The following is a 112,031-nucleotide window of genomic DNA, read 5'->3' as shown; positions in this document are numbered from 1 at the left end:
GGCGTGGCCATGTGGCGCGAGTTCTCCAGCTGGGTCATCGCGGACTACGAGTTCGAGGGCTGATCCCCCCGTTCCGCCCTGCGGGCCCCTCGCCGACACCGGCGGGGGGCCCGCATGCTTACCCCGCCCGACCACCCCCAACACGTCGTTATGCGGTGCTTGCACACAGTGGACATGTCTTGTGATGCTATGACCGCTTTTGACGGATGAGTCGACCGAAGTTGACGTGAAGGGGTGGCGTGAACGTGCCGGCCAGTACAGCGCCTCAAGTCCCGCCCCAGCACGAGGCCGGACCCCCGGAGGGCCCGCGCCCCCACCCGCAGGCCGACCGCTCCCAGGCCGACCGTTCCCAGGTCGCCCACCTGCAGGCCGCCCACCCGCAGGCCGCCGGCCCCCAGACCCCCCGGCCGCAGACCACCCGCCCCCAGAGCACCCGCGGCGCCGACACCCGCGCGCTCACCCAGGTGCTCTTCGGAGAGCTCAAGAACCTGGAGCCCGGCACCCCCGAGCACCACCGGGTGCGCGGGGCCCTCATCGAGGCCAACCTCCCCCTCGTCCGCTACGCCGCCGCCCGCTTCCGCAGCCGCAACGAGCCGATGGAGGACGTCGTCCAGGTCGGCACCATCGGCCTGATCAACGCCATCGACCGCTTCGACCCCGACCGCGGCGTCCAGTTCCCGACCTTCGCCATGCCCACCGTGGTCGGCGAGATCAAGCGCTACTTCCGCGACAACGTGCGCACCGTGCACGTCCCGCGCCGGCTCCACGAGCTCTGGGTGCAGGTCAACGGCGCCACCGAGGACCTCACCACGGCCCACGGACGCTCCCCCACCACCGCCGAGATCGCCGAGCGCCTCAAGATCGGCGAGGACGAGGTGCTCGCCTGCATCGAGGCCGGCCGCTCCTACCACGCCACCTCCCTGGAGGCGGCCCAGGAGGGCGACGGACTGCCCGGACTGCTCGACCGGCTCGGCTACGAGGACCCCGCGCTCGCCGGGGTCGAGCACCGCGACCTCGTACGGCACCTGCTCGTCCAGCTCCCCGAGCGCGAGCAGCGGATCCTGATGCTGCGCTACTACAGCAATCTGACGCAGTCCCAGATCAGCCAGGAACTCGGCGTCTCGCAGATGCACGTGTCAAGGCTCCTCGCCCGGAGCTTCGCCCGGTTGAGATCCGCAAATCGGATCGAGGCGTAACCGGAACGGGTAGACCGTTTCTTGCCGGTTTCCCACCCTCCCAAATGCCGCACACCCCTTGTTTCCTGCGGATATTCACCGACTCCATGTCGACAAGTCACTACAGCGCGTTGCCGACATGTGACATTCTGCAGGAACGGCGTTTGGCGCGGCCCCGCCTCCGGTATTCAGGTGGAGGCTGCGTTCCTCAGATGGTCGTGGCCACCACGACCGTCCGCGACCTCAAAGGGGGTGGCATGTCCGCAGAACAGGGCAGCTCGAAGGTGCTCACGCTCACGCCCATGCCCACGCAGACGACGGCGCCGACCGCCGCCGACCACGCACCGGCGACCGGCGTCACGACGACGCCCGGCGACGGCGCGGACCTTGCCGCGGACCACACCACGAACCACGCCACGGACGACACCACCGCGCCCGCAACTCCCGCCGCGGAGACGGCGGTCGAGGCGTCCGTCGAGTCGACGGTCGCCGCCGTCGCGGCGCCGGAGGCCCTCGACACCCGCACCCTCTCCCGCTCCCTCTTCCTGCGGCTGCGCGCCCTGGACGAGGAGGGCGCCGCCGCGGACAGCCCCGAGCGGACCTACGTCCGCGACACCCTCATCGAGCTGAACCTCCCCCTCGTGCGCTACGCGGCCGCCCGCTTCCGCTCGCGCAACGAGCCGATGGAGGACATCGTCCAGGTCGGCACCATCGGCCTGATCAAGGCCATCGACCGCTTCGACTGCGAACGCGGCGTGGAGTTCCCGACGTTCGCCATGCCGACCGTCGTCGGCGAGATCAAGCGCTTCTTCCGCGACACCTCCTGGTCGGTGCGCGTCCCGCGCCGCCTCCAGGAGCTGCGGCTCGCCCTCACCAAGGCCAGCGACGAGCTCTCGCAGAAGCTCGACCGCTCCCCCACCGTGCCCGAACTCGCCGCCGTGCTCGGGGTGTCGGAGGAGGACGTGGTCGACGGCCTCGCCGTCGGCAACGCGTACACGGCCTCCTCGCTCGACTCCCCGTCCCCGGAGGACGACGGCGGCGAGGGCTCCCTCGCCGACCGCCTCGGCTACGAGGACTCGGCCCTGGAGGGCGTCGAGTACCGCGAGTCGCTCAAGCCGCTGCTCGCCAAACTCCCGCCCCGCGAGCGCCAGATCATCATGCTGCGCTTCTTCGCGAACATGACCCAGTCGCAGATCGGCGAGGAGGTCGGCATCTCCCAGATGCACGTCTCCCGCCTCCTCACCCGCACCCTGGCACAGCTGCGCGAGGGCCTGATCGCCGACTGACCGACCCCCTGATCGCGGACTGAATTCTCCCGTTCTGCTTCCGAGCTGACGGTTCGTCACGCACACTGGCGCCATGTGGCGACGGAAGCGACGGCCGGGACTGATGGTGGTCGCGCTCTGCCTCGGCGGGGCGCTGACCGCGTGCGGCGGCAGCGACGACGGCGAGGGGTACGCGGCGATCGGCGCCGGCTCCTCGCCCAAGGGCGCGGTGCCGCCCTCCGGCGCGGTCACCCTGGTCCCCCTCGACCCGGCCACCACCGCCCCCGGCCTCACGTCGAGCACCTCCCGCCCCTCACCGGCCCCGGAGGGGAGAGGAGGGAGCGCGGGGGGCGAGGACGGCATTGCGGGTACGGGCGTCGGTACGGGCACGGGCGTCGGTACGGGTACAGGCGTCGGTACGGGAACGGAGCCGGGCGGCACGGCCACCGCGCCGCCGCCGGTCACCGGGGCGCCCGCCCCACCCCGTACCCCGGGAAGCCCGGCGACGACCGGACCCACGCCACCGCCCGCGACGCCCCCCGGCCCGGCACCCACGCCCACCGCACCCGCGCCCGCACCGAGCACCACTGCCCCCGCCCCGGCGCCCGCCCTGCTCACGCTCTCCGCGCCCGTGCTCACCGACACCGACCGGCGCTGGTGCGAGAACGTCACCGTGACCTTCCGCAACACCGGGGGTACGGCGGCCCGTTCGGGCACGGTGACCTTCGCGACCCATGTCATCGGCGCGCTCGGCATCGACTGGGCGACCCTCACGACCACCCAGCCCCTGCCCGCGCCGATCCAGGCCGGGACGGCCCGCACCCACACCTACACCGTCTGCGTCGACTCCTGGCGGGTGCCGATCGGCATGCGCGTGGACACCCGGAAGGTCACCGCGAGCTGGCGGTGAGCACGGCGAGGAGCTCCTTCGCGAACTCCTCCGGATGCGTCACCGCCCCCAGGTGCCCGCCGCTGAAGCCGACCGTGGCGGCCCCCGTCAGCTCCGCGATCCGCTGCGCCGGCCCGACCAGCGGCACCTGACCGGTCGACTCCCGGCCGACGCCGAGGACCAGCTTCCCGGCGGCGGCGCGCAGCCCGTCGAGGTCGGGCGCCGAGGACGAGAAGGGGCACAGCACGTGCTCCAGGAAGACCGGCATGTTCGCCGCCATCCGGACCGCCATCGGCCGCACGCTGGGCGGCAGTTCGGCATGCGCCTCCCCCGTGTCCTCCGGCTCCCGCCCGTCCGGCGTCTGCGCGAACCGGGCCATCGCCGCGCCCAGCCCCTTCGTCCGGTGCAGCTCGCGCACCTCGGCGTAGTGCGCGCGGTACGGGGCGGGGTCGGCCAGCAGCTCGACCAGCGGCGGCTCGTGGGCGACGAGCCGCCGCACCCGGTCCGGGCGGGCGGCGAGCAGCGCGAGGGCCACGATGGCGCCGGAGCTGCTGCCGAAGACGTACGCGGGCTCGTCCGGCGACACGGCGTCCAGGACCGCGAGGGCGTCCTCGGCCCACACGGCCGGGGACTGGTCGCCCAGCGGCCGGTCCAGGGGGTCTGCGGGGTCGACGGGCCCCGGGGGATCCAGGGGGTCCAGGGGGCTGCGGGACAGGCCGCGCTGGTCGTAGGAGACGACGGTGTGCCCGGCGTCCGCGAGCAGGTCCGCCATCCCCTCGAACATCCCGGCGTCCCCGGCCCCGCCCGGGACGAGCAGCAGGACGGACCCGCTGCCCCGGGACTCGTGGCGCAGGGTGGCACCCGGGACCTTCACGTGGCCGACCTTCACAGGACCGTGCTTCATTTCCGCTTCCCCCAGTTCTCCAGAAGGTGGTGAAGGGCGTCGAGCGAGCGCGCCCAGGACGCGGCGACCGGGCGGGTGTGCTGGAAGCCGCCGCCGAGTTCGAGGTGGATGTAGCCGTGGAAGGTGGCGCGCAGCAGCCGTGCGGCGTCCGTGAGCTCGGGCTCGGCGAGGCCGTAGCCCCGCAGCATCCCGTAGGTCAGCTCGACGGCCCGCTGGAGGACGGTGGTGTCCTCGACCTCCGCCGGTTCGATCCGCTGCTGCGAGGCGGCGTACCGGCCGGGGTGCGCGAGGGCGTAGTCGCGGTACGCGTCGGCGAAGCCGACGAGCGCGTCCCGGCCGGACCGGCCGGCCACGGCGGCGCCGATGGCCTCGTTCATCTCGTGCGAGGCCAGCAGGGCCAGCCGGACGCGCAGCTCGCGCAGGTTCCTGATGTGCGCGTACAGACTCGCGTCCTTCACCCCGAACCGGCGGGCCAGGGCCGAGAGCGTGACCTTGTCGAGCCCGCTCTCGTCCGCCAGCTCGGCGGCGGCGGCCACGAGCCGCTCCGTGGTGATGCCGGCACGCACCATGGCGCCGCTCCTTCCTAGGACTCCTAGGGAGAAACCTAACACTCCTAGGTTGTGTGGTGCCCACCGGTTTTCGGCCCGGTGCCTACGCGTTTCCGGGCCGGTGCGCCTCGGCCTGGTGGCGCCGCAGCAGCACGTTCGCGTCGGTCTCGGCGCTCCAGTCGAACCGCCCCCGGGCGGCCGCCCGCGCCTCACCGAGTTCCCCGCACGCGGCACAGCCCGGCTCCGGCACGGGCGGGCGGCCGAGCCCGTACGCGGCGCTCGCCCGCCCGTTCACGGCCCGCAGCCCGGCCGTGATCCGCTCGTCCCGCGTCGCCGGCCGCACCCGCCCCGGATCCGCCTGCCACTCCCGCCCGCCCCCGACGGGCCGCAACATGGCGTACGGCCCGGCCGCCCCGCGGTACTCCCCGACCCGCCGCACCTCGGGGTCGTACAGGAAGTCCCCCCGCTCCGGCCCGCCGTACGCCTCGCCGCCGCCCGTGCACCCAGCCATGTCGCCTTTCCTCCCGCGTCCGCTCGCCGGCTCGATCACCCGATCGGGCGATTACTCTGTGTGCTCCCAGCGTTGCTCAATGGAGAGGGCGGCCACAACGCTCGACGCGTGCCAAGGGCTGCTGTCACGAGGGGGTTGCTGTGAGCCAGAAGGGCACGAGGCCACCGGGCACGGAGGCCGCCGCGACGACGGCGGAGATGTTCGGCGAACTGCTGCGGCACTACAGGGAGTCGGCGGGCCTGACCCAACAGGCCCTGGCCCAGCAGGTCCACTGCGACCGCTCGCAGGTGGCGAGGGTGGAGGCGGCGAAGCGGGTCCCGACGGACACCTTCGCGAAGGCGTGCGACGAGGTGCTGGGGACGGGGGGCGTGTTACTCCGCCTGTGGGGCCCGATCGACTGGTACCCGGAGGTGCAGCACCCGGACTGGTTCGAACGGCGCGCGGAGATGGACGCGAAGGCGGTTGCCTTGCACGAGTACCAGATCGGGGTGATGCCCGGCTTGCTCCAGGCGCCGGACTACGCGCATGCCTTGTTCGCTCGCGTCACGAGCGGCGAGGACCTGGATGAACGCGTGCGCGCCAGGTTGAGCCGCCAACAGCGCTTCCTGTCCGAGGACGGCCCGCTGTACACCGTCGTGCTGGACGAGAGCTGCCTGCGGACCGTGATCGGTAGCGCCGACGTCATGCGGATCCAGTGCGCCCACCTGCTGCGCGTCGGCAGACTCCCCAACGTCTTCATCCAGGTGGCACCTGCCGCCGATACCGAACTCCGCCGCCCCAACACGTCGATGTCTCTGATCACGCTGCCCGACGGCCACGAGTGGATCTACTCGGAATCGCTCGACAGCGGCCACTTCACCGATGATCCATCCGCCTTGGCGCGGCACACCCGGACCTATCATGGCCTGAGGGCCGACGTTCTGTCCGCCCGCGAATCCGCCGCGCTGATCAGCGACTTGATGAAAGGCTACGGGCATCATGGAACGTCACGATCTGAGCGCGGCCAACTGGACCAAGAGCAGCTACAGCGGGGACAACGGCGGAAACTGCCTCGAAATCGCCCCCGGATTCCCCGGCCTCGTCCCCGTACGTGACAGCAAGGCGCCCACCGGCCCGGTGCTCGTGCTCTCCGCCCCGGCCTGGGCGACGTTCGTCGACTCCGTCCGCAGCTGAGAGGACACGCGATGCGGCCGTACGACCTCGACACGGCGACCTGGATCAAGAGCAGCTACAGCGGCAACAACGGCGGCGACTGCCTCGAAATCGCCCCCGGATTCCCCGGCCTCGTCCCCGTACGTGACAGCAAGGCCCCGGAGGGGCCTGCTGTCGTCTTCGGGCGGGGTGCCTGGGACGCGTTCGTCCACAGCCTGTGAATCGTCACGCCGCCAGCGCCAGGACGGCGACCGCCGGGGCCATGTAGATCAGCGGGAACGGGACGTGTCCGTACGCGCGGGCGCGGAGGACGGTGATCACGGCGCCGGCGAAGTAGAGGACGAGGCCGATCGCGGCGGCGATCCCGATCGCAGGGATCGCGTAGCCGACGAGGAGCCCCACCGCGCCGGCGAGCTTGGCCGCACCGAGCAGGTTCCAGGTGCGGCGCGGGACGCCGTACTCGGCGAGGGGCTCGACCACGAACTTCGCGCGGAAGAAGATCGCGAGGCCGGAGAACCCGGCCATGAAGGCGGCGACGGCGGTCACGACGGTGGCGGTGGTGGTCATCTCGGGCTCCTCGTTCGTGCGGCGCCGGGGCTTTCCCGCGCTCGCACTGCACTGACACCGCTCGGGCGGTACGTGTGACCGCTCCGGGAAGTTTTTTCTGGAGCCGTTTTCCGGGGCGGGGCCGGGGCCCTCGGGCCGGGGGTTTCCGGTGGGCTTCTGGTGCGGCCGCCCTCTCTCCGAGTGTGGCCCCCTCCGCCACCGCCTCAAGGGCGCTCCCTGCGGTCGCGTCGCTCCGCGATGGCCTGCGGCCACCCTTGACCCGGCGGCTCCGGGAGCCTTTTCCCACTCGGAGGGCGGCCGGGGGGAGCGGGCCGCGCGGAAAGGCCCGGGGAGTCGTCCCGCCGTGGGCGGGTGACGGCCCGGTGGGTGGGGTGCGCGGTCGTGGAATGGGGTGCCCAGGGCCGTCTCGGCGGCATACGGCCGTCATCGGGCTGGGATTCATGCCCCGCTGGTCACTCCCGGTGGGAGGTGGGACGCGCGGAAGCCTCGGGGTGTGGGGAAGAGGCGGCGATCCCCGCGCCAGAGGAGCCCAGCGCGAGCAAAACCCGACAACCGGCGAGCAAGGAGACCTCTCTCGTCACACGAGTGCACTCCCATCCCACCACGGGCCGCGATGCGCGACTTTGCATCACCGAGGGCCCCCTCCACCCACCAGGAGTGACCAGCGGGGCATGAATCCCCGCCCCCCCCGACGGCCTGTTGGCGCCAAGCCGTGATGGGGCACCCCATTCCACGACCGCGCACCCACCCACCAGCCGGTCACCCGCCCACGGAGGGCGCGACTCTCGGAGAGAGGGCGGCCGCACGGTGCCCTACTTCAGGGCGTCCACGAAGGCGGACCAAACGCCCGTGCGGGGCAGAAACATCCGCGCCGGGGCGCCGTTTCCCCAAACAACGGGCCGTGCTCCGCAAGGAAGTCGACGGCCACCGCCCCGGTCGTCTGAGCCGTCAGGACGCTCCGAGGACGGCCGCGAGGAGGCCCGGGAAGCGGGCGTCGAGGTCGGTGCGGCGCAGGGTCATCACGCGCGCCTTGCCCTCCCGGCGGGTGTGGGTGATGCCGGCCTCGCGGAGGATCCGCCAGTGGTTGGACAGGGTCGACCGGGGCACGTCCAGGCCGACCGGGCTGCACGCGCTCTCGCCCTCCTCGGCCATCCGGCGCACCAGCGCCAGCCGGACCGGGTCGCCCAGGGCGTGCAGCACCGCCGCCAGGTCCACGTCGGGCCGTCCCATGGACTCCTCCTCGCCTTGGTGCCGGTGACAGCCGTAGTATGCGGATCGATTCGACGTTTCGAGAATATCGAAATGATCTAGGAGGGGTCCGTGCCCGTGCTCGCCACGCTCGCCCGCGTCTACGTCGACGATCTGGACGCGGCCCTGCCGACCTTCGTCGCACTCACGGGAGAGCAGCCACGCCTCCGGTTCGACTACCGCGACCTCGAACTGGCGACGATCGGCGACTACCTGCTGCTCGCGGGCTCGGAGGAGGCCCTCGCGCCCTACCGGGGCACGCACGCCACCGCGATCGTGGAGTCGCTGGACGAGGTCCTCGAACGCTCCGAGCGGCTCGGCGGAGAGATCCTGGACGGCCCCAACGAGGTGCCCACCGGCCGCAACGTGACCGTGCGGCACCCGGGCGGCGGGACGATCGAGTACGTGCAGTTCCACGCGACCGCGCGGGCGACCCTCTCCTGAGAGCGGACATGCACGCGGCGCGGTCGTCCTCCGGACCGGGCCGGGGGGACGAGGCATGCAAACTCCGACAGGAGGGGCTGTTGACGCCCCTCCCGTCACACAAGTGCACTCCCATCACACGGCGGGCCGCGATGTGCGCCGTTTCGCCGGCCGCGACCACCGGGGCACGAATCCCGGCCCGACGACGACCGAATGCCGCTAGACGGCAAGGGGCACCCCATTCCACTCCCGCGCCCCACCCGCCGGGCCGTCACCCGCCCACGGCGGGACGGGCAACCGGGGCGGCCGCACCAGAGCCCACCCGAAACCGCCAACCCGCCTACCTCACCGCCTCCACCAGCAGCTTCGCCGCGCGCTGCGCGCCGTCCGTGGTGATGCGGGGGGCCAGTTCACTGGCCCTTCCGGCCGTCTCCGGGGTCAGCGCACGCTCCAGTGCGGCCGAGAGGGAGGCCAGGGTCGGGGCCGGGCCCGGGTGGGCCGTGCCGATGGCGAGGTCGGCGACCCGGTCCGCCCAGTAGGGCTGGTCCGCCATCTGCGGGACGAGGACCTGCGGGGCGCCCGCGCGGGCGGCCGTGGTGGTCGTGCCCGCGCCACCGTGGTGGACGACGGCGGCGACCCGGGCGAACAGGGCCTGCTGGTTGACCTCGCCGACGGCGAAACAGTCGGCGCCCTCGTCCGCCGGCGTCAGGCCCGCCCAGCCGCGCGAGAGCAGGACGCGTCGGCCCTGGGCGCGGACGGCCCCGATCGCCGCGCGGGCGACCTCCGCCGCGTCACGTACCGGCATGCTGCCGAAGCCGACGTAGACCGGCGGGGTGCCGCTGTCCAGGAAGGCCGCCAGGTCGGCCGGGAGCGGGCGGTGGTCCGGGCGGATCCAGGCGCCGGTCTGCACGACGTCCAGGTCGGCCGGCTGCCGCCAGGGCGCGAGGGTGGGGTCGGCCGCGAGCCAGGGGCGGGTGGTGAAGACGTGGGAGCGCACGTCCTCGGCCGGCGGCAGGCCGAGCGTGGCCCGGTGGGCGTTGATCGGTGCGCCGAACAGTCCGTTCAGGGCGCGGGCGTTCAGCTCCCACAGGGCCCGGTTGTCGCTGATGTCGGCCGGCAGCGGGTGGCCGGGCCAGGCGAGCGGCGGATGGTGGGGCGAGGGGAGGTAGTTCGGGAAGTAGGAGACGAAGAAGTACGGGATGCCGAGCCGGTCTGCCACAGCGCGTGCGGCCGCGGCGGCCGGGACCAGGCCCGTCGCCACGACGGCGGCGCAGTCCTCGGCGGCGGCGGAGGCCGCCTCGTACACCGTGGTGATCAGCCGCGTCGCCCGTTCGGCCATGCTGGGCGGCCGCTGGGTACCGGGCACTCCGGTGACCGCCTCGGTGGCCTGCTCCTTGAGCGAGCGGCCGAGCGGCACCAGCGGCAGCCCCTCGGCGGCGAGCAGCTCCGCGAAGTCGGGCGGGGCGCAGACGCGCGGCTCGGCGCCGAGTTCCCGCAGCCGGAGCGCGAGCCCGATCATCGGCTCGACGTCCCCCCGCGATCCGTACGAGAGCAGCAGTACGCGCATCCTGAAGACCCCCATGGCCCGTGTCGTCGGCGCCCGGGGCGCCCGTGGCTCCAGTCGATCACGGAAGAGGGCGGTCGGGCGGAGGTTCCGGGACCACCGCACGACCGCCCTCTTCCGGCGCCAGGCCGGACCCGCGGTCGGTTCAGCCGAGTGCCAGCCAGGCCACGCCCGCCAGGACCGCGATCGCGACGATCACGCCGACGATCAGGCCGACGCGGGGGCCGGAGGACGGCGCGACGGCCTGGTGCTGCTGCTGCCGCTGCGGGGTGCCCTCGTCGACGAAGGCGCGGAACATCTGGGTGCTGCCGGCGGGGTCGTAGGAGCCATCGGCGCCCTGGCCGCCCTGGCCGTACGGTGCTTGGGGGTTGTGTGCCATGGCCCGGACCCTAGCGAAGTCGGACTCGCGGCCCCAAGCCGCGGTCGCGCCCTCTGCGCCGTACCCACACGCCCCCTCCCCCCTTTGCCGATTCTTTAGCGCGCTTTGACCGATTTAGTTTGCCTGAAGCAACCATCCATCTCTATCGTTGCCCTAAGCAACAAGATGGAGGGGTTCGGGATGGACAGGCACAGCCGCTACGAGGCCCTCGCCCGGCAGGTGAGTGCGGTCGGCGCGGTCAAGCGCGGGCTCGCCCGGACCCTGCCGGCCGACTGCCCGGGCGGCTCGGCGATCGTCCTGGCCCTCCTCCAGCACCACGGCGACATGCGCATGAGCCGGGTCTCCGAGCTGATGTCGGTCGACATGTCGGTGAGCAGCCGACACGTGGCCCACACGGTGGAGCGCGGCTGGGTCGAGCGGCTGCCCGACCCGGCCGACCGGCGGTCCCGCATCCTCCACCTCACCCCGGGCGGCGAGGCGATGCTCGCCGAGCTCGACCGGCGGCTGACCGACATGCTCGCCCGCACCCTCGCGGACTGGTCCGACGACGACGTCGAGACGCTCACCGCACTGCTCGCCCGCCTCCGCGACTCCTTCGGGGACTGCCGGGCCCACCACGCCCGCGACTGACGACGACCTGACGCAGACGACCTCACGCAAAGGAAATTCATGGCTACCACCGCACCTGCCACGGGTGCACGGGAAGGCCGGACCGACAGCTCCGGCGCCGCCCCGATGACGCACCGGCAGATCATGGAGGCGCTGTCCGGGCTCCTGCTCGGCATGTTCGTCGCCATCCTGTCCTCGACGATCGTCTCCAACGCCCTCCCGCAGATCATCACCGACCTCGGCGGCGGCCAGTCCGCCTACACCTGGGTCGTGACCGCCGCCCTCCTGTCGATGACGGCGACCACCCCGCTCTGGGGCAAGCTCGCGGACCTCTTCTCCAAGAAGCTGCTGGTCCAGATAGCCCTGATCATCTACGTGGCGGGCTCGGTCGTCGCCGGCCTCTCGCAGAACACCGGCATGCTCATCGCCTGCCGCGTGGTCCAGGGCATCGGCGTCGGCGGTCTGACCGCCCTCTCCCAGATCATCCTGGCCGCCATGATCGCCCCGCGTGAGCGCGGCCGGTACAGCGGCTACCTCGGCGCGGTCTTCGCCGTCGCCACCGTCGGCGGCCCGCTGCTCGGCGGCGTCATCACCGACACCGAGTGGCTCGGCTGGCGCTGGTGCTTCTACGTCGGCGTGCCCTTCGCGCTGATCGCGCTCCTCGTCCTGCAGAAGACCCTCAAGCTCCCGGTCGTGAAGCGCGAGGTCAAGGTCGACTGGGCGGGCGCCTTCTTCATCAGCGCCGCCGTGTCCCTGCTGCTCATCTGGGTCACCTTCGCCGGCGACAAGTACGACTGGCTGTCCTGGCAGACGGCCGCGATGGTGGGCGGTTCCGTGCTGCTCGGCGCGGTCTTCCTGCTCGTCGAGTCCAAGGCCGCCGAGCCGATCATCCCGCTGCGCCTGTTCCGCAACCGCACGATCACCCTGGCCTCGCTGGCCTCGCTGTTCGTGGGCGTCGCGATGTTCGCCGGCACGGTCTTCTTCAGCCAGTACTTCCAGCTGGCCCGCAACGAGTCGCCGACGATGTCCGGCGTCCTCACCATCCCGATGATCGGCGGCCTGTTCGTCTCCTCGACGGTCTCCGGCATGATCATCACCAAGACCGGCCGCTGGAAGGCCTGGCTGGTCAGCGGCGGCGCGCTCGCCACCGGCGGTCTCGGGCTGCTCGGCACGATCCGCTACGACACGGAGTACTGGCACATCGCGCTCTTCATGGCGGTCCTCGGCCTCGGCCTCGGCATGATGATGCAGAACCTGGTGCTGTGCACGCAGAACCAGGTCGCCCCCGCCGACCTCGGCGCCGCCTCCTCCGTCGTCACCTTCTTCCGCTCCCTGGGCGGTGCGATCGGTGTCTCGGCGCTCGGCGCGGTCATGGCCCACCGGGTCACCGACTACGTCAAGGACGGCCTGGCCGAGCTCGGCCCGAAGGCCGCGGCGGCCCTGGGCCAGGGCGGCGGTGGCGGTGGCATCCCGGACATGGACAAGCTGCCGGCCCCGATCCGCACGGTGATGGAGAACGCGTACGGCCACGGCGTGGGCGACGTGTTCCTCTACTCGGCGCCGTTCGCGCTGATCGCCTTCCTGGTGACGCTGTTCATCAAGGAGGTCGCGCTGAAGAGCAACAAGGTCGACGCGGACCAGAAGGTCGCCGCCGACCAGTGAGAAGACTCCCGGCCGCGCTTCGAGCGGAGGCGCGGCCGGGCGGAATACGGAGCGGCGGGCAGGGGACGGCCCGCCGCTCCGTCATGCGTCGGGGCCGTCCCCGGCCTTCCCCGGCTCCCCGGCCTCCTCCGGCTCCCCCGGCTCCCCGGTCTCGCCGGGCGCCTCGGGCTGCTCCGTGCGGCTGCGCTCGACCATGACCTCGATGCCCGCCACCAGCACGTCGAGCGCGTACTCGAAGTCCCGGTCCCAGATCTGGCTGACCGTGCCGTGCGTCTGGCGCTCGGTGAGGATCTCCGTCATCTCCTCCAGGGCGCCCATGATCTTCTCGTCGTCGCGGAAGGCCTTGAGCGAGGCGGTGTAGTAGTCGTCCTGCGACATGCCGGCCTGCTGCGCGACCCGGTGGAACTGGCCCTCGATCGTGCCGTAGCCGTAGACGAACTGGAAGACCGCCGCCATCGCGCTCGGCTGGCGCGCGACCGGAAGACCGGTGTCCCGGATCGCGGCCTGGATCTTCACCCCGGCGGCGATCGCGTTCGGGCCGATGTTGAGGTACTGGCCCGCGACCGCCGACATCCACGGGTGGCGCACGAGCATCCGCCGGTACTCGAGCGCGAGCGTCCGGATCCGGTCCCGCCAGCCGCCGGCCCCCTCCACCGCGACCAGGTCCATCTCCCCGTACACCGTGTCGATGGCGTACTCGAGGATGTCGTCCTTGGTGTCGACGTACCAGTACAGGGACATCGCGGTGACGTTCAGCTCGGTGGCGAGCCGCCGCATCGACAGCTTGGCCAGGCCCTCCTCGTCGAGCATCCGGATCGAGGCGGCCACGATCCGCTCCCGGTCGAGCCCGGCCGGGCCGCCCCCGCTGCGGGCGGCCCGGTTCTCCAGCCACACGCTGGAACGCGCCGGGTTCTTGGCCCTGTCCGCCGCCTTGACCATCGCGTTCCTCCGTCTGCTCAGTGGTCCGTGACCATGCTAGGCAGCCATCTCGTGCTGCTTCGTCCGCTGCTCCGCCCGCTCGGCCCGGCCGAGCAGGGCCGCGGCGAGCAGACCGCCGGCGAAGACGGCGAGCGCGCCGACCAGTTGGCTGGTCTGCAGGCCGGTGGCGAAGGCGTCGGAGATCTGCCCGCGTTCGGCCTCGCTGCCCGCCGCGGCCAGGGCGGCCGGCAGGGAGGTGGCGGTGACGGTGACGAGGGCGGCGAAGCGCGCGTTGAGGACCGCGCCGAGGACGGCGACGCCGAGGCCGTTGCCGAACTCCGCGAGGGTGCCGTTGACTCCGGCGCCGACACCGGCCTTCTCCGGCGGGATGGCGCCCATGATGGCGTTGGCCATGGCCGGGTTGGAGACCGCGATGCCGACGCCCATCAGGACCAGGCCGAGCAGCATGCCCCAGTAGGTGCCCTCGGTGCCGCCGCCGAGCAGGGCGATCGAGGTGAGACCGCCCGCGACCAGCGTCATGCCGACGGCGACGGTGAGCGGGGTGCCGAGCTTCACGACGATCCGCGGGCCGACGCCGGACAGGTTGAGGACGACGACGGTCAGCGCGAGCGGCGCCATCCGCAGACCCGCCTCCAGCGGCTCGTAGCCGAGCACGAACTGCAGGTGCTGGGTGAGCAGGAACAGCGAGCCGCCCATGCCGAACATCACGAGGATCGCGCCGGCGACCGCGCCCACGAACTTCTGGTTGCGGAAGAAGTGCATGTCGAGCATCGGGTACGGGACGCGGAGCTCCCACAGCGCGAAGGCGCCGAGCACCACGAGGCCGAACACCGCCGGGACGAGCACCTGGCCGGAGGTCCAGCCGTGCTCGGGGCCGGTGATGATCGCGTACACCACGGAGGTCATGCCGATGGTGGAGAGCAGCGCGCCGACCAGGTCGGGGCGCTCGCCCTGCGGGTTCTTGGACTCGGGGACCAGCTTGAGGACGGCGACCAGACCGATGACGGCCACCGGGATGTTGACGAGGAAGATCATTCCCCACCAGAAGTGGTTGAGGATGGCGCCGCCGATGAGCGGCCCGGCCGCGAAGCCGAGCGAGCCGACGGTGGCCCACAGCGCGATGGCCTTGACCCGCTCGGAGTCGTCGAAGATCTGCATGACGACGGCGAGGGTCGTGGTCATCAGGAGCGCGCCGCCGACGCCCATGCCCGCGCGGGCGGCGATCAGCTGCCCGGTCGACTCGGCGAGTCCGGCGGTGAGCGACCCGAGGCCGAACAGCGCGAGGCCGATGGCCAGCATCTTCTTGCGCCCGTAGCGGTCGGCGGCGTTGCCCGCGGTGAGCAGGAGGCCGGACTGCACGAGCGAGTAGGCGTTGATCATCCACTGGATGTCGCTGGTGGACGCGTGGAGTTCGGTGGTCAGCGAGGGGATGGCGACGCTGAGCACGGTGTTGTCGAGCAGCACGGTGAGCTGGGCGAGACAGATGACGCCGAGGATCAGCCAGCGCTGCGGGTGGCCGCCGGTGGCCGGGCCCGTCATAACGACTCCTATACGGTGTACGAGGCTTGGTCTCGTACACCGTATAGGGAGCTCTCTTACGCTGTATAGGGATTATTTCCGGCCATGATCCGGCCGCCTATGTCCGGCTGGTGAGGTCGTAGAAGGTCGCTCCGCCGACGGTGACCTTCGCGAAGGTCTCCTCGACCCAGGACGAGATCGCACTGCCGCTGCTCGCGCCGCCGCCCATCCCGCCTCCGCCCATGCCGCCGCCGGACGCGATGAAGTAGTGGATCCGGCCCTCGGCCACGTACCGCTGGAACTGCGCGAGGGTCGGCGACGGATCGCTGCCGTTGAAGCCGCCGATCGCCATCACCGGCTTCTCGGTGGCGAGCTGGTAACTGGCCGCGTTCTGCGAGCCGACGGCCGCCGCGACCCAGGTGTAGGAGTCCGCGCCGGCGAGGAGCTTCTCCTTGGCCTCGGTGCCGACGCTCGCGCCGTTGAGGAGACCGCCCAGTCCGCCGGGGCCGCCGCCTGTCCGGTTCTCGCCGGTGCTGCCGGTGCTGCCGGGCCCGGCGGGAGCCTGGCCGCCGCCCGGAGCCTGGCCACCCGCCGGAGGCCGGCCCTGGCCCGCCCCCTGGCCCATGCCCGGACCGCCTGCACCGCCCGGACCGCCCGGCCCCGGCCCGTACAGGAAGAACATCCGGCCGTCCCCCGGCATCCCCCGGCCCCCCGGCCCGCGCGTGCCGGCCGGGCCCGCCGTGACGATCGAGCCCTGGTGGGCCTCCGCGACCGTCGCCAGGGTGTACGCGAAGGGGCCCGCGAGCCCCGCCGCGAGGCCCAGGCCCGCCAGGGCCGTGCCCACCCGCCGGTCCAGCCGGCCCGCGCCCAGCAGCCCCAGCGCCGCCGCGCACCCGGCCACCAGCACCGCCCAGCGCAGCCACGGCAGCCACTCCGGCGTCCGCCCGAGCAGCACGAACCCCCACACCGCGCTCACCGCCACGGACCCCGCCAGCGCCGCCGAGGCGAGCAGGTGCCCCCGCTCCTCCCACAGCACCGCCGCGCCCATGCCGATCAGCGCCGCCACATACGGAGCCATCGCCACCGTGTAGTACTCGTGGAAGATGCCGGCCATGAAGCTGAAGACACCCGACGTCAGCAGCAGCGAGCCGCCCCACACCAGGAACGCCGAGCGCGCCGTGTCGGTGCGCCCCGCCCGCCAGGTCACCACGAGCCCGGCCACCAGCAGGAGCAGCGCCGCCGGCAGCAGCCAGGAGATCTGCCCGCCCACCTGCTCGTTGAACATCCGGCCCAGGCCCGTCTCGCCCCAGCCGCCCCCGCGCCCGCCGCCCGGCCCGCCGGCACCGCCGGGCAGCTCCACGCCCGGCGGCAGCTCCAGGGTCAGCCCGCCACCCCGGCCGCCCCGGCCGCCTCCGCCGACGCTGCCGACCTCGTCGCCGTTGAGCCGGCCCAGGCCGTTGTAGCCGAAGGTCAGCTCCAGGAAGCTGTTGTGCTGCGAGCCGCCGACGTACGGCCGCGAGGACGTCGGCCACAGCTCGACCAGGGCCACCCACCAGCCCGCCGACACCAGCAGCGCCAGCCCGCCGAGGCCCAGCCGCCCGAGCCGCCGGCCGAACCCGCCCGGCGCGCACACCGCGTACACCAGCGCGAGCACCGGCAGGATCAGGAAGGCCTGCAGGGTCTTCGCGAGGAACGCGAACCCGAGCGCCGCCCCCGCCCACACCAGCCAGCGGGCCGCACCCCGGTCCAGCTCCAGGGCGCGCAGCACGCAGTACACGGCCACCGTCATGAGCAGCGCGAGCAGCGCGTCCGGGTTGTTGAAGCGGAACATCAGCGCGGCGACCGGCGTGAGCGCCAGCACCGTGCCCGCGATCAGGCCGGCGCCCGCGCCGAAGCGCCGCCGGACCGCCGCGTACAGGACGGCGACCGTGCCCACGCCCATCAGCACCTCGGGCACCAGGATCTGCCAGGAGCCGAGCCCGAAGAGCCGTACCGAAAGCGCCATCGGCCACAGTGCGGCCGGCGGCTTGTCGACGGTGATGGCGTTGGCGGCGTCGAGCGAGCCGAAGAAGAAGGCCTTCCAGCTCTCCCCACCGGCCTGCACGGCCGCGGAGTAGAAGGAGTTGGCGTAGCCGCTCGCGCTCAGGTTCCAGAGGTAGAGCGCGGCGGTCGCGAGCAGCAGACCGAGGAAGGCGGGCCGCACCCAGGGCGCGTCCTCGGCCCGGCCGCGCCGGAGCCGTCGTACGAGCGGATTCATCGAGAGGTCCTTGTGCCGTCGGAACGCTCCTGGGCCGGGAAGACCCAGAGGCGGAAGAGGAGGAAGCGCACGACGGTCGCGGCCAGGTTGGCGACGACCAGTACGGCGAGTTCGGTGGAGTGCGCGGGCGCCCCGGTCGCCGCGCCGAGCGCCGCGAGCGAGCCGCTGGTCAGGGCGAGACCGATGCCGAAGACCACCAGGCCCTGCGCCTGGTGCCGGGCGGCCCGCTCCCGGCCGCGCACGCCGAAGGTGAGCCGGCGGTTCGCCGCCGTGTTGGCGACGGCGGACACCAGAAGGGCCGCGGCATTGGCGAGTTGGGAGCCGGCGCCGAGCCGGAAGAGGGAGTAGAGGGCGAGGTAGAAGAGCGTGGAGAGGGCGCCGACCACGCAGAAGCCGACCAGCTGGCGGGCCAGCCCGCCCGGCACGCCCGCCAGTTCGCGGTCGCGCGGGTCGTCCCCGAAGGGCCGGGCGAGCCGGTCCAGCGGCAGCGAACCGGTCGCCAGCGCCCGCCCCACCCGCCACACGCCCTTCAGGTCCTCGGTGGCCGTCCGCACGATGTGCACGCTGGAGTCCGGGTCGTCGACCCAGTCCACCGGCACCTCGTGGATCCGCAGCCCGGCCCGCTCGGCGAGCACCAGCATCTCGGTGTCGAAGAACCACCCGGTGTCCTCGACCATCGGAAGCAGCCGCTCCGCCACCTCCCGCCGGATCGCCTTGAAGCCGCACTGCGCGTCCGAGAAGCGGGCGGCGAGCGAGCCGCGCAGGATCAGGTTGTAGGCGCGGGAGACGAACTCCCGCTTCGGGCCGCGCACCACCCGCGAGGAGCGGGCGAGCCGGGAGCCGATCGCCAGGTCGGAGTGCCCGGAGATGAGCGGGGCGACGAGCGGGAGCAGCGCGTTGAGGTCGGTGGACAGGTCCACGTCCATGTAGGCCAGGACGGGGGCGTCGGAGGCCGACCAGACCGTGCGGAGCGCCCGGCCGCGGCCCTTCTCCTCCAGCCGCACCGCGCGCACGGCGCCCGGCAGACGGGCGGCGAGGGCGCGGGCGACGGAGGGGGTGGTGTCGGTGGACGCGTTGTCGGCGACCGTGATCCGGAAGGCGTACGGGAAGGTGCGGGAGAGGTGCTCGTGGAGCCGCAGCACGCACGGCTCCAGGTCCTTCTCCTCGTTGTGGACGGGAATCACCACGTCGAGCACGGGCGGGCGGGGGCCGGCCGCGCCCACCGGGAGGTGTTCCCGCGCGGGAAGCGTTCGCATGCCCCAGACGCTCGCCGGGCCGCCTGTCACGGCGGTGTGCCGAGGCTGTGGCGGGCCTGTGAGTCCGGCCCCGGACGGCCTCGCCGGGCCACGGACGGGCCACGGACGGCGTTGCCGGGCCCCGCCCGGCCCTGCCTCCGTGGGTTCAGTGGTGCCTGGGCAGGCGTACGGAGAAGAGGGTGCGGCCCGGCGCGCTGTCGACGGCCACCTGGCCGCCGTGCGCGAGGGTCACCGCCCGGACGATGGCCAGGCCGAGGCCCGTGCTGCCGGTGCTCCGCGCCCGGGAGGCGTCACCGCGCGCGAAGCGCTCGAAGACGGACGGCAGCAGCGCGGGCGGGACGCCGGGCCCGTCGTCCTCGACCTCGACGACCGCGTGGGCCCCGTCCTCGTGGAGCCGGGCCGTGACCGTCGTACCGGGCGGGGTGTGCGTACGGGCGTTGGCGAGCAGGTTCACCAGGACCTGGTGCAGCCGGGCCGGGTCGGCCGCCGTCTTCACCGGGCCGTCGGGGAGTTCGAGCCGCCAGTGGTGCCCGGGCCCGGCGGCGCGGGCGTCGGACACGGCGTCCACGACCAGCGGGGAGAGATCGGTGCTCTCGTACGAGAGCGGGCGTCCGGTGTCGAGCCGCGCCAGCAGCAGCAGGTCCTCCACCAGCCCCGTCATCCGGGTCGCCTCGGACTCGATCCGCCCCAGCGCGTGCCGGGTGTCCGGCCCGCACTCCTCGCGCCCCCGCCGGGTCAGCTCCGCGTACCCCCGGATCGAGGCGAGCGGGGTGCGCAGCTCGTGACTGGCGTCCGCGACGAACTGCCGCACCCGGGTCTCGCTGCGCTGCCGCGCGTCGAGCGCCGCGTGCACGTGGTCCAGCATCCGGTTGATGGCCGCGCCGACCTGCCCGACCTCCGTCCGCGGATCGGCCTGCGCCTCCGGCACCCGGTGATCCAGCATCACCTCACCGCTGTGCAGCGGCAGTCGGGCCACCTGCGCCGCCGTGCCCGCCACCCTGCGGAGCGGGGCGAGCGCGACCCGCACGAGCACCGTACCGGCCAGCGAGGCCGCGACCAGGCCCGCCGCCGTCACGCTCAGCTCGACCACGACCAGCGTGGAGAGGGAGTCCTGGAGCTCGGCCAGCGGGACGCCCGTGAGGAAGTCGCCGCGCTTGCCGGTCGTGTACTGCACCCGGTAGTCGCCGAGCCCGCCCGGCAGCGCCACCGTGTGCGCGTCCCCGTCGCGCGGGACGGCGGCGAGGGCCGCGCCCTGGGCCGCGTCGAGCGCCTCCACCCGGTACATCGGCCCGTACCGGCCCTCCTCCGGCGTCGCCGACACCACCGCCGAGGTCACCTCCCCGCCCACCACCAGCGCGCCGACGGTGTGCAGCGGGGCGCCCGGCCCCGTGACGAAGCCCAGCGGGGTGTCGAAGCCGCCGGGCAGCGGCCCGGGAGCCGACGGCGGCGGCCCGGCCGCCCGGTCGGCGACGGCCAGGAGCTGCTTGTCGACCTGCTCGTAGAGATAGGACCGGAACGCGATCGTCGTCACCGTGCCGATCACCGCGCAGACCACGGCGATGAGCGCGACGGCGGAGACCACGAGCCGGGTGCGCAGCGACCACGGCCGGCGACGGGCCGGCACCGCTCACTCCCCCGGCTTGATCAGGTACCCGGCGCCGCGCCGGGTGTGGATCATCGGGCTGCGCCCCGCGTCGATCTTCCGCCGCAGGTAGGAGATGTACAGCTCGACGACGTTCGCCTGCCCGCCGAAGTCGTAAGACCACACCCGGTCCAGGATCTGCGCCTTGCTGAGCACCCGGCGCGGATTGCGCATCAGGAAGCGCAGCAACTCGAACTCGGTCGCGGTCAGATGGATCGACTCGCCGCCCCGGGTGACCTCGTGGCTGTCCTCGTCCAGGGTCAGGTCGCCGACCGTGAGCAGCGACTCGGCGCGCGCCTGGGCGGCCCCGGAGCGCCGGATGAGCCCGCGGAGCCGGGCCACGACCTCCTCCAGACTGAACGGCTTGGTGACGTAGTCGTCGCCGCCCGCCGTGAGCCCGGCGATCCGGTCCTCCACGGCGTCCTTCGCCGTCAGGAACAGCACCGGCACCTCCGGCAGCTCGCGCCGCAGTCGCCCGAGGACGGCCAGGCCGTCCATGTCCGGCAGCATCATGTCGAGCACGACGACGTCCGGCCGGAACTCCCGGGCCCGCCGCAGCGCCCCGGCCCCGTCGCCCGCGCTGTGCACCTGCCAGCCCTCGTACCGCAGGGCCATGGAGAGCAGTTCGGCGAGCGAGGCCTCGTCGTCGACGACGAGGACGCGGACGGCGGAGCCGTCGGGCCGCAGCAGTTCGGTACGCGGTCGGGGCGTGGTCGCAGTCATGGGGCCACGGTCCCCGGCGCGGGTGAGACCCGCCTTTCCCCCGTCTGTGAATTCCCTGAGAAAGGGCCGGGGGTGCGCGGGCCTTCTGGTGTGCGGTCAGGCGGGGGCGAGGCCGAACAGGCGGGCACCGTTGTCGTGGCAGACCGCCCGCAGCCAGTGCTCGCCGAGCCCGAGCCGCTCCAGGGCGTGCAGCTGGTGCCCGTACGGATAGGGGATGTTGGGGAAGTCCGAGCCGAGCAGGATCCGGTCCGCGAGCGCGTCGAGGCGCTTCAGGCCGTCCGCCGGGAAGGGCGCGAGGGCCTCGCTGAAGTCGGTGAAGGCCATGGTGGTGTCCAGGTGGACGTTCCCGTACCGCTCGGCGAGGTCCAGGAAGTCCTCGTACTCCGGCATCCCCATGTGCGCGATCACCAGCCGCAGCCGCGGGAAGCGGGCGAGCAGCCGCCCGACCGGCCCCGGCCCGGTGTAGGCCCCCGGGGCCGGCCCGGACCCGCAGTGGATCACCACGGGCGTGCCGGCGTCCTGGATCGTGCCCCACACGCCGTCGAGCAGCGGGTCGTTCGGGTCGTAGCCGCCGACCTGGACGTGCGCCTTGAAGACCCGGGCGCCGGCGCCGAGCGCGTCCCGGACCCCGTCGGCGGCGCCGGGCTCGGGGAAGAAGGTCGCGGTGTGCAGGCAGTCGGGCACGCGGGCGGCGAAGCCGGCGGCCCAGTCGTTGAGCCAGCCGGCCATGCCGGGCTTGTGCGGGTACAGCATCGCGGTGAAGGCCCGCACCCCGAACTCCCGCAGCAGCTCGACCCGCCGGTCCTCCTCCTCGCGGTAGGTGATGGGCCAGGGCCGGCCGGTGAGCGGCCCGGCGGAGTCGAAGTAGGCCCACACCTTGTCGAGGACGTTGCGCGGCATGAAGTGCGTGTGGACGTCGACGAGCCCGGGCAGCCCGATCCGCCCGGCCCAGGCGCGGACGCCGGCTGCCGTGTCCGGGCCCTCGGGGACGGACGCCTCCGGGATCCCGGGGGCCTCGGGGGCCTCGGGGGCCTCGGGGGCGGACGTCTCAGGGACGGACAAAGGAGTGGCTCCGCTCGACCTTCCCGATGTGGAGGCTGTAGGCCTCGTACCACTCCTCGCGCCCGCGCCGCTGCGCCTCGGCGTGCTCGGGCTGCCGCCGCCAGGCGGCGAGGCCCTCCAGGTCGCGGAAGTAGGCGACGGTGATGCCGATGCCGCCGGGGGTGCGGGCGGACTCGTAGCCGAGGAACCCGGGCATGTCCTGGACCAGCTCGTGCAGTCGGGCGGCGGTCTCGCCGTAGCCCTCGGGGGCGTCGGGGCGGATGGAGGTGAAGACGGCGGTGTAGTACGGCGGTTCGAGGCCCGCCACCAGGCTCTGGGTCATGGGTTCACCCTGCGGGGGGACGGGCGGGGCTGTCCATGGATGGCCGCCGAAGGGATCCAAGACTTTACGGTTCAAGGCTTGGCCTGGCCTGGCCTGGCTTCGGGCTCCGGGCTTCGGGCTCCGGGCCTCAGGCTCCGGGCTCCGGGCCTCAGGCTTCGGGGCTCGGGCCTCGGGCCTCGGGCCTCGGGCTTCGGGCTCCGGGCCTCAGGCTTCGGGGCTCGGGCTCCGGGCTTCGGGGCCTCGGGCCTCGGGCTCCGGGCTCCGGGCTCCGGGCTCCGGGCTCAGAAGAGGAGGGCCTGGGCGCCGGCGTCCTCGTCGCCCGGGGCCGCGGCGGTGGCCGTGGGCACGGTCACCGGGTGTCCGGCGGGCGCGGCGGCCAGCTCCCAGCCGGTGAGCAGCCGGGTGTCCAGGACCAGCGGCCGGGCCTCGGCGTCGAGCAGGTGCAGGTCGGGCCCGGCGGCGGCCACGAGCCGGCCCGCGACGACCCCGTCGGGGACGAGCTCGGTGACCACCTGCGCGGCCGGGGAGTCCTGCAGGGCGCCGAGGGCGAAGGCCTCCGCGTGGTCGTGCACCTCGCAGGGCAGGGCCTGGAGCGTCTCGGCCCAGGCGGGCACCCCGGCGGCCCGCGCGTGCAGTTCGGCCAGCTCGCGGGCGCGCTCCCCGGCGGGCGGCAGCGCGAAGCGCACGGCCCGCTTCCGGGCGTACGGGATGCGGTCGGGGACCGCGAGGGCGTGCCGCAGCACCTCCTCGGTCCGGCGGGCGGCCATCAGCGGGCCGCGGCCGAGCCAGGCGAAGGCGACGGCGCCCTGTTCGAGCAGCCGGGCGGAGCCGCGCTCCTCGCCGGTGATGCCGACCTTGACCAGGCCCGGCCCGAACCAGGCGAGGTACACGCGGTACGGCCGGGGATCGTCGGCGAACGTGTCGGCGGCCACCGAGTGCGCCCGGTCCAGCCGCGCGCACTCCCCACACCGCCCGCCCGTCCCGCGCGCGGGCACGGCGGCGGCCGTCGGGCACGCGTGGCCGCGGGCGCCGGAGCAGCGCCGCTCCCCGCCCACGACCCGGAAGCCGAGCTCCCGCCCGTACCGGAGCGCGCTGGCCCGCCCGCCGGCCCCGGCCCACCGGAGCCGGGGCGCACCGTCCCGCCAGGAGACGCCGTCGCTTCGCCACACCATGCGTCCAGTGTCGTACCGCCCACTGACAGCGGGGGCCCGGCCGGCGGCCGGGGGCAGAGGGCAGGGAGCCGAGGGCCCGGGGGCCGGGGAACAGAAACGGAGAACAGGACCGGAGGAACGGCCCGGCCCTCAGGGCAGGGCGTAGAGCAGTCCGCCGTCCGTGCCGGCACCGCCGGCGTGCCGCATGCAGCCGCGCTCGACGAGGGTGCGGACGCAGTCGCGGACGCGCTCGGCGGTGAGCCCGGTGCGGCGGGCCACCTCCTCCAGGCGGTAGCGGACCCCGCCCCGGACGAGGGCGGGCGCGAGGTACGCGGCGACGGCGTGCACGTCCTCGCCGACGACGGCGTTGCGCGCGCACCAGGAGTCGAGGAGCTCCTGCGGGGTGCGGGCGACCCGGGGCCCGGTCTCCGGCTCGCCGGTCGGGGCGGGGGCGGGACGGGGGCCGGTGCGCTGGGCGGGCAGGGACAGGCGGTCGAGGGACTCGGCGAGCCGGTGCAGGTCGTGCCCGGCCTCGCGCAGCAGCTCGCCCCAGTCGGCCTCGGGCCGCAGGGCGGCCTCCTCCAGGCGGACGAGGACGTCGAGCAGGGGCTGCGGCAGGACGAAGCCGCCGGTGGAGGCGGGCGCGGGGTCGAGCCCGTACGAACCGTCCCGCTGCACCCCGACGACCAGGTCGGCGACCCAGGCCCGGAAGGGACCGGTGGCCGGCCGCCCGGAGGCGTTCACCAGTTGCACGAGGCCCTCCAGGCACACCATCCGGGTGGAGCCGCGCAGCCCGTTCCGCAGCCCGCGCTCTCCCGACAGCTCGATCGGCAGCTCACCGACCGTCGTGTGCAGGGCGTCCGCGACGTGTGCGCGCAGGGCCTGCCGTGCGCTCCCGTACCCGAGCTGCCGCGCCGCGTCCACGGCGGGGAACCAGTGCGTCCCGTCCGGCAGTGTGAGCCTGCGCAGCCGCGCCCCCGTGGCGGCGTACACGAAGTCGTCGATGTCGATGGCGTCGATGGCGGTCATCTGGGCGTCACCTCCACCAGCACGCTAGGCCGAGGGCATATTCAACTGACATGCAGATCCGTCCGGTTCACCCGAAGGTGTGGGATCCACCCGAACGGGGATTGTCCGGAAGAATCGTGAGGAACGAGAGGACGTCCTCCTCCGTCCACGTGCCGGCGGCCCCCGGGCTGCCGGCCAGATAACGGGCGATCTCGCGGTCGGTCCAGGCGCCGGACTCCTGCAGGCCGGCGGCGATGTGACGCAGATACGGCTCCGCGGGCGCGCGCAGCTCGACGTCGGCGACCGCCCAGGGCGCGGTGAACGTCAGCATCGGCAGCCCGTCCAGCTCCCCGGCGCACACCACCGTCTCGTACCGCCCGCTCCCGAAGGACACGCACCCGCGCGCGACCACCTCCGCGAGCTCCCCCGCCCCGAACCCGGCCCCGAACCCGGCCCCGTCCCCGGGCTCGCGGTACATCTCCAGGGCGGTGATGTCCCCGAACTGCTCGGCGGTGAGCAGGTGCGCCCGCGCGAGCGTCCGCCCCGCCGCGCCCGGATCGTGGAACCCGCGCCCGCCGCCCCACACGGCCGACTCGGTGGCGAAGTACAAGACCCCGTCGAGTTCGACGGCCCGCGACTCCCGCGGCGCGGCCGGGTCCCGGCAGGCGGCGAGATACCGCCCGAGCCGCTCGCGATGGGTGTTGGACCCGTAGGCGACGTACCAGACATCCATGGCGGGGGAGGCTACCGGGGCGGGACCGGGACCTCCCTAGGATCGGACGGTCGATCGAGGGGGGAACGGGATGACGATGGCGACGCAACGGAGTTGGCGTCCGGGAGCCGGGGCGCGGGCGCTCCTTCACGTGCTGACCGCGCTGGTCGCGGCCGCCGCGGGAGTCGGCGGGACCCTGCTGTACCAGCGGCTGGACGCGCCGGACACGTCCGGGGTGGACGCCGAGGCCGGCGCGCTGGCCGAGAGCCTGCGGGGTGACCTGAACGCGGGCTTCTACTCGGGCGGGCAGCCCTACGGGGGCCAGTTCACGCAGGGCACGCTCGCCCTCCAGGCCGAGGCCCACGGCGGGATTCTGCTGAGCGCCCGCACCGAGCGGAGCCGGGAGAAGGGCACGATGCACACGCTGGACGTGATGCTGGGCCTGGTCCCGCCGAGCGGCGACGAGGTGGTGACGGGCGGCTACCCGGTCCGCTGCTACCGCTACACCTTCGCGTTCGGCCCGCACAGCGTGACCCAGGCCGACCTGCCCTGCCCGAACTCGCGCACGGACGGCAAGCCCGGCAGCCCGGTGGCCGAGCTGGGCGCCCTCCTCTCCCACCGGGCCTCCGGCCCCTCCGCCCGGCGCCCCCTCTCCACCAAGGGCTACCCGCACACCCCGCGGGGCGCCGTGGACTTCCTGCGGAAGCAGCACCTGGTGACTCCCGAGGACCGCGTCACCGCCGTCTCCGGCACCCCGGCCCCGGCCGGCGTCTACGCGGTCGCCCTCCGCATCAACACCACCTGCCACTACCTCCGCATGGACCCCTCCCCCACCTCCCGGGACCTCCACCCCCTCTGGCCCGCCCCGGCCCACTCCCCCTGCACCGCCCCGGAGGCCGCGAAGGCCTCCCTCCTCTACGGCATCGACCCGTCCAAGGCCGGCTGACGCTCAGAACGGCGGCGCGAGATCCCCCCGCCCGCCCCACGACAACGCAAGAGGCCCGGACTCTCGTCCGGGCCTCTTGTCTGTGTGCACTCGGCAGGATTCGAACCTGCAACCTTCTGATCCGTAGTCAGATGCTCTATCCGTTAAGCTACGAGTGCTTGTTTTGTTTTCCGCCTCCGCTCCCCGGCCTTTCGGCCCGCTCGCGGCGACAGGAAGAACATTACATGACTGCCGCCGTCATGTGAAATCCATTGGGTCCACCCCTTGTGACCTGCGAAAACGTCAAACGATCACCGGCGGGGAGCGGGGGCCGGGCAGGTGCGCGAGGGTGCGGGGGAGGGCCCCGAGGGGGGAAAAGAGACCGGGGTCACAGGGGGGCGCGAGGGGGCGCGCAGGTGGGGCCGGGAGGGGGCGGGAGGGGGCGGGAACGGGAGAAGCCCCGGTCCTGGGGACCGGGGCTTCCGTGGGGCGGAGGCGGAGGGATTTGAACCCTCGATGGGCTTTAAAACCCAAACCGCATTAGCAGTGCGGCGCCATAGACCGGACTAGGCGACGCCTCCTTCACGCCCCGCGCGTGCGCGGGTGGTGCGTGGAGATGATGACACAGACGAGCCGCGTGCCACCAATCGCTTATCACCGTACTAGGACCCGGGGCGCCAGGGCAAAGCCCCCCGCCCGGCTCAGCCCGCCTTGCGCAACGCGCCGGGGCCCGGAGCGTTAGTCAGGGAAACGCCCAGGCCCGCACCCGCCACACGCATCACCACGGGAGTCCGTCATGCTGCGCCCCCTCCTCCTCTCGACCGTCGCCGCCACCGCCCTGACCGGCGTCGGAGGGCTCGGGCCGCTGCCCCCGCTCCCGCTGCTGTCCGGCCCGGCCACCGTCACCTCCCTCACCGTCGCCATCGAGAAGAGCGGCCACGCCGAGGCCGACGGCACCTTCCGCCTCGAGTGCGACGGCGCCACGCCCGCCCAGGGAACCCCCGGCAGCACGCACCCGGCCGCCGCGAACGCCTGCAAGCGCCTCGACCAGCTCGCGCAGTCCGGCACCGACCCCTTCGCGCCCGTGCCGGCCGACGGCTTCTGCACCCAGCAGTACGGCGGCCCGGCCACCGCCCGCATCAGCGGCAGCTGGCAGGGCCGCCGGGTCGACGCCGGCTTCTCCCGCGCCAACGGGTGCGAGATCGACCGCTGGGAGAACCTCCGCCCCGTCCTCCCCCGCGTCTAGGACCGTCCGGGTCCAGGACCGTCCGGCGGATCGGCGGGGGGCGAGGGGCAGGGGCAGGGGCAGGGGCAGGTCACCGAACCTCCACCCCGTCTCCAGAGGCGGAGGCCCGCCCTCCCTTAGACTCCCTCCGTGACAGGCCGCGGCCCGAACGGCAAGATGGGCGGGCACGTGCGGTGGCAGTGGGTTCAGGGAGGAAGCGTCTCGTGAGCAGCAGGCCGTCCCGAGGCGCTGCTCGCCTCGCAGCCATACTCGACGCCCTCCCGGACGGCCTCGTGCTCGTCAACTGCAACGGCACGGTCGTCAACGCCAACACCATCGCCCTCGGCATGTTCGAGACCCCCGGCACCGCCCTCGTCGGGCGCGGGCTGCTCGACCTGCTGCCCGACTTCGACTCGCGCCTCATCCCCGGCTCGATGCGCCGCCCCGAGGCCGCCGACGAGCGCGGCCGCACCCGGCCGACCCGGATGATGGCCCGGCGCACCGACGGCGGGGAGTTCCCCGTCGAGGTGACCAGTGCCAGCCTGGAGGACGGCCGCGAGGCCTACGACTCGTACAGCGGCTACACCGGCGACGAGCTCCTCATGCTCGTCGTCCGCGACCTCACCGGCACCCTCGACACCGAGGCCGAACTCGCCCGCTCCCAGCGCCAGACCGAGATGATCCTGCGCGCCGCGTCCGAGGGCGTGGTCGGCACCGACACCGACGGCCGGGTCGTGCTCGTGAACCCCGCCTTCGCGCAGATCCTCGGCTACCGGGCCGGCGAGCTCGGCGGCGCCGAGCTGCACCCGCTGATCCTCCCCAAGCGCGCCGACGGCCAGCCCTTCCCGTACGAGGAGTCCCCGCTCGCCGACACCCTCAAGTCGGGCCGCAAGCACCGGGTCCGCGGGCAGGTGCTGTGGGCGAAGAACGGCGACCGGGTGCCGGTCGACCTGACCACCGCGCCGGTACGGGACGGGGACCAGCTCGTCGGCGCCGTCATGACCTTCACCGATCGCCGGCCCTACGAGCAGCTCGTCGAGGCCCACGCCACCGAGCTCGCCGACCTCACCGAGCGGCTGACGGCCGAGCGGGAGCAGGAGAAGGAGCGGTACGAGGCGGAGCTGGCCGAGGAGCGGGCGCGGCTCGCCGCGGTGACCGCCCGGCACGAGCAGCTGACCGCCGTGCTCGGCGAGTCGTTGCGCGGCCCGCTGGAGGAGCTGCGCACCGAGCTGGGCACCCTGGCCGCCGACGACGCCGGACAGCTGTGGCCCGAGGCCAACCAGCTGCTCCACCACCTCGCCGCCGGCTACGCCCGGATGACCGCCCTCGTCGACAACGTGCTCGGCTTCCAGCGGCTCGACGCGGGCGCCGAGGAGCTCGACAAGGGTGTCGTCCTGCTCTCCGGCATCGTCACCGGCGGCATCGACGGGGCGGTCGAGCTGATCGGCCCGGGGCGGGCCCAGTTCGCCGTGCACGCGCCGCCGATCGAGGCCGAGGTCGACGCCGACCGCCTCACCACCGCGCTCGCCCACCTGGTCGCCGACGTGGCCGGGGTCGACGCCACCGGCAAGAGCAAGGCCGCGCCCCAGGCCGGCGGCTACGCCGACTCGACGATCGTGGTGGCCGCCGCCCAGCGCGGTGACGTCGTACGGATCGAGGTCCGCGGCCCGTACGCGGGCGGCGACCCGGTCCACCAGCCGATCGTGCGCGGCATCGTCAGCGCGCACGGCGGTGTGCTGCAGACCCACGAGGTGCCGGGGACGACCGGCGGGGCGTACGTCGTCGAGCTGCCCCTCGGCGCCGGCCGCGGCACCGTGCCGCACCCCCCGGTCCTGTCCGAGCGCCCGGAGGAGCAGCGGCCGGCCCGACCGGAGGCCGCTGCCCCGGGAGCGGCGGAGCCGCCGCAGCCCGCGGAGCCGGCCGAGGCCGTGGCGGTCCCGGCGGGCCCCGGCGGCGAGCAGGCCCCCGGGGCCGAGCAGGGCCCCGGCGGCGAACTCGCCGGTCTCCCCGCGCAGCTCGCTCCCGCCGACGCGCAGGGCGGCGGACGGCGGCGGGCCCGCCGGGCGTCGACGGACGCGTTCCTGGAGAGCCCGACGGCGCCCGAGGGCACGCCCGCCCCGCAGCCGACCGGCCGGCGGCGCGGCCGGGCCGGCGACACCCCGGCCGCCGGTACCCCGGCGGAGCTGATCCCCGCGCAGAGCGCGCCCGCCGAGGCGCCCGCCCCGGTGCCCGCCTCCGGCACCGGTCGCCGTCGCGGGCGGCCCGCCGAGGGCGCGGTGATGACGGCCGCCGAGAGCGCGCAGGGCCGTCCGGCGCTCGGTGACACGGTGCCGCCCCAGGGCGTCCCGGTCGACGCCAAGACCGAGGCCCCGCAGGCCCCGCCCGCCCAGCAGGCCCCGGCCGCCCTGGCGCTGCCCGCCGTCGCCTCCGCGCCCCAGCCCGGGTCCGCCCCGCAGCCCACCGGCCGGCGCCGCCGGGCGCTCGCTGCCGCGCAGGAGCGGGCCGCGGCGGCCGAGGCCGGACCGCGCACGCCGTTCGCGATGGGGCCCGCCGCCGAGGCCCCGGCCCCCGTACCCGCCGAAATCCCGGGCAGCCAGGGCGACCAGGGCGACCACGAAGCCGTACGGGCGCTCCCGGAGCACGACCACACCCCGCCGCAGCCGCACCCGCTGCCCACGGCGACGGCCACGGGCACCGCCGCCACCGGAACCGCCACCCCCGCCACCGGCACCGGCACCGGTTCCGTGCCGCTGCCGCCCGAGATGCCCGCGCCGCCGCGGGAGGGCGGCACGCAGGGGCGTGCCTTCAGCGTGCGCACCCTGGGCCAGGGCGTGCCCTTCGTGCAGCCCTCCGCCGCGGCCACTCCCGTCACTCCCGTCACTCCGGCCACTCGGGCCACTCCGGCCAGGCCGACCTCCGCGACTCCGACGCCGGCCGCGCCGCTGCCCGCCGCCAACCCGCCCGGGTCTCCCGCCGTGCCCGCCACGCCCTCCGGCCGGCGGCGCAAGCTCGGCAACCCGGCGGAGGAGGGCCGGCAGCCCGCGCCCGAGGCGGTGTCCGGACCGGCGAAGGCCCACCCGCCGGTGGAGCAGCCGCTGCCCGCGGCGGCCCCCATGCCCACGCCCGTATCCGCGCCCGTATCCGCGCCCGCGCCGGCGCCCGTGCCCATGCCGCTGCCCGTACCGGCGCCCGCTCCGGCGCCGGAGGGGCGGGCGTACGCGATAGAGGCGCCCGCCGAGGGCTCGGCCGAGGGGCCGGAGCCGCTGGACGGCCCGGGCGGTGCGGTGGAGGTCGCGAACCAGCCGGCGCCGCAGCCGGTCGACGACGAACTGCCCCCGGAGCCGCTCGACAACCCGCGCCGGCTGCTGGTCTGGCCCGCGCCGGACGTATCGACCCAGCAAGCCCTGAGCGACCGCGGCTACCGGCCGGTGATCGTGCACTCCCGCGAGGAGGTCGACGCGCAGATCGCCGCCTTCCCGGCCGCGCTCTTCGTCGACCCGCTGACCGGGCCCATCACCCGGACCGCGCTGCAGTCACTGCGGCAGGCCGCCGTGGCGGCCGAGGTGCCGGTGCTGCTCGCGGCCGGGCTCGGGCAGGCGACCCGGGAGGCGGCGTACGGCGCCGACCCGGCGGTCCTGCTCAAGGCCCTGGCGCCCCGGGACAGCGAGCAGCACCCGTCCCGCGTCCTGGTCATCGAGGAGCACGAGGACATCGCGCAGGCGCTCGCGGCGACCCTGGAGCGGCGCGGCATGCAGGTGGCGCGGGCGGCGACCGACACCGAGGCGGTCGCGCTGGCCCAGCAGATCCGGCCGAACCTGGTCGTGATGGACCTCATGCAGGTGCGCCGCCGGCGGGCCGGGATCATCGACTGGCTGCGGGCGAACGGGCAGTTGAACCGCACCCCGCTGGTCGTCTACACCTCGACCGACCTCGACGAGGCGGAGCTGCCGAAGCTGTCCTCGGGGGAGACGGTGCTGTTCCTCGCCGAGCGCTCGACGAGCGACGAGGTGCAGGCCCGGATCGTGGACCTGCTTGCGAAGATCGGCACCAACTAGCCCTTACCGGGGGCTGGTTGGCGCCGACCGCCCTGTCCGCCGCGGCGGACAGGGCCTAGAGCTGGGTCACGTCCAGCTCGCCGTCCGCGTACTGCTTGCGGATCACCTTCTTGTCGAACTTGCCGACGCTGGTCTTCGGCACGGCCGGCACGATCGCCCAGCGCTCCGGCAGCTGCCACTTGGCGATGCCGCCCTCGGCGGCGAGGAAGGCCTTCAGCTCCTCGTAGCCCGCGCTCGCGCCCTCCTTGAGGACGACGGTCGCGAGCGGGCGCTCGCCCCACTTCTCGTCGGGGACGGCGACGACGGCGGCCTCGGCGACGGCCGGGTGGCCCATGAGGGCGTTCTCCAGCTCGACGGAGGAGATCCACTCGCCGCCGGACTTGATGACGTCCTTGGCGCGGTCGGTGAGGGTGAGGTAGCCGTCGGAGCTGATGACGCCGACGTCGCCGGTCTTGAGCCAGCCGTCCTCGCTGAACTTGTCGTCGGGGCGGAAGGGTTCGCCGGCCGCGCCGCCGTAGTAGGCGCCGGCGATCCAGTTGCCGCGGACCTCCAGCTCGCCCGCCGACTCGCCGTCCCAGGGCAGGATCTCGCCGCCGGGGCCGACCAGGCGGGCCTCGACGCCGGCCGGGAAGCGTCCCTGGGTGACGCGGTAGGGCCACTCCTCCTCCGGGGTGAGCCCGGCCGGCGGGTGGGCCATGGTGCCGAGCGGGGAGGTCTCCGTCATGCCCCAGGCGTGACAGAGGCGGACGCCCAGCTTGTCGTACGCCTCCATGAGGGAGGGCGGGCAGGCGGCGCCGCCGATGGTGACCTGGGACATCGAGCTGAGGTCCCGGGGGTTGGCGGTGACCTCGGCGAGCAGGCCCTGCCAAATGGTGGGGACGGCGGCGGCGTGGGTCGGCTTCTCGCGCTCGATCATCTCGGCGAGCGGGGCCGGCTGGAGGAAACGGTCCGGCATGAGCATGTTGATGCCGGTCATGAAGGTGGCGTGCGGCAGGCCCCAGGCGAGCACGTGGAACTGCGGGACCACGACCAGGGTCGTGTCCTTGTCGGTGAGGCCCATCGACTCGGTCATGTTGACCTGCATGGAGTGCAGGTAGATCGAGCGGTGGGAGTAGACGACGCCCTTGGGGTCGCCGGTGGTGCCGGAGGTGTAGCACATCGCGGCGGCGCTGCGCTCGTCCAGCTCGGGCCAGGCGTACGTGGTGGGGCGGCCGGCGATCAGCTCCTCGTAGTCGTGCACGCGCGGCGCCACGCCGTCCAGGACGGAACGGTCGCCGGGGCCGGCGACGACCACGTGCTCGACGGTCGGCAGGTGCGGCAGCAGCGGCGCGAGGAGCGGGAGCAGCGAGCCGTTGACGAGGACCACGCGGTCGGCGGCGTGGTTGACGATCCAGGCCAGCTGCTCGGCGGGCAGGCGCAGGTTGAGGGTGTGGACGACCGCGCCCATGGCGGGGATCGCGAAGTACGCCTCGACGTGCTCGGCGTTGTTCCACATGAGGGTGGCGACCCGCTCGTCGGCGGTGACGCCGAGTTCGTCGCGCAGGGCGTTCGCCAGCTGTCCGACGCGGGCGCCCGTCTCGGCGAAGGTGCGGCGCTGCGGCTCCGCCTCCCCGGTCCAGGTGGTGATCACGGACTTCCCGTGGATCCTCGTCCCGTGTTCCAGGATGCGGGTCACGGTCAGCGGTACGTCCTGCATCGTGCTCAGCACGGCGTCCTCCCGGTGGGCGCTACGCGGCAGTAGTGGGTGTGGGGGTGCAGCGATTCTGCGCCCGTACCGCGCGGTATGTCACTACCCGAGAGTACTGAAATTGCCAGTGATTACTGGCGTAACTGAGGGTAACGCCCTCGGAGTCCGGTCGGGAGAGGAGAAACGGGGTGATCCGGGTCACCGCACCGGGGCCAGCTCCGGGTCCTCCCGGAGCTTTCCGAGCGCCCGCGAGACCGCGCTCTTGACGGTCCCGACCGACACCCCGAGCACCTCGGCGGTCTGCGCCTCGCTCAGGTCCTCGTAGTACCTGAGGACGACCATCGCCCGCTGGCGGTCCGGGAGCTTCATGACGGCCCGCCACATCGCGTCGTGCAGCACCTGGCGCTCCGCCGGGTCGCCCTCCGGCAGCCCGGCGGGCTCCGGCAGGTCGTCGCCGCACGCGTACTCGTCGACCTTGCGCTTGCGCCATTGCGAGGTACGGGTGTTCAGGAGCGCGCGGCGGACGTAGCCGTCCAGGGCGCGATGGTCCTCGATGCGCTCCCAGGCCATGAAGGTCTTGGCGAGCGCGGTCTGCAGCAGGTCCTCGGCGTCCGAGTGGTTCGCGGTCAGCGAGCGCGCGGTGCGCAGGAGGACGGGGCCGCGGGCCCGGACGTACGAGGTGAACGACGGGTACGCGGCGAACGGCGCGGGTCCGGAGGCGGGCCGGCGGCCGGCGGCCGTGGAGGCGCCGGCGCAGACGGGGCCAGAGGGCGGCGGAGTCATGCTTCCACGCTATGAGCGGGCGGCCCGCCCGGGGATCGGTCCCAGGTCGCGACCCGCACTCCCCCTCAGGTTGTAGGGGTGGGGACGGCCCGACCTCCTGAGGGTGGAGCGGAGGGGGGTGGGCGTCAGGGTCCGGGGCCGGCGTCAGGGTCCGGGGGGCGGGGGCAGGGGGCCGGCCTCAGGGTCCGGGGTTCAGGGCCCGGGGGCCGGTCTCAGGGTTCAGGGGGGCAGGGCCAGGGGCCCAGGGGTGCCTGTCAGGGCCGGGCGGCGCCTCAGCGGGTGGGGCCATCGGGGCCGCCGGGGCCCCGGTCCGGGGGCTCAGCGGGTCACGCGGGCGACCGGGGCGTCGACCAGGCTGCGGTCGATCCGGATCCGCCGCCCGCCGTGCGTCTCGGTGACGTTGCCCGCGTACTGGTGGATGCGGGCGTGCGGGCGCCAGGCGCGCGGGTGCAGCGTGCGCTCCGACTCCAGCGCGGGCCGGCCGAGCCAGCGCGCGAACCAGACCACGGCCGGCAGGTCCCGCGTCCCCGCCGCCCGCTCCCGCTCCATCTGCCGGATGCCGGTCTCGGCGCTGCTGTAGAAGCCGGGCAGATAACCGAGCCGCCGCACCTCGCGGTTCCAGCCGCGCACGAAGCGCACCGTCGTCGCGGCGCAGCGCGCGTCGCCCGCGCGGTACGCCTCGATGTCCAGGTAGAGCGGACTGCCGGGCGCGAAGCCCAGGGCCCGGGCGGCCCGCACCGCCTCGGCGCCCTCGCGGGTGCCCTGGGTCCAGGGGGAGCGCCCGATCGCGTACCGTCGCTTGGCCTCGACGAGCACGCACGGCGGCTGCGAGCCGACGAACAGCGGCAGCATCCGCCAGCCCTGGGCGTGCACGGCGGCCACCCACCCCCGGTTCAGCTCCCGCTGGGCGCGGCAGCCCCGGCCGCGGCCCCCGAAGTAGACGCCGACGGCCCGGTACGGGGAGGAGCGCCGCCAGGCCCGCATCACCGCGACCGACGGCGCCTCGCAGGTGTCGAAGGCGCGGCCCGCGAAGTGGGGCGGCGCGGCGGCGGGGGCGACGGCCCGGACCGCCGCGGGGCCCGGCGCGCCCGGGACGGCGCCGGGGGCGCCCGCCCGTACCGCGGGCCCGGTGGCCCCGTGGTGGGCGGGCCCGATCAGGAGCGCGGCGGCCGTCAGGAGGACCGCGGCGGCGACACGGACGGGCGTCCGGGGGCGGGTCCGGGGCCCCGCAAGGGACCGGGGGCCGGGCGCGGGGCGCGGCGGGCGGGGGGCGCGCGGCAGGACGTTCCTCATGGCGCGAGTGAAGAGCGCCCCGGCCCGCGCGGCCACCGCTGGCGGCGTGTCGTTCAGCCGTCCGCGCCGAGGATCAACCCGGACGTCGGAACCCCGGTGCCGGCCGTCACCAGCACCCGGGCCGCTCCCGGCACCTGGTTGACCGAGGTCCCGCGCACCTGCCGGACGGCCTCCGCGATGCCGTTCATGCCGTGCAGATAGGCCTCGCCGAGCTGTCCGCCGTGGGTGTTGAGGGGCAGCGCGTCGGCGGCGACGAAGTCGGCCGCCTCGCCCGGCGCGCAGAAGCCGAACTCCTCCAGCTGCATCAGCACGAAGGGCGTGAAGTGGTCGTACAGGATGCCGACGTCGATGTCGCCGGGCGCGAGTCCCGAGGTCCGCCAGAGCTGCCGGGCCACCACGCCCGTCTCGGGCAGCCCGGTGAGCCCGTCCCGGTAGAAGCTGGTCATCGCCTCCTGGCCGCGCCCGGCGCCCTGGGCCGCGGCCGTGATCACCGCGGGCGGGCGGCGCAGGTCGCGGGCGCGTTCGACGGAGGTGACGACGATCGCCTGCCCGCCGTCGGTCTCCTGGCAGCAGTCGAGCAGCCGCAGCGGCTCGGCGATCCAGCGCGAGGCGGCGTGGTCGGCGAGGGTGATCGGCCTGCCGTAGAAGTACGCGGCCGGGTTCGTCGCCGCATGGCGGCGGTCGGTCACGGCGACGTGGCCGAAGGCGTCCGGCGTCAGCCCGTACACGTGCAGATAGCGCTGGGCGACCATGGCGACCCAGGACGCCGGGGTGAGCAGCCCGAAGGGCAGCTGCCAGCCGAGCGCCGCGCCCTCGGCGGACGGCTCGCGGTGCTGCACGCCGGAGCCGAAGCGGCGGCCCGAGCGCTCGTTGAACGCCCGGTAGCAGACGACGACTTCGGCGATCCCGGTCGCGACGGCGAGGGCCGCCTGCTGCACGGTGGCGCAGGCCGCGCCGCCCCCGTAGTGGATCCGCGAGAAGAAGGACAGCTCGCCGATGCCGGCCGCCTGGGCGACGGTGATCTCGGGGCTGGTGTCCATGGTGAAGGTGACCAGGCCGTCCACGTCGGCGGGGACGAGCCCGGCGTCGTCGAGGGCCGCGTGCACGGCCTCCACGGCGAGGGTCAGCTCGCTGCGGCCGGAGTCCTTGGAGAACTCGGTGGCCCCGATCCCGGCGATGGCGGCGCGCCCGCCGAGCGCGTCCCGGGTGTGCGGGCTCATCGGGTGCCCGCCACACCGCGCTCCGCCGTCACCGTCACCGTCGCGGTCACGGTGCCGGTGACGTGGTGGCCGATGCCGTTGGTGCCGACGACCTTCACGTGGACCAGGCTGCCGTCGTCGTGAGCGTCGACGTGGGTGACCGTCCCGGTCAACGTCATGGTGTCTCCGGGGTAGTTGGGGGCGCCGAGCCGGATCGCGACCTTGCGGAGCACGGCGGTCGGGCCGAGGCGGTCGGTGATGTAGCGGCCGACCAGGCCGTTGGTGGTGAGGATGTTCATGAAGATGTCCGGGGAGCCCTTGGCCCGGGCCAGTTCCGCGTCGTGGTGCACGTCCTGGTAGTCGCGGGAGGCGATGGCCCCGGCGACGATCAGGGTGCGGGTGACGGGGATGGTGAGCGGCTCCAGCTCGTCGCCCGCCTTCATGCCGCGTCTCCCTTCGCGAGCAGGTCGCCGAGTTCGGCGAGGAGTTCGGTGCCGCAGCCCAGGTACGCGTCGAGCTGCCGGCCCCACAGGAAGTGCCGGTGCACCGGGTGGTCGAGGTCCGCGCCCAGGCCGCCGTGCAGGTGCTGGCCGGCGTGCACGACCCGCTTGCCCGCCTCGGCGGCCCACCAGGCGGCGGTCAGCGCGTGCTCGGCGAACGGCAGGTCCCGGTCGTGCCGCCAGGCCGCCTCGTACGCCGTCACCCGGATCGACTCGGTGTCCATGTGCGCGTCGGCGGCGCGCAGTTGGACGCCCTGGTTCGAGGAGAGCGGGCGGCCGAACTGCTCGCGGGCGGAGGTGTGCGCGACGGCGCGCGCCAGCGATCCGGCGCAGACCCCCGCCTGGAGCCCGGCGAACGCGATCCGGGCGGCGGCGAGCACGTCCTCGTACGCGTGCGGCCCGGGCCCGCCGATCCGCTCGCCGGCCGCCGGGGCGAGGGCGGTGCGCCCGGCCGCCCAGGGGGCGGTGAGTGCGACGGGCTCGACGGGTCCGGTGACGCGGACGAGGCGCAGGGTGCGCGTCGCGGGCTCCGGGACGAGGACGTGGGTGGCGTCCCGCAGCCACGGGATCCAGTCCGCCGAGGACGCCGGGAAGGCGCCGGTCACGACGGTCGTCCCGGCCCGCAGCCCGGGCAGCAGCCGGTCCCGCTGCTCCGGGGTGCCGTGCCGGGCGACGGCGAGCACCCCGTAGACCGCGCTCGCCGTGAACGGCACCTGCGCCGTCGTCCGCCCCTGCTCCTCGGCGAGCAGCACCAGGCCGAGCAGTCCGGTCTCCTCGACGGCCTCGACGAGCCCGGCCGCGCACAGCGCCTTCCACAGCTCGGCGTCCGAGCCGGTGCCGGCGGCGGCGAGACGCTCGTGGGTGGCGAGGTCGGCGAAGATCCGGGCGGCGAGGTCGCGGGCCGCGGCCTGCTCCTCGGTGGGGTCGAAGTCCATGTCAGCGCTCCTCCTCCGCGCGGAAGACCGGCAGTTCGAGGTCCTCGTCGACGCGCAGGAACTCCAGCCGTACGGGCATGCCGACGCGGACCTTGTCGTACGGGACGCCGACGATGTTGCTGATCATGCGGACGCCCTCGGCGAGCTCGACGAGACCGACGGCGTACGGGGGGTCGAAGGCCGGGAACGGCGGGTGGTGCATGACGACGTACGAGTAGACGGTGCCCGCGCCGCTCGCCTCGACGGTGTCCCAGGCGCGCGAGCCGCACGCGTTGCAGCCGGGCAGCCAGGGGAAGCGGAGGGTCGCGCAGTCGGCGCAGCGCTGGACGAGGAGGCGGTGCTCGGCGACGCCGGCCCAGAAGCCGGCGTTGTCCCGGTTGACGACGGGCCGGGGCCGCCGGGGTTTCGGCTCCTGCTCGCTCCGCCTGGCGGCGGGGGCGTACTTGAGGACCCGGAAGCGGTGGGTGCCGGCGAGTTCGCCGTCGGCCCGGACGTCCATGCGGGTGGTGATGAAGTGGCCGGTGCCGAGCTTGGTGGTCTTGCGGGGCGAGACCGACTCGATGACGGCGTCGAAGGTGATGGCGTCCCCGGGGCGCAGGGGCCGCAGGTACTCCTGCTCGCAGTCGGTGGCGACGATGGAGGTGTACCCGGCGCCGTCGAGCAGCGCGGACAGTTCCTCGTACGCGCCGGAACGGTCCGGGTGCCCGGAGAGACCGCCCATGGTCCAGGCCTGGAGCATGGTGGGCGGCGCGACGGCGTCGGGCCCGCGGTAGGCGGGGTGGGCGTCGCCCATGGCCTCACACCAGTGCCGGATCATGGGCTCGTTGACCGGGTCCTTGCCGACGGAGGCGGTGGAGGCGGTCTGCCCTTCGTAGGCCCTGAGCCGTTCGTAGAGGGCATCGGCGGGGGGCGTGGAGTCCTCCGGCCCGCTCGGGGACTCCCCCGGCTCCTCCCGGCTCATCGGCGTCCCCTCCCCTTCATGCCGAGCCGCATCGTGGCGACGATCTCGCGCTGCACCTCGCTCACTCCTCCCCCGAAGGTGTTGATCTGGGCGGCCCGGTTCATGCGCTCCAGCTCGCCGCCGTCGAAGGCGCCCGGCGAGCCGGTGCGGACGAGGGCGGCGGGGCCGGCGATCTCCTGGCACATGCGGTAGACCTCGACGGCGGACTCGGTGCCGGCGAACTTCACCCCGCTCGCGTCGCCGGGCGCGAGCCGCCCCGCGCCGACGTCGCCGACGAGCCGCCAGTTGAGCAGCCGGGTCGCGGCGAGCCGGGCGTGCGCCTCGGCGGCGCGGAGCCGTACCCAGGGCTCGTCGATCCGGCGCCGGCCGGTGTTCGGGTCGGGGGTGCGGGCGGCGGCGAGCGCGGCCCCGTAGAAGTCCTCGGCCTGCATGCCGATGGCGGCGAGGGCGACCCGCTCGTGGTTGAGCTGGTTGGTGATGAGCCCCCAGCCCTCGTTCTCGGCGCCGACGAGGTGGCCGGCGGGGACGCGTACGGAGTCGTAGTAGGTGGCCGTGGTGGTCAGCCCGCCGACGGTGTGGATCGGCGTCCAGGAGAAGCCGGGCGCGTCCGTGGGCACGAGGACGATCGAGATGCCGCGGTGGCGCGGGGTCTCCGGGTCGGTGGCGGTGCGGCAGGCGAGCCAGATCCAGTCGGCGTTCTGGGCGTTGGAGGTGAAGACCTTCTGCCCGTCGATCCGCCAGGAGTCGCCGTCCCGTACGGCCCTGGTACGGAGCGAGGCGAGGTCGGTGCCGGCCTCGGGCTCGCTGTAGCCGATGGCGAAGACGGCCTCGCCGCGCAGGATGCGGGGGAGGAGGTCGGCCTTCTGTTCCTCGGTGCCGTACTTCATGAGGGTGGGGCCGACGGTGTTGAGCGTGACCATGGACACGGGGGCGCCGGCCCGGTAGGCCTCGTCGAAGAAGACGAACTGCTCGTCGGGCCCGCGCCCCTGCCCGCCGTACTCCTCGGGCCAGCCGAGCCCCAGCCATCCGTCGGCGCCGATGCGGCGCAGCAGGGCGCGCTGGGCGGCGGTGTCGGCGGCGGGGGGCGGGCCTTCGGGCATCACGTCGCGGAAGTACGCGCGGAGCTCGGCGCGCAGCCGTAGCTGCCGTTCGGTGGGGGCGAGGTGCACGGCGACGGCCTCTCGTGAGTCCCTTCGAAAATCTGACTGACCGTCAGATTCCTTCAGTGGATGGACCGCTGTCAAGCGACCGGGACGAGGGAGCGAGAGCACCGGGGCCGTACACGGCGGCGGCCCGCACGCCCGGTACCGAAGTACCGTCGTGCGGGCCGCCGTTCACCCCGCCGGCATCCCCTCCGACGCCGTTCCCCCCGTCGGGCCGGTCACCACCAGGGGTAGAAGTTGACCACCGCGTTCGACTGGTCGATGTGGGTGAAGGCGGAGCCGTTCACGCTGGCGGTGTTGTTCTGGTTGGAGGCGCCGGAACCGGTCGCCACCTGCTGGGTGGTGGTGGAGTTGCCGTGGTTGTTGCCACCGACACCGCTGCCGATGATCGTGGCGACGCTCGCATTCGATCCGTCGTTCGCGAACCCACCGTTGTCGGCCTGGGCCACTCCCGCGAAGAGCGCGGCGGCGAGGGGCAGGGCGGCGGCAGCGGCGAGGACGCGGGCGGTACGGATGCTTGCCATGTGTGTTCCTCCAGGAACTGAAGCTCTGGTCTGAAGCTCGGAACTGCTGCACTGCGGTACTTCTGCTGCTCAACTACTGCTGTCACCGGGGCAGTTGGCCGACCGCCCGGGTCGTTGTGCTCGACGTCGCGAGACCAGACTTGCCCACCGAATCCCCGGCGAACCACCCCGGAGCGGTCGATTCCCTCGCAAGCGTGAGGACAAGTCGATAAACCCCCTCACGCCCAACAAAGACGCAGCTCAGGCGTGTCGCGAGGGGACGATAACGGCTCGGGGCCGGGGAGGCCGTACGCCCCAAGGGACGAAGCGTTTCGGCATCTTTTCCGCCTATCAGCTCCGGGGGGATGATCTCCGTCATGACGAACGGGGCGGCCGACGCCTGGCACGCACGACTGGGCTGGGCGTTCGGCCTCGTAGCGGAGGATCCCGCCGAGCGCGCGGCGGCACTCGCGCATCTGGACGGCGCCCGGAGGAATGTCCGGGCGGCGCGCGTCCGGTCGAACGAGCTGTGGCAGCTCACGTCGCCGCTGGGAGCCACGCCCCACGGCGAAGGGGCGCCCCGGACCGGGACACCCCTTCTGATCTGCACGCTCTCTGACCTGCGGCGGTGGGTGTGGGATTTGAACCCACGGAGACATCGCTGCCTCGACGGTTTTCAAGACCGTTCCCTTAGGCCGCTCGGGCAACCCACCCTCGCCCCGCCTACCAGCAGCGGAGCGGACTACAGCCTACCGGCTGGGCGCCCCGTGCAGGGACGCTGTCAGGTGGCGTGCTCGTAGGCGGCGGTCTTGGTCGAGACGGCGTTCTGGAGGGGCGTCAGTTGGTCGACGAGCTTCTGGAAGTCGGCGGTGCGGCCGTCGGACCACTGGCCCAGGCCGACGACCATCGTGCGGCCGACGCCGGCGAACGACTGGACCATGCCGCTGGTCGGCGAGAGGGTGCGCAGGCCGGAGCCTGCGGGCGGGGCCTGGGCGGCGACCTGGTAGTCGTCGAAGGCGGCGGAGAGTTCGGTGACCAGGTGGAGCGTGTCGACGGGGTCCTTCATCGTGAAGACGGCGATGTTGTACTGGTTGTTCCGCCCGTCCTTGTAGAGCGCCACCTGCTCGCCGACGCAGCCCTTGGAGGCGTCGATCAGGGCCGCGAGACGGGGACCGACCGCGCCGGGTTCCTTGCAGGAGTTCAGGACGGCCGCGCCGACCTTGGTGAAGCGGCCGCCCTTGCCGTCGGGCACGGCGGCGGGGAAGACGTCGTCGAGCGGGATCATCGGGCGGGCCGCCGCCGACGCCGGGGTGGCCGCGGCGGTCGTGCTCGGAGCGGCTGGGGTCACCGACGGCGCGGCCTCGTCCTCCGGCGCACCCCCGTCGCCGCCCGTGGGGGCCGTGCCCGTGAGCTTCAGCACCAGGAAGGCCGCTCCCGCGGCCGCCAGCGCCAGGGCCGCGTTGCGCGGCCAGACCCGCTTCCCTTCCGGAAGCGGGCCTGGTGTCGTGTCGTCGTGTCTCGCCATGACGGCGAACTGTAGGTCAGCTGTCGCCCGTGCGTTCGCCCAGGGTGACCGTGGTCGTCGTGGACTTGCCGTCGCGCTCGTAGGTGAGCTTGACCGTGTCGCCGGGCTTGTGGGTCCAGATCTCGCTGATGAGGGTGGGGCCGCTGTCGATCTGGCGGTCGTCGAAGCCGGTGATGACGTCGCCGGGCTTCAGACCGGCCTTGGCGGCCGGGCCGTTCGGGGTGAGGGAGGGGGTGCCGCCCGAGCCCGTGTCGGCGATGACCGCGCCCTCGCCGCGGTCCTGCATGTTCACCGTGGCGCCGATGACCGGGTACACCGGCTTGCCCGTCTTGATCAGCTGCTCGGCCACGTTGCGCGCCTGGTTGACCGGGATCGCGAAGCCGAGGCCGATCGAGCCGGCCTGGGACTGGCCGAAGCCGCTGCCGGCCGACTGGATCGCCGAGTTGATGCCGATCACCGCGCCGCTCGCGTCGAGCAGCGGGCCGCCGGAGTTGCCCGGGTTGATCGAGGCGTCGGTCTGCAGCGCGCTCATGTACGAGTTCTTGCCGCCACCGCCGTCGCCCGAGGCGACCGGGCGGTTCTTGGCGCTGATGATGCCCGTGGTGACCGTGTTCGACAGGCCGAAGGGCGCGCCGATCGCGATCGTCGAGTCGCCGACCGCCACCTTGTCGGAGTCGCCCAGCGGCAGCGGCGTCAGGTTCGACGGCGCGTTCTTCAGCTTGATGACCGCCACGTCGTAGCCCTCGGCACGGCCGACGACCTCCGCGTCGTACGTCTTGCCGTTGGAGAAGGTCGCGGACAGCGTGCCGCCGTTCGCCGCCGACGCCACCACGTGGTTGTTGGTGACGATGTGGCCTTCCTTGTCGTAGACGAAGCCGGTGCCCGTACCGCCCTCGCCCTCCGAACCGCCCGACTTGGCCTGGAGGGTGACCACGCTCGGCAGCGCCTTCGCCGCCACCGCCGCGACCGTGCCCGGGTCGCGCTTGAAGGAGGAGGGCGCGTCGCCCGCGGAGACCGTCGTCGAGCCCGTCGTGTCGCCGTCCCGCTGGGACGCGGCCCAGTAGCCGATGCCGCCACCGACCCCGCCCGCGACCAGCGCCGCCACGAGGACCGCCGCCACCAGCCCGCCGGTGCGCTTGCGCGGCGCCTCCGGGCCCGGCGGCACCTGCGGCGCGCCCCACGCCGGGGTCACCGGCGGGGCGGGCGGCCAGCCACCGGCGGCCTGCGGCGCGGCGGGCGCAGCCGCAGGCGCGGCGACCGTCGCCTGCTCGGGCGCGACCGGAGGCGCCGCCGGCGGGGGAGGAGTGGGAGGCACCGCGGGAGCGGCCGGGGCCGCCTCGGGTGCCGGCGCGGCCTGGGGTGCCGCGGCGGCCTGCGGGGCCTCGGCCGCCGGAGGGACCTGCCCGGCCCCGTCCGCCGGGTTCTCGGGAGTCGCCGGAGCCGCCGGAACCGCGGGAGTCGCCGGGGCCGCCGGAACCTTCGTGCCCTCGTCCTCGTTCTCGGTGCTCACAGCTCTCTCCTCGTTCACTGCACGGGCCGTCGCGGTGGAAATCGTGCTGCGGTCAGCTTTTCCCACAGCACGTCAGGCCACTGTAAGCCGGAGCTGTGCGTCCGCACTCGATTGTTTACATGGGGCCATAACGGACACCCGTACCATGTCGCGGTGACCCACTCACCGCAGCCGCCGAGCACCCGTCTCCCCGTCCGGGTCGTCGCGCACCGCGGCGCCTCCGAGGACGCCCCCGAACACACGCTGGCCGCCTACGTGAAGGCCATCGAGGACGGCGCCGACGCCCTCGAGTGCGACGTCCGGCTCACCGCCGACGGCCACCTGGTCTGCGTCCACGACCGGCGCGTCAACCGCACCTCCAACGGCCGCGGCGCCGTCTCCGCCCTGGAGCTCGCCGACCTCGCCGCGCTCGACTTCGGCACCTGGAAGGGCCGCGACGAATCGGGCGAGAGCCCGGACTGGGGCGACCCGGAGGCCACCTCCGTGCTCACCCTGGAACGCCTCCTGGAGCTCGTCTCCGACGCCGGCCGCCGGGTCGAGCTCGCCATCGAGACCAAGCACCCCACCCGCTGGGCCGGCCAGGTCGAGGAGAAGCTGCTCCAGCTCCTGGACCGCTTCGGCCTCGCCAAGCCCGCCTCGCCCGAGGAGTCCCCGGTGCGGGTCATGAGCTTCTCGCCGCGCTCGCTGCACCGGATCGCCACCGCGTCGCCGACCATGCCGACCGTCTCGCTCTCCCAGTTCGTCACCCCGCGGCTGCGCACCGGCGGACTCCCGGCCGGCGCGCGGATCGCCGGGCCCTCCGTGCGGATCGTGCGGCACAACCCGGCCGTGATCCTGCGGCTCCAGAAGGCCGGCCACCAGGTCCACGTGTGGACCGTGGACGACCCGGAGGACGTGGAGCTGTGCGTACGGCTCGGGGTGGACGCGATCATCACCAACCGGCCCAAGCAGGTCCTCGCCCAGCTCGGCCGCGCCTGACCCCCTGACCCGGTTCCGCCGCCCCTCCCCGCCCCGTTCCTTCCCCCGTTCCCGCCCCCCTTCCGCCCCTTTTGCACCGGCCGCCCCACGGGTGCCGGGTGTGCACCGGCGCGTTCGGGACGTACGCGATCGTCACGAGTGCGTCACCGGAGGGGTACTGGCCGGTTTCCGGTCCAGGCCATTGGGGCATTCACCACGTGGCGTGGGGCAAAGGAGGTCTCGGGGGTGGCGTTGGTGGTGGCACAGGAGGTGCCCACGTCGTCGAGCATGGCCGTACCCCATGGCCCTGCGGGCGTGGGTGCGGCACGACACCGGATGCGGGAGCAGCTGAGCCGCAGCGGAATGGCCGAATCGGTCGTCGACGACGCGGTGCTGATCCTTTCCGAATTGCTGAGCAATGCCTGTCGGCACGGCAGACCGCTGGGCTGTGGCGACGTGGGCGACGGGGACGTACGGGCGGCCTGGAGCATCGACCGCTCCGGGGGGCTCACGGTGGAGGTCACGGACGGCGGCGGTCCCACCCGTCCCGTTCCTTCCACGCCGTCGGTCACCGCGCACGGCGGGCGCGGGCTGAACATCATCAGCGCGCTCGCCCAGGACTGGGGCGTACGGGACAGCGCGAGCGGCGAGGTCACGGTCTGGGTGCAGGTCACCCGCGGCCACCGCGGCGAGGACTTCGCCGCCCGGGTCGGCGGTGGCTCCGGATTCGGCTTCCTCGACGCGTACGACGACCTGGAATGAGTCCACGGCCGGGGCCGGTCCGCGGGGCCGGTCCGCAGGACGGCCCGGGTCCGGAACGACGAGCGGGGCGCACCGCGTACGGCGGGCGCCCCGTTGCCGTCGGCACGACCGGGCGTCGTTCGGGGAAGCCCGGCGCCCCCGTCCGGCGCGGGCCGGCCATCGGCGAAGGCCGACGCCCCCCGTCGGCCAAGGCCGGCCATCGGCGGGCCACCGGCGCACCCGTCGCGCCGACGCCCTCCCGGCGCCCCGCCGCCGCCCCTCCCCGTCCCCTCCCCGGGGGACGCCGCACCGGCCTGCCCGCGTCGCGGTCCGCGTGCGGCTAGGCTCGCGCCCGAGACAGCACCGCCGCGATCGGGAGAAAGCCACACCATGGCCAAGAAGCGCCCCCAGACGAAGCCCGCCAAGGCCGGCGGCACCGGCCAGGCACAGGTCACGAACGGGGAGATCCCGGTCGTCGGCGCGCGCGAGCCGTGCCCCTGCGGTTCCGGCCGCCGCTACAAGGCCTGTCACGGGCGGGCCGCCTCGCACGCCGTGACCGAGCTGGTCCAGCGGCCCTTCGAGGGGCTGCCCGGCGAGTGCGACTGGGTCGCGCTGCGCGAGCTGGTGCCCGCCGCCACCGTGCCGCTCACCCTCAAGGGCGGGCTGCCCGAGGGCGTTCCGTCCGTGACGCTCGCGACCGTGCTGCCGATGGCCTGGCCGGCGCTGCGCCGCGACGACGGCTCCGTCCTGGTCGCGCTGCAGAACGACTCGTCCTCCGGCGACCTCGCCCGCGACCTCGCCGACACCCTGGAGCGCGCCCTGGTGGCCGAGCCGGGCACGCCGGTCGAGCCCCGCCGCGTACCGGCGGAGGGTCCGCGACTTCAGGATCTGCTCGACCCGGACAGCGATTTTTCGCCGGTCGTGCACACGGGATTCGAATTCTGGATTCCGGAGTCCGCGGACAATTCCAACCCCGAGGTCACCGCCTCCCTGGAGCGGGCCAACGCCGCCGCCATCCCGACCGTGAAGCTGACCGGTGTGGACTCCGCCTACTGGTGCGAGACGCCGGACAAGAACCACCTGCGCTGGGTCATGCCGCACCCGGAGGAGAAGCTGCTCGACGCGCTCGCCCGGCTGCAGGCCGCCGGCACCTCCTCGCTCGGTCCGGACACCCGCCTGGTCGGCTCCTTCCGGGCCCACGGGCTCATGGTGCCGGTGTGGGACCTGCCCACCACGATGACGGCGGAGGACTGCGAGAAGCCGGCCGCCGAGTTCGCCGAGCGGCTCGCCGCGGCCCTCGCCGTGGACGCTCCGCTCACCACCGAGGAGCGCCGGGCGCGCGGCGGTCTCACCAACCGTCAGGTGACGCTCAGCTGATACCCGGGGTGGTATCGGTGACTGACAGACCGACCAGTCGGTGATGTCCGCCACAACCCGTCCTCGGAAGGGCTAAATCCCTGTCCGAATAACCGAGATCGAATTTGCGAACGGCCAATCTCTTGTTACCGTTCTGGAAGCCCGGTCGCTGGTGCATCCCCCGTCGCCAGCGACCGGGCCTTCTCATGCCCGGACATCGATCCGGAAGCCCTTGATCCACATTCTGCGGACCAGGGAACGATCAACTGCTCTCCGGCTCCGTCGTGTTGCTTCCCGAACGCAGCAGCAGCGGGGCGTTGCCCTGCTCGCCCGTCCCCGCGAACTCCGCGACCGCCGTGTACGCGTCGGCCGCGCCGCGGCCGCGCTCCCGCGGCGTCTCGCACGTCCCCGGCTCGTCGCGGGCCGCGATCGCACAGCGCACCTGTACGGTCCGGCCGGCGGGCGCCATCAGGGTGAGGACGGCGTCGAGCTCCTGGCCCGTCGCGTTGCGGTAATACGTGCGGGCCCAGGTGTCCGGGCCCTCCGCCACCACACAGGTCTGCGCCTCCACCCCGTCGGGCGAGGCGAGTTCGGGCCCGCAGCGCGTGACGGAGGCATCCCCGGTGCGGCCCGTGCCCTCCGCGCTCTCCGTGGCCTCCGTCCCCTCCGCGCCCTCCACGTGACGGCTCGGCGCCGGGTGCAGGCCCAGCTCCTGGAGCAGGCCCTGCGGCGGCCGCGCGCCGGGCTTCGCGTCCCCGGCGCCGTCCCGGTCCGCGGCGGGGCCCGCCGACGCGACGACCGGGACCAGCACCGCGATCAGGACGGCGGCGCCGAGCCCCAGGGCCCGCAGGCGCGCGGGGCCGAGGCGTGCCGGAGTCCCGCGCCCACTCTTGCGCCCCATCGTCGGCCCACCTGCTCCCCGGGAACGGATCCTGAGCGCGAAGATATCCGCGGCCGGCGGGGTCCCGGCCGGCCGCGCGCGCGTTTCTGCTGGATGGCGGGCCGTTCCACACCCGTTCGGGTGAACGGCGCTCAGTACGCGAGCCGGCTGCCGCCGCCCGGCATGCCCGTGCTCGCCTCGACCAGCGCGTCCACGACCGCCTCCACGTCCGGCAGCCACGGCCGGGCCGAGCCCGCCAGCGGCGCGCGCTCCCAGCGCACCTCACCCGTCCCGGTGGTCGAGGGCGGCAGCGGCAGATAGCCGCCCTCGCCGTGGAAGCGCAGCGAGGCGGGCACGCTGTCCTTGGTGTGGAGGAGTTCGCCGAGCCGTTCGAGGTCGTACGGGGCGACGAGGATCGCCCAGCGGGTGGGCGTGGCCACGACCGGGCCGAGCCGCATGCCCCGCGCGTCGAGCACGGCGAGCGCCTGGGCGCCGGCGACGGCCGGCAGGCTCACCGCGCAGGGGGCTCGGCCGCCGGTGGCGAGCAGGACCGGGGCCTCCGGGCGCCGGGTCCACCACCAGCGGATCATGCGCGCGTCGGTGGTGGCCGCGAGCAGCCCCGGGTCCAGGGGGTGCGCACCCGGCACCACGCACCGGGGGTCCGGACAGGCGCACTCCACGAGCGCGGGCACCAGCCCCACCCCGGACACGGCCGCGGACCCGGCCGCGGACCCGGTCGTGGACCCGGACCCGGTCGTGGACCCGGACCCGGTCGTGGACCCGGACCCGGTCGTGGAGCCGGCCCCGGACGCGGGCCTCGACGCGGGCGCCGCCCACAGGCTCCCCTCCCGCGTGCGCTCCCGCGTGCGCCCCGGGCCGCCCGGGCGCACCGCGCGGGCCCACCACGGCACCCTGCCCCGTACACCCGGACCGTCCGTCCCGACGCCCGCCCCGGGCCGCACCGACCCGTCCGGAGCCACCGACCCGGCCGCCTCGCCCCCGCGCGGGGCCCGCAGGCCCACGCCCGGCAGCACCGGCCAGCCCCACTCGGTGCCGAAGAGCAGCGCCGCGTCCCGCAGCGCCACGTCCCCGAGTGCCGCGTCCCGCCGCACCGTCCCCCGTGTCTCCGCCGTCTCCCGTGCCGCTTCCGCCGGGGTCCGCCGTTCCGCCGGACCCTGCATGCCCTGCATGCCCTCCGTGCCCGCCCCGCGCTTGCCGCGTCCGAACCGGAGCCTGCGTCGCCTTCCGAGGATCTCGCGCATGAGCGCTCGTTCCTTTCCGTTGAACGCCGAATCCACACACCGCGTGGACGTCGTCCGGGAGGTCATCCGGGGATGCCACCCGCGAACGTCACCCTACGTGGCGCTTCCTTCACCGTGCGTGTCACCGTACGTATCACTGAGCGCATCGCTGCGCGTATCACTCGCGTACTCACTGCGCGTCCTGGCGCTCACGAGCCTCGCCCGGCCCGTGGGGGCGCTCTCGGCGGGCGGCGGATGTCCAGGCGGCGATCCTGCCGGAACACTTCCCCGCCACTCGGGATAGGGGGTGCGGCCTGCGGTGATGAGGACGCTCGGGTTCCGCGTCCGTATTCAGGGGCGGCTCCAACTGCCCCCGCCCGTCACCGATTACGTACCCGTCACGCTCGAAATGACGCGCTTTCAAACGACGCCAGTCGACCGCAAATGGTGCACACCGGGGTCAATTTTCGGCCAACTTCCCCTAGTCTTCAACCCTCTCGCCACATCCCACGGACACCAGAAATCCCATGGTGACAATGCTGGACATCGATCCACATGTGCGTGTAGATGTGGATCGATGGGTAGCGGCGCAGAACGACTTGGGGGTTTGCGATGCTATTGCATGAAACGCGCAGGTCGGAAAGCGGAAAGCCATGACTACACCGCGTGCGCCGAAAGTGGCCGGAATCGATTCCACTGTTCCTTCTCCCCCGCACACTGCCGCCCCCACGGCGGCCCCCACCGCGGCCCCCTTCGGCGCGCCGCTCCCCCCGCCGGCCTCCGGCGGCCCCCTTCAGGACCGGCTGGCCGGCTGGGTCTCCGATCTCACCCTCCTGCACGAACTCACCGAGTCCCTGATCCGGACCGACTCCCTCGACGGCGCACTGCGCGAGGTGCTGCGCGCCGGAGCCGCCCTCGTCGGCGCCCGCCGCGGCATGGCCGTCCTCGAACCCGCCGACGGACAGGGCCCCGCCCTCACCGTCGGCCTCGGCCTCGCGCACGCCGAGCTCGGCACCATCGAGACCGTCCCGCGCAGCGTCACCTCCTACGGCCGGATCCTCGACGGCCTCGACCCGCTCCCCGAGGGCAGCCTCCTGCCCCGCCCCGTCGCCCACCCCGACCTGCGCTCCGAGGAGGACCTCGACCCGCGCCACCGCGAGGTCGCCGCCCGCCTCGGCTACGCCGCCAGCTACGCCCTGCCGCTCGCCACCGAGGAGGCCGGCAGGCTCGGCGCCGTCGTCTGGCTGTACGACGAGCCGGCCGAGCCCGCCGAACGCCAGCGCCACCTCGTCGGGCTCTACGGGCGGTTCGCCACCGAGCACCTGGCCCGCCTCCTGGAGGTCGAGCGGGCCCGGGTGCGGGTCGCCACCGTCGCCGAGGAACTGCTGCCCAGCCGGCTCCCCCGGGTCCCCGGCGTCCAGCTCGCCGCCCGGCACCGCACCGGCCCGCGCGGCGGCGGCGACTGGTACGACGCGCTGCCGCTGCCCGACGGCGCCCTCGGCCTGGCCGTCGGCTCCGTCACCGGCAGCGGGCCCAGCGCCCTGGCCGCCATGGGCCGGCTGCGCGCCAGCCTGCGCGCGTACGCCGTGATGGAGGGCGAGGACCCGGTCGCCGTCCTCTCCGACCTGGAGCTGCTGCTCCGGCTCACCGAACCCGCCCGCTCGGCCACCGCGCTCTTCGCCTTCTGCGAGCCGGCCGACCGCCGGATCGTGCTCGCCGGGGCCGGCCACACCCCGCCGCTGCTCATCGGCGAGCACCGCACCGAGTACGTGGAGACCTCGCTGTCCGCGCCGCTCGGCATGCTGTCCTGCTGGGAGGCGCCGAGCGTCGAGCTGTCGCCCGCACCCGGAGAAACGGTGCTTCTCTACACCGACGGCCTGCTCCGGCGGACCGGTGACGCCATGGACCGGGCCTTCGCCCGGCTGCACGCCGCCGCCGCGAGCGTGCCGAGGGCGGACCGCTCCGACCCGGGCGCGGTCGCCGACCACGTCCTGCGCACCGTGCTGCCCGAGGGCCTGGACACCGGCGGCGCCGACGGCGAGGACGTGGTGCTGCTCGCCGCCCGCTTCGAGTGACGCCCGGAACACGGCCCGGGCGGGACGTGTCACGGGTCTCACGCCTCTGGCTCCTGACCGCACGCCCGTACGATGGTGATGGTTCAGTGTCGTACCAAGAGGAGGCAGACCCGTGGCCGAGGAGCTCACGACGGAGACCCCGGAGACCCCGGAGGAGTCCGAAGAGCAGGCGATCAAGCAGCGCAAGAACGGTCTGTACCGGGGCGTCTCCGACGAGCTCGCCGACAACATGAAGTCGGGCTGGGCCGACACCGAGCTGCACGGCCTGGAGCCGATCGCGCAGGCCGCCCACACCGCCGCCCGCCGCGCCGCGCTCTCCGCCCGCTTCCCGGGCGAGCGCCTGGTGATCCCGGCCGGCAACCTGAAGACCCGGTCCAACGACACCGAGTACTCCTTCCGCGCCTCCACCGAGTACGCGTACCTCACCGGCGACCAGACACAGGACGGCGTGCTCGTCCTGGAGCCGACGAAGACCGGCCACGAGGCCACGATCTACCTGCTGCCGCGCTCCAACCGCGAGAACGGCGAGTTCTGGCTCGACGGCCAGGGCGAGCTGTGGGTCGGCCGCCGCCACTCCCTCGCCGAGGCGGAGCAGCTGCTCGGCATCCCGGCGAAGGACGTCCGCGAGCTGCCCGAGCTGCTGCGCGAGGCCACCGGGCCGGTGCGCGCCGTGCGCGGCCACGACGCCGGCATCGAGGCCGCCCTCACCGACAAGGTCACCGCCGAGCGGGACGAGGAGCTGCGGATCTTCCTCTCCGAGGCCCGCCTGGTGAAGGACGCCTTCGAGGTCGCCGAGCTGGAGAAGGCCTGTGCCTCGACCGCCCGCGGCTTCGAGGACGTCGTGAAGGTCCTCGACAAGGCGCAGGCCACCAGCGAGCGCTACATCGAGGGCACCTTCTTCCTGCGCGCCCGCGTCGAGGGAAACGACGTCGGCTACGGCACCATCGCCGCCGCCGGCCCGCACGCCTGCACCCTGCACTGGGTCCGCAACGACGGCCCGGTCCGCTCCGGCGACCTGCTGCTGCTCGACGCCGGCGTGGAGACCACCGAGCTCTACACCGCCGACGTCACCCGCACGCTGCCGATCAACGGGCGGTTCACGGAGATCCAGCGCAAGATCTACGACGCCGTGTACGAGGCGCAGGAGGCCGGCATCGCCGCGGTGAAGCCGGGCGCCGCCTACCGCGACTTCCACGACGCCGCCCAGCGCGTGCTCGCCGAGAAGCTCGTCGAGTGGGGCCTGCTGGAGGGCCCGGTCGAGCGCGTCCTGGAGCTGAACCTGCAGCGCCGCTGGACCCTGCACGGCACCGGTCACATGCTCGGCATGGACGTCCACGACTGCGCCGCCGCGCGCACCGAGGCGTACGTCGACACGACCCTGGAGCCGGGCATGTGCCTGACGGTCGAGCCGGGCCTCTACTTCCAGGCCGACGACCTGACGGTGCCGGAGGAGTACCGGGGCATCGGCGTCCGGATCGAGGACGACATCCTCGTCACCGAGGACGGCAACCGGAACCTCTCCGACCAGCTGCCGCGCCGCTCGGACGAGGTCGAGGCGTGGATGGCCGGCCTCACCGCCTGACGCCCCCACCTTCCGTACCCCGTACGGAGCCTTCCGTACGAACGGGCCCCCGCCGACGCGTGATCGGCGGGGGCCCGTTCGGCCGTTCCGGGCCGGAACCTCCCGGCCACGTCCGCTACGTCAGCGCGAGCGGCGCGTCCGCGCGCCACTTGAGCAGCTTGTCGAAGCTGACCAGCGCGCCGCCGCGGCCCGTGCGCCCGACGTGCACGTGGTCGGCGAGCTCCTCGATCAGGCGCAGTCCGCGCCCGTGCTCGGCGTACGCGTCGGCGGCCCGGGCGTCCCTGCGGAAGCCGGGGCCCGCGTCGGCCACCTCGATCCGGCAGGTCTCGCCGTCCAGATAGGCGGTGACGCGGTACGCCTCCGAGCCCGGGCCGCGGCCGGGGGCGGCGCCGCCGTGCTCGACGGCGTTCGCGCAGGCCTCGGTGAGCGCCACCGAGAGGTCGTAGGAGACGTCAGGGTCGACGCCCGCCGTCTCCATCGTGCCGAGCAGCAGCCGCCGGGCGAGCGGCACGCTCGCAGCCTCGCGCCGCAGATGCAGGGACCACCAGATGCTCATGCTCCAGCCTCCTGGCTGCGGCTCGACATGCTGCGGCACGACATACCGATACGTATTGCCGCACGGCGTGGTCCATAAGCGCCCGGGGACCGCGACAGCGCCCGTTCGGCGGATGCGGGGATCCGGCCTCCGGTGTATGTCCCCGTGCCCGGTCGCCCGTACGTCCCCGCGCCCGGTCGCCGCTCCCGGGGCACGAAGACCCCCGGAACGGGCACAAGGGCGACCTTCCGGACCTGCCGTGTGGCGGTGACGGGGCTGGTGCGATGATGGGCCCGCCATGTCTGCCCCCGCGCTCGCACCACGTCTGCTGAGGGCCGCGGTGTTCACCGCGGTCTGCGTCGTGCTGTCCGGGCTCGGCCACGCGCTGGCCGCCTGCGCGGGGATCGCGCTGTGGTCGCTGGTCGCCGGCTTCCTCGGCGTCTTCGGAGTCATCGTCCTCTTCACCGGCCGGGAGCGCTCGCTGCCCGCGATCGTGACCGCGCTGGCCGGCGGACAGCTCGCCCTGCACGCCCTGTTCGGGCTCGGCCAGCGCCGGCTCGTGACGGGCCCGCAGGCCGACGAGGCCCTGCTGCGGCTCGCCGCCAAGCTGGTCTGCGGGGGCGGCGCCACCACGCTGAGCCCCGCCGAGGCCGCCCGGATCGTCAGCGACGCCGGGCTCGCCCCGGCCGCCCCGGCGGGCGCGCACGTCCACATGGCCGGCATGACGGAGGCGGCCGCCGGCCAGGCCTCCCTCGTGCCCAGCCTGCCGATGGTGCTCGGCCACCTGCTCGCCGCGCTGGCGACGGGCTGGCTGCTGCGCCGGGGCGACCTCGCCCTCGGCCGGCTCACCACGCTCTCCGCGCAGGGCGCCGCCGAGCTCGCCGCATGCGCGTCGGTGCGCGCGCTGCGCGGTGCGCTCGCGCTCGTCCGGGCGCTGCTCGCCGGCCTGCCGGGCGCTCCGGCCACCGGGCCGCGCGCCCCGCGCCGTACCGCCGCCGACGCCTCGCCACCGCCGGTGGTCGAGGCGCTCGCGGACACGGTGATCAGGCGCGGCCCGCCGGCCGCCGTCCGCTGCGTCCTCGCAGCCTGACGCGGACCGCTCCGGCCACAGGCACACACCTCGGGGGGCGGGTCCGCCGCGTCCGCGACCGCATGCGGACCGCACCCACCTGTCTTCGCACCCCTTCCCGGGGGTGCCCTCCCCTGAGCTGGAGTGTCTCCGCCATGAGCGTTTTCCGTACCCGTACGTTCCCGGCCCGTACGTTCCTCGCCCGCGCCGCCGTCGCCGGCGGGGTCGCCGCCTCCTCCGTCCTGCTGTTCGCCGGCGCCGCCTCCGCGCACGTGAGCGTGCAGCCGGTGGGCCAGGCGGCCAAGGGCGGCTACGCGACCGTCAACGTGAAGGTGCCGAACGAGCGCGACAACGCCTCCACCGTCAAGGTCGAGGTCAACTTCCCGACCGACCACCCGCTGGCCTCCGTGATGCCGCAGCCGGTGCCCGGCTGGAAGGTCGAGGTCACCAAGGCCAAGCTCGCCAAGCCGCTGGAGCTGCACGGCAAGAAGATCGACCAGGCCGTCGCCAAGGTCACCTGGACCGCCGACGGTTCGAAGATCGGCCCCGGCCAGTTCCAGCAGTTCCCGCTCTCGCTCGGGCAGCTGCCCGAGGACACCGACGCGCTCGTCCTCAAGGCCATCCAGACCTACGACAACAACGAGGTCGTGCGCTGGATCGAGGAGCCCAAGGAGGGCGCCGCCGAGCCCGAGAGCCCGGCTCCGGTCCTGAAGCTGTCCGCCGCCACCGAGGACCACCACGGCGGCGCCGCCCCGGCCGCCGACGACAAGGCCGCGGCCGGCGCCGGTCACGACGCGAAGGACGGCGCGCACGAGAACGCCGCCGACACGACCGACACCGCGGCCCGGGTGCTCGGTGTGGTCGGCATCCTCGTGGGCGTCGCCGGAATCGCCTTCGGCGTCCTGGCCGGGCGCCGCCGCTCGGCCTGACGGCCGTCCGTCCCCTCACCGAAAGATTGATCATGTCCGACACCCAGTCCGACACGAAGTCCGGCACGACGTCCGCGAAGAGCACCGCCGGCGAGAACACCGAGGCGAAGGACGGCGGCCGCCCCGGCCGCCGGGCCCCGCTCCTCATCTCCGCCGCCGCGATCGTCGCCGCCATCGGCGTCACGGCGGCCGTGGGCCTCGGCGGCGACGACAGCGCGAACGGCGCCGGCAGCAGCCCGGTCGCCGAGGTCTCCGGCGGCTCCGACAACACCAAGGCCGCCACCGTCCTCGACCGGCCCTTCACCAAGCCCGACCTGGTCCTGACCGACAGCAAGGGCGAGAAGTACGACCTGCGCGAGCGCACCAAGGGCAAGCCGACCCTGCTCTACTTCGGCTACACGCACTGCCCGGACGTCTGCCCGCTGACGATGAGCAACATCGCCATCGCCCGCAAGTCGCTCCCCAAGGCCGACCAGGACAAGCTCCAGGTCGTCTTCGTCACCACCGACCCGGAGCGGGACACCGCCGCCGAGCTCGGCAAGTGGCTGCCCGCCGCCGGCGACCCGTCCTTCACCGGACTCACCGGCGACTTCTCGGCCATCCAGGCCGGGGCCCGTTCCATCGGCATCGGCATCGACCCGCCGAAGAAGGAGAAGGACGGCAGCGTCGTCTCCATGCACGGCGCCCAGGTGATCGCGTTCTCGCCGACCACCGACCAGGGCTACGTGCTCTACGGCGAGGACACCACGTCCGACCAGTACGCCGCCGACCTGCCGAAGCTCATCAAGGGGGAGAACCCGTGAACCGCCGCACCACCGTCCTGTCCGCCACCGTGGCGCTCACCGCCGCCCTCGCGCTGGCCGGATGCTCGTCCGGCGGCGACGGCGACAAGCCCGAGCTGAAGGTGAGCGGCGCCTTCATGCCGCAGCCGGTGACGGACATGGCCGGCGGCTTCCTCACCATCACCAACAGCGGTGACACGGCCGACAAGCTCACCTCCGTCACCAGCGGTCTCTCGGACGACATCACGATCCACGAGACGAAGAACCAGAAGATGCAGCAGGTGGCGTCCTTCGACATCCCGGCGAACGGTGAGCTGAAGCTCGAACGCGGGGGCAACCACATCATGTTCATGGGCCTGAAGAAGCAGCCCAAGCAGGGCGAGAAGGTCGACATCGAGCTGCACTTCGAGAAGTCCGGCCCCATCAAGGTCACGGTTCCCGTCGAGGCGCCCAACCACAACCCGAAGCAGCACTGAGCTCGTTGAGGGAGTGACACACCGATGACAACCACCGCCCCGCGCCTCGGGCCGGCCCCCGGACGAGGAACCGCCCTCGCCCGGCTGCTGCTGGTCGCCGCCGTGCTGCTCGGCGCGCTGCTCGCCACCGCGGGCCCCGCGTCCGCGCACGCGGCGCTGACCGGCAGCGACCCGCAGGACGGGGCGGTGGTCGCCACCGCCCCCAAGGAGGTCAGGCTGACCTTCTCGGAGGAGGTCGCCATGAGCGACGACTCCATCCGGGTCCTCGACCCGGCCGGAAAGCGGGTCGACACCGGCGAGCTGCAGAACCTGTGCAGCGGCTCGGTCATCCGCTACGGCGTCCCGCTGCTGCCCGGACTGCCCGACGGCACCTACACCGTGGCCTGGCAGACCGTCTCCGCCGACAGCCACCCCGTCTCCGGCGCCTTCACCTTCTCCGTCGGCGCCCCCTCCACCACCTCCGTCGCCCTGCCCGACACCCCCGTCGGCGGCGGCCTGGTCGGCGCGCTCTACGGGATCGCGCGCTACCTCTCGTACGCCGGTTTCGTCGTCCTCGTCGGCGGCGGGGCCTTCGTCCTGGCCTGCTGGCCGCGCGGCGCCGCCGTGCGCCCGGTGCAGCGGCTCGTGGTGCGCGGCTGGCTCACCCTGACCGCCGCCACCCTGGCGATGCTGCTGCTCCGGCACCCGTACACCAAGACCGGCCGGCTCGGTGACGTCTTCGACCTGGGCGGGCTGCGGGCCGTCCTGGAGACCAAGACCGGTGCCGCGCTCTCCTCGCGTCTGCTGCTGCTCGGCGCCGCCGCGCTCTTCGTCGCCGTGCTGTTCGGGGCCTACGCCCGACGGCGCGACGAGAAGGAGCACAAGGACCTCACCTTCGGCCTCGCCCTCGGCGGCACCGTCGTCGCCGCCGGCATCGCCGGTACGTGGGCGCTGGCCGAGCACGCCTCGACCGGGCTCCAGCCGGGCATCGCGATGCCGGTCGACATCCTGCACCTGCTGGCCGTCGCCGGCTGGCTCGGCGGGCTCACCACCCTGCTCGTCGCGCTCCGCAAGGCGCCGTCGATCGAGCGGTCCGCCGTCGAGCGCTACTCGCACCTGGCCTTCGGCTCGGTCGTCGTCCTCGCCGCCACCGGCCTCTACCAGTCCTGGCGGCAGGTCGGCAGCTGGTCGGCGCTCACCGGCACCCGCTACGGACAGCTGCTCCTGGTCAAGATCGGCCTGGTGGCCGTCCTGGTCGGGATCGGCTGGGTCTCGCGGCGCTGGGTCCGCCGGCTCGCGGAACGGCACGAGGGCGGCGCCGGGCCCGACCTCGACGAGGCCCGCGACGAGGCCCGCGACGAGGCCGACCTCGGCGAGCAGCCCGCTGACGAGCCCGACGCCGAGTCCGGCACCGAAGCCGGGGACAGGCCCGGCACCGGGCCCGACACGGAGGAGCCCGACGCCGAGCGGGCCGCGCAGCTCGCCCGGCAGCGGGCCGCCGTCGCCACCGCGCGGCGGATCAAGGCGCGGGACGCCGACCCCGAGCGGGCCGGGCTGCGCCGCTCGGTGCTCACGGAGGCCGCCGTGGCCGTGGTGCTGCTCGCGGTGACCACCGTGCTCACCTCCACCGAGCCCGCCCGCACCGAGGAGGAGGCGGGCCGGGGCCGCGCGGCGGCCGGCGCCGACGCCGCCGTACCGAACCGTCCCGTCGACGTCCGGCTGCCCTTCGACACCGGCGGCGTGGACGGCAAGGGCACCGTGCAGCTCACCCTGGACCCGGGCCGTACGGGGGCCAACGCGCTGCACATCTATGTGCTGCGGCCCAACGGCCGGGCGCTCGACGTGCCCGAGGTGAAGGTCTCCTTCACCCTCAAGGCGAAGGACATCGGCCCGCTGCCGGTGCTGCCCGACCGCATCCAGACCGGACACTGGACGGCGAGCGGCGTCCAGCTGCCGATGGCGGGCGAGTGGCTGATGCAGGTCACCGTCCGTACCTCCGAGATCGACCAGACCACCATCGAGAAGAACGTGAAGATCGGCTGAGCCCCGTGAGCAACGACAACCTTGAGATCTCCCGGCGGCGGGTGCTCGGCACCGTGGGCGCCGCAGGCGCCGCCGGACTCGTGATCGGCGCGGCCGGCGGGGCCGGCATCTCCGCGGCGGTGTCCGGGGACGAGTCCACCGGTGGTGCCGCCGGTCCGCAGGCGCTCTCCTCGGTCGGGGCGACCGAGGTGATGTTTCACGGGAAACATCAAGCGGGGATCACCACTCCGCTTCAGGCGCGGGGCCATCTGGTCGCCTTCGACCTCGCCCCGGGCGCGGGCCGCAAGGAGGCCGCTGCCCTGCTGCGCCGCTGGTCGGCCACGGCCAAGGCGCTGATGGCGGGCCGGCCGGCGACCGCGGACACCGGGATCGCGCTGGACGCCGGCCCGTCCTCGCTGACGGTCACCTTCGGCTTCGGCCGCACCTTCTTCGACCGCACTGGGCTCACCGCGCGCCGCCCCGGCCAGCTCGACCCGCTGCCGGCCTTCTCCTCGGACGCGCTCGACCCGAAGCGCTCCGAGGGCGATCTGTGGGTGCAGATCGGCGCGGACGACGCGCTCGTCGCCTTCCACGCGCTACGCGCGCTCCAGAAGGACGCGGCCGGCGCGGCCCGGGTGCGCTGGCAGATGAACGGCTTCAACCGCTCCGCCGGCGCCACCGCCCGGCCGATGACCGCGCGCAATCTGATGGGCCAGGTCGACGGCACCAACAACCCCAAGCCCGCCGACCCCGACTTCGACCGGCGGATCTTCGTGCCACAGGGCGCCTCCGGCGCGCAGGACTGGATGGCGGGCGGCTCCTACGCGGTCGTGCGGCGGATCCGGATGCTGCTCGACGACTGGGAGCGGCTGCCGCTGGAGAAGCAGGAGAAGGTGATCGGGCGGCGGAAGTCGGACGGCGCTCCGCTGACCGGCGGGACCGAGACCACCCCGCTCGACCTGAACAAGATCGGGCCGGACGGCAAGACCGTCATCCCCGACAACGCCCACGCCCGGATCTCCGCCCCCGAACAGAACGGCGGGGCCGCGATGCTGCGCCGGCCGTTCTCCTTCCACGACGGGATCGCGCCGGACGGCACTCCGGACGCCGGGCTGCTCTTCGTCTGCTGGCAGGCCGATCCATTGCGCGGCTTCGTGCCCGTGCAGCGCAAGCTCGACCGGGGCGACGCGCTGTCCCCCTTCCTGCGGCACGAGGCGAGCGGCCTGTTCGCGGTGCCGGGCGGGCCGGCGGAGGGCGAGTACGTGGGACAGCGCCTGCTGGAGGCGTAGGGAGGTCTCACGGGCCCGGAGGCCCCGGGCCGGGGGGTCCGGGGGTCCCGGGCCGGGGGGCCGGGGGTCTCGGGCCGGGGGGGTCCGGGGGTCCGGGCCGTCTGCGCACCGCCCGCCGGCCCCGGGGCCTCCATTAGGGTGACGGTATGTCCGCCACCCGGTATACGTATCTCGGTCCCGAAGGCACCTTCACGGAGGCCGCGCTGCGTACGCTGCCCGAGGCCGCGACGCGGGAGCTCGTCCCCATGGTCTCGGTCCCGGCCGCGCTGGACGCCGTGCGCAACGGCGACGCGGCCGCCGCGCTCGTGCCGATCGAGAACTCGGTGGAGGGCGGGGTGACCGCGACCCTCGACGAGCTGGCCTCCGGCGAGCCGCTGATGATCTACCGCGAGGTGCTGCTCCCGATCGCCTTCGCCCTTCTCGTGCGCCCGGGGACGAAGCTGTCGGAGATCAAGACCGTCACCGGTCATCCTGTGGCCCAGCCGCAGGTGCGCAACTGGCTGCGGGAGAACCTGCCGGACGCGGTGTGGGAGTCGGCCGCGTCCAACGCGGACGGCGCCCGGCTGGTCCAGGAGGGCCGGTTCGACGCGGCCTTCGCGGGCGAGTTCGCGGCGGCGACCTACGGTCTGGAGCCGCTGGTCACCGAGATCCACGACGCCGAGAACGCGGAGACGCGTTTCGTGCTCGTGGGCCGCCCGGCCCGGCCGGCGGCGCCGACCGGGGCGGACAAGACCTCGGTGGTGCTGTGGCTCGGCGAGGACCACCCGGGTGCGCTGCTCGAACTCCTCCAGGAATTCGCGGTGCGCGGGGTGAACCTGATGCTGATCCAGTCGCGCCCGACGGGTGCGGGAATCGGCAACTACTGCTTCGCCGTCGACGCGGAGGGCCACATCGCGGACCGCCGGGTCGGCGAGGCGCTGATGGGTCTCAAGCGGATCTGTCCGAACGTGCGGTTCCTCGGCTCGTACCCCCGCGCGGGGGTCTCGGCGGCGGACGTGCGCCCGCTGCGCCGGGGCACGACGGACGCCGAGTTCACGGCGGCCTCGGACTGGCTGGCGCGGGCGCAGGACGGCCGGGCCTGAGTTATCCACAGGCTTGCTCCCTGCCCTGGGGACAAGTCGACATGACCGCCGGCGCGGGTCGACAAATCGCTGTCACCCCAGGTCCGGGGGTCCACACGGGAGAGCGAGCAATTCCCACTCGAAGGAGTGGGAAAATGGCGAGAAGATCGACGGGCAGCGCTCGTCCACAGATCTTTCGCACAGCCTGTGGATAACTCACCCTCACTGTGCAGAACTCCGTGAGCAACTCCGCAGTAACTCCGGAGCAAGTCGAGAGCGCCGGAGAAAGCGGAATTCCACGAAACTAAAGCAATTCGGGCAAAGCGACACGCAAACCTATATCGGGTAGGGCCGTACCTGCCGCACCGGTAGCCTGGTGGGGTGATTGACCTTCGCCTGCTCCGTGAGGACCCCGACCGTGTTCGCGCCTCCCAGCGCGCCCGTGGAGAGGACGTCGGCCTCGTCGACGCCCTGCTCTCCGCCGATGAGCGGCGCAGGTCGTCCGGCGTCCGCTTCGACGAACTCCGCTCCGAGCAGAAGGCGCTCGGCAAGCTGATCCCCAAGGCCTCCCCCGAGGAGCGCGCCGAGCTGCTGCAGAAGGCCGAGCAGCTCAAGGTCGACGTGAAGGCAGCCGAGGCCGAGCAGAACGAGGCCGACGAGACGGCCCGCGCGCTGCTCCTCCAGCTCGGCAACATCGTCCACCCGGACGTGCCGGTCGGCGGCGAGGAGGACTTCGTCGTCCTGGAGACCCACGGCACCATCCGCGACTTCGCGGCCGAGGGCTTCGAGCCCAAGGACCACCTGGAGCTCGGCGAGGCGCTCGGCGCCATCGACGTCGAGCGCGGCGCCAAGGTCTCCGGCTCGCGCTTCTATTACCTGACCGGCGTCGGCGCGCTCCTGGAGCTCGCCCTGGTCAACGCGGCGATCGCGCAGGCCACCGAGGCCGGCTTCGTCCCGATGCTCACCCCGGCCCTGGTCCGCCCCCGCGCCATGGAGGGCACCGGCTTCCTCGGCCAGGCCGCGGAGAACGTGTACCACCTGGAGAAGGACGACTACTACCTGGTCGGCACCTCCGAGGTCCCGCTCGCCGCGTACCACATGGACGAGATCATCGAGGCCGACAAGCTGCCGCTGCGCTACGCCGGCTTCTCGCCGTGCTTCCGCCGCGAGGCCGGCACGTACGGCAAGGACACCCGCGGCATCTTCCGCGTCCACCAGTTCGACAAGGTCGAGATGTTCTCGTACGTCGCCCCGGAGGACGCCGAGGCCGAGCACAAGCGGCTGCTCGACTGGGAGAAGCAGTGGCTGACCTCCCTGGAACTCCCGTTCCAGGTGATCGACGTCGCCACCGGCGACCTGGGCGCCTCCGCCTCCCGCAAGTTCGACTGCGAGGCGTGGATCCCGACCCAGGGCAAGTACCGCGAGCTGACCTCGGCCTCCAACTGCGACGGCTTCCAGGCCCGCCGCCTGTCCGTCCGCATGCGCGACGACAAGGACGGCAAGAAGGTCGTCCAGCCGCTGGCCACCCTGAACGGCACGCTGTGCGCCGTCCCGCGCACCATCGTGGCGATCCTGGAGAACCACCAGCTGGCCGACGGCTCGGTGCGGGTGCCCGAGGTCCTGCGCCCCTACCTCGGCGGGCGCGAGGTCCTGGAGCCGATCTCCAAGTGAGCACCGCCTTCCCCTACCGCCTGGTCGCGACGGACCTCGACGGAACGCTGCTGCGGTCCGACGAGTCCGTCTCGGACCGGACGCGCGAGGCGCTGGCCGCGGCGACCGCGGCCGGTGCGGCGCACATCGTCGTGACCGGGCGGGCCGTGCCCTGGACCCGGCACATCCTCGACGACCTCGGCTACGAGGGCATCGCGGTGTGCGGGCAGGGCGCCCAGGTCTACCACGCGGGCGAGCACCGGCTGCTGACCTCGCTGACCCTGGACCGGCAGCTCGCCGGGCTCGCGCTCGCCAAGATCGAGGCGGAGGTCGGGCCGCTGGCCCTGGCCGCCAGCCGCGACGGCCTGGAGGGCGAGGTGCTGGTCGGGCCGGGCTACCGGACCCAGGAGGGGCCGCTGCCCTACGTGCCGTACGAGGACCCGGCCGAGCTGTGGACGGCGCCGCTCACCAAGCTCTACGTGCAGCACCCGGTGCTGAGCGACGACGAGCTGACCCGGGTCGCCCGGGAGACCGTCGGCGGTCTGGTCGACGTCGTCATGGCCGGCCCCGGCATCGTGGAGATCGTGCCGCTCGGCCTCAGCAAGGCCACCGGTCTGTCCCTGGCCGCGCGCCGGCTGGGCGTGAAGGCCGCGGAGACGATCGCCTTCGGCGACATGCCCAACGACATCCCGATGTTCGGCTGGGCGGCCCGCGGCGTGGCCATGGCCAATGCCCACGAGGAACTGAAGGCCGTCGCCGACGAGGTGACCGGCTCGAACGAGGAGGACGGCATCGCCGTCGTCCTGGAGCGCCTGCTCCAGGCCTAGGAAGTCCGTACGGCGGTACCTCGGGGCGGTACGTCCGTACGGCGGTACGTCCGTACGAGGAGCGGGGCGGCCCGCGCGGTTCGCCTCCGCGCGCTCGAAGCGGCCGCCCCGTTCCCGTACCCCTTCAGTGTGCTCCCGGGGCTCCGCCGCCCACCAGGGGTTTTTCGCCGGGGCCGGGCCCCTGGCCCGGGCCCGGACTCGGGCCCTGCCGGGTCAGCGGCCGGAAGGCGAGCCCGATGACGAGCGAGATCGCGTGGCCGAGGTCGGTGTAGGTGCGGCCGGCGACCAGCGGGACCGCGAAGAAGGCCACCGCGCCGGTCAGGTAGGCCCAGCGCCAGGGGCGCGGCAGCCGGTAGGTGAGGATGCCGACAGAGGCGGCGAGCCCGTAGCTCACCCCGATGTCGACGACGTGCGCCATGCTGCGCGGCACGTCGTGGTCCCGGATGGCCTCCAGGACCAGGTGCTGGCTGATGAGCGTGGCGGCGACGTGCGCGGTGCCGACCACCAGGAGCCACTTCAGGGTGCCGAGCCAGCGCTCGACGGGCGCGTGGAAGACCTCGAAGAGGACCGCGTAGAGGAGCAGGCTCGCCGGGTTCTCGATCCAGAAGGCGCTGCCGACCAGGGCCCGCACGGGGTGCCGGGAGAGCTCGTGGAGATTGCTGCTGTTGCGGTGCAGCAGATAGTGGTCGAGGCCCTCCGGGGACACCGCGATGATCAGGCTGGTGAGGGCGATGACGCCCAGCCAGAGGTGTGTACCGGGTGACGAACGCACCCACGACCTGATCGGTCGGGACGGTTCGCCACCCGGCGCCGGGAGAGAGGTTTCGCGAGGCACGGATCCGTGCCTATCACCCCTTTGTGGGGGAAACCCGAGAGAAATACCCCGGATCGGGAACGGATCAGAAATTGATCATGTGCCCGGCGATGCCGTGGATCGCTTCCTTCACGGCCTCGCCCAGGGTCGGGTGGGCGTGCACGTTGCGGGCGACCTCGTGCACCGTGAGGTCCCACTGCTGGGCCAGGGTCAGCTCGGGCAGCAGCTCGGTGACGTCCGGGCCGATCAGGTGGGCGCCGACGATCTCGCCGTACTTCGCGTCGGCGACGATCTTCACGAAGCCGGTCGAGTCGCCGAGGCCGTGCGCCTTGCCGTTCGCCATGAAGGGGAACTTGGCGACCTTGACGTCGTAGCCCTTCTCGCGGGCCTGCGCCTCGGTGTAGCCGAAGCTGGCGATCTGCGGCTGGCAGTAGGTCGCGCGCGGGATCATCGCGTAGTCGAGCTCCATCGTCTCGGCGTCCGCGATGGTCTCGGCCGCGATGACGCCCATGGCCTCGGCGGTGTGCGCGAGCATCAGCTTCGCGGTCACGTCGCCGATGGCGTAGATGTGCGGCACGGAGGTGCGGCAGCGGCCGTCGACGTCGATGGCGCCGCGCTCGGTGAGGGCGACACCGGTGTTCTCCAGGCCGTAGCCGGAGACGTTCGGCGCGAAGCCGATGGCCTGCAGGACCTTGTCGGCCTCCAGGACCTTCTGGGAGCCGTCCTTGCCGGTGACGGTGACGCGCACCTGCGGGCCGGACTCGTCGATCGCGTCCACGCGGGTGGAGGTGAGGACGTCGATGCCGAGCTTGCGGTACTGCTTCGCGAGCTCCTTCGACACCTCCTCGTCCTCCAGCGGGGCCATCCGGTCGAGGAACTCGACGATGGTGACCTTGGTGCCGTAGTTGTTCAGGACGTACGCGAACTCGATGCCGATCGCGCCGGCGCCGGCGATGACGATCGACTTCGGGGCGTCCTCGGCCAGGATCTGCTGCTCGTACGAGACGACGCGGTCGCTCAGCGAGGTGCCGGGCAGCAGGCGCGGGCTGGCGCCGGTGGCGATGATGCAGCTGTCGAAGGTGATCGTCTGCGTGGTGCCGTCGCTCTTCGCCACCTGGAGGGTGTTCGCGTCGACGAAGGTGCCCCGGCCGTCGAACTCGGTGATGCCGTTCTTCTTCATCAGGAAGTGGACGCCCTTGACGCGCCCGTCCGCGACCGTGCGGCTGCGGCGGAACGCCTCGCCGTAGTCGAAGGAGACCGTGCCGTCGACCTTGATGCCGAAGGTCTTGGCCTCGTGGTTGAAGATGTGGGCCAGCTCGGCGTTGCGCAGCAGCGCCTTGGTCGGGATGCAGCCGACGTTCAGGCAGACGCCGCCCCAGTACTTCTCCTCGACGACCGCGACCCGCTTGCCCAGCTGGGCGGCGCGGATGGCGGCGACGTAGCCGCCGGGGCCAGCTCCGAGTACGACGACGTCGAAGCGGTCTGACATGACTGACTCCCGAAGGTGGTGAGGGTGTTCGGCACACGTACGAGGCCACAGTAGTCCGGTCGCCGCGACCCGGCCGGGGAGGCGAGGGAGGTCACATCGCCAGTTGTAGGATGACTGGGCAACCGGGTGAATCGAGGACTGGAATGGCGGCTCTGAAGGCGGCGGGACGCGTCTCGCTGGTGGACTCCGTGGTGGCGCAGCTGCGGGCGCAGCTCGCCGAGGGCGAGTGGGCGGTGGGCGACCGCATCCCCACCGAGCACGAGCTGGCGGAACAGCTCGGCGTCGGCCGCAACACGGTCCGCGAGGCGGTCCGGGTCCTGGTGCACTCCGGTCTCCTGGAGTCCCGGCAGGGCAACGGCACCTTCGTCCGGTCCACCGCCGACCCGGCCGCCGTGCTGCACGGGGTGCGGCACGCGGGCGCCCGGGACGTCACGGAGCTCCGGGTGGCCCTGGAGGCGGAGGCCGCCCGGCTGGCCGCGGAGCGGCGGGACACCCACGACCTGCTGCGGCTGCGGGCCGCACTGACGACCCTGCGCGAGCAGGGCGACCGCGACGCCGACGCGGACATGGCCTTCCACCTGGCGGTCGTCGAGGCCACCCACAACACCGCCTTCCGCGAGGTCTACCGCTTCTTCTCCGCCCAGGTCCACGAGGTGCTCGTGGCGGCGCTCGGCGACCGCGCCATGCCGCCGGTCGACATCGACGCCCACGAGGCCCTGGTCGCCGCGATCGAGGCCGGCGACCCCGAGGCCGCCGAGGCCGGCGCGCGCGAACTGCTCCGGGTCCCGCTGGAAACGGTGACGGCGCTGGCGAAGGAGGCCTCGCGGTGAGGACGACGAACGAGGCGACCGGCGAGGCCGGGGTACGGGACGGGGCCGGGGTACGGGACGGGGCCCGGGTACGGGACGGGGCCCGGGTACGGGACGGGGCCCGGGTACGGGACGGGGCCCGGGTACGGGACGGCGCCCGGGTACGGGACGGGGCCCGGGTACGGGACGGCGCCCGGGTACGGGACGGCGCCCGGGTACGGGACGGGGCCCGGGTACGGGACGGCGCCCGGGTACGGGACGAGGACGGGACACGGGACGGGGCCCAGGTACGGGACGAGGCCCGGGTACGAGCGGGGGCACGGGTCTCCGGCCGGGTCTCCGGTCGGGGCGGCGCGCGGCGGGGGCTGCTCGCACGTCCGGTGCTGCTCCTGGTCGGCATCGTGCTGGCCTCGCTCAACATGCGGGCCGCCCTGGCGAGCGTCTCGCCGCTGGTGAGCGAGCTGGCGGAGGCATACGGGCTCTCCTCGGCGGCCAGCTCCCTGGTCACGTCCGTGCCGGTGCTGTTCCTGGGGCTCGGCGCGCTGGTGGCGCCCTGGCTGGGGCGGCAGTTCGGCGCCGAGCGGGTGTTGCTCGGGGCGCTGCTGCTGCTCGGCGCCGGCATCCTGGTGCGCGTGCTGCCCTCGGCCGCCGCGCTCTACGGCGGCGGTGTCCTGGTCGGCACCGCCATCGCCCTGCTCAACGTGCTGATGCCGGGCCTGATCAAGCGGGACTTCCCGGACCGGGCCGCGTCCATGACCTCCGTCTACACGGGCGCGATGATCGCGGGCGCCACCGTGGTCGCCGCCGCCTCGGTGCCCCTGGAGCGCGCCCTCGGCGGCTGGCGGGCCTCGCTCGGCGTGTGGTCGCTGCTCGCGGCCGTGGCCGCCGTGGCCTGGCTGCCCCAGGTGCTGCTGGCCCGGGGACGTGCGGCCGGGCAGCCGGTACGGGCCGTCCCGGCCGCCGGAGGCCGCCCGGTGAACGTCTGGCGCTCGGCGCTCGCCTGGCAGGTGACCCTCTTCATGGGCCTGCAGTCGCTCTGGTCGTACGTGCTCATCGCCTGGATGCCGACGATCTTCACCGACCACGGCATGAGCCGCTCGACGGCCGGCGTGATCTTCGCCTTCAACAACCTGATCCAGGTCGCCGGCGCCTTCGCCGTGCCCCTGCTCGCCGGCCGGATGCGCAGCCAGCGTCCGCTGATCGTGCTGGTGACGACGTTGGTCGCGGCCGGCTACGCCGGCCTGATGGTGGCACCGGTGCAGGGCGCCTGGCTGTGGTCGGCGGTGCTCGGCGTGGGCCAGGGCGGGGCGGTGGGCCTGGCGCTCACCCTGATCGTGCTGCGCTCCGGCGACGCCCAGACCGCCGCCCGGCTCTCCGGCATGGCGCAGACCGTCGGCTATCTGCTCGCCGCGGCCGGACCGCTGGCGGCGGGCGCCCTCCACCAGGCCACCGGCTCCTGGACGCCGCCGATCATCGCGGTCCTCGGCGTCTGCGCGGCGGCCCTCGCGGTGGGCCTGCTCGCGGCCCGGAACCGTACGGTCTGAGCACCCGTACGGCTCCGGCCCGGAGCACGGGCCGGACTCCGGCCCGGAGCCCCGGCCGGGTTTCACCCCCGCCCGGGTTGCTCCTCCCCGGTCCCTTCTCTTCCGGTTACTCCTCGCCCGCGAGGGTGAGCGTGCGCAGCTTGTGGCCGGCGAACCAGGTGGCGCCGATGGTGACGGCGACGAGCAGCGCTATCGCGGTGGGCAGGGACACCTCGGAGGAGATCAGGCTGTCGCCGGTGACCTTCTCGGCGAGGGCCAGCGCCCACTGCTGGACGCTGAGGGTGCGGGCGCCCTCGATCAGCGAGCCGAACAGCGCCTCCCACACCAGGGCGTAGACGAGGCCGATCACCACGGCGTGCCGGCTGACCGTGCCGAGCAGCAGGAAGAGCGCGCTGTAGGCGATGGAGGCCACCAGGGCCGCCACGGTGTAGGCGACGGCGACCTGCTGCCCGTTGCCGTTGAGGACGAAGCCGGCGATCAGGGTGGGCACGGCGGAGAAGACCATGGTGACGGCGACGGCCACGATCAGCTTGGTGAAGATGATCGTGGGCCGCTTCACCGGCTTGGCCAGGAGGTAGACGATCGAGCCGTCGTCGATCTCCGGGCCGATCGCCCCGGTGCCGGCGATGACGCCGATCAGCGGCACCATGGTGGCGAGCGCGAAGCCGCCGAGGACATCGGCCGCGACCTGGTCGTCGGCGCCGTTGAAGGCGCGGATCGCGGCGGCGATCAGGATCAGGAGGGCGGGCAGCGCGAAGAGGATCAGCGCCCGCCTGCGGCCGAGCAGGGCCCGGTAGGTGAGCCGGGCGACGGTGGGGTTGTACATCGGTCGGGGCTCCTTTCAGGCCGCTACGAGGTAGGAGAAGACGGATTCGAGGGACTCGTCCGAGGGCGAGACCGTCAGCAGCCGGATGCCGCGCTCCCGGGCGACCTTCGGCAGCAGTTCGGTGAACCGGCCGAAGTCCACGGCCTGGATGCGCAGTCCGCCCTCGGGGCCGTGCTCGACCTCGATGCCGGCCGTGGACGGGTCGGCGATCAGCGCGGCGGCGAGCTCCCGGTCGTCGCTGGAGCGCACCAGATAGCGGTGCGGCCGGTCGGTCATCAGACGGCGGATCCGCCGGAAGTCCCCGGAGGCCGCGTGGCGTCCGGCGACGATCACCTCGATGTGCGAGGCGAGCTGCTCGACCTCCTCCAGGATGTGCGAGGAGAACAGCACGGTGCGGCCCTCGGCGCCCATCCGCCGCAGCAGGTCCATGAGTTGCATGCGCTGGCGCGGATCCATGCCGTTGAACGGCTCGTCCAGGAGCAGCACGGACGGCTCGTGCACGAGGGCGGAGGCCATCTTCACGCGCTGCCGCATGCCCTTGCTGTACGTGGCGATCTTGCGGTCCTGCGCGTACTCCATCTCCACCGTGGCCAGGGCCCGTTGGGCCTCGGCGTCGCCCAGGCCCTGCAACTCGGCGTTGGCGACGACGAATTCGCGGCCGGTGAGGAAGTCGTACATCGCCTCCCGCTCGGGCACGACGCCGACCTTCCGGTACACCGACTCGTTGCGCCAGATCGCCTCGCCGTCGAGGGTGACGGTGCCGGTGGAGGGGGCGAGGAAGCCGCCCATCATGTTGATCAGGGTGGACTTGCCGGCGCCGTTGGGGCCGAGCAGGCCGGTGACCCCGGGGCCGATGGTCATGGTGACGTCGTTGACCGCCACGACGTTCCCGAACCAGCGCGAGGCGTGGTCGATGGTGAGGACCGCCATTACAGCCCGACCTTTCGGTAGCGGCGCATCAGCACGCCGTACGAACCGGCGATCAGCGCGAGGACGACCAGCAGATAGACGGCGCCGACCGCGGTGCCGGGCGCCGCGGCCTCCCCGCCCGGGAAGGGGGTGGGCGCCCCGAGGAAGGCCGCCTGCACACCGCCGATGAGGGTGATCGGCGAGAACAGGCCGATCCACTTGACCGCGCCGACGTTGTCGGTGCCGTAGGCGATGCCCTGGAGGGTGGAGACCGCCCCATAGGTGATCACCAGGGCGGCGATCACGGCGGCCACGCCGAAGCCGCGCCGCGGGGTGAGGGCCGCCATGACCAGGCCGATGCCGCCGAAGAGCAGCGAGAGCAGCGCCACGGACACCAGGCCCTGGCCGAACATCTGCGTCTGGTCCGCGAAGTCCATCTTGGCGAGGAGCGAGCCGATCCACAGGATCAGCAGCGGGGATGCGGTGAGGAGGAAGAGCGCCGAGGCCATCGCCCCGTACTTGGCGAGGACGTAGTCCACGCGCTCGATCGGGCGGGCGAAGTACAGCGGCACGGTCCGGAAGCGCAGGTCGCGGGAGACGGACTGCGGGGCCTGGGCGGCCACGAAGATCCCGATGACCATCTGGAGGAAGATCGCGTACTGCGTGTACTCGATCGACAGCTTCGAGGACTTGGTGACGACGGCGACCGCGACGATGATCAGCGCGGGCACGCACATCACGGCGAACAGCAGCATCGGCAGCACCTTGGACTTGGCGCTGCGGCCGAGGCCGTAGGCGCCGCGCAACGACTGCGAGAACAGGGCGCGGCGGGCGGAGGCACGGCCGAGCCGCGGTCCGTCGTAGCTGCGGTAGCCGATGTTGTGGATGCGGCTGGTGTCGGGGGCCTGGACGGGCCCGGGGGTCTGCGGGCTCATCGTGCCGGCACCTCCTCCTGCTGCTGCTGCGGCTTGAAGACCTCGGCGATGTGGTGGCGGCGCTGCTCCATCCGCACCAGGCCGAGGCCGAGGCCGGCGACGGTGTCGCGGACCAGGTCGTACGTCTCCTCGCCGGCGGCTTCCAGCAGCAGGATGTGCCCGGCGCCCGGCAGACCGTCCTCGACGCCGGGGTGCAGGGTGACGCCGGCGGCGGTGAGGGCCGCGCGCAGCGCCTCCGTGCCGTCCGGGTGGGCGTCGGAGTCGGTGACCTCGACCGCCAGGGTCGTGGTGGTGCGGGTGAAGTCGCTGGTGGAGCTGGAGCGGAGCAGCCGGCCGCCGTCGATGACGACGACGTGGTCGCACGTGCGCTCCAGCTCGCCGAGCAGGTGCGAGGTGACGAGCACGGAGATGCCGAAGTCGGTCCAGACCCGGCGGATGAGGCCGAGCATGTCGTCCCGGCCGACCGGGTCGAGGCCGTTGGTCGGCTCGTCGAGCAGCACCAGCTGCGGGTCGTGGACCAGGGCCTGGGCCAGCTTCACCCGCTGCTTCATGCCGGTCGAGTAGCCGCCCATCGGGCGGTAGCGCTCCTCGTACAGGCCGACGTGGCGCAGGGTGTCCGCGGTGCGCTCGCGGGCGGCGGCCGGCGGCAGGCCGGACATGCGGGCCATGTGCACGACGAACTCGGTGGCCGAGACGTCGGGCGGCAGGCAGTCGTGCTCCGGCATGTAGCCGACCCGCTCGCGGATCCGCGCGCCCTCGGTGGCCACGTCGAGTCCGAGGACCGCGGCGCGGCCCTCGGTGGCCGGGGACAGACCGAGCAGGATCTTGATCATCGTGGACTTGCCGGCTCCGTTGGCACCCACCAGTCCGGTCACACCGGGCCCGATGTCCAGGGAGAGCCGGTCGAGAGCGGTCACCCGGGGGAACCGCTTGCTGAGGCTTTCGGTGGCGATCACAATCACGCTTCGACGGTAGTGGCGTGGGTCACGCGAGTCGTCAGACCAACGGCTCGATCCATGTCCGACTCCAGGCGTACAAGCCCGTAGGGGCGCGACGACGAAGGTCTCGTTTTCCACAGGGGCGGTGCACACCCCTTGACGCAGCCGCCGAGCATTGTCACATTCATCGATGTCAAGTTACGGACGCGTAGGGCGACCGGGCGCTCACGGGACGGGCGGGTGGCATGACCTCAACAGGAACGGCAGCGGCCGGCGGGCTCACCGCGGAACTGCGGGGATTCAGGGAAGTGCAGCGGCTCAGCTACGCGTGCGCCGAGGCCGTCGCCGCCCAGCTCAAGCCGGGCGTGACCGAGCGCGAGGCGGCGCGGATGCAGCGCGAGTGGCTGTACGACCGGGGGGTGAAGGACTGGTTCCACCGCCCGTTCGCCTGGTTCGGCGACCGCACGGCCTTCGTCGACTTCAGGATTCCGCTCCAGTTCTTCCCCACGAACAAGCGCCTGGAGGCCGGGATGCCGTTCATCCTGGACATGGCGCCGGTCTACCGGGGATACACCGCCGACATCGGCTACTCGGGCTGCCTGGGCCTCAACCCGGTCCACGACAAGCTGCTCGCCGATCTGAAGGAGCACCGCGAGCTGATCCTGCGCGAGGTGCGCGAGCGCCGCACGCTGCGGGAGATCTACGAGGACGTGGACCGGCTGATGGTCCGCCAGGGCTATGCCAACCGGCACCGGGCCTATCCCTTCGGCGTCATCGCCCACAAGATCGACCGGGTGAAGGAGCGCCGCTGGGCGCCCACCCTGTTCGGCTTCGGCGCCCAGTCCCTCAAGGGCCTGGCGAGCGACGCCCTGCACGGCCACCGCGACGGCTGGTCGCCGCTCTGGTCGCCGTACAAGTTCTCCGACCACCCGCCCATGCCGGGCCTGTGGGCGGTCGAGCCGCATCTCGGATTCCGCGGCACGGGCGCCAAGTTCGAGGAGATCCTGGTCGTCACCGACTCCAGGGACCCCGAGGAGAGCGCCTTCTGGCTGGACGACGACCTGCCGCACGTGCGGCGCTGGAACGAGGAAGGGGTGGCCGCGTGAGCGCGGGGATCGCGGGATTCGAGGGGGCGCGCGAGCGCTGGGTGCGCACCGGCGGGATCGAGCTGTGCGTGGCCGAGCTGGGGGACCCGGACCGTCCCACGGTGCTGCTCGTGCACGGCTATCCGGACTCCAAGGAGGTCTGGTCGGAGGTCGCCACGCGACTCGCGGCCCGCTTCCACGTGGTCCTCTACGACGTGCGGGGCCACGGCCGGTCGACGGCGCCGACCCCGCTGCGCGGCGGCTTCACGCTGGAGAAGCTGACCGACGACTTCCTGGCGGTCGCCGACGCGGTGAGCCCGGACCGCCCGGTCCACCTGGTGGGCCACGACTGGGGCTCGGTGCAGTCCTGGGAGTTCGTGACGGTGCCGCGCACCGAGGGCCGGATCGCCTCCTTCACCTCGATGTCCGGCCCTTCGCTCGACCACTTCGGGCACTGGATCAAGCGCCGGATGACCCGGCCCACCCCGCGCCGGGTCGGCCAGCTCCTCGGCCAGGGCGCCAAGTCCTGGTACGTGTACCTGCTGCACACGCCCGTGCTGCCCGAGCTCGCCTGGCGCGGGCCGCTCGGCAAGCGCTGGCCGCGCATCCTGGAGCGGGTCGAGCGGGTCCCGGCCGGCGACTACCCAACGCCGTCGCTGCCCTCGGACGCGGCCCACGGCGCCTGGCTGTACCGGGACAACGTGCGCTCCCGGCTGACCCGGCCGCGCGCGGACGCCTTCGCGCACGCCCCGGTGCAGCTGATCACGCCGACCGGCGACGCCTTCCTCTCCGAGCGCCTCTACGACGACCTGTCCGGCTGGGTGCCGGACCTGACCCGGCGCACCCTGCCGGCCAAGCACTGGGTGCCCCGCACCCGCCCCGACCAACTGGCGGCGTGGATAACCGAGTTCGTCGAGGCCCATGAGGACCCGGCGACGAAGGCCCCGAAGGCCGCGGCCGGCGCCGACGTCCGCCCGGAGTACGCGGAGCGCTTCGGCGGGCAGCTGGTCCTGGTGACCGGCGCGGCCAGCGGCATCGGCCGGGCCACCGCCTTCGCCTTCGCCGAGGCCGGCGCCCGGGTGGTCGCGGTGGACCGGGACGCCGAGGGCGCGGCCCGCACGGCGGAGATGTCCCGGCTGATCGGGGCTCCGGAGGCCTGGGGCGAGACGGTCGACGTCTCCGACGAGCAGGCGATGGAGAAGCTGGCCGCGAAGGTGGCGAGCGAGTACGGCGTGGTGGACGTCCTGGTCAACAACGCGGGGATCGGGCTCACCGGCTCCTTCTTCGAGACCACCAGCGAGGAGTGGCAGCGGGTCCTCGACGTCAATCTGTGGGGCGTGATCCACGGCTGCCGGATCTTCGGCGGGCAGATGGCGGAGCGCGGCCAGGGCGGCCACATCGTCAACACGGCCTCGGCGGCGGCCTTCCAGCCCTCCCGCGCGCTCCCGGCCTACAGCACGTCGAAGGCGGCGGTGCTGATGCTGAGCGAGTGCCTGCGGGCCGAGCTGGCGGAGCAGGGCATCGGCGTCTCGGCGATCTGCCCGGGCATCGTGAACACCAACATCACCAGCACCGCGCGGTTCGCCGGGGTGACCGACGAGGCCGAGGAGAAGCGCCGGCAGCAGAAGGTCTCGCGGCTCTACGGGATGCGCAACTACCCGCCGGAGAAGGTCGCCGACGCGATCCTGCGGGCGGTGCTGCGCGACGAGGCCGTCGTCCCGGTCACCCCGGAGGCCCGTGGTGCCCATCTGCTGTCCCGGTTCGCGCCGGGCGCACTGCGGGCCCTGGCCCGGGTGCGGCCGCCGGCGTAGGGCCGGGCGGGTCGGGGCCGGGCGGGGCAGTCGTACGATCCCTCGACGGGTGAAGGGAGCGGGCGATGGGAGCGGACGTGTCCGAGCGGGCGGCGGGGCCGGAGTACCGGATCGAGGATCTGGCCCACCACAGCGGGGCCACCGTGCGGACGATCCGCGCCTACCAGGACCGGGGTCTGCTGCCCCGCCCGGAGCGGCGGGGCCGGTCGAACGTGTACGGGGACAGCCATCTGGCCCGGCTGCGGCAGATCGCCGACCTGCTCGACCGCGGCTACACCCTGGCCTCCATCAAGGAGCTCCTGGAGGCCTGGGACGCGGGGCGCGGGCTCGGGGGCGTGCTGGGTCTGGTGGCCGAGGTCGACGGCCCGTGGACGGACGAGCGGGCCGACCGGATCTCCCGCGCCGAGCTGGACGCCCGCTTCGGCGGCAGGCCGGACGAGGACGCGGTCCGCGAGGCGATCGAGCTCGGCGTCCTGGAGCGGGTGCCGGGCCGGGACACCGAGGAGTACCTGGTGCCCAGCCCCCAGGAGCTTTCGGTGGCCGCCGAGTTGTACGCGGCGGGCGTCCCGCTGTCGGCAATCACCGGGCACCTGAGGGAACTTCGCGGTCAGGTCGAGCACATCGCCGCCCGTTTCCTGGAGTTCACCAGCGAGCACGTCTTCGCCCGCTATCTGGAGCACCGGCCGCCGACGGACGCCGAAGCGGCCGAGGCGGCCGAGCTGGTGCGGCGGCTGCGGCCGCTGGCCCAGCAGACGGTGGACGCCGAACTGGCCCGGGCCATGCGCCTGTTCGCCACCCGTCACCTCCAGCACCACCTGTCCTGGGAGAACCCGCCGCCGGAGGGTACCGAGCCGCGCGCGGTGACCCTGCCGGCGGAGACGATTCGCGCCGTGGAAAAGCTCGTTGGCGCGGAGCGCGTGGCCGCCTTCGTCACCGCGGCGACCGAACGAGAGGTGCAGAAAAGAACATTGGACACACTGACCTCAAATGCCGTAAATAACAGCTAAATCGGTCAAGTGGGGTGGTTTCCCAGGGCGCTTGTCCACAGAATCGCCAACTTGCCTGTGGATAAATGCACTTGGCTGTGGAACAAACCTACGGCTTCAATGGATTCATGATTGACGAGAAACGCACCGTGAAGGTGTCGAAGTACCTCTCGAAGCATCTGCGCCATCAGCCCGAGCGCATCGGGCTGGTCCTCGACCCGCACGGCTGGACCGAGATCGACGCGCTCCTGGCGGCCGCCGCCGCGCACGGCTTCCCGATCACCCGCGCCGAGCTGGACCACGTCGTCGCCGCCAACGACAAGAAGCGCTTCGCGATCGACGGCACCCGGATCCGGGCCAGCCAGGGCCACACCGTCCCGGTCGACCTCGACCTGCCGCCCGCCGAGCCGCCCGCGTACCTCTACCACGGTACGGTCGCCGACCGGCTCCCCGCCATCCGGACCGAGGGCCTGCGCCCCATGGCCCGCCACCACGTGCACCTCTCGCCCGACCGCGAGACCGCCACCCGGGTCGGCGCCCGCCGCGGCCGCCCCGTCGTGCTGAGCGTCGACGCGGGCGCCATGCACCGGGCCGGCCACGTCTTCCACGTCAGCGCCAACGGCGTCTGGCTCACCGACGCGGTCCCCCCGCGCTTCCTGCGCTTCCCCGGCTGAGCCCCCCCGGCCCCGTACCCGTACCCGACCCCGTACGCGCACCCCCTCCGCCCCGGCCCCCGGTGAGGCAGGATCGTGCCCATGGGACGACACCGGCATCCACACCTGCCCACGACCGAATCGGCCGTCGGAGCCATCCGCGCCGTCGCAGAGGAGTTCCACCTGGAGATGACGGTCACCGACGACATCGGGGCCGACCAGACCTCCCGCCGCAGCTCCGCCGGCGCCTTCGCCGTCCTCGACCCGGACGGCTCCCTCCCCCACGAGGCCTTCGTGGAACTCGGCGGCTCCCCCTCGATCACCGTCCGCCTCTACCCCGAGGACGACGCGCAGATCACCGTCGAGGGCGTCGTCTTCGACGACGTCCCCCGCGACGCCGTCCCCGCCTTCCTCCGCTCCTGCCACGGCGGCCTCGCCCATGTGAAGGGACGGTTCTTCCCGCCCGGCTGGTGGCTGGTCGTCCCGCTCCCCGGCGACGAGAACCACCGCGAGCTCATCCTGCGCGGCGGCCTCACCCCCTGGCTCTCCGCCCAGGTCCGCTGAGGCACCGGTCACGGCCGCCGCGGGCCCGCCCCGAGAACTCTCGGCAGGCCGCGCACCGAGGGCTTAGGGTCGCGGGTATGCGTCTGAGCACCGTGATCCTTCCCGTCTTCCGCTGGCACGAGGGCGGCCGCGCCGCCTGGCAGCGGGCCGAGGAGCTGGGCTTCCACACCGGCTACACCTACGACCACCTCACCTGGCGCTCGTTCCGCGACCGCACCTGGTTCGGCGCGCTGCCCACCCTGACCGCCGCCGCCGGCGCCACCGAGCGGATGCGCCTGGGCACCCTGGTGACCTCGCCGAACTTCCGGCACCCGGTCACCCTCGCCAAGGAGCTCATGTCGCTCGACGACGTCTCCGGCGGCCGCGTCACCCTCGGCATCGGCGCCGGCGGCAACGGCTTCGACGCCACCGCGCTCGGCCAGGAGGCATGGACGCCGAAGGAGCGGGCCGACCGCTTCGGCGAGTTCGTGCCGCTGCTCGACCGGCTGCTCACCGAGGAGACGGTGACCCACGAGGGCACCTTCTACACCGCGGTCGAGTCCCGGAACATCCCCGGCTGCGTCCAGCGGCCCCGGCTGCCCTTCGCGGTCGCCGCGACCGGACCGCGCGGCCTGCGCCTGGCCGCCCGCCACGGCCAGGCCTGGGTCACCACCGGCGACCCGAAGCTGTACGAGGAGGGGACCCCGGAGCAGTCGCTCGCCGCCCTCGGCGGCCAGATCGAGAAGCTCGGCAAGGCCTGCGCCGAGACCGGCCGGGACGTCGCCGAGCTCGACAAGATCCTGCTCACCGGCTTCACCCCCGAGCAGAACACCGTGCTGAGCTCCGTCGACGCCTTCGTCGACTTCGCCGGCCGCCACCGCGAACTCGGCTTCACCGAGCTCGTCGTCCACTGGCCGATCGCGGACTCCGTCTTCGCCACCGACCCGGCGGTCTTCGAGCGCATCGCCACCGAGGCGCTCGCCCAGCTCGGCAACTGAGCCCCCTCCGTCGCACCAGGGGGCGCACGAGGAGCCGATCGCGTCACGGAGTGACATATCGGCTACTCACATGTGCGCCCCCTCGCACGCCCGTGCACTTTGTGCGGAAGAATGGTGCGGTGACCTCAACCCACTCCGCGCGCCCCGAAGCCCCGGCCGTCCGGCTGATCGCCACCGATCTCGACGGCACCCTCCTGCGGGACGACAAGTCCGTCTCCGAGCGCACGATCGCCGCACTCGCCGCCGCCGAGCGGGCGGGCATCGAGGTCTTCTTCGTCACGGGCCGCCCGGCCCGCTGGATGGACGTCGTCAGCGACCACGTCCACGGCCACGGCCTCGCCATCTGCGCGAACGGCGCCGCCGTGGTCGACCTCCACTCTGGAGGAACGTTTCTGGAGGTGCGTCCCCTGGAGCGCCCCGTCGCCCTGGAGGTCGTCCGGGCCCTGCGCGCCGCCGCCCCCGGCACCAGCTTCGCCGTGGAGCTGACCACCGGCATCCACTACGAGCCGAAGTACCCGCCGTTCTTCCTCGACCCGGGCGCCACCGTCGCCACCGCCGAGAAGCTCCTCTTCGAGGAGGCCCCGGGCGCCGCCGCCCCGGTCCTCAAGCTGCTCGCCCAGCACCCCGAGCTGGACCCCGACGCCTTCCTCGCCACGGCCCGCGCGGCCGCCGGCCACCTGGCCTCCTTCACCCGCTCCAGCCCCACCGCGCTCATCGAGATCAGCGGCCTCGGCGTGTCCAAGGCCTCCACCCTCGCGCACTGCTGCGCCGAGCGCGGCATCGCGCCCACGGAGGTCGCCGCCTTCGGCGACATGCCGAACGACATCGAGATGCTCTCCTGGGCCGGCCGCTCCTACGCCATGGGCAACGCCCACCCCGACGTGATCGCCGCCGCCACCGGGCGCACCACCGGCAACAACGAGGACGGCGTCGCCGTGATCATCGAGGAACTGATCGCCGAGGCCGTACGGGCCCGGTAGCACCGCGCCCCTCGCCGGCACCCCGCCCCTGAAAAGCGCCGCGCCCGCGGTCCGGGCCGCCGCCGGAGCGGGGTCCGCTACAGCGGGGCCTCCCAGACCACCGTCGTACCGCCGCCGTCCTCGCCGATGCCCGGCTCGCACCAGCTCGCGCCGCCCAGCGACTCGGCCCGCCGGGCGAGGTTGCGCAGGCCGCTGCGACGGCCGCCCTCGGGGATGCCGACGCCGTCGTCGGCCACCGACAGGCGCACCCCGGGGGCACCGTCGGGCAGGGTCGCCGTGGCGTCCACGACCACCTCGATCCGCCCGGCCCCGGCGTGCCGGAAGGCGTTGGACAGCGCCTCGCGCAGCGCCGCGATCAGGTTCTTGCCGGTGAGGTCGCCGACCGTCGCGTCGATCGCGCCGAGGAAGCGGTGCGCGGGCTTGAAGCCCAGCGGCACCGCCGCCATGTTGATCTCCCGCAGCACCCGGGTGCGCAGCCCGGACGGCGCCTCCGTCGGACCCTGCTGGAGCGCGAAGATCGCCGTGCGGATCTCCTGGATCGTCACGTCGAGCTCGTCCACGGCCTTGCCGACGCCGTCCCGCACGGCGGGCACGATCGACTTCCGCTGGGCGCTCTCCAGCATCATCCCGGTGGCGAACAGCCGCTGGATGACCAGGTCGTGCAGGTCACGGGCGATCCGGTCGCGGTCCTCGAACACCGCGAGCCGCTCCCGGTCCCGCTGCGCCTCGGCCATCATCAGGGCGAGCGCCGCCTGCGAGGCGAACTGGGTGGCCAGGGTCCGCTCGGCCTCCGTGAACGGGCGGTCGCCGCGCGCCCGCGGGGTGGCGAGGGCGCCGAGCACCCGCCCGCCGCTCTGCAGCGGCAGCAGCATCGCCGGCCCGTACCGCGCGGCCAGACTGCTGACCATGCGCGGATCCGTGGAGGCGTCGTCGAGGAACACCGCCTCGCCGTCCATGAGCAGTTCCACCACCGCGCTCTCCGGCGGCACCACCATGCCGAGGGCCTGGCTCGCGTGGTCCGAGCAGACCGCCACGATCTCCAGACCGCCCTCCTCGGCCGGCAGCAGGACGATGCCCGCGGCCGCGTCGGCGAGCCGGCGGGCCTGCTCGGCGACCACCGTGAGCGCGTCGTCCGCGTCGCCGCCGGAGAGCAGCGCGGTGGTGACGGCGACCGAGCCGTCGATCCACCGCTCGCGCTGCCGGGCGGCCTCGTAGAGCCGGGCGTTGCCGATGGCGATGCCCGCCTCGGTCGCGAGCACCCGGACCATGTGCACGTCGTAGTCGTTGAACTCGCCGCCGCCGCGCTTCTCGGCGAGGTAGAGGTTGCCGAAGATCTCGCCCTGGACCCGGATGGGGACGCCGAGGAAGGTCTTCATCGGCGGGTGCCCGGCCGGGAAGCCGGCCGCGCGCGGGTCCGTCGCGAGATCGGCGAGCCGGATGGTCTGCGGGTCCCGGATCAGCGCGCCGAGCAGCCCCGCGTGCCCGTCCGGGCGCCGCCCGATGCGGCGGGCGACGTCCGCCCCGACCCCGTACGTGACGAAGTCGGAGAGCCCCTCGCCCTCCTCGTCGACCACGCCGATGGCGGCGTAGCGGGCGTCGGCGAGCTCGGCGGCGGTCTCGCAGATCCGGTCGAGCGTGGAGTGCAGCTCCAGGCCGGTGCCGACCGAGCGCATCGCCTCCAGGAGCTGCGGCACGCGCGCCGTGAGCTCGGTGGACAGGCCGTGCAGGCTGCGCGTCGCCTGGGTCGCGGCTTCGAGCGGGTCCGGGGAGACGATCGCTCCGGGGGAGGCGAGCGGATCCGGGGCGTCGGGCACGGCGGTCATGGGACGAGCCTAGTAAGTCCTATTTGGCGAGAAAAGTCGGCGTGTTCCCCTCCATGAGCAGCCGATCGGTCTCCCGCTCCCGGCCCAGCATCCGCCGCAGCGGCCCCTCGACCGCCGCCAGCTCCTCGTACGTCCCGCGCTGCACGGTCCGCCCCCGGTCCAGGACCACCACCTCGTCGACCGCTTCGAGACCGTGCAGCCGGTGGGTGATGAGGAGGGTGGTGCGGCCCTCGGTGGCCCGCAGCAGGTCGTCGGTGAGCGCGTCGGCGGTCGCCAGGTCCAGGTGCTCGGCCGGCTCGTCGAGGACGAGCACCGGGAAGTCGGCGAGCAGCGCCCGGGCCAGCGCGAGCCGCTGCCGCTGCCCGCCGGAGAGCCGCGAGCCGTGCTCGCCGACGAGCGTGTCGAGCCCCTCGGGCAGCGAGTCCACCCAGTCCAGGAGCCGGGCCCGGCGCAGCGCCTCGCGCAGCTCGTCGTCGGCGGCGCCGGTACGGGCGAGCCGCAGGTTCTCGCGGAGCGTGCTGTCGAAGAGGTGCGCGTCCTGCGCGCACAGGCCGACGAAGCGGCGCACCGCGTCCCCGTCGAGCTCCGCCGCGTCCGTTCCGCCGATCCGGTACGTGCCGGACTCGGCGTCCAGGAACCGCAGCAGCACCTGGGCGAGGGTCGTCTTGCCGGAGCCGGACGCGCCCACCACGGCGACCCGCCGCCCGGCCCGCAGGGTGAGCGCGAAGTCGTCGAGGGCCGGCCGCTCCTGTCCGGCGTGCCGCGCGGTGAGCCCGGCCAGTTCGAGCGGGAACGGACCGGCCGGGGGAGCGGCGGGCGTCGCCGGCTCGTGTACGGGGACGGGCGCGTCCAGCACGTCGAACACCCGCTCGGCGCTGCGCCGCACCCGCTGGCGGTACTGCACGGCGAGCGGCAGTCCGTTGACGGCCTCGAAGGCGGCCAGCGGGGTGAGCACCACGACCGCGAGCGCGACGCCGTCGAGCCGCCCGTCGCCGACCGCCTGCACGCCGACGAGCGCGGCGGCGGCGACGGTGAGGCCGCAGACCAGGGCCGAGAGCCCGGCGCCCAGGGCGGTGGCGGCGGACTGCCGGGAGGCGATGCCGGTGAGGGTGCGGTCGGCCCGCCCGGCCCGCGCCGTCCGCTCGTCCAGGGCGCCGGCCACGGTGAGTTCGGCGCAGCCGCGCAGCAGGTCGACGACGGCGGTGGCGAGGGCTCCGCGCGCCGGAGCCAGTTGCCGTTCGGCCCGCCGGGCCAGCGCGCCGCCGGCCAGTGGCACGAGGACACCGGCGACCAGCAGGCCGGCCGCGAGCACGGCGCCGGCCTCGGGCAGCAGCCAGGTGGTGAAGCCGACCGCACCGGCGCCGACCACGAGGGCCGCGCCCGCCGGCAGCAGCCAGCGCAGCCAGTAGTCCTGGAGCGCGTCCACGTCCTGCACCAGCCGGGCCAGCAGGTCGCCGCGCCGGGTGCGGCGCAGTCCGGCCGGGGCGATCCGCTCCAGACGCCGGTAGACGGCGACCCGGAGGTCGGCCAGCATCCGCAGCACGGCGTCGTGCGAGACCAGCCGCTCCGCGTAGCGGAACACGGCGCGGCCGATGCCGAAGGCGCGGGTGGCGGTGACGGCGACCATCAGGTGGAGCACGGGCGGCTGTTCGGAGGCCCGCGAGATCAGCCAGCCGGAGACCGCCATCAGCCCCACGGCCGAGCCGAGGGCGAGGCTCCCGAGCAGCAGCGCGAGCCCCATCCGCCCCCGCAGCTCCCCGGCCATCCCGCGCACCCGCCGGAACACCCCCCGGGCCGACCGGTCACCGCCCGGGCCGCCGCCGGGACGCCCCTCGCCCTCCGCGCCCGAGGCGTGCGGCGCCGCGACGGGAGCCGACGGCGGCTCGTCGGACGGTCGGGACTCCGCACCGGGGCCCGGCCCGGCGGCGGCCTCCGCCCCGGTGCCGTCCGTCCCGCCGGTCGCCGGCAGCGGCGTCCCGTCGGGCAGCAGTCCCGCCACCTGGGGAAGTTCCGGGCCGGAGCCGGAGGGCGCGGGCGCACCGGTGGTGGCGTCGGGCCCGGGCGCCGGGCTCAGCCGGACCACGCGGTCGGCGACGGCGAGCAGCGCGGGGCGGTGCACGACCAGAAGGACGGTGCGGCCGGCGGAGAGCCGGCGGACGGCGTCGACGACGGCCGCCTCGGTCGCGCCGTCGAGCGCGGCGGTCGGCTCGTCGAGCAGCAGCACCGGCCGGTCGGCCAGAAAGGCCCGGGCCAGGGCGAGCCGCTGGCGCTGCCCGGCCGAGAGTCCGGCGCCGTCCTCGCCGAGCAGGGTGGCCGCGCCGTCGGGCAGTTCGGCGACGAACCCGTCCGCCCCGGCGTCGCGCAGCGCCCGTCGTACCTCCTCGTCGGAGGCCTCGGGCCGGGCGAGCCGGACGTTCTCGGCGATCGTGCCGGCGAACAGATAGGGCCGCTGCGGCACCCAGGCGATCCGGGAGCGCCAGGCGTCGAGGTCGAGCGAGGCGAGGTCGGCGCCGCCGACCCGGACGGTGCCCTCCTCGGGGGCGGTGAAGCCGAGGACCACGTCGAGCAGGGTGGACTTGCCGACACCGCTCGGCCCGACCAGGGCCACCGTCTCGCCGGGCTCCACGGTGAGCGAGGCGGCGTCCAGGGAGGGCACCGCACGCCCCGGGTGCCGGACCGTGACCCGGTCGAGCTCCAGCCGTACGGACGCGGGCACCTCCCCCGTACCACCGGCCGGCAGCGGGGTCTCCAGGACCGCGAAGATCTCCTCGGCGGCGGCGAGCCCCTCGGCGGCCGCGTGGTACTGCGTGCCCACCTGCCGCAGCGGCAGATACGCCTCGGGCGCCAGGATCAGGATGACGAGCCCGGTGTAGAGGTCGAGCTCGCCGTGCACGAGCCGCATGCCGATGGTGACCGCGACCAGCGCGACCGACAGGGTGGAGAGCAGCTCCAGGGCGAAGGAGGAGAGGAAGGCGATCCGCAGCGTCCGCAGGGTCGCCCGCCGGTAGTCGGCGGTGATCGCCCGGATGTTCTCGGCCTGGGCCTTGGCCCGGCCGAAGACCTTGAGCGTGGGCAGGCCGGCCACCACGTCCAGGAAGTGCCCGGAGAGCCGGGACAGCAGCTTCCACTGCCGGTCCATCCGGGCCTGGGTGTACCAGCCGATGAGGATCATGAAGACCGGGATCAGCGGCAGGGTCACCACGATGATCGCCGCCGAGACCCAGTCCTCGGTGACGATCCGGGCGAGCACCGCCACCGGTACGACGACCGCGAGCCCCAGCTGGGGCAGATAGCGGGCGAAGTAGTCGTCCAGGGCGTCCACGCCCCGGGTGGCGAGCGCGGCCAGCGAACCGGCCCGCTGCCCGCCGAGCCAGCCCGGCCCGAGCCGCGCGGCCCGCTGGAGCAGCCGGCCGCGCAGTTCGGACTTGACCGCCGCGCTCGCCCGGTGGGCGGCGAGCTCGGTGAGCCAGGAGACCAGGGCCCGGCCCCCCGCCACCGCCGCGAGCAGCAGCAGGGGCGTGCCGAGCCCGGAGACCGACAGACCCTTCTGGAAGGCCCCCACCACGACCTCGGCGACGAGCATCGCCTGGGCGATGATCAGGGCCGCCCCGACCAGGCCGAGACCGACCACCGCGAGCAGGAAGAACCGGGTGGCCCGAGCGTGGTGCAGCAGACGCGGATCGATCGGTTTCACGTGAAACATGCTCCCCTGGTGAGCCGTGACAGCGGCGGTGACCCACGGGCCGGTGGCCCGGGGCCGCGGCTAGTCGGCCGCGGCTAGTGGGCCGCTTCCGCGATGTGCTGCGTGCCGATGCGCTTGCGGAAGACCCAGTAGGTCCAGCTCTGGTAGAGCAGCACCAGCGGGGTGGCCACGGCCGCGCACCACGTCATGATCTTGAGCGTGTACGGGCTGGACGAGGCGTTGGTGACGGTCAGGCTCCACGCCGGGTCCAGCGTCGACGGCATGACGTTCGGGAAGAGCGTCAGGAAGAGCATGGCCACCGCCGCCGCGATCGTGACACCCGAGAGCGCGAAGGACCAGCCCTCGCGCCCGGCCCGGATCGCGCCGAGGGCACCCACCAGCGAGACCACGGCGACCAGCATCGCGGCCAGGCTCCAGGCGTCTCCCTTGTCGGCCTGGGTCCAGACGAGGAAGGCGAGCGCGAGCACCGCCGTGACCAGCCCCAGCTTCAGCGCGAGCGCGCGGGCCCGCACCCGGATGTCCCCGACCGTCTTGAGCGCGGCGAACACCGTGCCGTGGAAGGTGAAGAGGGTCAGCGTGACCAGACCGCCGAGCAGCGCGTAGGGGTTGAGCAGGTCCCAGAGGTTGCCGACGTACTCGAAGTCCTTGTCGATCCGGACACCGCGCACGATGTTGCCGAAGGCCACGCCCCAGAGGAAGGCGGGGAGCAGCGAGGTCCAGAAGATGGCCTGCTCCCAGTTGCGCTGCCAGTTCTCCTCCGGCCGCTTCGCCCGGTACTCGAAGGCCACACCGCGCACGATGAGGCAGACCAGGATCAGCAGCAGCGGCAGGTAGAAGCCGGAGAACAGGGTCGCGTACCACTCGGGGAAGGCGGCGAAGGTCGCGCCGCCCGCGGTGAGCAGCCAGACCTCGTTGCCGTCCCAGACCGGACCGATGGTGTTGATGAGGACCCGCTTCTCGGCCCGGTCGCGGGCGAGCAGCTTGGTCAGGACGCCGACCCCGAAGTCGAAGCCCTCCAGGAAGAAGTAGCCGGTCCAGAGGACGGCGATGAGTACGAACCAGACGTCGTGGAGTTCCATGCCTCGATCTCCTGAGCCTCAGTACGAGAAGGCCATGGGGCGGTCGGCGTCGTGGTCCCCGCCGATCCGGGTGGGCGGGTTGAGGTCGTCCTCGGTGAGCTCGGGCGGGCCGGCCTTCACGTACTTGACGAGCAGCTTGACCTCGATCACGGCGAGGACCGCGTAGAGCAGGGTGAAGACGATCATCGAGGTCAGCACCTCGCCCTGGGAGACCCCGGGGGAGACGGCGTCCCGGGTGCGCAGCACGCCGTAGACCACCCACGGCTGGCGGCCCATCTCGGTGAAGATCCAGCCCCAGGAGTTGGCGATCAGCGGGAAGGCCATGGTCCACAGGGCGACGATCCAGTACCACTTGCCCAGGCGGGGGCTGAGCGCCTTCCGCTTGAACAGGACCAGATGCGGCACCTCGTCGTTACCGGTCCGCAGTCCCGGCGCGAGCATGAACTTCTTCCGGGTCAGCCAGAGTCCGACGACGCCGACGGCCAGCGAGGCCATGCCGAAGCCGATCATCCAGCGGAAGCCCCAGTAGGCGACGGGGATGTTGGGCCGGTAGTCGCCGGGCCCGAACTTCTCCTGCTCGGCCTTGTTGACGTCGTTGATGCCGGGGACGTACGAGCTGAAGTCGTCGTTCGCGAGGAAGGACAGCAGGCCCGGGATCTCTATGGCGACCGTGTTGTGGCCCTTCTCGACGTCGCCGTAGGCGAAGACGGAGAAGGGGGCCGGGGCCTCGCCGTCCCACAGCGCCTCGGCCGCGGCCATCTTCATCGGCTGCTGCTTGAACATCACCTTGCCGAGCAGGTCGCCGCTGATGGCGGTGCCGAGGCCGGCGATGATCAGCGTGATCAGGCCGAGCCGCAGCGAGGTCCGCATCACCGGGATGTGCTTCTTGCGCGCCAGGTGGAAGGCCGAGATGCCGACCATGAAGGCGCCGCCGACCAGGAAGGCCGCGGTGATGGTGTGGAAGAACTGGGTGAGGGCGGTGTTCTGGGTGAGCACCTGCCAGAAGTCGGTGAGCTCGGCGCGCCCGCGCTCGGCGTTGTACCGGTAGCCGACCGGGTGCTGCATCCAGGAGTTGGCCGCCAGGATGAAGTACGCGGAGAGGACGGTGCCGATCGACACCATCCAGATGCAGGCGAGGTGGACCTTCTTGGGGAGCTTGTCCCAGCCGAAGATCCACAGGCCGATGAAGGTCGACTCGAAGAAGAACGCGATCAGCGCCTCGAAGGCCAGGGGAGCGCCGAAGATGTCGCCGACGAAGCGCGAGTAGTCGGACCAGTTCATGCCGAACTGGAACTCCTGCACGATGCCGGTGACGACGCCCATCGCGATGTTGATCAGGAAGAGCTTGCCCCAGAACTTGGTCGCCCTGAGGTACTTCTCCTTCTCCGTGCGCACCCAGGCGGTCTGGAGACCGGCGGTGAGGGCCGCGAGGGAGATCGTCAGGGGGACGAAGAGGAAGTGGTAGACGGTCGTAATGCCGAACTGCCATCGCGCCAGAGTCTCCGGCGCCAACGCTAGGTCCACGTCGTCTCTCCTTACATCGCCGTGGTCACATCGGCAGTTTGCCCCTTTGATCCCACCCATTCCGGGATGAACAGGGACACGCTTGTGAACGCGTTCACATTCACAAGCATTATGGCTCATACGAAATCCGTACCGGATACCGGGGGTCCTCCTACCGAAGGTCACCCCTTCCCAAGACCTTCAACATATTGTTGAATCCGGGCCATGAACCTTCGGATACGCATCTCCTGGCCCGCCGGCCACACCACGGCCACCATCGACGAAACCCCCACGAGCAAGGCGCTCGCGGGGGCTCTCCCGATCTCCTCGACCGCCCGGACCTGGGGCGAGGAGGTCTACTTCGACACGGGGGTCTCCGTCTCCGTCGAGCCCGACGCCCGGCAGGACGTCGACCCGGGCACGGTGGCCTTCTGGACGGAGGGCGACGCGCTCGCCCTCCCCTACGGCCCCACCCCGATCTCCACCGGCGACCGGCCGAGGCTCGCCGGCCGGTGCAACGTCCTCGGCGCGCTGGAGGGGGACCCGCGGATCCTGGCCACCGTCCGGGACGGCGACCCGATCCGCGTCGAACTCATCGGCTGACCGGCCTCACCGGCCGACCCGCCCGGCCCCTCGGGACCGGCAGGCGGCGACCCCGCCCCCTCAGCCCTCCTTGCGGAAGCCCTCCGCCGCCTTCAGGAACAGGTCGTTCGCCTCGCACTCACCGATCGTGACGCGCACGCCCTCGCCCGCGAACGGCCGCACGACCACGCCGTGCCGCTCGCACTCCGCCGCGAAGTCCATGGTCCGCTCGCCGAGCCGCAGCCAGACGAAGTTCGCCTGGGTGTCCGGCACGGTCCAGCCCTGGGCCACCAGCCCCGCGTGGACCCGCTCGCGCTCCGCCACCAGCGAGCCGACCCGGCCCAGCAGCTCGTCCTCCGCCCGCAGCGAGGCCACCGCCGCGTCCTGCGCCAGCTGGCTCACCCCGAACGGGACCGCCGTCTTGCGGAGCGCCGCCGCCACCGGCTCGTGGGCGACCGCGAAGCCCACCCGCAGACCGGCCAGGCCGTACGCCTTCGAGAAGGTGCGCAGCACCGCCACGTTCGGCCGGTCGCGGTAGATCTCGATGCCGTCCGGGACCTCGACGTCACGGACGAACTCCTTGTACGCCTCGTCGAGCACCACCAGGACGTCGGAGGGCACCCGGTCCAGGAAGCGCTCCAGCTCGGCGCGGCGCACGGCGGTGCCCGTGGGGTTGTTCGGGTTGCAGACGAAGATCAGCCGGGTGCGGTCGGTGATCGCCGCCGCCATCGCGTCGAGGTCGTGCACCTCGCCGTCGGTGAGCGGCACCTGCACCGAGGTGGCCCCGCTGATCTGCGTGATGATCGGGTACGCCTCGAAGGAACGCCAGGCGTAGATCACCTCGTCGCCCGGGCCGGCCGTGGCCTGGAGCAGCTGCTGGGCCACGCCGACCGAGCCGGTGCCGGTGGCCAGGTGCGAGACCGGCACGCCGAAGCGGTCGGCCAGCTCCTCCATCAGGCCGGTGCACGCCATGTCCGGGTAGCGGTTGAAGTTCGCGGCGGCGGCCAGGGTGCTCTCCATCACGCCGGGCAGCGGCGGATACGGGTTCTCGTTCGAGGACAGCTTGAAGGCGACCGGACCGCCCGCGGCGGCCGGCTTGCCCGGCTTGTAAGTGGGGACGCCGTCCAGCTCGGCGCGCAGCTTGGGGCCCGACGTGCTCGTCCCGCTGGTCTCGCTCACTCTGTGTCCTCCTCGACCTTCCGTACCACCAATACTCCTCACCTTATGAGGATTCGGCCCCGCTGCGAATGGGCTGTGGACAAATGGTCCCGGGGGCCCGCGAGGGAGGGGGAGCGCGCGGAGGGGTGGCGTGCGCCGGTGGCGAGCGCCGTGGCGCGCATCCCCCGTAGAGGTGAGTTGAGACCTCTTCGAGACCTCTCCCCCTCGCCAGGCGCATGGGCACCCCGGACCGCAGGTCTCATGGCCATGACCTGAACTTTCTTTGTTTTCAAGGCGCTTGAGGCTTGTCGATCATGCAGAAACGTGCCTGTCAATGCCTGCATATGCGACCGGCTCGACCCACCCCCCTCGCCCTACTATCGGCTCGCCATGACAGCAGCAGGGAAGCACCAGGTGAGCCGGGCACAGACCCGGGGAAGCCGGCAGGGCCGGGCGGGCATCCGGGACGTGGCCGCCGCCGCCGGGGTCTCCATCACGACTGTCTCCGACGCGCTCAACGGCAAGGGCCGGCTCCCGGACGCCACCCGCCGTCACGTCCGCGAGGTCGCCGACCGGCTGGGCTACCGCCCGTCCGCGGCGGCCCGCACCCTCCGTACCGGCAAGTCGGGCCTCATCGGCCTGACCGTGACCACATACGGGGATGAACCTTTCACCTTCACCGAATTCGCGTACTTCGCGGAGATGGCGAGGGCCGCCACGTCCGCCGCGCTCGCCCGCGGCTACGCCCTCGTCATCCTCCCCGCCACCTCCCGCCACGACGTCTGGTCCAACGTCGCCCTCGACGGCACCGTCGTCATCGACCCCTCCGACCACGACCCGGTCGTCACCGAACTGGTCCGCCAGGGCCTGCCCGTCGTCTCCGACGGACGCCCCGCCGGCACCCTGCCCGTGACGGCCTGGGTCGACAACGACCACGAGGCCGCCGTCCTCGACCTGCTCGACCACCTCGCCGCGGCCGGCGCCCGCCGGATCGGCCTGCTCACCGGCACCACCACCGACACCTACACCCGCCTGTCCACCACCGCCTACCTCAACTGGTGCGAGCGGGTCGGCCAGGACCCGGTCTACGAGGCCTACCCGGCGCACGACCCCTGCGCGGGGGCCGTCGCCGCCGACCGGCTCCTCGCCCGGCCCGACCGCCCGGACGCCGTCTACGGGCTCTTCGACCCCAACGGCACCGACCTGCTCGCGGCGGCCCGCCGCTACGGCCTGCGGGTCCCGGACGACCTGCTGCTCGTGTGCTGCAGCGAGTCCACCGTCTACGCCAACACCGAGCCGCCGATCACCACCCTCTCGCTCAAGCCGCGCCGCATCGGCACCGCCGTGGTGCAGCTGCTCATCGACGCCATCGAGGGCATCGAGACGGACGGCCCGGTCGAGCAGGTGATACCGACGGAGCTGATCGTCCGCACCTCCTCGCAGCGCCGCTCGCCCCGGACGACGGTCAGCCCGCCGCGCTCTCCCTCGAAGGACTGACCCGGGGGAGCGGCGGCGGCGCGTGACCGGAACGGGGGACACGGGGACGGGGACCCGGCCGGGACGGGGGGCGGGGGACCCGGGGACGGGGTGCGGAGGTGCGGGGCGGGGGCCGCATCTCTGGAGCGGTCCGGGGGCAAACCTCGGCGCGCCCCGGTCCCTTCCCTGGCCTGGACCTTCCCAATTCGGGCGAAACCACCGGTGAACCCGGAGTGGACCCGGATTCACCACCCCTGGTGCGTCACACAGGAGGACCCTCATTCCTATGATGGGCGGACGACACCGCGGACCACCCCGACCAGGACCGGTCCGCGATGTGCAGGGCATCGCGACGGTGGTGGAGGGGTCGATGACACAGGGGGCCGGGCAGGAACCCGTGGTGCGCACGGCGACGTTGCGTGACTTCCGTGTACCTCCGTACGCGCGGGTGCCCGTCCAGGGCCACACCACCGAGCCGTTCCCCGCCGACGCGCCCGCACCGCCGGCGACCGCCCCCGCCCCGGCGCCCACCGCCGCACCCGCGCCCACCGCCGCCCCCGCACCCGCGGCCGTTCCCGCACCCGCCGACGCCACGTTGCACCTCGGCTCCGTCGCGCCCGCGGCCCGGGCGGCGTACGACCCCTCCTACACAACCCCCGCGCCCTCCGGGCACCCCGGCAACGCCTACCCGGACGACGAGCCGCCCGAGGGCTACACGCCCACCGAGCGCGACCTGCCGGTCATCAACCGCGGCGACACCCTCCAGGTGCCGGTCGCCACGGCGCCCCGCCCCGTCCCCACCACGCCCGACGGCCGTGGCCCGCTCTACGTCGTGGGCGACGTCCACGGCTATCTGGACGAGCTCCTGGAGGCGCTGCGCGCCCAGGGCCTCATCGACGAGCACGGCCACTGGGCCGCCGGCAACGCCCGCCTGTGGTTCCTCGGCGACTTCACCGACCGCGGGCCGGACGGCATCGGCGTGATCGACCTCGTGATGCGCCTGTCCGCCGAGGCGGCCGCCGCCGGCGGCTACTGCAAGGCCCTGATGGGCAATCACGAGCTGCTGCTCATCGGCGCCAAGCGCTTCGGCGACACCCCGGTCAACTCCGGCGCCGGCACCGCCACCTTCCAGGCCGCCTGGCTGCTCAACGGCGGCCAGAAGCACGACATGGACCGCCTCCAGGACATGCACCTGCAGTGGATGTCCCGGCTGGACGCCGTGGTGGAGGAGGACGGGCACCTGCTCCTGCACTCGGACACCACCGCGTACCTGGAGTACGGGCAGACCGTCGAGGACGTCAACGACAAGGTCCACGAAATCCTCAACCGCAACGACGCGGACGAGGTGTGGGACCTCTTCCGGAAGTTCACCAAGCGCTTCGCGTTCCGTGACGAGGCCGCCGGCCCGCACGCCGTGCAGGAGCTGCTCGGCACCTACGGCGGAAGCCGGATCGTGCACGGCCACAGCCCCATCCCGTACCTCCTCGGCCAGGTCGGCACGGAGGACGGCGAGGAGGGCGAGCGCCCGGTCGTGGACGGCCCGCACGTCTACGCGGACGGGCTGGCCATCGCGATGGACGGCGGAGTGACCATGGCCGGAAAGCTGCTGGTCGTCCAACTCCCGCTGCCCGCCTGACGCATAACACTCCGCATCCGGGGAAGTCGATTTCCCGAAACACCCTGTCACCACGTGCCGGTGCCGCCCTACCATCGGCTCATCCGTAGCAGGCTCTCCTCCGTTTTCGCCGCACCCGCCGTCCGCCACGGCCGGTTCCGGCGCCCACGGAGCATCGGGGGATGCACATGAACGTGGCTCCGCACCTGCTGACCGAGGACCGCGCCGAGTACGAGCGGGTCCTCGACGACGCACTGCGCAACGCGCACGCCCACCCGGACCTCGCCGGGGCCGGGACCCGGCTCAGCACGGCCCAGCTGCGCGCGATGGCCCTGAACGCGACCGCGCTCATCACCACCGCCGCCGCGGCCGAGTACGACCACTTCGTGAAGGTCCGCGAGCAGTTCCGCGAACAGGTGCGGGCCACCTCCGCCGTGCCGGACGCCGCCGAGGTGCTGGCCGCCGGGCCCGGCGGAGCGGGCCTCGTCGCCGTCGTGACCGTCCTCGCCCCGCTCCTCGCGGGCACCGCCGCGGTCATCTTCCTGCTGGTCGGCGGCCTCCTCAGGATGCTCGACCCGGCCCCGGCCTTCGCCGACGCGCTGCTCACCGCGGGCCTCTTCTTCGGCGTCGTCGCCGCGGCCGGACTGCTGTGGGCGGGCGCCGGCCTGCTCGTCACCGCCCGCCGCAACAGCGCCACGGAGGTTCCGGCCGAGGCCCCCGACGACGAACTGTCCCGTGCCCGGGAGGCCTGGCGCGCCGCCCTCCTGACCCGCGGCGTGCTCCCCTTCCTCCGCACCGCCCTCGCGGCAGCCCCCGCCCCGTCCCCGGCTCCGCCCCCGTCGCCGGGCCAGGGCCCGCCCGCCGGCCGCATCCCCAAGGTCGGCTTCAGCGGCCCGGACTTCACCGGCCCCGGCTTCGGCGCGCCGGAGCCGCGGTCCGACTGACCTCAGCCGGCCGGCTCCGCGAGGACCTTCACGCCGGACGTGAAGTCGTGGTCGCCGACCACGACGACCGCCACGAGATCACCCTCCACCGACCGCCCGGCCCAGGCCGGCCAGACGCCGTCCCCGGTGGTGTAGAAGGCCGCCAGGTCGGCGCCCGTGCCACCGCCCGCCGCCGGATCGGTGGTGCGCAGGAAGTACATGGAGTCCTCGACGTGCTCCCCCGCCCGCTCGTCGCCGTGGACCAGGGCCCGCTCGAAGAGGCCCTTCAGGACCGGCCAGGACCCGGCGTCGGCGAAGCAGCCGCTCGCCCCGTCCGTGCCGAAGCCGTACACCTCGCCGTCGCCGAGCAGCCGGGGGTCGTGGTCCTTCCCGAGCACCATCTCCCAGGACGCCACGGCGGCTTCGCCGATCCGCACGCGCACGGCGGGGGTCGAGGTGCGGGTCACCCAGCCGCGCGACCACTCGCAGTCGTAGCCGACGGACACCTGCGCCTCCTCCAGCACGTACTCCCCCGGCGGTACGGGGACCACGAGCTCCGGGCCGGCGTCGAAGTTGTCGGGCGCGTCGATCGCCAGCCGGCCGCTGGGGATCCGCAGGGTGCCCCGCTCGACGGGCGCGAGCACGGTCACCTCGGGGTAGTAGCCGGTCGCGAGCCGCGTGCCCGCCCGGAACAGCTCGTCCACGCAGGCGGGTCCGCCGGCTCGCGGCGCCCGCCACAGCTCCTCCGGATCCCCGTCCTGCTCCGCACCCCGCTCGGGCGCCCGCTCCGGCTCCACCGTGCGGACCGGCGTCCCGGGTGCCACCGAGAGCAACGGCCAGGCCCCGAAGGCCGGCCGGTCCAGGCGGCGCGCCTCCTCCGGCACGTCGGCCGAGGTCACGAAGATCCCTCGGCCCGGCCGCACGTGCTCGTCCCGCGTGCGCCCGTCCGGATACAGCGTCACCGTGCGCTGCTCGCAGCCCTCGTCGAACTCGGGCGCCGCCCCGTCCGGGTACGTCCACCGCGTCTCCCGGTGCCGCAGCAGCCGGTCGCCGTCGAGCAGTCGCAGGTCGAGGCGGCGACAGCGGCGGCCCTGTTCGTCGTACGCCCACACGCCCGCGAAGTGCTCCCGCCAGGAGGTCAGCCGCACCTCCAGCGGCAGCCCCGCGCGCCGGTACACCGCGACGTACGGCAACCCGGCCGCGTCCCGGTCCGCCGCCGCCCGCGCGGTCAGCGGCCGCCACAGGCTCCGCGTCCCCAGGTCCCAGCCCTCGCCGTACGCCACCTCGACGCCGCCCGAGCCCTCGCCACGCTCCACCGTCGAACCCACCCCTGCCTCCGATTCGTACCCGTGTACGAGGAGACCGTAGCGGCGTTCCGAGAGCGCGGCCCGGGAACGGCGAGGCTCCGGAACCGGCGAAGCCTCGGGAAGGCGAAGCCTCAGGAACGGCGAAGCCTCAGGAACGGCGAGGCTCCGGCACGGCGGAGCCTCGCCTCCCCCTTGCCTCAGTCCGCCAGCGGCAGGTAGACCCGGTTGCCGGCGGCGGCGAACTCGGCCGACTTCTCGGCCATGCCCGCCTCGATCTCCTCCGCCTTCAGGTCGCCGCCGTGCTCACGGCGGATGTCCTGGGAGATCTTCATCGAGCAGAACTTCGGCCCGCACATGGAGCAGAAGTGCGCCGTCTTCGCGGGCTCCGCCGGCAGCGTCTCGTCGTGGAACTCACGGGCCGTCACCGGGTCCATGGCCAGGTTGAACTGGTCCTCCCAGCGGAACTCGAAGCGCGCGTCGGACAGCGCGTCGTCCCACTCCTGCGCGCCCGGGTGGCCCTTGGCCAGGTCCGCCGCGTGGGCCGCGATCTTGTAGGTGATCACGCCGGTCTTGACGTCGTCCTTGTTCGGCAGGCCCAGGTGCTCCTTGGGCGTGACGTAGCAGAGCATCGCCGTGCCCCACCAGGCGATCATCGCCGCGCCGATGCCCGAGGTGATGTGGTCGTACGCCGGGGCGACGTCCGTGGTCAGCGGGCCGAGCGTGTAGAACGGCGCCTCCTCGCAGATCTCCTGCTGGAGGTCGATGTTCTCCTTGATCTTGTGCATCGGGACGTGGCCCGGGCCCTCGATCATCGTCTGCACGTTGTGGCGCTTGGCGATGGTGTTCAGCTCGCCCAGCGTCTTCAGCTCCGCGAACTGCGCCGCGTCGTTGGCGTCCGCGATCGAGCCGGGCCGCAGGCCGTCGCCGAGCGAGTACGTGACGTCGTAGGCCGCGAGGATCTCGCAGAGCTCCTCGAAGTGCGTGTAGAGGAAGTTCTCCTTGTGGTGCGCGAGGCACCACGCGGCCATGATCGAGCCGCCGCGCGAGACGATGCCGGTCTTGCGGCGGGCGGTCAGCGGCACGTACGGCAGCAGCACGCCGGCGTGCACCGTCATGTAGTCGACGCCCTGCTCGGCCTGCTCGATGACCGTGTCCTTGTAGATCTCCCAGGTCAGCTCCTCGGCCTTGCCGTCGACCTTCTCCAGGGCCTGGTAGAGCGGCACGGTGCCGATCGGCACGGGGGAGTTGCGCAGCACCCACTCGCGCGTGGTGTGGATGTTGCGGCCGGTGGACAGGTCCATGACCGTGTCGGCGCCCCAGGTGGTCGCCCAGGTCATCTTCTCCACCTCCTCCTCGATGGAGGAGGTGACCGCGGAGTTGCCGATGTTGGCGTTGACCTTCACCAGGAACCGCTTGCCGATGATCATCGGCTCGATCTCCGGGTGGTTGACGTTCGCCGGCAGCACCGCGCGGCCCGCCGCGATCTCTTCCCGTACGACCTCGGGGGAGACGTTCTCACGGATCGCGACGTACTCCATCTCCGGGGTGATCTCGCCCCGGCGGGCGTACGCGAGCTGCGTCACGGCCTGGCCGTCGCGGCCTCGGCGGGGCAGCCGCGGGCGGCCGGGGAAGACGGCGTCGAGGTTCTTCAGCCCGCCGCCGCGCGGCGAGGTGTGCTTGATGCCGTCGTCCTCGGGCCGGACCGGACGGCCCGGGTACTCCTCGGTGTCCCCGCGCGCGATGATCCAGTTCTCGCGCAGCGGCGGCAGACCCCGCCTGACGTCCGTCTCGACGGTCGGGTCGGTGTACGGGCCGGACGTGTCGTAGAGCGTCACGTCCTTGCCGTTGGTGAGGTGCACCTGCCGGACGGGCACCCGGATGTCGGGGCGGGAGCCCTCGACGTATCCCTTGTGCCAGCCCGGCGTGCGCTCGCCCTGGCCGTCGTTCCGGCCGTCGTTCTGGTCGGAGGCAGGCGTGTGTGCATCCTGAATGGTCATGAGACCGATCTCCCTACGCCGGCATTACCCGGTAACAGGTTCGGCGGTCGGCGCAGCTGATCGTCAGCGCCCTCTCAGCCCGGTGCTCCGAGCTCCCGCGTGTGCAAAGGCGTCACCACGCTAGCGTCATCCCTGGCGTGCTGAACAGTGGGGGTATCGACGTTCTTGCGATGATCGGGCGGTGACTTCCTCCGAGCAGACCCCCGCACCGCACGGCGGCCACGAGCCCGGCCATGGGCACTCCCATGCGCACGGCCACGGTCCGGCCGCGCCCGTATCCCGGCATCTGCGCAAGGTCATCGCGGCCGTCCTGATCCCGTTCGCCACCGCCGTCGTGGTCGGTCTCGTCGTCCTGTGGCCGGGCGGCGCACCCGCGCACGAGCGCACCGGCGTCGGCTTCGACCGGCAGACCGAGCAGGGCAAGGTGGTCGCCGTCGAGCGCGTCGACTGCAAGGACGTGAACGCCGCGCAGGTCCCGCCGACCGGCGACACCTCCACCCCGCAGGGGCGCGAGGCGGTCAACGGGCAGCAGGGGCAGTGCGAGAAGGCCACCGTCGAGGTCACCACCGGCCCGCACAAGGGCCGCACCTTCGTGGAGGTCGTGCAGCCGGACGCGCCCCGCCAACTCGACGAGGGACAGGGCGTGGTGGTCGCCTACGCCCCCGACGCCCCGCGCGACCTGCAGTACTCGGTGACCGACGTGAACCGGAAGGTGCCGATCGCGGTGCTCGCCGGCATCTTCGCGCTCGCCGTGGTGGTCGTGGGGCGGATGCGCGGTGTGATGGCCCTGATCGCGCTCGCCATCAGCTTCCTGGTGCTGACCCTGTTCATCCTGCCGGCGATCCTCGAGGGCTCGAATCCGCTGGTCGTGGCCGTCGTCGGGTCGAGCGCCATCATGCTGATCGCGCTCTACATGTGCCACGGCCTGTCGGCCCGCACCTCGGTGGCGGTGCTCGGCACGCTCGTGTCCCTGTTGTTGATCGGTCTGCTCGGCTCGTTCTTCGTCGGCTGGGCCTCGCTCAGCGGCAACACCGACGACAACACCGGTCTCATCCACGGGCTCTACCCAGAGATCGACATGTCCGGTCTGCTGCTCGCCGGGATCATCATCGGCTCGCTCGGCGTGCTCGACGACGTGACCGTCACCCAGACCTCCGCGGTCTGGGAACTCCACCAGGCCGACCCGGAGATGGGACCGCGGCGGCTCTACCGGGCCGCGATCCGGATCGGCCGCGACCACATCGCCTCGGTGGTGAACACCCTGGTCCTCGCCTACGCCGGCGCCGCCCTGCCGCTGCTCCTGCTCTTCTCCATCGCGCAGAGCAGCGTCGGCACGGTCGCCAACAGCGAGTTGGTCGCGGAGGAGATCGTCCGCACCCTGGTCGGCTCGATCGGCCTGGTCGCCTCCGTACCGATCACCACCGGCCTCGCCGCCCTGGTGGTCTCGGCGGACCGCCCGGGCACCGGCGCCCCGGCCGCCGCCCGTGGCGCCGGAGGCGGCGGCCGTCGCCGCCGCGCGAAGTGAGCGGGGCAGGGAGAGGGGTACGGGGTCGGGAGGGCGTACGGGTTGGACCGGCCTACGGGTTGGACGGGCGTACGGGCCGGGTGGGCGCTGACCCGTACGGGAGCGGGCATCGGGGCGCGCGCCGGAACATGCGCCGGGCGGGTGTGCCGCGGCGTGCGCCTGGGTACGTACGGGGTGTGAGCCGGAGGCGCCGGCTCCGCCGCCCCGTCCGTCAGCCCGCGTTCTCCTCGGCGAGGATCCGACCGAGCGCGGCCTCCAGGTTGTCCTCGAAGTCGCCCAGCGTGCGCTCCTGACCGAGCGGCACGAGCTTGTCCGTGCGGTCGAGGAAGGCGACCAGCGGCGGCGCGCTCGCGCGGAACAGCGCGCGGTCGCCGCCGACCTGGAGACGGATCATCACGTCGGACAGGCCCTCGGGGTCGGTGGGTGCGATGTGCACGTCCCCGTCCCCGCTCGGCCGGTTGATCCCGTCGAGCAGCAGTTCCCGGCCGAAGGCCCAGGTCACCGGCGCGTCTCCGGGAAGGTGGAACGTCATCCGCACCGCGTAGGGATCGCGGGTCTCGTATCGCAGTTCCACCGGGATCCTGAAGGAGAGCTCCTCGGAGACGAGGAAGCTCATCAAGACCTCGGCCTGAACCGTCTCTCGCATCATGTACCCCGCAGTAGATGAGCAGTTGTGTGAAACGCGCTGCTGAAAGCTGTGGTCGAAACGGCCAGGAATGATCCCCCATGGCCCTCTTGACGCAATCGTGCTGTAAGCGCTAGCAGATCACAAGGAGTGATTTTTCAGATACTGATAGAGAACGCGAGTGAACTGAAGAGCTTTCCGATCTCATTCTGTAGCCGCGCGATAGCGGGGAGCAACCGTTCTTCCTGGTGAAGCGGGAGTGAAATCGCCATCGCGGCCGCCGTGGAGCCCGCGGTGATGGGGATCGCGGCGCAGACTGTGCCGAGCGCATATTCCTGACGCTCCACCAGGGGCTCCATTCGCCCCATACCGCCCAAACGGTCCAAAAGGGCACGTCGATTACGCACCGTATACGGCGTGAGGGCTTCCACCGGGTGTCGGTCGAGGTGGTCTTGACGGCTCTTCAGATCCAGTTGACTGAGCAGGCACTGCCCGATCGCGTGCGCGTGACCGGTCTCCCGGAAGTCCGCCCACTCCTCCACGGCGGGCGCGGCCGGGGTGTCGGCGACGGCGACGAGCTCGATCTCGCCCTCGCGGTAGATCGCGAAGTAGACGGGCACGCCGATGGCGTCCCGCCAGTGCGCGAGAGAGTTCTCGATCTTGGTGCGACGATTCTGCACAACTCCGCCGCCGACCAGACGGCCGGCGGCGTCACCGAAGACGAACACACCCTTCTCGCGGCGCAGATAGCCCTCGTGCGTCAGGGTGCGGAGCAGGTGGTACGCGGTGGGAAGCGGGAGTCCCGCCTCGCGCGCGAGCTGTTTGGCCGGGGCCCCGTCCTCGTGGGAGCCCACGGCCTCCAGAAGTCTCAGCGCCCGCTGTACCGAACCGATCAGGGTTGGTGCAGCGGGCTGCGAAGCAGTGGCCAAAGGTCACCCCCAGGCGTGTCGACGGGTGCGTCGCACCCGCCCGCGGGGGCCGCCCCCGCGCGCCCACCGCGACCTGGGACCGGTGGGGTCCGGTGGCGGACCCGTCCGGGGACAGACAGGATCGCGCTGGTCGTGTGCGGAGGCCTACGCCTGTGGTTCCCGGGGCGGCAGAGGTCTGCCACTCTAATGGCAGCCTCAGGGGGCCACCCGGTTTCCACCTGCGCGTTCCCTCTGCCGGGCTAATGACCGGCGAGGCTTCCATACCGACGGGTAACACGTGATAAACGGGGCCCGTCGGCACGTCGGCCGCCGGCGGACACCAGGTGCCGGGGCGGCTACCAGTCGCCGCGCGAGCCGGACGAGGCCGTGAACTTGCGGACCACGTAAATGAGTCCGCCGACCAGGGCCACGAACACCAGCACCTTGAAGAGCAGACCGATCACGAAGCTCAGGACACTGGTGATCAGACCGCCGAAGACGACGAGTGCGATGACGGGTATGGCGATCCACTTCACCCACCACGGCATCCCCGCGAGAATCTCCTTCACCGCCATTGCGCTTACCTCATCTCCGCAGAGTGCGCGCCCGAAGAGGCCGCGCCGCCCAGTCCGCCGGGGCCCGCTGCGCCCGACACCTCGATGCTAGGGCGGCCCACCAAGCTCGCGGGGGCCTCACGGCCCCCGCTCTCCCCTGATCCGTCCCCTAAGGGACGTCAGGACTCCGGCGGCGAGAAGACCACCATGACCCGCAGGTCCTCGGTGATGTGGTGGAACTTGTGCGGCACGCCCGCCGGCACGTAGACCACGCTGCCCCGCGCCACCTGTGTCGTCTCGGTCCCGACCGTGATCGACGCCCGGCCGCTCACCACGAAGTACACCTCGTCCTGGCCGTGCGGCCGCTGCGGGTCGAGCTCCCCGGCGTCGAGCGCGTACAGCCCCACCGACATGTTCCGCTCGCGCAGGAACTGGAGGTAGGCGCCGTCGTTGGCGGCGCGCTCCGCCTCCAGCTCGTCCAGTCGGAATGCCTTCATCGCTCGTCCGCCCCTGCCCTTGGCCAGATCATGTCTGCCACGATCTGACACATGAAGAATTTCGTAGTCAAGACGCTCGCGAACGCGGGCGCTCTGGCCGTGGCCATCTGGCTGCTCCAGGACATCACGCTGACCGGTGACAGCACCGCGAAGAAGGCCTGGACCCTCATCCTGGTCGCCCTGGTTTTCGGCCTGGTGAATTTCCTGGTCAAGCCGATCGTGAAGCTGCTCACGTTTCCGCTCTTCATCCTGACCCTGGGTCTGATCACGCTGGTCGTCAACGCGCTGATGCTGCTCCTGACGTCCTGGCTGGCCGACCAACTCGACCTCAGCTTCCACGTGGAGGGCTTCTGGACCGCCGTGCTCGGCGGCCTGATCATCTCCGTCGTCTCGTGGGCGCTGAACGTCATGCTTCCCGACGGCGACTGAGGGAGCTGACGTCATGACTGGCGACGCACACGACGACCCCGGTCGGGAGCCGACGGCCCCGATCGGGGACGGCACCCTCGCGGTACGGGCGGGGCTGCCCGAGCCCGTGAAGTACGAGCCCACCCTGCCCGGCCCGGTCTTCGCCGCCCACTTCCACCTGCCCGGCGAGCCGACCGGCCCGTACACCTACGGCCGCGACGAGAACCCGACCTGGACCCATCTGGAACGCGCCATCGGCGCCCTTGAGGCGCCGGGGGAGAGCGGCGTCGAGACGCTGGTCTTCTCCTCCGGCATGGCCGCCATCTCCGCCGTCCTCTTCTCCCAGCTCAAGGCCGGCGACGTGGTCGTCGTCCCGTCCGACGGCTACCAGGCCCTGCCGCTGGCACACGAGCAGCTGCGGGCCTACGGCGTCGAGGTGCGCTCGGCGCCGACCGGCGGCGACGCCCAGCTGTCGGTCCTGGCCGGGGCGAAGCTGCTGTGGATCGAGACCCCGTCCAACCCCGGGCTCGACGTGTGCGACCTGCGGCGCATGGTGGCCGCCGCCCACGAGGCCGGGGCACTGGTCGCCGTCGACAACACCCTGGCCACCCCGCTCGGTCAGCGCCCGCTCGCACTCGGCGCCGACTTCTCGGTGGCCAGCGACACCAAGGGCATGACCGGCCACGGCGACCTCCTGCTCGGGCACGTCAGCTGCCGCGACGCCGAGCGGGCCGCCGAGGTGCGGCGCTGGCGCAAGATCGTCGGCGCGATTCCCGGCCCCATGGAGGCCTGGCTCGCGCACCGCTCGCTGGCCACCCTCCAGCTGCGGATCGACCGCCAGTGCGGCACGGCGCTCGCCCTCGCCCGGGCCCTCACGGGCCACGCGCACGTCTCCGGGCTGCGCTATCCGGGGCTGCCCGACGACCCCTCGCACGAGGTGGCCGCCCGCCAGATGCGGCGCTTCGGCTCCGTCGTCTCCTTCGAACTGCCGGACCGCGCCTGGGCCGAGCACTTCCTGAGCGCCCTGCACCTGGTCGAGGAGGCGACCAGCTTCGGCGGCGTGCGGTCCACCGCCGAGCGGCGCGGGCGCTGGGGCGGCGACGCCGTCCCGGAGGGCTTCGTCCGCTTCTCGGTCGGCGCGGAGGACCCCGAGGACCTGATCGCGGACGTCCTGCGGGCGCTCGACGAGACGGCCAAGGCGCTGGGCTGACGCGTCAGGGGCGCTCCGAGCCTCCCCCCTCGTGGCTCGGAACGCCCCCGTCCCCCGGCCGGGTGCCTCACGGACACCCGCCCGAACAAGGCTAATTGACTCTGTGTCAGTGTCCAATCACGCTAGCGACAGCGACCTATCGAATTATTTATATTTGGACGGTTCACGTCGAACGGACACGGGCGCCGGGAGGGTGAGGACATGGATCTGACCCTGCTGCGCACCTTCGTCACGGTGCACCGGGCCGGCTCCTTCACCCGCGCCGCCGCGCTCCTCGGCCTCTCCCAGCCGGCCGTCACCAGCCAGATCCGCAGCCTGGAGCGCCAGCTCGGCCGGCCGCTGTTCCTCAGACGGGCCCGTGGGGTCGTCCCCACCACCATCGGCGACGAGCTCGCCCACCGTGCCGCCCCGCACCTGGACGCCCTGGTCGAGATCACCGAGACGGGGCTCGACGAGCGCACCGGGGTGCGCACCCTGCACATCGCCGGGCCGCCCGAGTTCACCGCGGCCCGGGTGCTGCCCGCCCTGACCCCGCTGGTCGCCCAGGGCCTCGCGGTCCGCTCCTCGCTCGTGGGCAACGCGGAGGAGGTCCTCGACGGGCTCGCCGCCGGCCACCACGACCTGGCCGTCGCGGTGGCCCGGCCCCGGGGCGGCCTCTTCACCGCCACCCCGCTCTGCGACGAGGAGCACGTCCTGGTCGCGGCCCCGCGCTGGGCCGACCGGCTCTCCCCCGACCTGCTGCGGTGCAAGGGCGCCGTGGTCCTGGAGCAGCTGCCGGTGGTCGAGGTGCACGAGTCGCTGCCCTTCGTGGCCCGCTACTGGGCAGCCGTCTTCGACTCCGAGCCGCCCGGCACCGCCGCCGTGATCGCCCCCGACCTGCGGGCCGTCCGGGAGTCCGCCACCTCCGGCGCGGGCCTCGCCGTGCTGCCCCGCTATCTGTGCGAGGAGGAGCTGGCGCGCGGCCGGCTCGTGGCGCTGCTCGAACCTGCGGTGCCACCGCTGCGCACCTACTTCCTGGTGGTCCGCACCGGCACGCTCGCCCTCCCGCACCTCTCCCGGGCCCACGAGCGGCTGCTGCGGGCCGCGGGGGACTGGTGAGTTTCGCGGCGACGCGCGTTTCAGGACAGCGGGTACGGGCCATTTTCTTCCCATGACCGAACGACCCGTGGTCAAGCGCACCGCACGCGCCATCCTGCTCGACGGGGACGACCTGATCCTGATCAAGCGCACCAAGCCGGGCATGGATCCCTACTGGGTGACGCCCGGCGGCGGGGTCGAGCCCACCGACGCGACCGTGGTCGAGGCCCTGCACCGCGAGGTCCACGAGGAGCTCGGCGCCAAGATCGTCGACGTGGTCCCCTGCTTCGTCGACACCGTCGAGCACATCGTGGACGGCGGGGTCTCCGGGGTGAAGGTCCAGCACTTCTTCGTGTGCCGTCTGGAGTCCATGGACACCTCGCAGCGGCACGGCCCCGAGGTCGACGCACCGCTCGGCGAGTACGAGATCGTCCGGGTCCCGTTCAGCCGCGTCGGCATCGCCGCCGTCCACCTCGTCCCGCTCTCGCTGCGCCACTACCTGGACGGCAACATCGAGGGCGTCCGCGCCATGCACGCCCCCGACCTGGGCTGAGTCCCCCGGGCCCCTCGGTCGCCGGGCGGTCCCTACGAGGCGCGGGCGACCTCCCCGAGATAGTCGTGGCGGATCCGGTCGGTGGGGATGCCCACGCCCTTCAGCGCGTCGAGCCCGCTGCGGATCATGCCGGGCGGCCCCGAGAGATAGGCGTCGTACTCGGCCCAGGGGCCGTAGCGGCGCACCGCGTCCGGCAGCCGGCCCTCGGCCTCGGTGACCGGGCGGACGGCGAGCCAGGGGAAGGTCTGCTGGAGCCGCATCATCGTGTCGATGTCGTAGAGGTCGTGGCCGCTGCGGGCGCCGTAGAAGACCTCGACCGGGCGCCGGTCACCGTGCTCGGCCACGTCCTCGACCAGCGCCTTGATCGGCGCGATCCCGGTGCCCCCGCCGAGGCAGAGCAGGCCGTTGTCGGTGGAGTGGTCGACGGTCATCGAGCCCGCGGGCGGGCCGAGCCGCAGCACGTCCCCGGGGCGGGCCCGGTGCACCAGGGCGTTGGACACCCAGCCGGCCGGCACGGCCTTCACGTGCAGGGTGAGCAGTCCGTCCGGGCGGGGTGCGGAGGCGAAGGAGTAGTGCCGCCAGATCCGGGGCCACCAGGGCGTCTCCAGGGTCGTGTACTGCCCGGCCAGGAAGGGATACGGCAGGTCGGGCCGGAGCGTGAGCACGGCGACGTCGGGGGTCCGCAGGTCGTGGCTGACCACCTCGGCCTGCCACCAGGCCGGCGCGTGGCTCTCGTTCTCGGCGGCGGCGTCGATCATGATCTGCGAGATCGTCGTGTACGTCCGCACCCAGGCCGCCTCGGTCTCCGCGTCCCAGCCGCTGCCGGCGTACCGCTCCAGAGCGCCGATCAGCGCCTCCCCGACGGCCGGGTAGTGCTCGGCGCGCGTGCCGTACTTCCGGTGCCCGCGTCCGAGGTTGCTCAGGTAGTCGGTGAGCACCGGAACGTCGTCCATGAGGTCGGCGGCCGTGAGCAGCGCCTTGAGGAGCCGGTCCCGCTGGGTGTCCATGGCGGCGGGGAACATCGCCCGCAGGTCGGGATGGCGGGTGAAGAGCAGTGCGTAGAAGTACGAGGTGACCCGGTCCGCCGTCGGCGCGATCGCGGCGAGCGTGCGCCGGACGAGGGCCGCGTCGCCCACGGCCGTACCGTCCCCGACCGCGCCGTCCGCCGGACCGTCGGTCGCCTTCTCCGAGGCCCCCTGTACCGACTCCGGCGGCTCACTGAACGTTTCCTCAGGCGCCGGTGGCACGGCCGCGATCCGGGGCGGCGCACCCGTGGCCGCAGCCGGAGCATCCGTCATGATCCTTGCCTCCCCGCTAGTCGGCCGCTGTGTTCGCAGAATGGCAGTCCGAGGGGGAGGACGGACAGAAAGTGGGATTCCCGGTGATTCGCCCCGCGCGGAGGGCTAGGCTGCGCTCTTTCGGACCAGTCCGTAGGCCTCGCGCAGATCGCCTCCCGTGTAGCTGTGCCGGGCCAGTCCGGCCAGGTGGTGGTCGGCGTTCACGGCCACCGTCTCGGGCACGATCGCGAACAGCTCCGCGTCGGACATCGAGTCGCCGTACGCCACGCAGTCGGCCGGTTCGACCCCGAAGCGCGCGCAGAGTTCCCCGGCGATCCGCACCTTCGCCGAGGCGTCGAGGATGCCCGGGCGGTGGATCGGCTCGGTGAAGGGCACGGAGGGCCAGCGGGAGCCGTGGGCCGCGTCGGCGCCCCAGTCGAGCAGCCGCTCGACGAAGAAGTCCGGCGAGAGCGAGATGACCGCGCAGTGACCGCCCTCGGCGCGGATCTCGGCCCAGACCTCCCTGATGCCCGTGAGCCAGGGCGCCTGCTCGAAGGCAGCGGTCACCTGGTCGGAGGTGAGTTCCGACCAGAGGGCGTGGGCCTGGACGGCGAACTCGTCCGGGGTGAGCCCCCGCAGCAGGAAGTCCTGCTCCAGCTGGGCGATCTCCCGGTCGAGACCGAGTTGCCGGGAGATCTCCACCGCGGCCGCCGAGCCACGGATCAGCGTGCCGTCGAGGTCGAAGAGATGCAGCCGCCGCCGGCCGCTCAGAGTCGTCATGTACGCCGAGGCTAGTACGCCGGCTTACTCCCCCGGGTAGACGCGGGACACCCCCGCTCTTCGGCACGGTGTTTCACGTGAAACATCTCCAGCGGCCCGTTCGACGGGCACTCCTCGTCGTCCATGTGGCGGTCTCCGTGGCCTGGCTCGGCCTCAGCCTGGGGCTGCTCACCCTCGGTCTCACCGCGTACACCACTCAGGATCCGACCCTCACCCAGGCCTCCTACCGGGCCATGAAGGTCTTCGCGGACTGGCTCCTGGCCCCGGTCGCCCTGGCGACCCTCGGCAGCGGCCTCGTGCTCTCGCTCGGCACCCCCTGGGGTCTCGCCCGGCATCGCTGGGTGTGGATCAAGTTCTGGCTCACCCTGGCCACCGCCGCCGCGACGATCTTCGCGCTGCGTCCGGAGATCGCCCACGCGGCGGCCGAGGGAGTCCCGGACAGCAGCCTGGTGGCGGCCCCGGTGGTCTCCACGACGGCCTACCTCTTCATGACGGCCGTCTCCGTGCTGAAGCCCTGGGGGCTGACCCGGCGCGGCCGCAGGCTGCGGGAATCGGCGAAGGGCCGGGCCCCACGGGCGCGGGCCGCGGCTCGTCAGGGCGAGTTCCCGTAAAGCGGTGGACGGGTCCCGACCTGGTCGGACAGCCTGATCACCATGCCCCTCTCTCACCCCCCGCTCGACCGGCTCCCGATCCGACGCCTCGGCCCCGAAGACCTCCTCGCGTGCGCCGACCTCTCCGAGAACCGGGGCTGGCCCCGCGAGGAACACAAGTGGGGCCTGCTGCTCGCCGCCGGGGTGGGACACGGCATCGACGACCCGTCCGGCAAGGGACTGCTCGCGGCCTGCGTGGTCACCTCGTACGGTCCCGGGCTCGCCGCCATCGGCATGGTCCTCGTCGCCGAGCGGTACGCCCGCCAGGGCGTCGGCCGCCGTCTCATGCGCCATGTCCTCGCGGAGGCCGGCGACACCCCGCTCAGCCTCTACGCCACGAGCAACGGACAGCCGCTCTACGAGGAGCTGGGCTTCACCGAGATCGGGCGCTCCGAGATGCTCCGGGGCCACTTCACCGCGGCCGAGCCCGCGCCCGGGCGCACCGTCCGGCCCGCCACCGCCGAGGACCTCCAGGACGTGCTGCGCCTCGACCACGAGATCTTCGGCGCCGACCGCACCCACCTCATCACCCGGCTCCCGGCCTTCGCCGACCACCTGCGGGTCGCCGAGCAGGACGGCGAGATCACCGGCTTCGCCGGCCTCTGGCCCAACATGGACACCCATGTCGTCGGCCCCGTGATCGCCCGCGACCCCGGCACCGCACAGGCCCTGATCGCCTCGCTGGCCACCGCCACCGACCGCCCGCTGCGCACCGACGTCGACACCGGCCACACCGAACTGCTGACCTGGCTGAAGGCGAACGGCCTGGAGCACATCGCCACCAACGCCGTCATGCTCCGCTCGCACGCCGCCCTGCCGGGCGACGGAAACCGGCGCTTCGCCCCGCTCACCGTCGCGGCCGGCTGAGCCCCGGGCCCCGAGGGGGTCCGTCGCCCGATTAATTGCACACGCGGCTTTTTGCGGTCCTTCCATTACCCTGATAAAGGAACCGGGACCCCTCCGGGCCGGAAACATCCAGGACAGACCGAGGAAGCGAGGAGCGCACATGACCGCGACGGACCCCGCCCTGACGGCCCTCTCCCAGGGCTGGTGCGCTCTCTCCCTCCTGCACGGACGGATCGAGTCGCACATCGAGCGCGCCCTCGAGGCCGGGCACGGGCTCAGCGTCCGCGAGTTCTCGCTCCTCGACGTCCTCAGCCGCCAGCACGACGGGCCCGGCGGCCACCTCCAGATGAAGCAGGTGGCCGACGCCGTGGTGCTCAGCCAGAGCGCGACCACCCGGCTCGTGACCCGGCTGGAGGACCGCGGCCTGCTCACCCGCTACCTCTGCGCCACCGACCGGCGCGGCATCTACACCGATGTCACCGAGGCCGGCCAGAAGCTCCTGGACGAGGCCCGCCCGACCAATGACGCCGCGCTGCGCGAGGCCCTGGACGCCGCTGCCCTGAACCCGGAGCTGGCCCCGCTGGTGCGGGTCGTCGAGGGCCTCGGCGTCCCTGCCTGAGCCCGCGGGCGGCGCGTAGCCTGCCCGTATGAGCGATCTTGAGATCCGGCCCGCCCTGCGGGACGACCTGCCCGCCATCGTCGCGATGCTCGCGGACGACCCGCTGGGCGCCCAGCGCGAGTCGCCCGACGACCTCACGCCGTACACCACCGCCTTCGACCGGCTGGCCGGGGACCCCCACCAGCACCTGGTCGTCGCCGAACGCGAGGGCCGGGTCGTCGGCACCCTCCAGCTCACGATCATCCCCGGGCTCTCCCGCCGGGGCACCACCCGCTCGATCATCGAAGGCGTCCGCATCCACGCCGAGGAACGCGGCGGCGGTCTCGGCGGCCGGCTCATCGAGTGGGCGATCGAGGAGTCCCGCCGGCAGGACTGCGGGCTGGTGCAGCTGACCTCCGACGTCACCCGCACCGATGCCCACCGCTTCTACGAGCGACTCGGCTTCGAGCCCTCGCACATCGGCTTCAAGCTGAGCCTGTGAACCGGCGGGCGGTGTTTCACGTGAAACACCGCCCGTCGGCGCCGCTCAGAGGCCCCGCCAGGCCCCCTCGACCACACCACCGGGCACCGCGTCTCCCTGCTCATAGGGCTCCCGGGTGAAGACGAAGGACCCCAGGTCGAGGTGGCTCACCGAACCGTCCGGGCGCCGCACCACCCTCAGGGTCTCCCCCTGGTAGTAGCCGTCGAGACCGATCCAGCCGCTGCCGTCGGGCAGTGCCCGGAAGCTCGCCCGCCGGCCGGCGCCCTTGAGCGGCTCCAGCGTCAGGGCCCGCCCGGCGCCGAGGCGCAGCCCGTAGGCGTACGTGCCCCAGTACCAGGGACCGGTGAGGGCGAGCAGCTCCTCGTCCACCTCGGCCGCGGGAACGGGCCGCCAGGGCTTCGGCAGGCGCGGCTCCGCCTCGGCGACGATCCCGATGAGCTCGGCGGCCACGGTGGCGGGGAGCGGCCCGCTGGTGGCGTTGGCGAGGGCCACGGCGGCCACCCCGTCCTCGACGCTCACCCACAGGCCGGCGACGAAGCCGGGCAGCGAGCCGGTGTGCCCGAACAGCAGCCCGCGCTCCGAGTGCACCAGCTGGAGCCCCAGGCCGTACCCCGCCTTGCCGTCGGTGGCCGAGGCCGGCGCGGCCGGAACGCGCATCTCCGCGACCGTGTCCGCGCTCAGCACCCGGTCGTCGCCCTCGGCGAGGAAGACGGCGAACCGGCACAGGTCCCCGACCGTCGACCAGAGCTGCCCGGCCGGCGCCATCAGCCCCAGGTCCTCGGCGGGTTCGGGCATCATCACGTCCGCCCACGGGTGCACCGCGAAGCCGCCGGCGTGCGGCGCGACCGGCCGGCAGCTCGTCCGGTCGAGCCCCAGCGGCTCCAGGATCTCGGTGGCCAGCGCCTCCTCCCAGGAGACCCCGCGCACCGCCTCCACCAGCGAACCGAGCAGCGTGTAGCCGGGGTTGGAGTAGTGGTGCAGCCGGCCCACCGGGTGCACCGTCGGCCGCTCCCCCAGCACGTCGGCCAGCTCCGGCCGGAGCGATCCCGGCGTCCGCTCCCACCAGGGCGACGGGGTCTCGGCGGCGAGTCCCGCGGTGTGGCCCAGGAGCTGGGCGATCGTCACCTCGCCCACCCCGGTGCCCGGAAGGTGCTTCTCCAGCGGGTCCTCCAGGCCGAGCAAGCCCTCGTCCCGCAGTCGCATCACGAGCACCGCGGTGAACACCTTGGTGATCGAACCGATCCGGTACTGGGTCCCGGTGTCCGGCGCGTGCCCGTCGACACAGCTGCGCGCACCGCTCCACACCATCGCTCCGTCCCGCGCGACACCGGCGACGAACGAGGGCGCGCGGCCCTCGCTCTGGGCGACGGCCACCCGGTGCAGCAGGGCGCGTTCGGTGGAGGGCAGCAGGGCTTCGAAGGATGAGGTCATACGGCGATCATGCCGTGCTTCCCCCGCCGGTGGTGGTGCGGAGGTAGTGCTCGGCGATCTCGCTGGCCGTGTTCACAGGCGGGCTCGGGCCGCGTGGCCGGGGCGGGGCCTGACCGCGGGGCGACATTTGTACAAGACCGCGGGCCGGCGGCACCGGCATCCTCCCGGGCATGACTCTCCACGACGGCAAGCACGTGCACGGGATACACGTGGTCCACGACGGCCCGCGGGAAGCGCCGCCGCTCGTGCTCATCCATGGATCGGGGGCCTCGGGCAGCTCCTGGGACCCGGTCATCCCGGCGCTGGCCGACCGGTACCACGTCATCCGGATCGACCTCCCGGGCCACGGCCAGTCGCCGCCCGCGCCGTCGTACGACGTGTCCGAGCAGGCGGCCAGGCTGGCCGAAGCCCTCGATGAGCTGGGCGTCCGTCCGGTCACCGTGGCCGGGCACTCCAGCGGCGGGTACATCGCCACCGCCCTCGCCGAACGGCGCCCGGACCTCGTGGGTTCGCTCGCCCTGATCAGCAGTGGCCCGAGTCCCGACGCGCTCCTTCCGCAGCCCGCCCTCCTTCGGGCCCTGCTCGACCCGCCGCTCGGCCCGCTTCTCTGGAGGGTCCGTTCCGACGCGATGCTCCGCCGGGGCGTGACCGCGGTGTGCAGGCGCCCGGTGGACGTCCCGAACGCCCTGGTCGCCGACGTGCGGGGCATCAGCTACCGCACCTTCAGGACGGTGCTGCGCGACAACACCGCGTACATCGCCGAGCGGAGCGTCCCCGAGCGCCTGACCGCGCTCGACGTCCCGGTCCTGGTGATCTTCGGCGCGGCGGACCCCCGCTGGGACCCGTCTTCGGCGCACCACTACGAGACGGTGCCGACCGCGCGGGTCGAGCAGCTGCCCGACGTCGGCCACTTCCCCATGCTCGAAGCACCGGAGGCGACCGCCGAGTTGCTGCTGCGCTTCGCCACGACGGGGCGCTGACACCCGTCGCCCCGCCCGGGGCGGTGGAGCCCGCCCTACGGACCGGGATCAGGTCTGGGCCATGTCCACGAAGCGGGAGTAGTGGCCCTGGAAGGCCACGGTGATGGTCGCCGTCGGACCGTTACGGTGCTTGCCGACGATGATGTCGGCCTCGCCGGCGCGCGGGGACTCCTTCTCGTATGCGTCCTCGCGGTGCAGCAGGATGACCATGTCGGCGTCCTGCTCGATGGAGCCGGACTCGCGGAGGTCGGAGACCATCGGCTTCTTGTCGGTGCGCTGCTCGGGGCCACGGTTCAGCTGGGAGAGGGCGATCACCGGCAGCTCCAGCTCCTTGGCGAGGAGCTTGAGGTTTCGCGACATGTCGGAGACCTCCTGCTGGCGGCTCTCGGCGCGCTTGGCGCCGCCGGACTGCATCAGCTGGAGGTAGTCGATGATGACGAGCTTGAGCCCGGCCCGTTGCTTGAGCCGGCGGCACTTGGCCCGGATCTCCATCATCGACAGGTTCGGCGAGTCGTCGATGTAGAGCGGGGCCTGCGAGACGTCCGGCATCCGGCGGGCGAGCCGGGTCCAGTCCTCGTCGGTCATGGTGCCGGAGCGCATGTGGTGCAGCGCCACCCGGGCCTCGGCCGAGAGCAGACGCATCGCGATCTCGTTGCGGCCCATTTCGAGCGAGAAGATGACGCTGGGCAGGTTGTTCTTGATCGAGGCGGCGCGCGCGAAGTCCAGCGCGAGCGTGGACTTACCCATGGCGGGGCGGGCCGCGATGATGATCATCTGGCCGGGGTGCAGTCCGTTGGTGAGCGCGTCGAGGTCGGTGAAGCCGGTGGGGACACCGGTCATCTCGCCGCTGCGGGAGCCGATCGCCTCGATCTCGTCGAGCGCGCCCTCCATGATGTCGCCGAGCGGCAGGTAGTCCTCGGTCGTGCGCTGCTCGGTGACCTGGTAGATCTCCGCCTGGGCGCGGTTGACGATCTCGTCGACGTCGCCGTCGGCCGCGTATCCCATCTGCGTGATCTTGGTGCCGGCCTCCACGAGGCGGCGCAGCACGGCCCGCTCGTGGACGATCTCCGCGTAGTACGAGGCGTTGGCCGCGGTCGGCACCGACTGCACGAGCGTGTGCAGATAGGAGGCGCCGCCGACGCGGGTGATCTCGCCGCGCTTGGTGAGCTCGGCGCCGACGGTGATGGGGTCGGCGGGCTCGCCCTTCGCGTAGAGGTCGAGGATGGCGGCGTAGATCGTCTCGTGGGCCGGCTTGTAGAAGTCGTGGCCCTTGATGATCTCGACGACGTCGGCGATGGCGTCCTTGGACAGCAGCATGCCGCCGAGGACGGACTGCTCGGCGTCCAGGTCCTGCGGGGGGACCCGCTCGAAGGCGGAGATCCCGCTGTCCCAGCCGCCGCCCTCACTGCCGCGCTCGTGCTGGTCCTCCCGGCCGCGTCCGCGGCCACCGCGCTCGCGGGTGCGCGTCGGGAGCCGGTCGCCGGGTCCGCTGTCGGCCCAGGGATCGTCCATGGGCTCGGGCATGCTCACCAAGCCACCTCCTCCCGTCCGCTCCGCGGACCTCGCCGTGCCCCTCTTTCTTACGCCACGGCTCAGACAAAAAAGGGGCTTTGGCTCCGCTTCTGGCGCGTCGGGTGCCGGTCCACGGTAGGGCCGCGGGCACCGTCAGCCAATCTGGTTATCCACAGGCCCTGTGGGTGAAGGCCCAGATGCTGTGGAGAACTCCCCGGAACCTGTGCACGGACCGGGGGACAGCCGTGTGGACAAACTCATAACCCCTCCGCCCAAACGCCGCTGACCTGCGACTTTTCCATCCACCGGCTGTGGGGGAGAAAAACTTTTCCCCCTGGATCAAGATCAGAACAAACGGCGCACAGCCGAAGGGCCGCTCGCTCCAAAAGTAAGGGTCAGCAAGGCATTGCA

At 73.1% G+C, this 112,031-nt stretch carries 103 protein-coding genes, 3 tRNA genes and 1 riboswitch (1 of these 107 cut by a window edge); of the genes, 50 read left to right on the top strand and 56 right to left on the bottom strand.

Going from position 1 to position 112,031, the window contains the following annotated elements; all coding sequences use genetic code 11:
• From ACIGW2_RS13190 to ACIGW2_RS13175, 4 genes are all read left to right on the top strand, one after another.
• Positions 1 to 63, top strand: the end of a protein-coding gene (locus ACIGW2_RS13190; RefSeq protein WP_391655880.1) for a Dabb family protein. Its footprint begins 237 nt before the window's first position; 63 of the gene's 300 nt are visible here — the last part of the coding sequence; its start codon lies off the left edge, out of view; it ends in the stop codon at positions 61 to 63.
• 176 nt (positions 64 to 239) lie between these two features.
• A complete protein-coding gene (locus ACIGW2_RS13185) occupies positions 240 to 1,196 on the top strand; it encodes a SigB/SigF/SigG family RNA polymerase sigma factor (protein ID WP_391655881.1) in 957 nt (318 codons plus the stop codon).
• Positions 1,197 to 1,432: 236 nt separating this feature from the next.
• Positions 1,433 to 2,461: an RNA polymerase sigma factor SigF gene (locus ACIGW2_RS13180; RefSeq protein WP_399843339.1), complete on the top strand. Its 1,029-nt coding sequence runs from the start codon at positions 1,433 to 1,435 to the stop codon at positions 2,459 to 2,461.
• A gap of 73 nt (positions 2,462 to 2,534) precedes the next feature.
• Positions 2,535 to 3,350, top strand: coding sequence for a hypothetical protein (locus ACIGW2_RS13175; RefSeq protein ID WP_399843336.1), 816 nt, complete (start codon positions 2,535 to 2,537; stop codon positions 3,348 to 3,350).
• Here ACIGW2_RS13175 and ACIGW2_RS13170 read toward each other — a convergent pair.
• The 3 genes from ACIGW2_RS13170 to ACIGW2_RS13160 all read right to left on the bottom strand — a co-directional run bounded on the left by ACIGW2_RS13170 (position 3,331) and on the right by ACIGW2_RS13160 (position 5,292).
• Complete coding sequence (locus ACIGW2_RS13170) at positions 3,331 to 4,233, bottom strand: alpha/beta fold hydrolase (RefSeq protein WP_399843333.1); 903 nt, start codon at positions 4,231 to 4,233, stop codon at positions 3,331 to 3,333. The genes ACIGW2_RS13175 and ACIGW2_RS13170 overlap by 20 nt on opposite strands.
• Positions 4,230 to 4,802 carry a TetR/AcrR family transcriptional regulator gene (locus ACIGW2_RS13165; protein ID WP_391655885.1) on the bottom strand — a complete coding sequence of 191 codons (573 nt, stop codon included), beginning with the start codon at positions 4,800 to 4,802 and terminating at the stop codon, positions 4,230 to 4,232. The genes ACIGW2_RS13170 and ACIGW2_RS13165 overlap by 4 nt, the downstream gene beginning before the upstream one ends.
• Before the next feature lie 82 nt (positions 4,803 to 4,884).
• On the bottom strand, positions 4,885 to 5,292 hold the full coding sequence (locus tag ACIGW2_RS13160) for a hypothetical protein (protein ID WP_391655886.1): 408 nt from the start codon (positions 5,290 to 5,292) through the stop codon (positions 4,885 to 4,887).
• A 197-nt stretch (positions 5,293 to 5,489) separates the two neighbouring features.
• On the opposite strand from ACIGW2_RS13160, the gene ACIGW2_RS13155 reads away from it, so the two are divergent.
• The 3 genes from ACIGW2_RS13155 to ACIGW2_RS13145 are packed head-to-tail and all read left to right on the top strand — an operon-like array spanning position 5,490 to position 6,665.
• A complete protein-coding gene (locus tag ACIGW2_RS13155; RefSeq protein WP_391655954.1) occupies positions 5,490 to 6,386 on the top strand; it encodes a Scr1 family TA system antitoxin-like transcriptional regulator in 897 nt (298 codons plus the stop codon).
• Positions 6,349 to 6,465: a DUF397 domain-containing protein gene (locus ACIGW2_RS13150; protein WP_361579152.1), complete on the top strand. Its 117-nt coding sequence runs from the start codon at positions 6,349 to 6,351 to the stop codon at positions 6,463 to 6,465. Before ACIGW2_RS13155 ends, ACIGW2_RS13150 begins: the two co-directional genes overlap by 38 nt.
• Before the next feature lie 11 nt (positions 6,466 to 6,476).
• Positions 6,477 to 6,665: a DUF397 domain-containing protein gene (locus ACIGW2_RS13145; RefSeq protein WP_391655887.1), complete on the top strand. Its 189-nt coding sequence runs from the start codon at positions 6,477 to 6,479 to the stop codon at positions 6,663 to 6,665.
• A gap of 4 nt (positions 6,666 to 6,669) precedes the next feature.
• Here ACIGW2_RS13145 and ACIGW2_RS13140 read toward each other — a convergent pair whose 3' ends face one another.
• Both ACIGW2_RS13140 and ACIGW2_RS13135 read right to left on the bottom strand, forming a co-directional pair.
• On the bottom strand, positions 6,670 to 7,011 hold the full coding sequence (locus ACIGW2_RS13140; RefSeq protein WP_356062463.1) for a DoxX family protein: 342 nt from the start codon (positions 7,009 to 7,011) through the stop codon (positions 6,670 to 6,672).
• A 948-nt stretch (positions 7,012 to 7,959) separates the two neighbouring features.
• Complete coding sequence (locus tag ACIGW2_RS13135) at positions 7,960 to 8,241, bottom strand: ArsR/SmtB family transcription factor (protein WP_391655888.1); 282 nt, start codon at positions 8,239 to 8,241, stop codon at positions 7,960 to 7,962.
• A 90-nt stretch (positions 8,242 to 8,331) separates the two neighbouring features.
• On the opposite strand from ACIGW2_RS13135, the gene ACIGW2_RS13130 reads away from it, so the two are divergent.
• The gene (locus tag ACIGW2_RS13130) at positions 8,332 to 8,703 is read left to right on the top strand and encodes a VOC family protein (RefSeq protein WP_391655889.1); all 372 of its coding nucleotides are present in this window, start codon (positions 8,332 to 8,334) and stop codon (positions 8,701 to 8,703) included.
• A gap of 319 nt (positions 8,704 to 9,022) precedes the next feature.
• Here the strand turns inward: ACIGW2_RS13130 and ACIGW2_RS13125 are convergent, their stop codons facing one another.
• Both ACIGW2_RS13125 and ACIGW2_RS13120 read right to left on the bottom strand, forming a co-directional pair.
• The gene (locus ACIGW2_RS13125) at positions 9,023 to 10,249 is read right to left on the bottom strand and encodes a glycosyltransferase (RefSeq protein ID WP_391655955.1); all 1,227 of its coding nucleotides are present in this window, start codon (positions 10,247 to 10,249) and stop codon (positions 9,023 to 9,025) included.
• A gap of 142 nt (positions 10,250 to 10,391) precedes the next feature.
• The gene (locus tag ACIGW2_RS13120; RefSeq protein WP_361578924.1) at positions 10,392 to 10,625 is read right to left on the bottom strand and encodes a hypothetical protein; all 234 of its coding nucleotides are present in this window, start codon (positions 10,623 to 10,625) and stop codon (positions 10,392 to 10,394) included.
• 180 nt (positions 10,626 to 10,805) lie between these two features.
• Here ACIGW2_RS13120 and ACIGW2_RS13115 point away from each other — a divergent pair, with 180 nt between their 5' ends.
• Both ACIGW2_RS13115 and ACIGW2_RS13110 read left to right on the top strand, forming a co-directional pair.
• Positions 10,806 to 11,255 carry a MarR family winged helix-turn-helix transcriptional regulator gene (locus ACIGW2_RS13115; RefSeq protein WP_356062452.1) on the top strand — a complete coding sequence of 150 codons (450 nt, stop codon included), beginning with the start codon at positions 10,806 to 10,808 and terminating at the stop codon, positions 11,253 to 11,255.
• A 39-nt stretch (positions 11,256 to 11,294) separates the two neighbouring features.
• Positions 11,295 to 12,896, top strand: coding sequence for an MDR family MFS transporter (locus tag ACIGW2_RS13110; RefSeq protein WP_391655890.1), 1,602 nt, complete (start codon positions 11,295 to 11,297; stop codon positions 12,894 to 12,896).
• A gap of 81 nt (positions 12,897 to 12,977) precedes the next feature.
• Here the strand turns inward: ACIGW2_RS13110 and ACIGW2_RS13105 are convergent, their stop codons facing one another.
• The 11 genes from ACIGW2_RS13105 to ACIGW2_RS13055 all read right to left on the bottom strand — a co-directional run bounded on the left by ACIGW2_RS13105 (position 12,978) and on the right by ACIGW2_RS13055 (position 25,507).
• Positions 12,978 to 13,835, bottom strand: a complete 858-nt coding sequence (locus tag ACIGW2_RS13105; protein ID WP_391655891.1) for a TetR/AcrR family transcriptional regulator — start codon at positions 13,833 to 13,835, stop codon at positions 12,978 to 12,980.
• Between the two features lie 36 nt (positions 13,836 to 13,871).
• Entirely contained in the window at positions 13,872 to 15,374 is a 1,503-nt protein-coding gene (locus ACIGW2_RS13100; protein ID WP_391655892.1) for an MFS transporter, read from the bottom strand.
• Between the two features lie 97 nt (positions 15,375 to 15,471).
• Complete coding sequence (locus ACIGW2_RS13095; RefSeq protein ID WP_399843327.1) at positions 15,472 to 17,610, bottom strand: ArnT family glycosyltransferase; 2,139 nt, start codon at positions 17,608 to 17,610, stop codon at positions 15,472 to 15,474.
• Entirely contained in the window at positions 17,607 to 18,866 is a 1,260-nt protein-coding gene (locus ACIGW2_RS13090; RefSeq protein ID WP_391655894.1) for a glycosyltransferase, read from the bottom strand. Before ACIGW2_RS13090 ends, ACIGW2_RS13095 begins: the two co-directional genes overlap by 4 nt.
• A gap of 145 nt (positions 18,867 to 19,011) precedes the next feature.
• Positions 19,012 to 20,490 carry a sensor histidine kinase gene (locus ACIGW2_RS13085; RefSeq protein ID WP_391655895.1) on the bottom strand — a complete coding sequence of 493 codons (1,479 nt, stop codon included), beginning with the start codon at positions 20,488 to 20,490 and terminating at the stop codon, positions 19,012 to 19,014.
• 3 nt (positions 20,491 to 20,493) lie between these two features.
• Complete coding sequence (locus tag ACIGW2_RS13080; protein ID WP_391655896.1) at positions 20,494 to 21,231, bottom strand: response regulator transcription factor; 738 nt, start codon at positions 21,229 to 21,231, stop codon at positions 20,494 to 20,496.
• Positions 21,232 to 21,327: 96 nt separating this feature from the next.
• Positions 21,328 to 22,236 carry an amidohydrolase family protein gene (locus tag ACIGW2_RS13075; RefSeq protein ID WP_399843540.1) on the bottom strand — a complete coding sequence of 303 codons (909 nt, stop codon included), beginning with the start codon at positions 22,234 to 22,236 and terminating at the stop codon, positions 21,328 to 21,330.
• Between the two features lie 43 nt (positions 22,237 to 22,279).
• Entirely contained in the window at positions 22,280 to 22,615 is a 336-nt protein-coding gene (locus ACIGW2_RS13070; RefSeq protein ID WP_361578901.1) for an antibiotic biosynthesis monooxygenase, read from the bottom strand.
• A 281-nt stretch (positions 22,616 to 22,896) separates the two neighbouring features.
• Positions 22,897 to 23,787, bottom strand: coding sequence for a DUF2797 domain-containing protein (locus tag ACIGW2_RS13065; protein ID WP_399843324.1), 891 nt, complete (start codon positions 23,785 to 23,787; stop codon positions 22,897 to 22,899).
• Between the two features lie 129 nt (positions 23,788 to 23,916).
• Entirely contained in the window at positions 23,917 to 24,795 is an 879-nt protein-coding gene (locus tag ACIGW2_RS13060) for a Bro-N domain-containing protein (protein ID WP_391655898.1), read from the bottom strand.
• Positions 24,796 to 24,862: 67 nt separating this feature from the next.
• Positions 24,863 to 25,507 (bottom strand): histone deacetylase, encoded by a 645-nt coding sequence (locus ACIGW2_RS13055; RefSeq protein ID WP_399843323.1) that lies wholly within the window; start codon positions 25,505 to 25,507, stop codon positions 24,863 to 24,865.
• A gap of 130 nt (positions 25,508 to 25,637) precedes the next feature.
• On the opposite strand from ACIGW2_RS13055, the gene ACIGW2_RS13050 reads away from it, so the two are divergent.
• Positions 25,638 to 26,432, top strand: a complete 795-nt coding sequence (locus ACIGW2_RS13050; protein WP_399843321.1) for a hypothetical protein — start codon at positions 25,638 to 25,640, stop codon at positions 26,430 to 26,432.
• 85 nt (positions 26,433 to 26,517) lie between these two features.
• Here the strand turns inward: ACIGW2_RS13050 and ACIGW2_RS13045 are convergent.
• Together ACIGW2_RS13045 and ACIGW2_RS13040 are read right to left on the bottom strand one after the other, a co-directional pair.
• Positions 26,518 to 26,590 (bottom strand) — tRNA-Arg (locus tag ACIGW2_RS13045).
• Positions 26,591 to 26,901: 311 nt separating this feature from the next.
• Positions 26,902 to 26,992, bottom strand: a tRNA-Ser gene (locus ACIGW2_RS13040).
• A 215-nt stretch (positions 26,993 to 27,207) separates the two neighbouring features.
• On the opposite strand from ACIGW2_RS13040, the gene ACIGW2_RS13035 reads away from it, so the two are divergent.
• Both ACIGW2_RS13035 and ACIGW2_RS13030 read left to right on the top strand, forming a co-directional pair.
• Positions 27,208 to 27,657: an SSI family serine proteinase inhibitor gene (locus ACIGW2_RS13035; protein ID WP_391655900.1), complete on the top strand. Its 450-nt coding sequence runs from the start codon at positions 27,208 to 27,210 to the stop codon at positions 27,655 to 27,657.
• A gap of 203 nt (positions 27,658 to 27,860) precedes the next feature.
• Positions 27,861 to 31,691, top strand: coding sequence for a PAS domain-containing protein (locus tag ACIGW2_RS13030; protein WP_399843318.1), 3,831 nt, complete (start codon positions 27,861 to 27,863; stop codon positions 31,689 to 31,691).
• A gap of 55 nt (positions 31,692 to 31,746) precedes the next feature.
• Here the strand turns inward: ACIGW2_RS13030 and ACIGW2_RS13025 are convergent, their stop codons facing one another.
• From ACIGW2_RS13025 to ACIGW2_RS12970, 12 genes are all read right to left on the bottom strand, one after another.
• On the bottom strand, positions 31,747 to 33,399 hold the full coding sequence (locus ACIGW2_RS13025; RefSeq protein WP_391655902.1) for a long-chain fatty acid--CoA ligase: 1,653 nt from the start codon (positions 33,397 to 33,399) through the stop codon (positions 31,747 to 31,749).
• A 177-nt stretch (positions 33,400 to 33,576) separates the two neighbouring features.
• Positions 33,577 to 34,161 carry a SigE family RNA polymerase sigma factor gene (locus tag ACIGW2_RS13020; RefSeq protein WP_361578875.1) on the bottom strand — a complete coding sequence of 195 codons (585 nt, stop codon included), beginning with the start codon at positions 34,159 to 34,161 and terminating at the stop codon, positions 33,577 to 33,579.
• 318 nt (positions 34,162 to 34,479) lie between these two features.
• Positions 34,480 to 35,454, bottom strand: a complete 975-nt coding sequence (locus tag ACIGW2_RS13015) for a DUF1906 domain-containing protein (RefSeq protein WP_391655903.1) — start codon at positions 35,452 to 35,454, stop codon at positions 34,480 to 34,482.
• Between the two features lie 53 nt (positions 35,455 to 35,507).
• Complete coding sequence (locus ACIGW2_RS13010; RefSeq protein WP_399843314.1) at positions 35,508 to 36,674, bottom strand: lipid-transfer protein; 1,167 nt, start codon at positions 36,672 to 36,674, stop codon at positions 35,508 to 35,510.
• A complete protein-coding gene (locus ACIGW2_RS13005; protein WP_391655905.1) occupies positions 36,671 to 37,096 on the bottom strand; it encodes a MaoC/PaaZ C-terminal domain-containing protein in 426 nt (141 codons plus the stop codon). Before ACIGW2_RS13005 ends, ACIGW2_RS13010 begins: the two co-directional genes overlap by 4 nt.
• Positions 37,093 to 38,088, bottom strand: a complete 996-nt coding sequence (locus ACIGW2_RS13000; RefSeq protein ID WP_391655906.1) for an acyl-CoA dehydrogenase family protein — start codon at positions 38,086 to 38,088, stop codon at positions 37,093 to 37,095. Before ACIGW2_RS13000 ends, ACIGW2_RS13005 begins: the two co-directional genes overlap by 4 nt.
• Position 38,089: 1 nt before the next feature.
• Positions 38,090 to 39,049, bottom strand: a complete 960-nt coding sequence (locus ACIGW2_RS12995) for a bifunctional MaoC family dehydratase N-terminal/OB-fold nucleic acid binding domain-containing protein (RefSeq protein WP_391655907.1) — start codon at positions 39,047 to 39,049, stop codon at positions 38,090 to 38,092.
• Entirely contained in the window at positions 39,046 to 40,218 is a 1,173-nt protein-coding gene (locus tag ACIGW2_RS12990) for an acyl-CoA dehydrogenase family protein (protein WP_391655908.1), read from the bottom strand. The genes ACIGW2_RS12995 and ACIGW2_RS12990 overlap by 4 nt, the downstream gene beginning before the upstream one ends.
• Before the next feature lie 212 nt (positions 40,219 to 40,430).
• A complete protein-coding gene (locus ACIGW2_RS12985) occupies positions 40,431 to 40,736 on the bottom strand; it encodes a hypothetical protein (protein ID WP_361578855.1) in 306 nt (101 codons plus the stop codon).
• A gap of 605 nt (positions 40,737 to 41,341) precedes the next feature.
• Positions 41,342 to 41,428, bottom strand: a tRNA-Ser gene (locus tag ACIGW2_RS12980).
• 68 nt (positions 41,429 to 41,496) lie between these two features.
• The gene (locus ACIGW2_RS12975; RefSeq protein ID WP_399843308.1) at positions 41,497 to 42,240 is read right to left on the bottom strand and encodes a hypothetical protein; all 744 of its coding nucleotides are present in this window, start codon (positions 42,238 to 42,240) and stop codon (positions 41,497 to 41,499) included.
• Positions 42,241 to 42,256: 16 nt separating this feature from the next.
• Positions 42,257 to 43,750 (bottom strand): S1C family serine protease, encoded by a 1,494-nt coding sequence (locus ACIGW2_RS12970; protein WP_399843305.1) that lies wholly within the window; start codon positions 43,748 to 43,750, stop codon positions 42,257 to 42,259.
• A 153-nt stretch (positions 43,751 to 43,903) separates the two neighbouring features.
• Between ACIGW2_RS12970 and ACIGW2_RS12965 the strand changes: the two genes are divergently transcribed.
• The 3 genes from ACIGW2_RS12965 to ACIGW2_RS12955 all read left to right on the top strand — a co-directional run bounded on the left by ACIGW2_RS12965 (position 43,904) and on the right by ACIGW2_RS12955 (position 46,825).
• The gene (locus ACIGW2_RS12965) at positions 43,904 to 44,728 is read left to right on the top strand and encodes a glycerophosphodiester phosphodiesterase (protein WP_361578822.1); all 825 of its coding nucleotides are present in this window, start codon (positions 43,904 to 43,906) and stop codon (positions 44,726 to 44,728) included.
• Between the two features lie 138 nt (positions 44,729 to 44,866).
• Positions 44,867 to 45,469 carry an ATP-binding protein gene (locus ACIGW2_RS12960; protein WP_361578819.1) on the top strand — a complete coding sequence of 201 codons (603 nt, stop codon included), beginning with the start codon at positions 44,867 to 44,869 and terminating at the stop codon, positions 45,467 to 45,469.
• Positions 45,470 to 45,838: 369 nt separating this feature from the next.
• Positions 45,839 to 46,825 carry a DUF5926 family protein gene (locus ACIGW2_RS12955; RefSeq protein ID WP_361578816.1) on the top strand — a complete coding sequence of 329 codons (987 nt, stop codon included), beginning with the start codon at positions 45,839 to 45,841 and terminating at the stop codon, positions 46,823 to 46,825.
• 241 nt (positions 46,826 to 47,066) lie between these two features.
• On the opposite strand, the gene ACIGW2_RS12950 is transcribed toward ACIGW2_RS12955, so the two are convergent.
• Entirely contained in the window at positions 47,067 to 47,705 is a 639-nt protein-coding gene (locus ACIGW2_RS12950; protein WP_399843301.1) for a hypothetical protein, read from the bottom strand.
• Positions 47,706 to 47,836: 131 nt separating this feature from the next.
• Positions 47,837 to 48,394 (bottom strand): bifunctional DNA primase/polymerase, encoded by a 558-nt coding sequence (locus tag ACIGW2_RS12945; protein WP_399843538.1) that lies wholly within the window; start codon positions 48,392 to 48,394, stop codon positions 47,837 to 47,839.
• A 1,184-nt stretch (positions 48,395 to 49,578) separates the two neighbouring features.
• On the opposite strand from ACIGW2_RS12945, the gene ACIGW2_RS12940 reads away from it, so the two are divergent.
• Together ACIGW2_RS12940 and ACIGW2_RS12935 are read left to right on the top strand one after the other, a co-directional pair.
• A complete protein-coding gene (locus tag ACIGW2_RS12940) occupies positions 49,579 to 51,000 on the top strand; it encodes a PP2C family protein-serine/threonine phosphatase (RefSeq protein ID WP_391655912.1) in 1,422 nt (473 codons plus the stop codon).
• Between the two features lie 112 nt (positions 51,001 to 51,112).
• Positions 51,113 to 52,582, top strand: coding sequence for an aminopeptidase P family protein (locus ACIGW2_RS12935; protein ID WP_356062364.1), 1,470 nt, complete (start codon positions 51,113 to 51,115; stop codon positions 52,580 to 52,582).
• Between the two features lie 115 nt (positions 52,583 to 52,697).
• Here ACIGW2_RS12935 and ACIGW2_RS12930 read toward each other — a convergent pair whose 3' ends face one another.
• Entirely contained in the window at positions 52,698 to 53,138 is a 441-nt protein-coding gene (locus ACIGW2_RS12930; RefSeq protein ID WP_391655913.1) for an ATP-binding protein, read from the bottom strand.
• A 277-nt stretch (positions 53,139 to 53,415) separates the two neighbouring features.
• Here ACIGW2_RS12930 and ACIGW2_RS12925 point away from each other — a divergent pair, with 277 nt between their 5' ends.
• The 9 genes from ACIGW2_RS12925 (at position 53,416) to ACIGW2_RS12885 (ending at position 63,201) form a co-directional block, all read left to right on the top strand.
• Positions 53,416 to 54,207 carry a hypothetical protein gene (locus ACIGW2_RS12925; RefSeq protein WP_399843298.1) on the top strand — a complete coding sequence of 264 codons (792 nt, stop codon included), beginning with the start codon at positions 53,416 to 53,418 and terminating at the stop codon, positions 54,205 to 54,207.
• A 134-nt stretch (positions 54,208 to 54,341) separates the two neighbouring features.
• The gene (locus ACIGW2_RS12920; RefSeq protein ID WP_391655915.1) at positions 54,342 to 55,115 is read left to right on the top strand and encodes a YcnI family protein; all 774 of its coding nucleotides are present in this window, start codon (positions 54,342 to 54,344) and stop codon (positions 55,113 to 55,115) included.
• 32 nt (positions 55,116 to 55,147) lie between these two features.
• Positions 55,148 to 55,918 (top strand): SCO family protein, encoded by a 771-nt coding sequence (locus ACIGW2_RS12915; protein ID WP_399843295.1) that lies wholly within the window; start codon positions 55,148 to 55,150, stop codon positions 55,916 to 55,918.
• Entirely contained in the window at positions 55,915 to 56,373 is a 459-nt protein-coding gene (locus tag ACIGW2_RS12910; protein ID WP_391655917.1) for a copper chaperone PCu(A)C, read from the top strand. The genes ACIGW2_RS12915 and ACIGW2_RS12910 overlap by 4 nt, the downstream gene beginning before the upstream one ends.
• A gap of 24 nt (positions 56,374 to 56,397) precedes the next feature.
• Positions 56,398 to 58,395 (top strand): copper resistance protein CopC, encoded by a 1,998-nt coding sequence (locus ACIGW2_RS12905; RefSeq protein WP_399843292.1) that lies wholly within the window; start codon positions 56,398 to 56,400, stop codon positions 58,393 to 58,395.
• 5 nt (positions 58,396 to 58,400) lie between these two features.
• The gene (efeB, locus tag ACIGW2_RS12900) at positions 58,401 to 59,663 is read left to right on the top strand and encodes an iron uptake transporter deferrochelatase/peroxidase subunit (RefSeq protein ID WP_399843289.1); all 1,263 of its coding nucleotides are present in this window, start codon (positions 58,401 to 58,403) and stop codon (positions 59,661 to 59,663) included.
• 146 nt (positions 59,664 to 59,809) lie between these two features.
• Positions 59,810 to 60,745, top strand: a complete 936-nt coding sequence (gene pheA / locus ACIGW2_RS12895) for a prephenate dehydratase (RefSeq protein WP_391655920.1) — start codon at positions 59,810 to 59,812, stop codon at positions 60,743 to 60,745.
• 360 nt (positions 60,746 to 61,105) lie between these two features.
• Positions 61,106 to 62,395 carry a serine--tRNA ligase gene (serS, locus tag ACIGW2_RS12890; protein WP_356062338.1) on the top strand — a complete coding sequence of 430 codons (1,290 nt, stop codon included), beginning with the start codon at positions 61,106 to 61,108 and terminating at the stop codon, positions 62,393 to 62,395.
• Positions 62,392 to 63,201, top strand: a complete 810-nt coding sequence (locus ACIGW2_RS12885; protein WP_391655921.1) for an HAD family hydrolase — start codon at positions 62,392 to 62,394, stop codon at positions 63,199 to 63,201. Before serS ends, ACIGW2_RS12885 begins: the two co-directional genes overlap by 4 nt.
• A 124-nt stretch (positions 63,202 to 63,325) precedes the next feature.
• Here ACIGW2_RS12885 and ACIGW2_RS12880 read toward each other — a convergent pair whose 3' ends face one another.
• Positions 63,326 to 64,036 carry a rhomboid-like protein gene (locus ACIGW2_RS12880; RefSeq protein ID WP_399843285.1) on the bottom strand — a complete coding sequence of 237 codons (711 nt, stop codon included), beginning with the start codon at positions 64,034 to 64,036 and terminating at the stop codon, positions 63,326 to 63,328.
• Positions 64,037 to 64,100: 64 nt separating this feature from the next.
• Positions 64,101 to 65,504: a dihydrolipoyl dehydrogenase gene (lpdA, locus tag ACIGW2_RS12875; protein ID WP_391655923.1), complete on the bottom strand. Its 1,404-nt coding sequence runs from the start codon at positions 65,502 to 65,504 to the stop codon at positions 64,101 to 64,103.
• Positions 65,505 to 65,647: 143 nt separating this feature from the next.
• Here lpdA and ACIGW2_RS12870 point away from each other — a divergent pair, with 143 nt between their 5' ends.
• Both ACIGW2_RS12870 and ACIGW2_RS12865 read left to right on the top strand, forming a co-directional pair.
• Positions 65,648 to 66,334: a FadR/GntR family transcriptional regulator gene (locus tag ACIGW2_RS12870; RefSeq protein ID WP_391655924.1), complete on the top strand. Its 687-nt coding sequence runs from the start codon at positions 65,648 to 65,650 to the stop codon at positions 66,332 to 66,334.
• Between the two features lie 344 nt (positions 66,335 to 66,678).
• Entirely contained in the window at positions 66,679 to 67,857 is a 1,179-nt protein-coding gene (locus ACIGW2_RS12865) for a CynX/NimT family MFS transporter (RefSeq protein WP_399843535.1), read from the top strand.
• A 106-nt stretch (positions 67,858 to 67,963) separates the two neighbouring features.
• On the opposite strand, the gene ACIGW2_RS12860 is transcribed toward ACIGW2_RS12865, so the two are convergent.
• The 4 genes from ACIGW2_RS12860 to ACIGW2_RS12845 are packed head-to-tail and all read right to left on the bottom strand — an operon-like array spanning position 67,964 to position 71,483.
• Positions 67,964 to 68,683, bottom strand: coding sequence for an ABC transporter permease (locus ACIGW2_RS12860; RefSeq protein ID WP_391655925.1), 720 nt, complete (start codon positions 68,681 to 68,683; stop codon positions 67,964 to 67,966).
• 15 nt (positions 68,684 to 68,698) lie between these two features.
• Positions 68,699 to 69,613: an ABC transporter ATP-binding protein gene (locus ACIGW2_RS12855; protein WP_391655926.1), complete on the bottom strand. Its 915-nt coding sequence runs from the start codon at positions 69,611 to 69,613 to the stop codon at positions 68,699 to 68,701.
• Complete coding sequence (locus tag ACIGW2_RS12850) at positions 69,613 to 70,527, bottom strand: ABC transporter permease (RefSeq protein WP_361578769.1); 915 nt, start codon at positions 70,525 to 70,527, stop codon at positions 69,613 to 69,615. Before ACIGW2_RS12850 ends, ACIGW2_RS12855 begins: the two co-directional genes overlap by 1 nt.
• Positions 70,524 to 71,483: an ABC transporter ATP-binding protein gene (locus ACIGW2_RS12845; protein WP_391655959.1), complete on the bottom strand. Its 960-nt coding sequence runs from the start codon at positions 71,481 to 71,483 to the stop codon at positions 70,524 to 70,526. Before ACIGW2_RS12845 ends, ACIGW2_RS12850 begins: the two co-directional genes overlap by 4 nt.
• 227 nt (positions 71,484 to 71,710) lie before the next feature.
• On the opposite strand from ACIGW2_RS12845, the gene ACIGW2_RS12840 reads away from it, so the two are divergent.
• The 7 genes from ACIGW2_RS12840 to ACIGW2_RS12810 all read left to right on the top strand — a co-directional run bounded on the left by ACIGW2_RS12840 (position 71,711) and on the right by ACIGW2_RS12810 (position 78,521).
• The gene (locus ACIGW2_RS12840; protein WP_391655927.1) at positions 71,711 to 72,571 is read left to right on the top strand and encodes a M24 family metallopeptidase; all 861 of its coding nucleotides are present in this window, start codon (positions 71,711 to 71,713) and stop codon (positions 72,569 to 72,571) included.
• Between the two features lie 8 nt (positions 72,572 to 72,579).
• Positions 72,580 to 74,361, top strand: coding sequence for an SDR family oxidoreductase (locus ACIGW2_RS12835; protein WP_391655960.1), 1,782 nt, complete (start codon positions 72,580 to 72,582; stop codon positions 74,359 to 74,361).
• Between the two features lie 65 nt (positions 74,362 to 74,426).
• Positions 74,427 to 75,368, top strand: coding sequence for a MerR family transcriptional regulator (locus ACIGW2_RS12830; protein WP_399843278.1), 942 nt, complete (start codon positions 74,427 to 74,429; stop codon positions 75,366 to 75,368).
• 110 nt (positions 75,369 to 75,478) lie between these two features.
• On the top strand, positions 75,479 to 76,021 hold the full coding sequence (locus tag ACIGW2_RS12825; RefSeq protein ID WP_391655961.1) for an RNA 2'-phosphotransferase: 543 nt from the start codon (positions 75,479 to 75,481) through the stop codon (positions 76,019 to 76,021).
• Positions 76,022 to 76,102: 81 nt separating this feature from the next.
• Positions 76,103 to 76,564: a hypothetical protein gene (locus ACIGW2_RS12820; protein WP_391655929.1), complete on the top strand. Its 462-nt coding sequence runs from the start codon at positions 76,103 to 76,105 to the stop codon at positions 76,562 to 76,564.
• A 77-nt stretch (positions 76,565 to 76,641) separates the two neighbouring features.
• Positions 76,642 to 77,541: an LLM class flavin-dependent oxidoreductase gene (locus ACIGW2_RS12815; protein WP_391655930.1), complete on the top strand. Its 900-nt coding sequence runs from the start codon at positions 76,642 to 76,644 to the stop codon at positions 77,539 to 77,541.
• A 119-nt stretch (positions 77,542 to 77,660) separates the two neighbouring features.
• Entirely contained in the window at positions 77,661 to 78,521 is an 861-nt protein-coding gene (locus ACIGW2_RS12810; RefSeq protein WP_356062301.1) for a Cof-type HAD-IIB family hydrolase, read from the top strand.
• A gap of 77 nt (positions 78,522 to 78,598) precedes the next feature.
• On the opposite strand, the gene ACIGW2_RS12805 is transcribed toward ACIGW2_RS12810, so the two are convergent.
• From ACIGW2_RS12805 to ACIGW2_RS12790, 4 genes are all read right to left on the bottom strand, one after another.
• Positions 78,599 to 80,296, bottom strand: coding sequence for a GAF domain-containing protein (locus ACIGW2_RS12805; protein ID WP_391655962.1), 1,698 nt, complete (start codon positions 80,294 to 80,296; stop codon positions 78,599 to 78,601).
• Between the two features lie 67 nt (positions 80,297 to 80,363).
• Positions 80,364 to 84,038, bottom strand: coding sequence for a thiol reductant ABC exporter subunit CydD (gene cydD, locus ACIGW2_RS12800; protein WP_399843274.1), 3,675 nt, complete (start codon positions 84,036 to 84,038; stop codon positions 80,364 to 80,366).
• Positions 84,039 to 84,121: 83 nt separating this feature from the next.
• Entirely contained in the window at positions 84,122 to 85,126 is a 1,005-nt protein-coding gene (gene cydB, locus ACIGW2_RS12795) for a cytochrome d ubiquinol oxidase subunit II (RefSeq protein WP_399843271.1), read from the bottom strand.
• Positions 85,127 to 85,144: 18 nt separating this feature from the next.
• Positions 85,145 to 86,650, bottom strand: a complete 1,506-nt coding sequence (locus tag ACIGW2_RS12790; RefSeq protein WP_399843269.1) for a cytochrome ubiquinol oxidase subunit I — start codon at positions 86,648 to 86,650, stop codon at positions 85,145 to 85,147.
• 204 nt (positions 86,651 to 86,854) lie between these two features.
• Between ACIGW2_RS12790 and ACIGW2_RS12785 the strand changes: the two genes are divergently transcribed.
• Entirely contained in the window at positions 86,855 to 87,232 is a 378-nt protein-coding gene (locus ACIGW2_RS12785; RefSeq protein ID WP_391655935.1) for a cyclophilin-like fold protein, read from the top strand.
• 60 nt (positions 87,233 to 87,292) lie between these two features.
• Here the strand turns inward: ACIGW2_RS12785 and hisC are convergent, their stop codons facing one another.
• Positions 87,293 to 88,390, bottom strand: a complete 1,098-nt coding sequence (hisC, locus tag ACIGW2_RS12780) for a histidinol-phosphate transaminase (protein WP_391655936.1) — start codon at positions 88,388 to 88,390, stop codon at positions 87,293 to 87,295.
• A 369-nt stretch (positions 88,391 to 88,759) separates the two neighbouring features.
• Between hisC and ACIGW2_RS12775 the strand changes: the two genes are divergently transcribed.
• The 3 genes from ACIGW2_RS12775 (at position 88,760) to ACIGW2_RS12765 (ending at position 92,404) form a co-directional block, all read left to right on the top strand.
• Positions 88,760 to 89,866 carry a LacI family DNA-binding transcriptional regulator gene (locus ACIGW2_RS12775; RefSeq protein WP_046908646.1) on the top strand — a complete coding sequence of 369 codons (1,107 nt, stop codon included), beginning with the start codon at positions 88,760 to 88,762 and terminating at the stop codon, positions 89,864 to 89,866.
• 349 nt (positions 89,867 to 90,215) lie between these two features.
• Positions 90,216 to 91,481 carry a metallophosphoesterase gene (locus tag ACIGW2_RS12770; protein ID WP_391655937.1) on the top strand — a complete coding sequence of 422 codons (1,266 nt, stop codon included), beginning with the start codon at positions 90,216 to 90,218 and terminating at the stop codon, positions 91,479 to 91,481.
• A 161-nt stretch (positions 91,482 to 91,642) separates the two neighbouring features.
• The gene (locus ACIGW2_RS12765) at positions 91,643 to 92,404 is read left to right on the top strand and encodes a hypothetical protein (protein WP_391655938.1); all 762 of its coding nucleotides are present in this window, start codon (positions 91,643 to 91,645) and stop codon (positions 92,402 to 92,404) included.
• 2 nt (positions 92,405 to 92,406) lie between these two features.
• Here the strand turns inward: ACIGW2_RS12765 and ACIGW2_RS12760 are convergent, their stop codons facing one another.
• Both ACIGW2_RS12760 and thiC read right to left on the bottom strand, forming a co-directional pair.
• A complete protein-coding gene (locus ACIGW2_RS12760; RefSeq protein ID WP_399843264.1) occupies positions 92,407 to 93,711 on the bottom strand; it encodes a DUF4241 domain-containing protein in 1,305 nt (434 codons plus the stop codon).
• Positions 93,712 to 93,887: 176 nt separating this feature from the next.
• Positions 93,888 to 95,687, bottom strand: coding sequence for a phosphomethylpyrimidine synthase ThiC (gene thiC / locus ACIGW2_RS12755; RefSeq protein WP_391655940.1), 1,800 nt, complete (start codon positions 95,685 to 95,687; stop codon positions 93,888 to 93,890).
• A riboswitch (TPP riboswitch) is annotated at positions 95,681 to 95,796 on the bottom strand. (Overlaps the previous gene by 7 nt.)
• A gap of 72 nt (positions 95,797 to 95,868) precedes the next feature.
• Between thiC and ACIGW2_RS12750 the strand changes: the two genes are divergently transcribed.
• Positions 95,869 to 97,212 (top strand): YibE/F family protein, encoded by a 1,344-nt coding sequence (locus tag ACIGW2_RS12750; protein WP_361578726.1) that lies wholly within the window; start codon positions 95,869 to 95,871, stop codon positions 97,210 to 97,212.
• 211 nt (positions 97,213 to 97,423) lie between these two features.
• On the opposite strand, the gene ACIGW2_RS12745 is transcribed toward ACIGW2_RS12750, so the two are convergent.
• The 4 genes from ACIGW2_RS12745 to ACIGW2_RS12730 all read right to left on the bottom strand — a co-directional run bounded on the left by ACIGW2_RS12745 (position 97,424) and on the right by ACIGW2_RS12730 (position 99,796).
• The gene (locus ACIGW2_RS12745; RefSeq protein ID WP_356062505.1) at positions 97,424 to 97,858 is read right to left on the bottom strand and encodes an SsgA family sporulation/cell division regulator; all 435 of its coding nucleotides are present in this window, start codon (positions 97,856 to 97,858) and stop codon (positions 97,424 to 97,426) included.
• A gap of 137 nt (positions 97,859 to 97,995) precedes the next feature.
• On the bottom strand, positions 97,996 to 98,766 hold the full coding sequence (locus tag ACIGW2_RS12740) for an IclR family transcriptional regulator (protein ID WP_399843261.1): 771 nt from the start codon (positions 98,764 to 98,766) through the stop codon (positions 97,996 to 97,998).
• 335 nt (positions 98,767 to 99,101) lie between these two features.
• Positions 99,102 to 99,320 carry a DUF5326 family protein gene (locus ACIGW2_RS12735; RefSeq protein WP_361578720.1) on the bottom strand — a complete coding sequence of 73 codons (219 nt, stop codon included), beginning with the start codon at positions 99,318 to 99,320 and terminating at the stop codon, positions 99,102 to 99,104.
• 158 nt (positions 99,321 to 99,478) lie between these two features.
• Complete coding sequence (locus ACIGW2_RS12730; RefSeq protein WP_356062259.1) at positions 99,479 to 99,796, bottom strand: cupin domain-containing protein; 318 nt, start codon at positions 99,794 to 99,796, stop codon at positions 99,479 to 99,481.
• A gap of 51 nt (positions 99,797 to 99,847) precedes the next feature.
• Here ACIGW2_RS12730 and ACIGW2_RS12725 point away from each other — a divergent pair, with 51 nt between their 5' ends.
• The 4 genes from ACIGW2_RS12725 (at position 99,848) to ACIGW2_RS12710 (ending at position 103,044) form a co-directional block, all read left to right on the top strand.
• Complete coding sequence (locus ACIGW2_RS12725) at positions 99,848 to 100,225, top strand: phage holin family protein (RefSeq protein WP_361578717.1); 378 nt, start codon at positions 99,848 to 99,850, stop codon at positions 100,223 to 100,225.
• Positions 100,226 to 100,238: 13 nt separating this feature from the next.
• The gene (locus tag ACIGW2_RS12720) at positions 100,239 to 101,414 is read left to right on the top strand and encodes a cystathionine gamma-lyase (protein ID WP_399843256.1); all 1,176 of its coding nucleotides are present in this window, start codon (positions 100,239 to 100,241) and stop codon (positions 101,412 to 101,414) included.
• A gap of 201 nt (positions 101,415 to 101,615) precedes the next feature.
• A complete protein-coding gene (locus ACIGW2_RS12715) occupies positions 101,616 to 102,512 on the top strand; it encodes a LysR family transcriptional regulator (protein ID WP_399843254.1) in 897 nt (298 codons plus the stop codon).
• 52 nt (positions 102,513 to 102,564) lie between these two features.
• The gene (locus ACIGW2_RS12710; protein WP_391655944.1) at positions 102,565 to 103,044 is read left to right on the top strand and encodes an NUDIX domain-containing protein; all 480 of its coding nucleotides are present in this window, start codon (positions 102,565 to 102,567) and stop codon (positions 103,042 to 103,044) included.
• Positions 103,045 to 103,076: 32 nt separating this feature from the next.
• Here the strand turns inward: ACIGW2_RS12710 and ACIGW2_RS12705 are convergent, their stop codons facing one another.
• Together ACIGW2_RS12705 and ACIGW2_RS12700 are read right to left on the bottom strand one after the other, a co-directional pair.
• On the bottom strand, positions 103,077 to 104,384 hold the full coding sequence (locus ACIGW2_RS12705; RefSeq protein ID WP_391655964.1) for a globin domain-containing protein: 1,308 nt from the start codon (positions 104,382 to 104,384) through the stop codon (positions 103,077 to 103,079).
• Between the two features lie 63 nt (positions 104,385 to 104,447).
• Positions 104,448 to 105,101, bottom strand: coding sequence for an HAD family hydrolase (locus tag ACIGW2_RS12700; RefSeq protein WP_399843252.1), 654 nt, complete (start codon positions 105,099 to 105,101; stop codon positions 104,448 to 104,450).
• A 77-nt stretch (positions 105,102 to 105,178) separates the two neighbouring features.
• On the opposite strand from ACIGW2_RS12700, the gene ACIGW2_RS12695 reads away from it, so the two are divergent.
• The 4 genes from ACIGW2_RS12695 (at position 105,179) to ACIGW2_RS12680 (ending at position 107,697) form a co-directional block, all read left to right on the top strand.
• The gene (locus ACIGW2_RS12695; RefSeq protein ID WP_391655946.1) at positions 105,179 to 105,712 is read left to right on the top strand and encodes a DUF2269 domain-containing protein; all 534 of its coding nucleotides are present in this window, start codon (positions 105,179 to 105,181) and stop codon (positions 105,710 to 105,712) included.
• Positions 105,713 to 105,754: 42 nt separating this feature from the next.
• Positions 105,755 to 106,618, top strand: coding sequence for a GNAT family N-acetyltransferase (locus tag ACIGW2_RS12690; protein ID WP_391655947.1), 864 nt, complete (start codon positions 105,755 to 105,757; stop codon positions 106,616 to 106,618).
• Positions 106,619 to 106,757: 139 nt separating this feature from the next.
• On the top strand, positions 106,758 to 107,216 hold the full coding sequence (locus ACIGW2_RS12685) for a MarR family transcriptional regulator (RefSeq protein ID WP_361578696.1): 459 nt from the start codon (positions 106,758 to 106,760) through the stop codon (positions 107,214 to 107,216).
• A 28-nt stretch (positions 107,217 to 107,244) separates the two neighbouring features.
• Complete coding sequence (locus tag ACIGW2_RS12680; protein ID WP_399843247.1) at positions 107,245 to 107,697, top strand: GNAT family N-acetyltransferase; 453 nt, start codon at positions 107,245 to 107,247, stop codon at positions 107,695 to 107,697.
• Positions 107,698 to 107,742: 45 nt separating this feature from the next.
• Here the strand turns inward: ACIGW2_RS12680 and ACIGW2_RS12675 are convergent, their stop codons facing one another.
• Positions 107,743 to 109,128, bottom strand: a complete 1,386-nt coding sequence (locus ACIGW2_RS12675) for a serine hydrolase domain-containing protein (RefSeq protein WP_391653982.1) — start codon at positions 109,126 to 109,128, stop codon at positions 107,743 to 107,745.
• 170 nt (positions 109,129 to 109,298) lie between these two features.
• On the opposite strand from ACIGW2_RS12675, the gene ACIGW2_RS12670 reads away from it, so the two are divergent.
• Positions 109,299 to 110,108 carry an alpha/beta fold hydrolase gene (locus ACIGW2_RS12670; protein ID WP_399843244.1) on the top strand — a complete coding sequence of 270 codons (810 nt, stop codon included), beginning with the start codon at positions 109,299 to 109,301 and terminating at the stop codon, positions 110,106 to 110,108.
• Between the two features lie 48 nt (positions 110,109 to 110,156).
• On the opposite strand, the gene dnaB is transcribed toward ACIGW2_RS12670, so the two are convergent.
• On the bottom strand, positions 110,157 to 111,638 hold the full coding sequence (gene dnaB / locus ACIGW2_RS12665) for a replicative DNA helicase (RefSeq protein WP_361578678.1): 1,482 nt from the start codon (positions 111,636 to 111,638) through the stop codon (positions 110,157 to 110,159).
• Between the last annotated feature and the right edge of the window lie 393 nt (positions 111,639 to 112,031).

Origin of the sequence: Streptomyces sp. NPDC053541, assembly GCF_044544705.1 — a bacterium.
In the GTDB taxonomy this organism is placed as follows: domain Bacteria; phylum Actinomycetota; class Actinomycetes; order Streptomycetales; family Streptomycetaceae; genus Streptomyces.
The sequence above is the reverse complement of the archived record's forward strand: the minus strand, read 5'-3'. Positions and strand labels throughout refer to the sequence as shown.

Excerpts from the sequence above, each read along its gene's own strand:
- lpdA (WP_391655923.1), bottom strand. The coding sequence starts at position 65,504 with ATGTCAGACCGCTTCGACGTCGTCGTACTCGGAGCTGGCCCCGGCGGC.
- ACIGW2_RS13125 (WP_391655955.1), bottom strand. The coding sequence starts at position 10,249 with ATGCGCGTACTGCTGCTCTCGTACGGATCGCGGGGGGACGTCGAGCCG.
- ACIGW2_RS12715 (WP_399843254.1), top strand. The coding sequence starts at position 101,616 with ATGGATCTGACCCTGCTGCGCACCTTCGTCACGGTGCACCGGGCCGGC.
- ACIGW2_RS13100 (WP_391655892.1), bottom strand. The coding sequence starts at position 15,374 with ATGACGGGCCCGGCCACCGGCGGCCACCCGCAGCGCTGGCTGATCCTC.
- ACIGW2_RS13065 (WP_399843324.1), bottom strand. The coding sequence starts at position 23,787 with ATGGTGTGGCGAAGCGACGGCGTCTCCTGGCGGGACGGTGCGCCCCGG.
- ACIGW2_RS12940 (WP_391655912.1), top strand. The coding sequence starts at position 49,579 with ATGACTACACCGCGTGCGCCGAAAGTGGCCGGAATCGATTCCACTGTT.
- ACIGW2_RS13035 (WP_391655900.1), top strand. The coding sequence starts at position 27,208 with ATGCTGCGCCCCCTCCTCCTCTCGACCGTCGCCGCCACCGCCCTGACC.
- ACIGW2_RS12850 (WP_361578769.1), bottom strand. The coding sequence starts at position 70,527 with ATGAGCCCGCAGACCCCCGGGCCCGTCCAGGCCCCCGACACCAGCCGC.
- ACIGW2_RS12710 (WP_391655944.1), top strand. The coding sequence starts at position 102,565 with ATGACCGAACGACCCGTGGTCAAGCGCACCGCACGCGCCATCCTGCTC.
- ACIGW2_RS12685 (WP_361578696.1), top strand. The coding sequence starts at position 106,758 with ATGACCGCGACGGACCCCGCCCTGACGGCCCTCTCCCAGGGCTGGTGC.
- ACIGW2_RS12680 (WP_399843247.1), top strand. The coding sequence starts at position 107,245 with ATGAGCGATCTTGAGATCCGGCCCGCCCTGCGGGACGACCTGCCCGCC.
- ACIGW2_RS13095 (WP_399843327.1), bottom strand. The coding sequence starts at position 17,610 with ATGAATCCGCTCGTACGACGGCTCCGGCGCGGCCGGGCCGAGGACGCG.
- ACIGW2_RS13055 (WP_399843323.1), bottom strand. The coding sequence starts at position 25,507 with ATGGATGTCTGGTACGTCGCCTACGGGTCCAACACCCATCGCGAGCGG.
- ACIGW2_RS13115 (WP_356062452.1), top strand. The coding sequence starts at position 10,806 with ATGGACAGGCACAGCCGCTACGAGGCCCTCGCCCGGCAGGTGAGTGCG.
- ACIGW2_RS12975 (WP_399843308.1), bottom strand. The coding sequence starts at position 42,240 with ATGGCGAGACACGACGACACGACACCAGGCCCGCTTCCGGAAGGGAAG.
- ACIGW2_RS13155 (WP_391655954.1), top strand. The coding sequence starts at position 5,490 with ATGTTCGGCGAACTGCTGCGGCACTACAGGGAGTCGGCGGGCCTGACC.
- ACIGW2_RS12840 (WP_391655927.1), top strand. The coding sequence starts at position 71,711 with ATGACCTCAACAGGAACGGCAGCGGCCGGCGGGCTCACCGCGGAACTG.
- ACIGW2_RS12860 (WP_391655925.1), bottom strand. The coding sequence starts at position 68,683 with ATGTACAACCCCACCGTCGCCCGGCTCACCTACCGGGCCCTGCTCGGC.
- ACIGW2_RS12770 (WP_391655937.1), top strand. The coding sequence starts at position 90,216 with ATGACACAGGGGGCCGGGCAGGAACCCGTGGTGCGCACGGCGACGTTG.
- ACIGW2_RS12675 (WP_391653982.1), bottom strand. The coding sequence starts at position 109,128 with ATGACCTCATCCTTCGAAGCCCTGCTGCCCTCCACCGAACGCGCCCTG.
- cydB (WP_399843271.1), bottom strand. The coding sequence starts at position 85,126 with ATGGAACTCCACGACGTCTGGTTCGTACTCATCGCCGTCCTCTGGACC.
- ACIGW2_RS13170 (WP_399843333.1), bottom strand. The coding sequence starts at position 4,233 with ATGAAGCACGGTCCTGTGAAGGTCGGCCACGTGAAGGTCCCGGGTGCC.
- ACIGW2_RS13135 (WP_391655888.1), bottom strand. The coding sequence starts at position 8,241 with ATGGGACGGCCCGACGTGGACCTGGCGGCGGTGCTGCACGCCCTGGGC.
- ACIGW2_RS13020 (WP_361578875.1), bottom strand. The coding sequence starts at position 34,161 with ATGACTCCGCCGCCCTCTGGCCCCGTCTGCGCCGGCGCCTCCACGGCC.
- ACIGW2_RS13000 (WP_391655906.1), bottom strand. The coding sequence starts at position 38,088 with ATGGACTTCGACCCCACCGAGGAGCAGGCCGCGGCCCGCGACCTCGCC.
- ACIGW2_RS12745 (WP_356062505.1), bottom strand. The coding sequence starts at position 97,858 with ATGCGAGAGACGGTTCAGGCCGAGGTCTTGATGAGCTTCCTCGTCTCC.
- ACIGW2_RS12720 (WP_399843256.1), top strand. The coding sequence starts at position 100,239 with ATGACTGGCGACGCACACGACGACCCCGGTCGGGAGCCGACGGCCCCG.
- ACIGW2_RS13145 (WP_391655887.1), top strand. The coding sequence starts at position 6,477 with ATGCGGCCGTACGACCTCGACACGGCGACCTGGATCAAGAGCAGCTAC.
- ACIGW2_RS13090 (WP_391655894.1), bottom strand. The coding sequence starts at position 18,866 with ATGCGAACGCTTCCCGCGCGGGAACACCTCCCGGTGGGCGCGGCCGGC.
- ACIGW2_RS13110 (WP_391655890.1), top strand. The coding sequence starts at position 11,295 with ATGGCTACCACCGCACCTGCCACGGGTGCACGGGAAGGCCGGACCGAC.
- ACIGW2_RS13015 (WP_391655903.1), bottom strand. The coding sequence starts at position 35,454 with ATGAGGAACGTCCTGCCGCGCGCCCCCCGCCCGCCGCGCCCCGCGCCC.
- ACIGW2_RS13105 (WP_391655891.1), bottom strand. The coding sequence starts at position 13,835 with ATGGTCAAGGCGGCGGACAGGGCCAAGAACCCGGCGCGTTCCAGCGTG.
- ACIGW2_RS12925 (WP_399843298.1), top strand. The coding sequence starts at position 53,416 with ATGTCTGCCCCCGCGCTCGCACCACGTCTGCTGAGGGCCGCGGTGTTC.
- ACIGW2_RS12955 (WP_361578816.1), top strand. The coding sequence starts at position 45,839 with ATGGCCAAGAAGCGCCCCCAGACGAAGCCCGCCAAGGCCGGCGGCACC.
- ACIGW2_RS12985 (WP_361578855.1), bottom strand. The coding sequence starts at position 40,736 with ATGGCAAGCATCCGTACCGCCCGCGTCCTCGCCGCTGCCGCCGCCCTG.
- ACIGW2_RS13005 (WP_391655905.1), bottom strand. The coding sequence starts at position 37,096 with ATGAAGGCGGGCGACGAGCTGGAGCCGCTCACCATCCCCGTCACCCGC.
- ACIGW2_RS12830 (WP_399843278.1), top strand. The coding sequence starts at position 74,427 with ATGGGAGCGGACGTGTCCGAGCGGGCGGCGGGGCCGGAGTACCGGATC.
- ACIGW2_RS13160 (WP_391655886.1), bottom strand. The coding sequence starts at position 5,292 with ATGGCTGGGTGCACGGGCGGCGGCGAGGCGTACGGCGGGCCGGAGCGG.
- ACIGW2_RS13120 (WP_361578924.1), bottom strand. The coding sequence starts at position 10,625 with ATGGCACACAACCCCCAAGCACCGTACGGCCAGGGCGGCCAGGGCGCC.
- ACIGW2_RS12820 (WP_391655929.1), top strand. The coding sequence starts at position 76,103 with ATGGGACGACACCGGCATCCACACCTGCCCACGACCGAATCGGCCGTC.
- ACIGW2_RS12950 (WP_399843301.1), bottom strand. The coding sequence starts at position 47,705 with ATGGGGCGCAAGAGTGGGCGCGGGACTCCGGCACGCCTCGGCCCCGCG.
- ACIGW2_RS12730 (WP_356062259.1), bottom strand. The coding sequence starts at position 99,796 with ATGAAGGCATTCCGACTGGACGAGCTGGAGGCGGAGCGCGCCGCCAAC.
- ACIGW2_RS12670 (WP_399843244.1), top strand. The coding sequence starts at position 109,299 with ATGACTCTCCACGACGGCAAGCACGTGCACGGGATACACGTGGTCCAC.
- ACIGW2_RS12995 (WP_391655907.1), bottom strand. The coding sequence starts at position 39,049 with ATGAGCCGGGAGGAGCCGGGGGAGTCCCCGAGCGGGCCGGAGGACTCC.
- ACIGW2_RS12920 (WP_391655915.1), top strand. The coding sequence starts at position 54,342 with ATGAGCGTTTTCCGTACCCGTACGTTCCCGGCCCGTACGTTCCTCGCC.
- ACIGW2_RS12785 (WP_391655935.1), top strand. The coding sequence starts at position 86,855 with ATGAACCTTCGGATACGCATCTCCTGGCCCGCCGGCCACACCACGGCC.
- ACIGW2_RS13140 (WP_356062463.1), bottom strand. The coding sequence starts at position 7,011 with ATGACCACCACCGCCACCGTCGTGACCGCCGTCGCCGCCTTCATGGCC.
- ACIGW2_RS13080 (WP_391655896.1), bottom strand. The coding sequence starts at position 21,231 with ATGACTGCGACCACGCCCCGACCGCGTACCGAACTGCTGCGGCCCGAC.
- ACIGW2_RS12775 (WP_046908646.1), top strand. The coding sequence starts at position 88,760 with ATGACAGCAGCAGGGAAGCACCAGGTGAGCCGGGCACAGACCCGGGGA.
- ACIGW2_RS12735 (WP_361578720.1), bottom strand. The coding sequence starts at position 99,320 with ATGGCGGTGAAGGAGATTCTCGCGGGGATGCCGTGGTGGGTGAAGTGG.
- ACIGW2_RS12870 (WP_391655924.1), top strand. The coding sequence starts at position 65,648 with ATGGCGGCTCTGAAGGCGGCGGGACGCGTCTCGCTGGTGGACTCCGTG.
- ACIGW2_RS12930 (WP_391655913.1), bottom strand. The coding sequence starts at position 53,138 with ATGAGCATCTGGTGGTCCCTGCATCTGCGGCGCGAGGCTGCGAGCGTG.
- ACIGW2_RS12690 (WP_391655947.1), top strand. The coding sequence starts at position 105,755 with ATGCCCCTCTCTCACCCCCCGCTCGACCGGCTCCCGATCCGACGCCTC.
- ACIGW2_RS12815 (WP_391655930.1), top strand. The coding sequence starts at position 76,642 with ATGCGTCTGAGCACCGTGATCCTTCCCGTCTTCCGCTGGCACGAGGGC.
- ACIGW2_RS12765 (WP_391655938.1), top strand. The coding sequence starts at position 91,643 with ATGCACATGAACGTGGCTCCGCACCTGCTGACCGAGGACCGCGCCGAG.
- ACIGW2_RS13175 (WP_399843336.1), top strand. The coding sequence starts at position 2,535 with ATGTGGCGACGGAAGCGACGGCCGGGACTGATGGTGGTCGCGCTCTGC.
- ACIGW2_RS12855 (WP_391655926.1), bottom strand. The coding sequence starts at position 69,613 with ATGGCGGTCCTCACCATCGACCACGCCTCGCGCTGGTTCGGGAACGTC.
- ACIGW2_RS12905 (WP_399843292.1), top strand. The coding sequence starts at position 56,398 with ATGACAACCACCGCCCCGCGCCTCGGGCCGGCCCCCGGACGAGGAACC.
- ACIGW2_RS13180 (WP_399843339.1), top strand. The coding sequence starts at position 1,433 with ATGTCCGCAGAACAGGGCAGCTCGAAGGTGCTCACGCTCACGCCCATG.
- ACIGW2_RS12700 (WP_399843252.1), bottom strand. The coding sequence starts at position 105,101 with ATGACGACTCTGAGCGGCCGGCGGCGGCTGCATCTCTTCGACCTCGAC.
- ACIGW2_RS13070 (WP_361578901.1), bottom strand. The coding sequence starts at position 22,615 with ATGACCCAGAGCCTGGTGGCGGGCCTCGAACCGCCGTACTACACCGCC.
- ACIGW2_RS12725 (WP_361578717.1), top strand. The coding sequence starts at position 99,848 with ATGAAGAATTTCGTAGTCAAGACGCTCGCGAACGCGGGCGCTCTGGCC.
- ACIGW2_RS13165 (WP_391655885.1), bottom strand. The coding sequence starts at position 4,802 with ATGGTGCGTGCCGGCATCACCACGGAGCGGCTCGTGGCCGCCGCCGCC.
- ACIGW2_RS12915 (WP_399843295.1), top strand. The coding sequence starts at position 55,148 with ATGTCCGACACCCAGTCCGACACGAAGTCCGGCACGACGTCCGCGAAG.
- thiC (WP_391655940.1), bottom strand. The coding sequence starts at position 95,687 with ATGACCATTCAGGATGCACACACGCCTGCCTCCGACCAGAACGACGGC.
- pheA (WP_391655920.1), top strand. The coding sequence starts at position 59,810 with ATGTCCGCCACCCGGTATACGTATCTCGGTCCCGAAGGCACCTTCACG.
- ACIGW2_RS13060 (WP_391655898.1), bottom strand. The coding sequence starts at position 24,795 with ATGACCGCCATCGACGCCATCGACATCGACGACTTCGTGTACGCCGCC.
- ACIGW2_RS13010 (WP_399843314.1), bottom strand. The coding sequence starts at position 36,674 with ATGAGCCCGCACACCCGGGACGCGCTCGGCGGGCGCGCCGCCATCGCC.